Origin of the sequence: Methylocystis sp. WRRC1, assembly GCF_020733155.1 — a bacterium.
Lineage (GTDB): Bacteria > Pseudomonadota > Alphaproteobacteria > Rhizobiales > Beijerinckiaceae > Methylocystis.
The window spans coordinates 115,344-226,437 of the sequence record NZ_JAJFZJ010000001.1 but is presented as its reverse complement, the minus strand read 5'-3'; the positions used below and the strand labels follow the sequence as shown (position 1 = coordinate 226,437).

The window sequence follows — 111,094 nt, the reverse complement described above, 5'->3', positions numbered from 1 at the left end:
CGGAGCCTGGCGACGGGGCCGGGGGCTGTCGTAACCACCGCCAAATCCACCACCGCGCGGCGGCGGCGGCGGGGCGCGCTCCGCGGCGCCTGCAAGGTCGACGTCGAGAATGCGCGCGACCTGTTGACCCTTGACCGAGCTCGTCACCTGCACCTGCAATTTGGCGCCCGGCGGCAATGTGTCATATCCCGCCGCCTGCACGGCTCCGATATGGAGGAAGGCGTCGCCCGTGCCATTGGCGAGCTCGACGAAGCCGAAACCCTTGTCGGTCTTGAACCACTTGACGATGGCGTCAACGGCCGGCTCGTTCATCGACGGCGGAGGCGCGTCGGGAAATCCGCCTCCGAACTGCGAACGCGGCGGGCGGCTCTGCCGCGGCGCGTCATAGCCATACGGGGCGTCATCGTCGAATCCGCGCTTGCGCGGGCCCCGGAAGTCTCTACCTTTGCTCATGTCTACCTGCTCGTCTCCGCCAAAAACGGCAAGACCCCTATGTCAAACGCGTGCGCCCATACGATCCCGCTCGGGCGCAAATAGCGACCGTTGGGAGACGATGAGATTTGCCTGTTGAATGCCATATAGTCCCGCGCGGCACGTCTTTTAGCAGATTTTTGCCTGTCATGGCCAGAAAATTTCGTGGCCTCATCGAAAAATCCCAATAAACGCAGCAGTTGAAGCGTCGCCGGCAGCGGCCAAGCAATCCTGCATTGTTGCTTTTCAACGACTTTGCCCGTCGAGCCCATGGCGCGCGACGTTTCCCGCGCAGATGCGAGGCGATTGCGAGGCGATAAATGGGCCCGGAGGTCGTTCAGAAGGAGCGAGACAGTCGGGGCGCTTGGAAGACGCAGCAAAAACAAGGGGAGCGCATATCAACGATTCGCATAATCGATATTATGGAACCAAAATCCATATCCCGCCGGAGAATCGGGTGGCGCGCGACCTTCGGCGCCCGGCGTGGGAAACGCAAACGCCGAAGAAGCTATCACCCCGCAGCACGGCCGGCGGCGATTTCTGGAAACATGGAAAATCCGCGGCTAACGACTGCGCGGTTCAGACCTCGATCCGCAGCCCATCATAGGCCGGCGCCACATTCTCCGGCAGCATCGCGGCAAGCGCGTCATAGTCCAGATCGACGTGGAGATCGGTCAGGATCGCTCGCTTTGCCTTGAACTGCGCCACGAATGCCAGCGCCTGCTCGACGGAAAGATGCGTGCCGTGGCGCTGGTAGCGCAGCGCGTCAATGATCCAGAGATCGAGTCCCTCCAAAAACTGCGCGCTCTCGGACGGAATGGCGTGCAGGTCCGGCGTGTAGGCGATGTTCCCGAACCGAAAGCCGAGGGCGTCCATGTCTCCGTGGTCGAGGCGGAAAGGCGTCACGTCCATCTCGCCTCCGGGGCCTTCGATCGTCACCGGACGGCCGGGCCGCAGCCGGTGCTCGGTGAGCAGCGGCGGATAGAAGCTGCCGGGCGGCGTCTCGAAAATATAGTCGAACTTATTGGTGATCTGGCGTGATGTCGGCTCATCCATATAGGCGGGTATGCGACGGCCGCTCATGATCACGAGACCACGCACGTCGTCGACGCCATGCGTGTGGTCGGCGTGCGGATGGGTGTAGAAAATGGCGTCGAGCCGCTTCACATCCGCGGCGATGAGCTGCTCGCGGAGGTCAGGGCCGGTGTCGACCAGAATTTGCGTCGCCGATTCGGCCGAACCCTTGGCGACGAGGATCGAGCATCGGCGGCGGCGATTCTTCGGATTGGCGGGATTGCATTTTCCCCAACCCTGCCCGACCCGCGGCACGCCGCCCGACGAACCGCACCCCAGAATCGTGACTGTCAAAGTCACGCGGCGGCCTCCATCGGCGGCATCTTTGTGAAGAGTCGCAGCGCGTTTTCAGTCGTCACGCGGGCCAATTCGGCCTCACTTACGCCCTTGACCTCGGCAAGGACGCGCGCCGTATCGACGACGAAAGCCGGCTCGTTGCGTTTGCCCCGGTGCGGGACGGGCGCAAGGAAGGGCGCGTCGGTCTCGACGAGCATCCGCTCCAGCGGCACGGCTTTGGCGGTCTCGCGCAGTTCGGCGGAGTTCTTGAAGGTCACGACGCCGGAGAAAGAGATGTAGAGGCCCAGATCCACGGCGGTCTCCGCCAACGCTCGCGACGACGTGAAGCAATGGAGCAGGGCCGGGAAGGCCCCCTTCCCCATTTCTTCGCGAAGGATCGCGGCGCAATCCTCATCGGCGTCGCGCGTGTGGATCACGAGCGGAAGCCCTGTCTCCCGGGCAGCGGCGATATGGGTGCGGAACACGCGCTGCGACACTTCGCGAGGCGCGCGATCGTAGTGGTAGTCGAGCCCCGCCTCGCCCAGACCCACGCATTTCGGATGCTGCGAGAGCTTCACCAGCTCTTCGACCGTCGGTTCAGCCTCTTCATGGGAATGGTGCGGATGGGTGCCGACGGTGCAGAAAACGTCGGGATAAGCCTCCGCAACCGCCTTCACGCGGTCGAATCGCGAGAGATGGGTGGAAATGGTGATCATTCGCCCGACGCCGCGCGCCTTAGCGCGCGCGATGATTTCCGCCTGCTCCGGCGCGAAATCGGGGAAGTCGAGGTGGCAGTGAGTGTCGATGAGCATGCTGTCCCGGTTCATTCCGTCGCGGCGCAACCTGTCTCGGCCGTCCCCCGCGAATTTGGGCGCGTGGACGCCCGCGACAAGCGCGGACAAGAAGATCGTCAAGTTTGAGGACGATAATTAGCGCTGTTCGCGGCCCCGCGTCACCTGCATTTGTCGGCGCCGCGAAGTGATCCGGCCACATGGGCGACGAGAGCGTCGTATTTCTTCTTTTCCGCGGCAGGATATTCGAGGGAGACGCTGTTCCAGACCGTATCGCCACAGGAGAGCAGCGATTTTCGGTAGAAAATCCTCTCGCCTTTCACCCCCGAGACAACGATCCAGTCGCGGCCCTGCCGCTTGTAACGGATTGTCTCACCGTCCAGCGCCCCGCCTCTGACGCCGAATTCCTCGTCGCGGGACAGGACGACGTGGCTTCCCGACACGATGATCTCGGCCTGCCCGTCCGGCGAGGCGAAGACCCGCCCGTCGTCGTTCTCCGGCGGCGGCTCCATGCGCCAACCTACGGGAACGTCGGCCGCCGTCCCGAATCGCTCATTGCGATAGGCGCGCCATGTCTCGGCGGAGGCGCTCGATGCGCTGATGAGCGCAAACGCCAGCAATGCGGCGCGGTGGACCGTCATTCCCGCTCCGCCTCGAAGAAAATCGCCTGCATCGGCATTCGGGTCGGCGCCCCGAATTCCTGCTCGAACCGCTCCACGAGCGCGTCGACGATCGCTTCCGGCGCCACGTCGCCCCGCGCGCGGATCTGGTCGATCAGAGGGCTGCCGAAAACGAGGCCATTCGCGAAAGCGGTCACATCCCCGGTTTCATGCATGCGCGGCAGCACCGATGCGACGATCCTCGTGAACCCTGCCCCGATCAGCGATTCCTTGATCGGATCGATCTCCGGGCAGGAGAAGGGAGTCTTGAGAAACTGAGGCGGATTGTCCGGGAAGAATTTCTCCACGACTTCGAGGCCGAGGCGCGAGAAGGGATTGTGGCGCGGCGAATCCCAGACGCTGAAAAGATAGCGCCCGCCGGCCTTCAGCACTCGCCGCGCCTCTCGATGGGCGGCGTCCTTGTCCGGAAAGAACATCAGGCCGAACTGGCAGACGACGGCGTCGAAGGCGCTGTCCGCGAAGGGCAGCACGAGGGCGTCGGCAACGTCGAAGGTCACCCCCTCGCCCGGACGGAACTTCGCCTGCGCGACCTCCAGCATCGGCGCGTTGAGATCGGTCGCGATCAGTCGCGCATCGGCCGGCAGCGCATCTCGCAGCTTGCGCGTGACGATGCCCGTGCCGGCGGCGATCTCGAGCACCTCGCGCGGCCCCCTCAGGGCGGCTCGCCACGCGATGTCGGCGGCGTAATCCTCGAAGATCACAGGCCCGAGACCGCGGTCGTAATGAAGCGGAATATCGCCGACGAAGCGGGCCGTTTCTGCGGTCATGACTCCGCTCTCCTTCCTCCGGTCCGGCGATATCGAGCCCGACGAACCGAATTTTCGCCCCAATCCGCCGGAGGCGCAAATTCTCCTGGCGGATCGCCGGCTACCTGACCCCGATTTGGGGACCGGAGCCAGGGCATTGCGCAAGGAAATCGGGAACGGACTGGCGAACGCCCGGCAGAGAGCGCCAGCTGGCGTCGCCCGGCTTCGACTGAACCATATACGCCCAATGGGCAAAACTCGATGTCGAGGTCTGGTTGAGCATGGTCCACGCGTGGCCCTGCAGAACCATCTCGCCGAAGCCTTGCTGCACGGACTCGGAGCCGTCGCTTTTCACCGAAGTGAAACTCAAAAGCACGCGGCCGGTCGGCGTGACCGAGCCGACGAGCGAGGAGCAGGCTACGGGGAGCCGCCCCACCTTCGTTACGTTCTTCCCCCAGAAATAGCCGCCCCGGTAATCGGTGATATGGTACACGGTCTGATCGGCCGCCGGCAGCAGGACATTGCTCGACGGGTTGAACAGGAGCGACGGAAGATTTTGCGGCGGAACGATCCAGTAGGTGTTCTTCAGCCAGCTCCAGTCCAGCGACCCTGCCGTCGTCCGTGACAGGTTCGTTTGCGAGAGGGCGGCGGGACTGGCGATGACGCACGTAACGAGAGCAAGCAGCGGAATTTTTTTCATTTGTAGATCACTCCTGTCAGTCCGGGATCCCGGCAGTGGATAGCCGAACCCGGCGCCTCGAAGGAATGTCAATTATTGGGTCGCTTGGAAGGCGTCGGCGTTTACGGCCGGGCTCGTGATAATACGGCCCCCCGGCCCATATGACCGTCATACGGCGTCGGGAGAGCGACGATGACGATCATCCTCAATCACACGATTGTGCCGTCGCACAACAAGCAGGAGGCCGCGCGCTGGTTTGCGCAGATCTTTGGACTGACCTGCGAGCCGACAAAGGCTCATTTCGCGCCGGTCCGCGTCAACGACACGCTGACGCTGCTTTTCGATGACCATCCTACCTTCGACTCGCGCCACTACGCCTTCCATGTCAGCGACGCGGAATTCGACGCGATTTTCGGGCGCGTGAAGGCGGCGGGGCTGCCCGTCGGCAGCGGGCCGGGCCATTTCGACGATGGCAAGCTCAACGACTGGAACGGCGGCCGGGGCGTCTATTTCAAGAGCCCCGACGGCCATGTGCTGGAATTGATGACTGTCGCTCAGTGACTAAGCCACCAGCGCCTCGACATCGTACTGATAGCCGAGCGCGATATGGTCGAGCACGTCGGCGGGCGTGCGATCCGGCCAACTCATCAAGGGGTCGTTAAGCCCCAGACCCGGGCCACTGGCGATAAAGGGCTCATTACTGTGGTCATGCCGCCACTTCACCCACTGCAAGTCGATCCAGCTGTGGTGCAGGAAAAAAATTGGATCGCCCGGCGACGCTGCGCTCGCCATGACGCCGCCGACCCAACGATGCGGCGGATTATGAATATCGCGTTCGAGTTTGGGCCAGAAACGGTCGTAGCTCGGCAGATTCAACGTGGTCGCGACCTCGCCGGCTGTCGGCAGCGTATCTGATCCAAGCTCGCGCCCTAGGCCCCACCCCACGTCGAACGGGCCAAGGAAGTCCGGCCCCCACAGGGGATCATCGGGACTGACGTCCGTGGTCGAATCCCAGTAAGGAAGCGCGACATTCGAGTCGTGTTTTTGCAGTTCGATCTCGAAGCGCAGCAGGAATTCTCTGTGCCAGGGAAGAAAATGCGAGCTGCGATGAATGCCGTGTCCGAAGTGGGTGGCGTGCGTTTCGGCGAAATCATCGACGACGCCGTCCGCCTTCACTTTTCTCAGGGCGTCCACGAAAGCCTGCTTCTCAGCGGCGGAAAGCGCCGAATAATTCTTTCGAGTATACATGTCAGTTCCCCTAAAAATAAATTAATGTAATTATTTGACCTGAGCATTCTCCTGATAGTCGATATATTTGCGCGCGAGATCGACGAGATCGTCACGCCAGTCGTAAGCATAGTTTTTCAGGTAATATTTGCCGTCCGGCAGACGACCATAGGGCACCTCCGCGCCGTCGATCGTCAGTTTCGTGTCGCTCACCGCGCCGGCCACCAACCCGGCTCGTTCGCGCAATTCGATGCGATGTCCGCGATAGGTCTCTTGAGCTGAGCTCATGACGCAATCTCCTTTAATCAAAATATTTTCTCTTATGGCGCGGCTATCGCCGGCCACCGACCTATTTGGAGCGCCGCCGCCGCCTTTCAACGGCGCGCGAGCGCTCTTTTGATCAAGCACGCAAAAAGGTTTCGGGAGGAAGCGCTTGCGCTATGCCTGCGCCTCTTCCTCCACAAAGCGCGGAAACACCGGCGCCGGCGGCGGCAGGGGCGCGCCTTCCTGAAGCGCGTTCCCCTCATCGGCATGCGCGAAATCGCGTTCGTCCGGGCCGACGCCGAGGAGGTCCAGCAGTTTGCCCGCCGCATCCGGAATGAACGGCTGCAACGGGATCGCGAGGCGCCGCAGGGTCTCCGCCGTCACGTAGAGGATCGTCTCCATCCGCGCCGGGTCGGTCTTCTTCTTCGACCACGGCTCTTCGCCGGCGAAGTAGCGATTCGCCTCGGCCACGACGCGGAAGATTTCCGCCAGCGCGTGATGCGGGGCATAGTCGTTCATCGCCGTGCGGGCCTTGTCGAGCGCGATGGCGGCTTGGGCGAGAATGTCCCTGTCCGCGTCCGTCAGTTCGCCCTTCTTCGGAACTGCGCCGGCGCAATTCTTCCCAATCATCGACAGAGAGCGCTGCGCCAGATTGCCGAGGTCATTGGCGAGGTCCGCATTGATGCGGTTCACGATCGCTTCGTGCGAATAATTGCCGTCCTGACCAAAGGGTATTTCGCGCAGGAAGAAGTAACGCAGCTGATCGACGCCATAGCGCTCCGCGAGCTCCAGCGGATCGACGACATTGCCGAGCGACTTCGACATCTTCTCGCCGCGCGAGAACAGGAAGCCATGCACCACGATCTGTTTCGGCAGCGGCGCGCCGGCCGAGAGCAGGAATGACGGCCAGTAGATCGCGTGAAAGCGCGTGATGTCCTTGCCGATGACATGGGCGTCGGCGGGCCAGAAGCGGGCGCGCTCGCCCTTCCCCGTCAGCCAGCCCGTCGCGGTGATGTAATTGGTCAGCGCGTCCACCCAGACGTACATCACGTGGTTGGCTGTGGTCTGGGGACTGGGCGGTATCGGGATGCCCCAGTCGAATGTAGTGCGCGAGACGGAGAGATCCGAGAGGCCGCGCTTCACGAAGGCGACGATCTCGTTCCTGTAATGCTCGGGCGTGATGAAATCGGGATTGGCCTCATAATGGGCCAGCAGCTTTCCGGCATATGCCGAGAGTCTGAAGAACCAGCTTTCTTCCTCGACCCATTCTACCGGCGTGCCGGTCGGCGCGAATTTCTTGCCCTCGCGCTCGGTGAGTTCGCTTTCGTCGTAATAGGCCTCGTCGCGGACGGAATACCAGCCGGAATATTTCGACAGATAGATGTCGCCATTGGCCTCCATGCGCCGCCAGATTTCGAGAACCGTCTCCTTGTGGCGCTCCTGCGTCGTGCGGACGATGTCGTCGGCCCGGGCGTTCAGCGCCTCTCCCATGCGCGCGAACTGCGCGGCGGTGCGGTCGGCGAGCCCCTGCGGCGTCAACCCCTCCTTTTCGGCCGTGCGCTGCATCTTCTGGCCGTGCTCGTCCATTCCGGTGACGAAGAGAACGTCATAGCCGTCGAGCCGCTTGAAACGCGCGAAGGCGTCCGTGGCGATGCGCTCATAGGCATGGCCGATGTGGGGCGCGCCATTCGCGTAAGGAATGGCCGTGGAGATCATGTAGGTGGGGTGCTCAGACATGGCTGCGAGATAGCGCGCTTTTGCGATGCGGGGAAGCGTCGCCCCGACTGTTATTTTATCCAAGCGAACAGGAAGCCTTGCCCCTGAACGTGATGACCCTGTTTTCGCCGGCGCCTACGCCTGGCGCGAAGCTCACCTTCAGCTCATAGGGGCCGCGATAGCTCCCCGCGCCGGTCGCCTTCGTATCGATGATCAGTTCGAAACTCGCGAAATGTCCCTTGTCGCGCTCCTTGTAGGCGTGGAGCTTCAATTCCCGGCCGTGCGCCCACGAATGCGGGAGGTTCTCGCCGGTCAGCCTGACCTTCCGAAAATCGTCCGGGACGCCTTTGGCGAGGATCTCGAACTCGCCTTCGACCTGCATCAGTCCCGGAAGCGTCCCCATGAGCGCGCCGAGATGGCCATTCAAAGATTTGTCGGCGATCTCGCAGACGAGATTGGCGGTCGCGCAAGCCGGCGACAGGCCGGCGGCGAGGAGGAAGATCGCAGCGGATACAAGTCGCATCAAGTTAATCTCCCTGAAATATGCACGGAAGAATAACGGCTTGGCGAAAGCGGCGAAAGAGCGCGAATCGACTCCCCTTCCCGCTCGTCGCGCGTTATCCTAACTGCGCAGGGAGCGTCGGTATGAGCGTAATGAAAGCCCCCCGGGACATCGCCCGTCGGCTCGGCGAAAGAAGCCGCGCGCGCGGCGACGGCTGGCGGCGCGAGACCTTCACGCTCCCGCGTCTGGACGCCCGCGCCAAGGCGCGTGAGTGGTTCGACCGCTACCCCAAGGCCGCCTATATGACCGAGATCGAATTCTGGCGCGAACTCGACGACGGACGTATAGAATTCGTCATCCGCCGCCTTCCGAGCGCCGACTGAAGACCCGCGCCTGGCTCAGCAGCGCGATCAGCACGGCGATGGCGATGGCCGCCCAGCCATAGGCGAAAGTCCCCGTCGCATCGCGCAGCGCGCCGAAGGCCGGCGGCGCCAGCACCACGAAGACCTGATTGATCGCCATCGCGAAGCCGATCGTGAAACCGACTCCGCCGCGTGGCGCGGCCTCGCTTACGAGCGCGATCCACGGCCCGTACCAGCCGAAGCCGAAGAAGCCGAGCCACGCCGCAAGCGCCGCGACGAGCCACAAAGACGCGCCCGGCGCTGCGATATAGGCCGCTATTCCGACGACAATCGCACCCATGCTCATGGCCAGCGGGAAGAAGCGCCCGCGGCGGCTGCGGTCGCTCCAGGCGGCGAGGATTATGCGGGCGATCGCGCCTGCGAATTGCGCCACGAAAAGCAGTTTCGTTCCGGTCTCGGCCGGAATGCCGAAACGGTCGCGCAAATCCAGCGGCAGGTAGACGGTGATGCAGAACTGCACAGTCACAAGCGTAACGCCGGGCGTTACGATCCGCGGCAGTCGCGGCGCGAGTTCCGCGAGCCGCTCCCGCCAGTGACCGTGGCTTCGCTTGCGCTCCCGCAAGGGGTCCGGCGGCGGGCGATAGAGAAACGCGAACAACCAGCCGCTCGCGAGCGCGGCGAGGGCCCCGAGTTCGAAGGCCGCCCGCCAGCCATGTCGCGCCGCAGCCGCAGGCAGGATCAGCGCCGCCAGCGCCGCGCCGAGCGGCAGGCCCGCCTGCCTGATCCCCATGGCGAAGCCGCGCGTGGCGGGTGAAAACCAAGCGGCGACCACCTTCCCGCCGCCCGGCTGCACGGTGCAATAGCCGATGCTGGCCACCACGAGCCAGGCCAGAACGTCGCTGAAATTCTGCGCGCGTCCGGCGCCGAAGAGCGAAGCCGCGACCATTGTCGCGCCAACGCCGACGATGATCCGCTCGCTGAACCGGTCGAGCAGCAGTCCGGCGACGAGCAGCCCCACAATCGGCGTGGTCTGCGCGGCGGACATGGTCAGCCCCACCTGCGCCGCATCCAGACCGAAGGCCGCCTGCAGGGTCGGGCCCAGAGCGCCGAGCCCCTGCACCAGAAAGCACCCGCCCGTCTGCGCGAGGGTCGCGAGGGCCAGCACGGCCCAGCGGTAGGCGCTCTGGCGTTCGTCGGCGGCGCTTGTGGTCACAGATATCTCCCCGCGTCTGCGGCTTGCCCTTCCCGCCCGCGCCCCTATAGTCCCGCGCAACTCGTTACACAGGAAAGTTCATGACGGTCAGAAGCCTACGCATCGGCACGCGCGGCAGCCCGCTTGCGCTCGCGCAGACCCATATGGTCCGGGCCGCGCTTGCACAAGCGCATGGCGTCGCCGAGGATCATTTCGCGATCGAGATCATCAAGACGACCGGAGACCAGATTCAGGACCGGCCGCTTTCGGAGTCGGGCGGCAAGGGCCTTTTCACCAAGGAGCTGGACTCGGCCCTCATCGCCGGGGACATCGACCTCGCGGTTCATTCCTCGAAAGACCTGCCGACGCATCTGCCGGCCGAGATCGTCATCGCCGGCTATCTGCCGCGCGAGGACGCCCGCGACGCATGGATCGGCCGCAATGGCGTGACCCTCGATCAGCTTCCCGCCGGCGCCGTTGTCGGCACCGCCTCGCTGCGCCGCGCGGCGCAGGTGAAGCGCCTCCGTCCTGACGTGCAGACCACTCTCCTGCGCGGCAACGTCCATACGCGGCTCAACAAGGTCGAGCGCGGCGAAATCGACGCAACGCTCCTCGCGCTCGCAGGGCTGAAGCGCCTCGGTCTCGCCGACCGCGCGACGGCGCTTCTGTCGCTCGACGATTTTCCGCCGGCCGTCGGACAGGGCGCCATCGGGATCACCTCCCGCGCCAATGATCCCGAGACGCGCGCCGCGCTGGCGCCGCTGCTCGACGAAGCGACCGCCCTCGCCCTCCTCGCCGAGCGCGCGTTCCTCGCCGCGCTCGACGGCTCATGCCGCACGCCCATCGCGGGCCATGCAACCGTGAAGGACCGCGACCTCTCCTTTTACGGCGAAGTGCTCAAGGCCGACGGAAGCGAGGTCTGGATCGTGCGCCGCCACGGCCGCGCCATCGACGCCGCGATGATAGGCGCCGACGCCGGCAATGAGATCGTGCTGAAGCTGCCGCATGGCGTCGCGGGGCTGATGTGAAGCGCGTGCTCGTGCTGCGCGCGCGGGAAGACGCTGCGCGCACATCGGAAAAATTGCGCGCGCTCGGGTTCGAGCCCGTGCTCTCGCCGGTGCTGGAGATCGTCGCGACGGAGGCTACGATTCCGTCAGGCGAATATGACGCCGTGCTGGCGTCGAGCGCCAAGGGCGTCGAATGCGCGGGGAATATATCGGCTCTGCTGGGCATGCCCCTCCACGCCGTTGGCGCCAAGACGGCGAAGGCCGCCGAGACGCGGGGCTGGCGGCCCGATATCGTCGCGGGTAACGCCGAGGCGATCCTTCCGCTGCTCCTTGCGCGATATGCTCAACCGGCGCATTTCCTTTACCTCGCCGGCCGCGACCGGCAGGCAGCGCTGGAAGCCGGGTTGCGCGCGGCGGGGCATCGCGTCACGGCGATCGATGTATATGAAGCCCGCGCCGCCACTGCGCTTGGGGAAGACGCGCGCCGCGCCCTCGCAGCGGGCGACATAGACATTGCGCTGCACTATTCACGCCGCAGCGTCGAAATTTTCCTCGCGCTCGCCGAAGCGGTCGGGCTGACGCCCCGCCTCGGCGGCGTCACGCATCTCGCTCTGTCGGATGACGTCGCCACGCCGCTTCGAGCCATCGCGCTCGAGCCTCGGGTCGCGCAAAAGCCAAATGAAGAGCGGCTGCTCGCGCTGTTGCGACAGGTTTAGGCGCGCACGAAAACGCCCTGACCGTCTTCATTGAAATAATCGATCGTCACGGACGTCGCTTTATCACTTCCGTCAAGCGTAAATCTCACAGCGCTCAGGCCGCTGGCGTTCTCGCCGGGAGGCTGGAATGTAAAGATGTTCCCATCATAATGACGCATAACGTAAGGCGTAAGTCGCGGTCCGATCCTGACAGCGAGATCGTTTACGTCTTGCGTAACAGCTATCGGCCCATAGAGGTCGTTGTTGTAATTTCCGAGATAGGCCGACAGCGCGGCGGGCGGCGTGGCGCCGATGGGCGGCTTTGCATAATCGGCGTCGCGGCCATACGCAGGCTGCATCATCTTCGCGAAGACGCCGCCAAAGAGCGTCAGCCAGTCCCTTTCAACCTTCCCCGCAAAGACCAGATTGAAGAAGCTCCGGCAAATCGCCTCGGGCGCGCCAACGGGCGAGGAGTTGCTCAGCACGACAATGCCGAGCTTTTCCGAGGGCGAGACGCTGACGCAGGTCGCGGCGCCGAGCGCGAAAGCGCCGGAATGACCCCACCGTACTAACGGATGTTCGTTATAACCGATGTCCCAACCGAGCCCGTAAAATCCCGGAGCGGTCGTCATCGGATCCGCCGCCGGCTTGCTGACGACCTGCGGACGATGGCTTGCGTCGAGCGCCCCTGCCTTCACGATCTCACGCCCCTCGACGACTCCCCGGCCAAGTTGCAGCCGAAGCCAGGCAGCCATGTCGCGGGCCGATGAACTCACGCCGCCCGCCGGCGATTGCGCGTCGGGATTGCGTTGCTCGCCAACGACCCATGCGCCATTCCTGCGAACATGGCCAAAAGCCCTGTTTGCGCGCGCGGTAAAATCCGCATGACGCGAACTCGTGCTGGACATGCCGAGAGGGCGATACAGGCGCTCGGCGGAAAGCTCCTCCCACGATTTCCCTGTCGCCTTGGCCGCGGCCACCGCCGCCGCCGTAAACCCGAAATTGGTGTAGGCATAGGACGCGCGAAACGCTCCTGCCGGTTTGACAAATCTCAGACGATGCAGGATTTCACCGCGATCGTAGCCGATGTCTTCCAGCAGATCGCCGGCGTGATCCGGCAGGCCGCTGCGATGGCAGAACATGTCCCGCAGCGTGATTTCGCGCGTCACCCAAGGATCGCTCATCGCGAAACCCGGATCATGCCGCACGATCTTGTCGTCCCACGACACGACGCCGTCGCCCACGAGTCCGGCGACGACCGTCGTCGCCAGCGGCTTGGAGAGCGACGCCAGCGCAAAGACCGTGTCGGCGTCGACTGGCTCCGGGCTCCCTGCCCGCCGCACGCCGAAGCCCTTGAGATAAACGACCCGATCATGACTGACGACCGCGACGGACATTCCGGGGACGCCGGTCTTTTTCATCGTGTCGGCGACGAGACGATCGAGAGCGGGAAGATGACGTTCGACGGCGTCACGCGGCGCCGTCGGTCTGACGCGCGCATGGGCAAAGCCCGGCGCCAGCAAGCCAAAGCCTGACGACAGCAATATATCGCGTCTCGAAATCGGCATCCCGCGCTCCGCCTGAAAAAAGCCAGGCGCCACACTAGAACCGAATTAGTTTTCCACCAAAGCCCAGCCGATCAGCACCATCACCGGCCCGACGAGCGACTCACCCGCAACCTTCTCGGGAAGATCGGCGATCGTGCCCTTGATGATCCGCTCGTCGGGCGTCGAGGCCCGCTCGATCACAAAGGCCGGCGTGTCATGCGCCATGCCTTCCTGCAGAAGCCGGCGCGAGAGCGTGGGCAATGTGCGATTGCCCATATAGACCGCCGTCGTGGCGCGCTTGTCGGCGAGCGCGCCCCAGTCGAAATCCTCGGGGAATTCGCCATCCTTGGTATGGGCGGTGATGAACTGCACGCGGCGGGCGGTCTCGCGGCTCGTCAGCGACGCCCCGAGCGCCGCCGCGCCGGCGCAAGCCGCCGTGACGCCCGGCACGATCTCGATAGTGAAACCCGCTTCGCGCAGCGCGGCGATTTCCTCATTGGCGCGGCCGAAGATCAACGGGTCGCCGCCCTTCAGTCGCACGATATTCTTGCCCGCGCGGGCCAGCTCGACGAGGAGGGAAGTGATCTCCTCCTGTCGCACCGATGGGGCATAGCCCCGCTTGCCCACGTTGATGCGCGTCGCCTCGCGGCGGGCAAAATCGAGAATGCTCGCCGGCACGAGATCGTCGAAAAGGACGACGTCTGCGCCCGCCAGCGCTCGCATGCCCTTGAGCGTGACCAGTTCGGGATCGCCCGGCCCCGCACCGACGAGAGTCACGCGGCCCCGCGCGGCGTCGTCGCCGGCCTCGCGCGCCTCGGCCAGCAGGGCGTCACGGTCATGGTCGGTCGGCGCCCGCTCGATGTCGCGGAAAGCGAGGCGCGTGAAGCGGCGCCAGAAGTCGCGCCGCGCGAGAAAGTCCAGGCCCGAGGCCAGCACCTGCGGGCGCCACGCCTGCGCCGCCTTCGCCCAGGCGGCGAAAGTCGCCGGCACGAGCGACTCGATCCGCCCGCGAACGGCCTGCGCGAATACGGGCGACGCGCCGCCGGTCGAAACCCCAATCACGAGGGGCGAGCGGTTGACGATGGCGCCCATGATGAAATCGCTCATCGACGGCCGGTCGGCCAGATTCAGCGGCACGCCAGCCGCAGTCGCCGCGGCGCGGGCGGCCTCCGCCTCGGCGTCGTCGAAGGTCGAGCCGAAAGCGAGAGCCACGCCGGTAAAATCGGCGGCTCCGGCCGGTCGCGCATGCAATGCGACTTTGTCCCGTCCGGCGGCGATCTCACGCAGTTTTTCGCAAGGCTCCAGCGCAAATACGTCGACCTGCGCCCCGGTGGCGGCGGCGAGATCGACCTTCCAGGCGGCCCCCTCCCCGCCGCCGATGACGATGACCCGCTTGCCGGCAAGCGGATAGAACACCGGCAGCGTCTCGAGGGGCTGCATGAGGTCGGATGATACTTCGTCGGGTCGGCGGGTCATGGCGCTCTTGTAGCCGTCGCGCGGCGCGGGAGGCCGATCGCCTCGCCTGCACCGCGTTTACGGATGTGACTGACGCCGCTCCTATAGTCCATCCCAAGACGGGAAGCGAGACGCCAGCGCCCGGGACGCCGCTCTCCTGGTGGCGCGAGGTGCTGGAGAACCCGTTGAGGGTTCAACCAGCTTCATGCGCGCTTCCTAGAACTTCGCGTTGATCGTCACGAAGGCCGACCGCGGCGCGCCGGGCATGATGTTGTTGTTGTTGTGCGCCGAGGCGTAGTAGTTCGCGCCGAGAATATTTTCGATATTCACCTGTCCGGAAATGTTCTCGTTGATCTTAACATAGACGGCGCCGTCGAAGCGGGCGTAGCCCGGGATGATCACGGCGTTGTCCAGCGACGCATAGAACTTGTCGTTGTAGATCATACCGCCGCCAAGTCCGAGCATGCCCGGATTGAGGCCGAAGATCGAGGACACGTCGTATTTGTTCCAGAAGGTGAAAGTGTTCTTGGGAACCGACGGAACGACCTTGCCCTTTTCGGTAAAGAACGGCGCGCTGCTGCTGCCGGTGATGATTTGCGACAGGACCGCATTTCTGTCGGAACTCGTGACATAGGCGCCCTGATTGCCGTAGCCGACCGACACCTCCCACTGGTCCGTCACATAGCCGACAAGCGCGAGTTCGCCGCCGTTGGTCTGCGTGTTGGTGAGCACATTATAGAAAGCGTTGACGTTGATCGGCTGGTTGGTGCGGTTGAGCTGGTAGATCGCGCCCGTGAACAGCAGTCGCGGCGTGATCTCGGCCTTGAAGCCCGCTTCGATATTTTCAAAGCCCTGTGGCTGTAACGTCGCCGACGAGACAGACACGGTGGTGAACTGATCGCCGGAGGCAGGCAGGAACGAGCGCGAGTAGCTGCCGTAAAGCGAAAGCTGCTCGAAGGGCTTGAACACCAGGCCAAAGCGCGGCGACCATCGATTGTTGTTGCTGTAGATCGTCTGGCCCCAGTAGTTGTCGAAGGTGGGCGTGACGCTCGGGAGATTGTTGACGAATTTGAGATTGAAGCTGTCGAAGCGAACGCCGGCGATCACGTCGAAATATTTCGTGACCGCGATCTGGTCCTGCACGTAGCCGGCAGCGAGATCGAGATCCGTATGGCGCCGGAAGCTGGGATTGTTGAAGACAACCGGATTCCAGATCGTCGGGAAGCCATAGAAAGTGTTGATCGAGCTGGAGCCAGAGAAGAAGTTGTTGAACCGCGCATTGTTGCGGTTCGTGTCGGACTTCTGGTTGCCGAACTCCATGCCCGCAAGAAATGTGTGCAGGATTTCCGGCGTCATTTGAAGCTTGTATGTAAAATCGGTCTGATTGAAGATGTTCTGCCGCGGCGTTTCGTTGTTGTAACCCGAGATGTTCACACAGGGCGGAACTGCGCCGCCGCAGCCGGCGCCCGTGAACTGGACAGCAGAGTTGGGAAAGGTGTTCTGATAAAACTTCGCGTAATTCGCGAAGACCGTCTGGTTCTTGATGTTGAGGCCGAAATCCGTGGTGTGGTCGAGCAAGAGGGCGGCGCGATCGACGTCGACCTTGGCGTAATTGGCGTCGGGATTGCCGAAGAAGGTCCAGCTGTTCGCCGGAGCCGGATATCCCTGGAAGATGTTGGTGAAGCCGAGTTTCTGGATATCCAGAATCGGCTGCGCCTGATTGAAATTCGCTGAAGGAATGCCGCGGTCGAGAAAGCGGTCGTCGTGGTAATGCTCGTAGCTGAGCGTCACGAAGGTCTTGTCGAGCGGCTTCCAGGTGAAGGTCGGATTGATTCCGTACCGCTGCATGTCGAAGAAGTTGCGGTAGCTGTATGACTGCTCGTAGAGCCCATTGATGCGGAAGGCCAGAGTGTCTGAAATGGCCTGACCCACATCCACGGTCACGCGCTTGCGGCCGAAGCTGCCCGTGCTCACCTGCACGTTGCGCAGCGTCTCGCCATCAGCCTTCTTCGTCACGCGGTTGACAACGCCGCCGCCGCCGCCGCGGCCGAAGATCAGCGCGCTCGGGCCCTTGAGGACCTCGACGGCCTGCATGTTGTAGAGGTCGCGATAATATTCCGCGTCGTCGCGCACGCCGTCAGTATAGAAATCGGCGCTCGTCGGTTGTCCGCGAATGGTGATCTGGTCGCGCTGGCCCTCGCCCTGCGCAACGGTCACGCCCGGCACATAGGTCAGCGCCTGATTCAGCGTCAGGCTGTTGCGGTCCTGGAGCTGCTGCTGCGTGATGATCGTGATGGACTGCGGAATGTCCATGATCGGCGTGTCGGTCTTGGTCGCGGTCGAGGTGCCGCGCGCCAGATAGCCGACGACGCCGGTCGGCCCGCGCCAGATATGCTGGCCCGGCGGCACAAAGGGAGCCGGGCCCGAGGCGGGACCGGGAACCGCAGGGCCGGAGGAAGCGGCGACTGCGGGAGCCGAAGTTCTGGGCGCCGCCGCACGCGGCGTTCCCGACCTTGAAACCTGACGGCGTCCGCCGACGTCGATACCGGGCAAAACCTGTTGGGCCCGCGCAGCGTCGTTATAAATCGCCAATGCGGCGCTGAGCGCGCAGAGGCTGACCAAGGGGCGACGAATACGCTTCGCGGGCAAGGAAACAGGCGTCATGGCGGGCTCCAAAGGAACAACTGGCGCAAGAGTCGTGACAGGACTCAAGCTGCGGTCTGTTTCTCAAGTATTCTTAGGATATGATTTCCGTCAACGCGCGCCAGCTGATGTTGGAAGTCTTGTAAAAAGATGCCGTCTATTGGCGCAAAGCAGTCAAAACGCCTTTGTTGGAATTGTTTCATTGCCTACAAAAGTAATTGTTCTTGACTGTGGCAAATTCGATACAGCGCTGGCGGCGCGCCAAAAAAAAGCGGCCCCGGAGGGCCGCTTCTCTGGATCGCGAAAGATCCTGATTCTTACTTCTTCTTTCCGTCGGCGCCGAACTGGGCGATGTAGGCCCAGACGTTCTCCTGGTCGCCGTCGGAAGCGAGGCCCTGGAAGATCATCTTCGTGCCGGGGACCTTGGCCTTCGGGTTCTTGATGAACTCCTTGAAGGACGCCTCGTCCCAGGCGATGCCGGAGGCCTTCATCGGCTCGGAATAGTTGTAGCCCTCAACCGAGCCAGCCTTGCGGCCGTCGATGCCGTTGAGCTGCGGCGCGACGGCGTTCTTGGCGCCTTCGCCAACCTGATGGCAGGCTTTGCACTTGGCGAAGACCTTCTCGCCCGCCGCGGCGTCGCCGCCAGCGAAAGCCTGGCCGGCGGAAGCGGCGAAAGCGACGCTCGCAGCGAACGTCAGCAGGGAAATCGTCTTCATCCTTGTTCCTTTCCTCATCTGGGCGTCCGCTTCAGCGTCCGCCCTTTTCTTGAAACGCGCCTGGCCAAAAGTTGGCGCCTCTGTGGCGCTCTTTAGACGACTTCGAAACTACAACGAAGGTGCGCCCCGAGACAATACGCCAGACCCCGACTCTCGAACGGTTGGGAGATTATCCCGTGCGCAGTGAACCGAAGCTGAACCGCGATCCGCGGTCGGCGCTCATGTAACACGACGCAAAGTGAGGTTGACCCGCGCGCCCAACCCTGCGAGCGGCGCCGGCAATTCGGCGTGGACAGTCGGCAGGATGCGGTCGACGCCATGAAAAAAGCGGCGCGACGGGCCGGAGAGAACGAGCGCATCGCCGGCGGCAAGCACGAAGGCGATCGACTTGTCGGCCCGGCGCGGACCGCCCAGCCGGAAGCGGCAATCGGCGCCGAGCGACAGGGAGAGTATCGGCGCGTCGAAGTCCGCTTCGTCGCGGTCCTGATGCAGACCCATTTTCGCGTCGTCCGAATAGACGTTGACGAGGCAGGCCTCGGGCGGCTTCGGATAGCCCGTCAACGCGTCCCAAATATCGAGCAGCATTTGCGGCATCGGGGGCCAGGGCTTGCCCGTCTCGGGATGGCGCGGCTCGTAGCGATAGCCCTTGTCCTTGTCGCTCATCCATCCGAGCGGCCCGCAATTGGTCATGCGCACTGACATCGGCAGGCCGCTCTTCGGCATTAGCGACACGAAGAGCGGCGCCTGCGCGATGACCTCCGCGATCTCCCGCGCAAGGGCCTCCTGCGCCGGGCCATCGAGAAAGCCAGGATAATGGAAGGCGCCGGGAGCGATTTCGGGCATCAGCGACAAGTTTTGACGAGGGTCATCATTGACCGCTTCATACGCCTTCGCGCCGCGGATTCGAAGAGGATCGCAACGGAACCGTCAGCGCCTCAGGGAATCGCTCACGGCGTTGCCGGTGACGATCGCGTTATGCAGATACATCATCTCGGGCGAGATTGTGCTCGCCAACCGGCCGGAGGCCGCCATTTTCCCCGCCCTCGACGCGCCGACTTTGGCAAGCCCGCTAACGCCGTCCTTCGGAGGACCAAAGGAGATCAGCAGGCGACTGGTGTCCGTTCTGCTGGCGGCGAACAGTTTTCCACTCGTCGTCGATACGCGCACGAGATTCCATGTCGGCGTCGCGTTGGCGTTGAAGGAAAGGATAAAGTCGATTTCATGCGTAATCGCCGTTATCGGATCGGTGGGAAACTCTGTATTGCGGCAGCGAGGGTCGGCCGCTATCGTTTCGGTGGAAAACGGCAGGGAAGTCTCTTGCTCGCGCGCGGCCCGGCCAAGGAACGCGCATTTCTTTATCGGCTCCAGAACATCGTCGAGCCAATCGTCTATCTTCAGGTCCGCTTCAATCGTGATCCCGCCGATAGTGTAGCAGGGCTTATTGAGGTCTTCGTCTTCCTCGTCGACGAACTGGCTGAAGGGATAGGCGAATGTCACGATGTCTTCCCGGCTGGTGTCATATTTGATTCCGCCGCCGAATCCGAAGCTGTAATCCTGACTGACAACGCGCACGGGGTCCCAAAAGTCGTTTATCCCGACATAATTATTTACCATGTTCGGTGTCTTGATCGAGACGCCGGGATTGAACTCTATACTGTCGTCAATACGCAATGTGAGCGTAATCAGGGAGTTCCATTTCTCGAACCATTGGAGTTTTCTCTTGCCGTTCTCTCCAAACCGGTCGCCGACCCGCGTCCGGCCGTCGTCGAAGAGCTGAACTCTTACCGCCCTGCGTATTTCGCACTGAACGCCGCGGATGACGTCATAAAGTATTCGCTTTTTCCGTTCGTGACCGAGCAGCGCGCCCGCCTCCGGAACAATGCATCCGGCAAGACCTGACGCCATGACGCTGATCGCGGCTATACAAGCGATGAACTTGAATGGATGCGACTTTGAATCGCGCATGTGAAACGCCCTCTGCAATAAAATCGAAAACGAGAAACATTGTATACAATTTGTTAGGATTCGCGGCGGCCGCGCAACCTTCAAAGAAACGCAATAAAACAAATATCGGGGAGTGTTGCGATCATGACACGCTGCAACGGCGCCTCCTCGAGGCGTCGCTGCAGAATTTTCAATGCTCCAGCACCGTCTTCGACGCCACGGTCGAGTCGGCGTTGAGCCGGTATATGATCGGCACGCCTGTCGCGAGCTCCAGCTTCGTCACGCTCTCGGGCGTCAGCTGGTCGAGCACCATCGCGAGCGCGCGCAATGAATTGCCATGCGCCGCGACCAGCACGCGCTCGCCGCGCATCACCGGCGGCAGAATGCGCTGGCAATAGAAAGGCAGAACGCGCGCCACCGTGTCCTTCAGGCTTTCGCCGCCGGGCGGCGGCACGTCATAGGAGCGCCGCCAGAGATGCACCTGCTCCTCGCCCCATTTCTCGCGCGCCTCGTCCTTGTTGAGGCCAGAAAGATCGCCGTAATGACGTTCGTTCAGCGCGCGGTCCTTAACGGTCGGCACGCCGGACTGACCCAGCTCCTCGAAGATCAGCTCCAGCGTGTGCTGCGCGCGGATCAACGCCGAAGTAAAGCCGATGCTGAACAGCAGGTCGAGCTTCTTGAGCTCCTGCCCCGCGCGACGCGCTTCCTCTATTCCGAGCGGCGTCAGGTCGGGATTCTTCCAGCCGGTGAAAAGGTTCTTGGCGTTCCATTCGCTCTGGCCGTGCCGGACGAGGACGAGTGTGCGATGCATGCTCATTGGGGTCTCGTGAAGGTCAGTGGCCGGAAAGGCCCAGCACGTCGGCCATGGAGTAGAGCCCCGGCGCCTTGCCGCGCGTCCAGAGCGCGGCCGCCAGCGCGCCGCGGGCGAAGATGCCGCGGTCCTCGGCCCGATGCGACAGCTCGATGCGCTCGCCGGCCCCGGCGAAATACACTGTATGATCGCCGATGACCGTTCCGCCGCGCAGGCTCGCGAAGCCGATGTCGCCGGTCTTGCGCGCGCCCGTCATGCCGTCACGGCCGCGCGCGCTGTGTTCGGAAATGTCGATCCTCCTGCCCCGCGCCACAGCCTCGCCGAGCAGCAGCGCCGTGCCCGACGGAGCGTCGACCTTCAGCCGATGATGCATCTCGACGATTTCCGCGTCCCATGCCGGCCCGAGCGCCTGCGCCGCGCGCTCCACGAGAACAGCGAGCAGATTGACGCCGAGGCTCATGTTGCCGGAGCGCACGACCGCCGTCTCCCGCGCCGCCACGGCGATAGCGTCGAGGTCTTCCGCCGACAGTCCGGTCGTGCCGATGACATGGGCGACGCCCGCCCCGGCCGCGGCCTTCGCCATGGCGATAGTGGCGGCGGGACAGGAAAAATCGACGACGGCGTCGGCCCCGGCGAGAGCTGCGGCGACATCGCTGGTCACCGGAACGCCATTCGGCCCCTGCCCGAAGGCGGCGCCGCTGTCGGCGCCGATTGTCGCGGCGCCTTCGGCCTCGAGCGCCGCGACGAGGCGGACGCCCAGAGTATCGGGGATGACCTGCGTCAGCATACGGCCCATACGGCCCGCGGCGCCCACAACGACCAGACGCAAATCGTTCATCTTTGGAAGTCCCCGCCCGCAATTCGAGACGCGCTTGCGACGACTCGTCCCCTCAAACGCGCTCTCCCTATACAGGCGGCGGGGCAGGATGAGAAGCGGGCGGATTGTCGCCTTGGGCGATGAAAACCCACCCGAACGGGTAGTTATTTCGGCTTGGGGCGGAAGGCTTTCACGCGCGCCGGATCGGTCTCGATATAGGCGGCGCCGATGAGATCGAGGCAATAGGGCACCGCCGGCATGACGGCGTCAAGGCAAAGCTCTATCGCCGCCGGCTTGCCCGGCAGATTGATGACGAGGCATTTGCCTCTGTGCGCCGCCAGCTGGCGCGACAGGATCGCGGTCGGCGTCTGGGCCAGCGAGACGCTGCGCATGAGTTCCCCGAAACCTGGCAGTTCGCGCGGACAGGCAGCGAGCGTGGCCTCGGGCGTCAGGTCGCGCGGGCTCGGCCCCGTGCCGCCGGTGGTGACGACGAGATCGCAGCCGACATTGTCGGCCAGGTCGATCAGCGTGTCGCGCACGCTCTCGAAACCATCGGGAATAACGCGCCGCTCGATGCGGAACGGCGTCGTCAGCACGGCGGAAAGATAGGCCTCGATCGCCGGGCCGCTCTCGTCCTTGTAGACGCCGGCGCTGGCCCGGTCGGAGGCGGTGACGACGCCGATGACGGCGTCGCGCTTCGTGTCGGTCATGTGATTTCTCCCGCCGCCTGTTTGGCGCCTCGCGGCGGATTTGTCAGCCCATGGGGCGCCGGCGCTCTACGCCGGCTCCGCTACAGTCCCTGGCCTTGCGGCATGGCTCGGCCAGATTTCGTTGTATTGGGCCATGGCGTCGTCGATCGTGGCGGCGAAATGCACCTGCGGCGGACGCACGCCATGGGCGAGCAGCGCGCGCCGAATATCGGCATTGGCGCCCGATATGAAAAGCTCCACACCCCTGTGGTGCGTCTTGTGCGCGAGCCCTTCCATGACATTGCCGCCGGTCGAATCGAGGAAAGGGACCGCCGAAAAATCGATGATCAGACCCCGGTGCGTATCGGAGATTCGATCCAGCACGGAGCCGATCGACGCCGCCGCGCCGAAGAAGAACGCGCCGGTGATCCGGTAGATGACGACTTCGGGATCCGCCGAGCGGGCCTCGTCGTAACCCGCCTCGTCGTCCGGCGCGTCCTCGCCGACGTAGGGCATATGGGTTTCGACCTCGGTCGCCTGCGACATTCTGTGAATGAACAGAACAGAACCCAGAGCGAAGCCGACGGTGATGGCCTCCGTCAGGTCGCGGAAGATGGTGAGGAAGAAGGTCGCGGCCAGAACGGCGGCGTCGCCCCAGCCCGATCTCAGCAGGACCGCAATGGCGGGCCGCTCGATCATGTTCCACGCGACGATTGCGAGCACTCCCGCGAGCGCCGCCAGAGGAATGAAAGAGGCGAGTGGCGCGGCAAGCAGCATGAAAAGGAGCAGGAAAACCGCATGCAGCATGCCCGCTACCGGACCATGCGCGCCGGCGCGAACATTGGTCGCCGTTCTCGCGATCGTGCCGGTCACGCAGAATCCCCCGAAAAGCGCGGCGCCGATATTCGCCGCGCCCTGCGCGACCAGTTCACAATTCGACCGATGACGCCGGCCGGTCATGCCGTCCGCAACGACCGCCGAGAGAAGCGACTCGATGGAGCCCAGCAGCGCGAAGGAAACCGCCGCCGGAAAAACCGCCCGAATTTTTTCGATGGAGAAATCAGGCAGGCTCGGCGCGGGCAGAACATTGGGGATGCCGCCGAATTTCGAGCCGATCGTCGTCACCGGAAGCCCGAGGGCCGCCGTGACCGCCGCAGTCGCAACGACGGCGATGAGCATTCCCGGCCAATGGGGGCGCACCTGCTTGAGGCCGACGATGACCGCGACCGTCGCAAACGAAAGTCCCATTGCGGCAGGCGTGAGCGTCGGAAGCGCCGACCACAGCACGGGCAGTTTTTCGAGGAGTTCCCCGGGCTCTCCGCCCGCAGGAAGCGTTAGCCCAAGGAGTTCCCTGATCTGGCTGGCGAAAATGATGACTGCGATGCCGGCGGTGAAGCCGACCGTGACGGGAAACGGGATGAATTTGATGAAGGTTCCTAGCCGCAGGAAGCCGATTGCTGCCATGATCACGCCGGAGAGGAATGTCGCGAGGATCAGGCCGTCCATTCCATGTGTAGCGACAGTCGTCGCCACCAGAACGATGAAGGCTCCGGCGGGCCCGCCAATCTGAAAACGCGATCCGCCGAGCGCGGAAACGAGAAAACCGCCCACGATCGCCGTGAAAAGCCCCTGCGCGGGGCTCGCGCCGGAAGCGATTGCGATCGCCATCGACAACGGCAGCGCGACAATGGCGACCGTCAGACCCGCGATCGCGTCAGCCCGCAGCTGCGCTAGGCCATAGCCCTCCCTCAGCACCGTCAACAGCTTCGGCATGTAAAGTTCCGCGAGACCGCTGCGTTCGGACTGCCGTGTTCTTGCGATGGTTGGAACGGACAATTCTGATCTCCCTGATCTCGAGCGCGCGCGCCGGGCGGGTTTTCGCTGCGTAGCAAAGGGACGCAACGTTCTTCCGTGCTCGACCGGAACGGTTGCTCGTCATCGAGTTTCCGGAACGCGTTCATCCGAAGCGGGGCTTCCGCGAGAATTCGATCTCGCCCGTTGACGCGATAGCCCGCCCCGCGGCGCGTATTCGGAGCCCTTCCGGGATGTTTCCGGATTCTTTCCCGAATGTGTCTCCAATTAAGCATCAATATCGTAATTTCATAGCTCCACACTAACAAATATCGCTAAATCCAATGTGAACTCGCCGAGAGCGGGGATTTCGCCCCGCTGCGGGGATAGAGTGGCGCCATTGGGAGGCGCGAGACATTCGTGAGTCTTGGTCCCATGACAAAAAATATTTCTGGAGCTTTGCTCTTTTGTTTCTGGCGGCTTTAGTCGTCCGATAGCGAAATCCGGGTCTTTCCGGCGAATTGCTGCGAGGAATGAAACAAGCGGCGGACAGCGATGCAATCGATAGAAAGACTTCTACTCGAGAACAAGGTTTGGGCGGCGGAAACAAAGCAGCGAGACCCGAACTACTTCAAGGAAATGGCGCAGAACCAGAGCCCCGAGTTTCTCTGGATCGGCTGTTCGGACAGCCGCGTGTCCGCGGTCACGATCATGAACCTCAGGCCCGGTGAAATCTTCGTCCAGCGCAACATCGCCAATCAGATCATCGCAACGGACTTCAATTGTCTGAGCGTGATTCAATATGCGGTCCAGGTGCTGAAAGTGCGGGACGTGATCGTGTGCGGCCATTACAATTGCGGGGGCGTCAAAGCCGCGATGTCGCCTCAGGACCCGGAACTTTTGCTCGCCAACAAATGGCTGATGCACATCAAGGATCTATACAAGCTACACCGTGAAGAAATCGACGCGCTGCCGACCAGGAAGGAGCAACTTGAGCGTCTCGTGGAACTGAATGTTATCCATCAGGTCTACAACCTGTCTCATCTGTCGATCGTGCAGGACGCCTGGGAAAAGGACAGAAGCCCGACGATCCACGGTTGGGTCTACAGCATCAGCGACGGCATCCTTCAGCCGCTCATCACATTGCCGCCGGGCAGCGACATCGACGTAATCTTCAAGCAGAAGCGTGTGCGCAAGACGCCCGTCCCGGCGGGCTGACGCCGAACGGCGTCGAGGCGCAACCGCCGAACAGAAACGCCCGGCCGAAGCCGGGCGCGTGACTGAACCTCGGGAGAGAGGTCCGAAGCTCAGACGAACATTCCGAAGATGCCGGAAAGAATGGCGAAGACGATGACTGTCGCCGTGACGATGCCGACGTCGTTCGTGCCCCACATGGCGAGGATAAGACCCAGGACCGCTCCTGCCGCGCCGCAGATGTAGACGTTCGGCGTCATGGCGAAATCAAAGGAACGCATGCCGGTGTATTTGTCCTTCGGCATGCCGGGCTTGTCCATGTTCGAGTCGCTGCTGGACATATTGGATCCTCCTTCGGGACGCGCGCTCCACGGGCGGATTTCAAAGGGCGGAGCGACGAAAACTACGAGAGTCAAATTGGTCCTGTGGATGGGGTCCGAATAGACTGTTTGTGGTCAAAAGGGGGCCGTTCCTCGCCAAAGTGACTCGAACAAAGCGACGCTGGAGCTGCCGGAAACGTCGGCTTCGGCGCCTGGCCCCTGTCGGACGAAAAAAGCCGGTCGCATTTCCGCGACCGGCTGGAGGCCTTCCGAGGCTCGCTTTGGAGAGTTCAGCCCTCCACGTAAATCTTCGCGCCCTTCTCGAGAAACTCCGCGCTCTTTTCGGCCATCCCCTTCTCACGTTCAGCGATGGCGGCGGCCTCCTCCCGCAGGTCGCGCGTGATCTGCATGGAGCAGAACTTCGGCCCGCACATCGAGCAGAAATGCGCGACCTTGTGCGCCTCTTTGGGCATGGTCTCGTCGTGATATTCCCGCGCCGTGTCGGGATCGAGGCCGATGTCGAACTGATCGTTCCAGCGGAAATCGAAGCGCGCGCGGCTCATCGCGTCGTCGCGCTCACGCGCGGCCGGGTGACCCTTGGCGAGATCGGCGGCGTGGGCGGCGATGCGATAGGTGATGACGCCCGTCTTCACGTCGTCGCGGTCAGGCAGGCCGAGGTGCTCCTTCGGCGTGACATAGCAGAGCATCGCCGTGCCGAACCAGCCGATCATCGCCGCGCCAATGCCTGACGTAATGTGATCGTAGCCCGGCGCGATGTCGGTGACGAGCGGGCCGAGCGTGTAGAAAGGCGCCTCGCCGCAGGCCGCGAGCTGCTTGTCCATATTGGCCTTGATCTTGTGCATCGGCACATGGCCGGGGCCCTCGATCATGACCTGGCAGCCCTTGTCCCAGGCGATCTTCGTCAATTCGCCCAGCGTCTCCAATTCCGCAAATTGCGCCGCGTCATTGGCGTCGGCGTTGGAGCCGGGCCGAAGCCCGTCGCCGAGCGAGAAGGAGACGTCATACTTTCGCATGATGTCGCAGATCTCGTCGAAGCGCTCGTAGAGGAAGCTCTCCTTGTGCTTGGAGAGACACCAGCGCGCCATGATCGAGCCGCCGCGCGAGACGATGCCCGTGACGCGATTGGCCGTCAGCGGCACATAGGCGAGACGCACGCCAGCGTGGATGGTGAAGTAATCCACCCCCTGCTCCGCCTGCTCGACGAGCGTGTCCTTGAACACTTCCCAGTCGAGCTTGAGCGCGTCGCCGCCGACCTTCTCGAGCGCCTGATAGATCGGAACAGTGCCGATTGGCACGGAGGCGTTTCGGATGATCCAGTCGCGGATGTTGTGAATGTTGCGGCCGGTCGAGAGGTCCATGACCGTGTCGGCGCCCCAGCGGATCGCCCAGACCATCTTCTCGACTTCTTCCGCCACGGATGAGGTCACGGCTGAATTGCCGATGTTGGCGTTCACCTTCACGAGGAAGTTGCGGCCGATGATGACCGGCTCCAGCTCCGGGTGATTGATGTTCGCCGGAATGATCGCGCGGCCGCGCGCGATCTCGTCGCGCACGAATTCGGGCGTCACGAATTCGGGTATCGCGGCGCCGAAGCTCTCGCCGTCGGCGATGCGCTCTTTTGCGGCGTCGAAGGCGCGCTCGCGGCAGAGGTTCTCGCGATGCGCGACATAGATCATTTCTTCCGTGACGACGCCGGCGCGGGCAAATTCGAGTTGCGTGACGGGCGCCGATCCGGCGGCGCGATAGAGCGTGCGCTCGGCCGGGCACGGCGGCACGAGACGGTCGCCCTCGGCGAAGCCATTGTCCTCGGGCTTGATCGCGCGGCCCTGATAGGTCTCGAGCCCCGTGCGCGCTGCGAGCCACGGGCGCGCCGAAGGAAGGCCCGCCGAGAGGTCAGGCGTAAAGGCCTCGCATGTATATGGCCCCGACGGGTCATATACGCGCAGCGGCGGCTCGCCCGCGGACGGGTCCAGCGTGATTTCGCGACAGGGAACGCGAATGTCGTCGCGACCCGGGGGTGAGGAATAGATCTTGCGCGACTTGCCGATCGGGCCGGTGGTGACGCTCGCGGGCGTGCGTTTGTCGTGGATGTTCATGTCGCGCTCCTTCATCGCGCTCCTTAAAGGGGAGCGGACGTGTGGGCCGGGGCACGAAGCGCGGAATACGGGCCAGAGGACCGAAGCGGCCCTGAAACTGGCATTCCCTCCGCCGGCATGACCCGGATCAGGTTCGACGGGTGCTTCTCAGCCGCGAACGCGGCGCCCCTCGCCATTGGAAGGAAGGTAGCGTGTTAGCCCTTTTGTCGCAAGGTCGCCGCCCAAGTCGGGCAGTTCACAACATCGACGCGCGGAAGCGCTCGATGTCGCAAGAGATCCCGACGAGGGCGCGCAGGTCCAGCGGCTGAAAAAAGCGGCAAATGTTGAATGTCCGGAATGAAACCCCGGGGCTTTCCCCTGATGGGGTAAGCTGCTTTACATTTAGGATGATCCACTCCAATCCGGATACCGCATGACGCCGCGAAACTTCCAGGGTCTCACCTCCGGGGAAGCCGCTCGCCGCCTTGCGCAGTTCGGACCCAACGCCCCGCCCGAGGCGCCGCCGCTCGGTTTCTTCGCCATCGCGCTTCGCACGCTGAAAGAGCCGATGTTCGCGCTGCTCGTGGCGGCGGCGGCGCTGTATCTCTTCGTCGGAGACCTTGGCGAGGGCCTGTTCATGGTGGCCGGCGCGGCGGCGTCGATTTCGCTGGTCGTCGTGCAGGAGTTGCGCAGCGAGCGCGCGCTGAAGGCTTTGCAGCGGCTCGCCGAGCCAATGGCGCATTGTCTGCGCGACGGCGAGCAACGGCGGATCCCGGCGCGCGACCTCGTGCCGGGAGACGTCATTCTCGTCGGCGAGGGCGAGCGGCTTCCGGCCGACGGCGTCCTCCTTTCGGGAGACGCCCTCGTCATCGACGAGTCGATCCTCACGGGCGAGTCGGCGCCCGTCACCAAGACGCTCGCGGGCGACGGCGCGGAGCTGGCGTTTCCCGATCCCGGCGGCGATTACACGCCCTTTCTCTATGCCGGCTCGATGATCGTGCGCGGCTCCGGCGTCGCGGAAGTCGCGCGCACGGGAGCGCGCACGGCGGTTGGCGGACTCGGCGCCTCGCTCGCGGCGATACAGGGAGAGCCGAGCCCCCTGCAACGCCGCACCGGCGAACTGGTTGCGAAACTCGGCGTGTTCGCGCTGATTTTCTGTGGGATCGTCATCGTCGCCTACGGACTCGTGCATGGCGACTGGTTCGAGGGGGCCATTGCCGGGATCACGCTGGCGATCGGTTTGCTTCCCGAAGAGTTTCCGATGGTGCTGGCGATATTCCTCGCGCTCGGCGCCTTTCGCCTCGCGGGCCGCAACGTGCTCGTCCGTCGTTCCTCGGTGACGGAAACGCTCGGATCGACGTCGATCCTCTGCGTCGACAAGACCGGCACGCTCACGCAAAACCGCATGACCATCACGGCCCTTTCCACGGGCCACGGAATAAATCCCGTTCCGGAAGCTCCGTCCGCGGACGAACATCGCTTGTTGCGCGCGGCGCTGCGCGCGTGCTCGCAGAACCCGGTCGATCCGATGGATCGCGCGGTCCATGCGCTCGCGGCGAAACTCGGCGTAACAACCGCAGGAACGCCGATCGAGAGCTTCCCGATCAGGCCGGAGCTTCTGGCCTTCATCCAGTCCTGGCGGGTCGAGGATGGTGCGACGAAGGCCGCGAAGGGAGCGCCGGAGGCGATCCTCCGTCTGTCTCATTCAACGGACGACGAGCGCGCCCGTTACAAGACCGTCGTCGAGGAGATGGCGAGACGCGGCCTGCGGGTCCTCGCGGTCGCGCAAACGCAACCCGCGCCCGAGGACCGCCTAGAAGAGGCAAGCTTCGCCGTTCTCGGCCTTCTGGCCTTCGAAGACCCCGTTCGCGACGATGTTCCTCACGCCGTCGCCGCAGCGCGGCGCGCAGGCGTGGCCGTGGCGATGATCACCGGAGACTATCCCGCGACCGCTCTCGCCATCGCCCGTGAGGCGGGAATCGACGCGCAAGCCGGCTTTCTCACCGGCGCCGACATCGTCGACACGCCGGCCGAGCAACTGCCCGACAAGATCCGCGACATTCGCGTCTTCGCGCGCGTGACGCCGACGAGCAAGCTCGCGCTGGTCGAGGCGTTCAAGGATGACGGCCATATCGTCGCGATGACAGGCGACGGCGTAAACGACGGTCCGGCGCTCGCCGCCGCGCATATCGGCATCGCCATGGGCCAGCGCGGCTCGGACGTCGCGCGCGAGGCGGCGCATATTGTGCTGCTCGACGACAGATTCGCTTCCATCGTCGCGGGCGTTCAGCTCGGACGCCGCATATTCACCAATCTGCGCAAGGCGCTCACCTACGTCACCGCAATCCATGTGCCGATAGCCGGTCTCGCGCTGGCGCCAATCCTGATGGGACTGCCGCCGCTCCTGCTGCCGCCGCATGTGGTGCTGATGGAACTGATCATCGATCCCACCTGCTCGCTCGTCTTCGAGGCCGAGCCCGGCGAAACCGACGCCATGCTGAGGCCTCCGCGCCCGCGCAACGAGCCCCTCTTCGGAACGCGCGACCTGACTCTAGGCGCTGTACAGGGCTTCATCGTGTTCCTGGCCGTGATGAGCGTCTACGTCATCGACAATGGCTTCGGCGTGCCCGAGCCCGAGGCGCGCGGCCTCGCCTTTGCGACGCTCATTGTCGGCAATCTCACGCTTGCGCTTTCGAACGCCTTGCCAAAGGGCGTATCGCCCTTCGCCCGCGAGAACATTATTTTCTGGGTGGTCGCGGCAGCCGCTCTGTCCATCCTCGCAGCGGGGCTTTTCTTTCCGCCGCTGGCGGGGCTCTTGCGCTTTGAGCCGCCAGACGGCATCAGACTGGCGTTTGCAGCGCTGCTCGCCGTGAGCGCGGGCGGCTGGTATGGGATGTGGCGCCGCCTTATCGACTTCTGAGCGCGCGCATCGTAGGAGCCTTCATGACCGACGCTTCCGGCGTTGTTAACCGCAAGTCCATGGCGATCATCGTGTCGAAGGGCACGCTCGACTGGGCCTATCCGCCTTTCATTCTGGCGACGACCGCCGCTGCGATGGACATCGACGCGACGCTGTTCTTCACCTTCTACGGCCTCGGGCTCTTGAAGAAGAAGCTCGACCTCGAGGTTTCTCCGCTCGGAAATCCGGCGATGAAAATGCCGATGGCCGGCATGCATCTCGGCATGCCCAATCTCGTCGCCGCCCTGCCCGGCGTCACCGCGGGCGCGACGGCGATGATGAAGAACATGATCGAGAAGAAGGGCGTGGCGAGCATTGAGGAACTGCGCGACGTCGCGCTCGAAAGCGGCGTGAAGCTCGTCGCGTGCCAGATGACCATGGACCTCTTCGAGTTCAAAAAGGAGGACATGATCGACGGCGTCTCCTTCGGCGGAGCCGCGACCTATCTCGAACAGGCGGTCAAGGCCGACGTGAACCTTTTCATCTGAACGGACGAATCATGGCTGATAAAACTGTCGACGCGCGCGGGCTGAACTGCCCGCTCCCGATCCTTCGCGCCAAGAAGGCGCTGGCCGAAGTGCCTGTCGGCGGCGCGCTCGAAGTCCTGACGACCGACCCCGGCTCGGTCGCGGATTTCGCCGCCTTCGCCCGCCAGACCGGGAACGAACTCGTGACATCGGAGCGGGAAGCCGAGCATTACCGGTATGTTATCCGACGTACCGCGTAGCGTGTAAAAGCCGATGATTGCCTCAGTCGCCCACATAACGACTGTTGCAATAACGTAACGACCATCCGAATTTTTATCTTGAGCGCTGCCTTAGCCTGCCTGCGACAAGGCAAGTCTGTTAATTTTTCGAATATCGCAAAAGCGTTTCAACGCTGCGACGCGATTTTCGAGACCAGACCGGGCCGCTCCAGATGACCAAATATTATTTGCGCCGATTCGCATTCGCCGTGTCCGCGATCGTCTTCGGAGCCGTCTCGGCGGCCCATGCGGCCGACGGTTATTTCCTGATCGGCTATGGACCACGCGCAAAAGCGCTGGGCGGCGCCGGTGCCGCCGATCAGCGTGACGCCATGGCGCTGTCGACTAACCCAGCGAGCATCGTCGGTCTGGAGCGCCAGTTCCAGCTCGGCCTGACCGGCATCGTCGCCGATCGCGGCTACAAGACGACCGGAACGCCGCGCGTGCTCGCGCCCGGCGAAGTGCAGAGCGGCCGCCCCTGGTTCCCGGTGCCGAACAGCGGCTACGTCCAGCCGATCGACGCCAATTCCGCATGGAGCATCGTCAGCTACGCCAATGGCGGCATCAACACCGCCTATGACTGGGGTCATTACCGTGCACCCTTCGGCGGTCCGCTCGGCGGCGGCTTCGCGGGCGTCGATCTGCATCAGGGCTTCATGAGCGTCGGCTACGCTCGACGCTTCGCCACGCCCCTCGGCGCGATCTCCATCGGCTTCGCGCCGACCATCGCCGTGCAGATGATCAATGTGCAGGGCCTCAAAATGTTGTCGCCCCTTTCCTCCAACCCCTGGGAAATGTCGGACATGGCCTTCGACTGGTCATGGGGCGGCGGCGTGCATGCGGGTCTTCTGTGGAGCATCACCGACAAATTCCGCGTCGGCTTCTCCGGCTCGACGCCGATGTGGATGTCGCGCTTCGACAAATACGCCGGCCTCTTCGCGGACGCCGGACGCTTCGACATTCCCGCCAACATGCAGGCGGGCCTTGCCTACGACGTCCTGCCGAACCTCACGGTCATGATGGACTGGCGGCATATTTTCTACTCGGCCGTGCCGGCGCTCGGGAACCCGACGAATCCCACGCTCTATCGTTCGCTCGGCACGGGCTCGGGTCCGGGCTTCGACTGGACGGACGTAGACTCCGGCGCCATCGGCGTCGAGTGGCGCTATTCTCCGGCGCTGACCTTGCGCACCGGCTATCACTACAGCACCAATCCGCTGCGCTGGCGCTCCGTGACGGTCAACGCCCTGTCGCCGATCATTAATCGCCATCATGCGAGCGTCGGCGCGAATTATGTCGTCACGCCGAATTCATCCGTGGATTTCGCCTTCGTCTACGCCTTCAAGAACTCCTTCACCGGCATCGAATGGATTCCGGCGCAGCCGGGTCTGCCCTTCGGCGCGCCGAACCCGCGTGCGACAATTTCACCCTGGGTACAGGGTATGGAGTTCACATTAGGCTATAATTATAAATGGGATGCGGGTGATCATTCGCTGATCCCCACCCATTTCTAGCGTTGTGACAGCTCCCCGACGACCGATGTGGACGTCTGACTGGGCGCGCCTTCAGCAACTGGAGGCGCGCCCGTTTTTTCAACCGACGACGATATTGGGGGCCGCGCGCTGCTTTTGCGTCTCGAGCAGCGTTTTCACCTTTGCCGCAAGATTGAGATAGACCGCCGCCTGCGGGCTGTTCGGCTCGGCGCCGACCACAGGGCGACCGGAATCCGAAGTCTCGCGAATCTTGATGTCCAGCGGCGCCTCGCCGAGGAAGGGAACGCCCATCTTTTCGGCGTCGTGACGCGCGCCGCCATGCGCGAAAATCTCCGACCGGCCGCCGCAATGCGGGCACAGGAAATAGCTCATGTTCTCGATGATGCCGAGGACAGGGGCTTCGACCTTCTGGAACATGGCGACGGCGCGGCGGGCGTCGATCAGCGCCAGGTCCTGCGGCGTCGAGACGATCACCGCGCCGGCGAGCGGCACCTGCTGGGCGAGCGTCAACTGCACATCGCCGGTGCCCGGCGGCATGTCGACGACGAGCGCATCGAGTTCGCCCCACTTCACCTCGCCGAGCATCTGCGTCAGCGCCTGCGTCACCATTGGCCCGCGCCAGACCATGGGCACATTCTCGTCGACGAGCAGGCCCATCGACATGATCTTGATCCCGTAGGCTTCGAGCGGCACGAGCTTTCCGCCCTCGACCGCCGGTTTTTGCGAAAGGCCGAAGAGGCGCGGCATGGAGGGGCCGTAAATGTCGGCGTCGAGCAGGCCGACGCGCCAGCCCTGCGCCGCGAGGCCGAGCGCCAGATTGGCGGAGGTGGTGGATTTGCCGACCCCGCCCTTCCCCGAGGCGACGGCGATGATGAAGCGGATCTTCTCCAGCGCCGGCGCAAGGCCCTTGCGCGGGGGCGGCGCGGCGGGCGCTCCGTGAGAATGGCCGTGGTGGTCATGGGCGTGGCTGTGGCCAGCGGCGCGCGGGGCGCGTTCGGCCGTGAGCGTCACGACGGCCGCCTCGACGCCCGCAATGGCCTTCACCGCTGTTTCGGCGGCCTTGCGCGCAGCCTCCCAGGCCGCGCCCTGCGCCGGGTCGCCGGCCAGCGAGACAAAGGCTTTTGCGCCCGACAAGGTGATCCCGCTAACCGCGCCCGCGAGCGGCGCGCCGCCGGGCCCGTAAAGATTTTCAAGAGCTTTGAGGATGTCCGCTTCAGTCGCCACCGGTCGCTCCTTGTCAATTTAGAGTTATTCTAGACAAGGATATGCCGCTATTCGCGTCCCGCGTCCATGGGAAACGGCTATTTGGACGCCGAACAGCAGCGCCCTTCCGTCTGCACCGGCGGACACGGAACGTCGCCGTATGAACAGAACACGCAGCAGTCGCCCGTCTTCGGGGTGAGCCGCGCGCGGCAGGACGGGCACTCATGCACGACGACGCAGGCGTCCTGCGGCATGGTCAGGATTTCCGAGGCGCCGCAGTGGGGGCAGGTAAGCGTGGACTGCAGCTTCACGCGAACAACGCCATCGGATGTTCGATCAGCCGCTTGAACTCCGCCAGCAGCTCGGCCCCGAGCGCGCCGTCGATGGCGCGATGGTCACAGGACAGCGTCACGCTCATGATATTTGCGACCGCCGCCGCGCCGTCGCGAACGACCATGCGCTGCTCGCCCTTCCCTACCGCGAGGATCGTCGATTGCGGCGGGTTGATCACGGCGGAAAAGTTGCGAATGCCGTACATGCCAAGATTGGAGACCGCCGAGACCCCGCCCTCATACTCATGCGGCTTGAGCTTGCGGTCTCTCGCGCGCGCGGCGAGTTCGTTCACCTCTTCGGAAATCTCGCGCACCGTCTTCGCCTGAGCATTGCGCACGATGGGCGTAATCAGCCCGCCCGGGATCGCTACCGCAACACCGATGTCGGAGGCTTTGTGCTCGAGCATCGAGTCGGGCGTGAAGGTGACGTTGGCCTCAGGCAAGCGCTGCAGCGCCAGCGCCAGCGCCTTGATCACGTAATCGTTGATGGACGTCTTCCATTCCGGCGCGCCATCGGCGCCCTTGGGCGCGGCGGCGTTGAACTCCTCGCGCAACCGCAGCAGCGCGTCGATCTCGCAATCGACCTCGAGATAGAAATGCGGAACGGTCTGGATCGACTCCGTCAGCCGCCGCGCGATGGCCTTGCGCATCGAGTCGTGCGGAATTTCCTCGTAGGAGTCGATCTCGTAAAATTTGCGCGTCGTCCCGGCGGAGGGCGGCGCGGCGAGCGGAGCCGCCGGAGTGGTTGACGGAGCCTTTCGGGCGCCGCCGCCGGCAATCGCGTCCTTCACGTCACGCTCGATGATGCGGCCGTGCGGACCGGAGCCTTGTAGCCCCGCAATATCGAGCCCCGCCTCCTTCGCCAGACGGCGCGCCAGGGGCGACGCGAAGATGCGCGGCGCGCCGCTGTCGGGTGTTACGAGCGCCATCGTCATGTCCTGTAAAGAACCGCCTTCGCCGCCGCGATTACTTCCGCCACGCTGGGCAGCGCAAGCTTTTCGAGATTGGCGGCGTAAGGCATGGGCACGTCTTTTCCGGTGACGCGCATGACCGGCGCGTCGAGATAATCGAACGCCTCCTGCTGCACCCGCATGGCGATCTCCGCCGAGACGCCGCACTGCGCCCATCCCTCCTCGATCGCAACGCAGCGCCCGGTCTTCTTCACGGATTCTATGACTGTCGCGCTGTCCATCGGGCGCAACGTCCGCAGGTCGATGACCTCCGCCTCGATCCCATCCTTGGCGAGTTCATCGGCGGCGGCGAGCGCATAGGTCATGCCGATCGAGAAAGAGACGAGGGTCACGTCCTTGCCCGCGCGCGCGACGCGGGCCTTGCCGATCGGCAGGACGAAGTCCTCGATCGCGGGCACGTCGAAAGACTTGCCGTATAAAATCTCGTTCTCGAGGAACACGACGGGATTGTCGCTGCGGATCGCAGCCTTCAGCAGGCCCTTGGCGTCGCTGGCGTTGGACGGCGCGATGACGATCAGCCCCGGCACTTGCGAATACCAGGCCGAATAGTCCTGACTGTGCTGCGCTCCAACTCGCGCCGCTGCGCCATTTGGGCCGCGAAACACGATCGGGGAGCGTATTTGCCCGCCCGACATATAGAGAGTCTTGGCCGCCGAATTGACGATGTGATCGATGGCCTGCATCGAGAAATTGAAGGTCATGAATTCGACGATCGGCCGCAGCCCAGCGAATGCGGCGCCGACGCCGATGCCGGCGAAGCCATATTCGGTGATCGGCGTATCTACGACGCGCCTGGGGCCGAACTCCTGCAAGAGGCCTTGGGTGACCTTGTAGGCGCCCTGATATTCGGCAACCTCCTCGCCCATAACGAACACATTGGGATCCCGGCGCATCTCTTCCGCCATGGCGTCGCGCAGAGCTTCGCGCATCGTCATGGCGATCATCGTCGTGCCCGCGGGAACCTCCGGCTCGCCGCTCACTTTCGGCGAGGGCGCGATCGTGGTCTGCGCCGGCTTCGGCGGCGCGGCGGCCTCGGCTTCCTCCTTGCGCTGCGCCTTGTCCTCCTCGCCGAATGGCGGCGGCGCGGGCATTTCGATGGTCGACGCGTCCTCGCCCTCGCCCGCGATCACCGCGATCGGCGTGTTGACGGCGACGTTCTCCGTCCCGCCCGGCACGAGGATGCGCGCGAGCACGCCTTCATCGACCGCCTCGACCTCCATTGTCGCCTTGTCGGTCTCGATCTCGGCGATAACGTCGCCGGCTTTAACCTCGTCGCCCTCGCTCTTCAGCCATTTCGCGAGCTTGCCCTGCTCCATCGTGGGCGAGAGGGCGGGCATGAGCACGTTGACAGTCATCCGATCACTTCCTCACGCCACCACATCGGTCCAGAGTTCACCGGGATCTGGCTCTTTTTCGCTCACCGCAAAATCAGCCGCCTCTGCGACGATCTTGCGAACCGCGGCGTCGATCTTCTTCAATTCGTCCTCGCTCACGCCGTCGGCCAGGAGGCGGATGCGCACCTGCTCGATCGGATCGTGCTCCTCGCGCATTTTCTGGACTTCTTCCTTGGAGCGATATTTCGCCGGGTCCGACATGGAGTGGCCGCGATAGCGGTATGTCTGCACCTCCAAAAGATAGGGGCCGTTGCCCTTACGGCACCAGTCGAGCGCTTCCGCGGCCGCCGCTCGCACGACGCGCACGTCCATGCCGTCGATCTGCTTTCCGGGAATTGCGAAGGCGGCGCCGCGCCTCGAAAAGTCCTTCTGCGCGGAAGCGCGGGCGATCGAGGTGCCCATGGCGTAGCGATTGTTTTCGACGATGAAGAGAACGGGAAGCTTCCACAGCGCCGCCATATTGAAGGTTTCGTAAACCTGCCCCTGATTGGCGGCGCCCTCTCCAAAGAATGTCAACGAAACCCTGTCTTCTCCGCGATAGGCGTTGGCGAAGGCGATCCCCGCGCCAATCGGCGCGGGCGCGCCGACGATGCCGTGCCCGCCGAAGAAATTCTTCTCCAGCGAGAACATGTGCATGGAGCCGCCCTTGCCCTTCGAGTAGCCGCCGCGTTTGCCGGCGAGCTCCGCCATGACGCCCTTGGGGTCCATGCCGCTCGCAAGCATGTGTCCGTGGTCGCGATAGCTCGTGGTGAACTGGTCGCCCTCGCGCGCAGCCATCTTCACGCCGACGACGACCGCCTCCTGCCCGATGTACAAATGGCAGAAGCCTGCGATGACGCCCATGCCGTAAAGCTGGCCGGCTTTCTCCTCGAATCGGCGGATGAGCAGCATTTCACGAAACGCCGCGAGCTCCTCGTCGCGCGTGAAATCCGGTATTGGCTGGGGTGCGCTAGCGCCGTTGCTATCGTTCGCCATCGGCTGTTTCAGGCCTCCCGTCCGTCGCTTCGAGATCGGCCGCGACAATACCAAAGTTCCGCATTGAACACGAGTGCGCCCGCCAATCTTTAATGCTCAGCGGCTGTCGAGCTGCGACTGCAATTCTTCTGCGAAGGCGGTAATCCGCCGCGCGTTCGCGCCGAAATCATGTCGGCCATAGCGGGAGGCGGAGCGCAGGTCGATGCGCGTCTGCCCTCCCGGCAGGGGCTTCAGGCGCACCGTAATATCCTCGTCGAATCCGAGGACGAGCGTTCGGTCGAGAAAATCAAGATGCCCTTCGCCGGTCCGGCCGCCCGCAGCGCGCTGGTCGATGGGTTTCCAGCCGACCGCCTTGGCGGTCTTTTGCACCAGCGCGAACGCCTCGTCTGCGTCGAGATCCACGACGATCGGCTCGACGTCAGGATAGGCGGAGCGCTGGGCCTCGCGCGCCTTCGCCGGCAAGCCCGGCGGCTGAAAGCCCTTCCGCGCCTGATAGGCCGCGCTCGAAAGCGAGAAATAGGGTGGATTGGCGATGTCGGTCGAAATATCCGACAGCACCGGCAGACGCATCGCCTCGACGGCGAGATAGGCGGGATAAGCGAGCGTCAGGCAGGCGATGAAGGCCGCGCCGACAGCGGCCCCGACCCCTCGGCGCCCGGTTCGCCAGATGACGTAGCAGGCCGCGCAGAACAGCAGCAGCGAGATGAGCGCCAGCGCCATCGCCGACCCAAGCGCCGCGAGCGCCGAGGGCGGCTCGATGACGTGCAGGCGCGCGAGTATGATCGACATAACCGCCACCGTCGCCGCGAAAATGGCGACGCTGCGGCTCCACAGCGCGGCCTGCGACCATGGCTCCTGCGGTAGTTGTCGGCGCATTCGTCAAAAGCCTCGGGAAGCTCGAGCGCCGCGCTTTTGCGCGACGCCGGCCCGCATTTTTCGCAAATGCGGGAGGAATTGCAACGCCGGAGCGCGGCCGCCAAAAATCGGGAGAACAAAGCGGTAACGCATTTGGCGCGATTAGCACATCATTAACGCGATAAGGACAAATTCGCCTGAAACATTCGCTCCGCGTTATCCGTCACGAGTAACAGAGGCCGCCATGACCGACCAGTTTTCAGTAGAGTTCGACCAGTCCCCGTCGGGTGGCCACCCCCACGATCTCCTCGCGCGCCTCTATCGCGAAATCGGCATCTCCGCCGTCGCGGCCGCGCTCGAAGTCTCGCAATTTCCTCAAAAGCCGGTTGAAGAGCCGGTAAGCCTCGACGATCGCCGCGTTCCGCCGGTTCTGCTGGGCGATCATCTCGCCGCCTGATAGAACGCCTCCTGCCCCGCGCACGGCACAGGCCGCGCCGGCCAGGGATGGGACATGATCAGCCGACGCGATTTCCTGCGCTGGCCGGGCGGGCTTGCGCTCGCCGGGTTGGGAGCCTACTCGGTCCTCATCGAACCGGGCTTCATGCTCGACGTGACGCGCTACCGCGTCACGCCCAAGGGTTGGCCGCATGGGCTGCGGCTGCGCATCGCGGTCATCACCGACCTCCACGCCTGCGAGCCATGGATGCCCGTCTCGCGCATTCGCGAGATCGCACGGGTCGCCAACGCGCTTTCGCCAGACCTTGTCGCGCTGCTCGGCGATTTCGCCGCCGGCACGCATTTGACGACGGGACCCGTCACGCCCCAGCAATGGGGCGAAGCGCTCTCCGAACTGAAGGCGCCGCTGGGCGTCCATGCCGTGCTCGGCAATCACGACTGGTGGCATGGGCCATTGCCGAGCGATCGACCCGACGAAGCCGAAAGCGTTCGTCGCGCGCTGAAGCAGATGGGCGCGCGCGTCTACGAGAACGATGCGCTGCGCCTCACAAAGGATGGTCAACCGTTCTGGTTGCTCGGCCTCGGCGACCAGATGGCGTTTTATCTGGGCGGGAAGATCGGCTGGAAAGGCCACGACAATCTCGACGCGACGCTCGGCCTGCTTACGGACGACGCGCCCGCGATCATGCTGGCGCATGAACCCTTCATTTTCTCCCGCACGCCGAAGCGTGTGGCGCTGACGCTCTGCGGCCATACGCATGGCGGGCAGGTCAACCTGCCCTTCGCGGGGCCGATCGTCGCCGAACTGCGCTGGCGCACCAAGAACATCTACGGGCATTTCATCGAGGACGACCGCCATCTGGTGATCTCGGGCGGGCTTGGCGAGTCGATCCTGCCCGTGCGCTTCATGCGCCCACCGGAAATCGTGGAAGTGACGGTGGAGGCGGCCTGAGGCTCGACGCCCTATATGGAGCGCGTGAGAGGACGACGGCCATGCGCGGAATAGTGATGATATGCGCCCTGATGAGCGCTTCCCTCGCGATCGACGAAGAAGCTTTCGCGAGCCAGAAGCGCCTCTATCGCGGTCAGGCGCAGACGGGGCGGATTGCGCCCGCCGGTCCGGCGGATGACGGCTATTTCTCGAACTATCTCACCGGGCCGGGCGGGACCAGAACTCCCATCATGGATTATCCCGGCTCGGCGACTGTCATCACGCGCAAGATGATGGACGACATCAACGCCCGAAATATCTGCGATGCGCTGCGTTACGCGCCGGGGGTAACCGTCTCGGGTTGCTGGTGAAGAAAAAAAGCGCGGCGAACCGCGCTTTTTCCAGATTGCATGTGTGGGAGCCGATCACTCGATGATGCTGGCCACGACGCCGGCGCCGACGGTGCGGCCGCCTTCGCGGATGGCGAAGCGCAGCTTCTCTTCCATCGCGATCGGAACGATCAGCGCGACTTCCATCGTCACATTGTCGCCCGGCATGACCATCTCGACGCCCTCGGGAAGCGTCACGATGCCCGTCACGTCCGTCGTGCGGAAGTAGAACTGCGGACGATAGTTCGTGAAGAACGGCGTATGACGGCCGCCCTCTTCCTTCGTCAGGATGTAGGCCTCGGCCTTGAACTTCGTATGCGGCTTGACCGAACCCGGCTTGCACAGCACCTGGCCGCGCTCCACGTCCTCGCGCTTCGTGCCGCGCAGCAGGCAGCCCACGTTGTCGCCAGCCTCGCCCTGGTCGAGCAGCTTGCGGAACATCTCCACGCCCGTGACCGTCGACTTCACCGTCGGACGGATGCCGACGATCTCCACTTCCTCGCCGACCTTGATCACGCCGCGCTCGATGCGGCCCGTCACAACCGTGCCGCGGCCCGATATCGAGAACACGTCCTCGACCGGCATCAGGAACGGCTGATCCTTCGGACGCTCCGGCTGCGGAATGTAGCGGTCGACTTCCTGCATCAGCTTCAGGATCGCGTCATGGCCGATCTCCGGGTTCTTCGACTCCAGAGCGCACAGCGCCGAGCCCTTCACGATCGGAATGTCGTCGCCGGGGAAGTCATACTTCGACAGAAGCTCGCGGACCTCGAGCTCGACGAGCTCCAGAAGCTCCGGATCGTCGACCATGTCGACCTTGTTCAGGAACACCACCAATGCCGGCACGCCCACCTGGCGGGCCAGAAGGATGTGCTCGCGCGTCTGCGGCATCGGGCCGTCGGCCGCCGAAACCACAAGAATTGCGCCGTCCATCTGCGCCGCGCCGGTGATCATGTTCTTCACATAGTCGGCGTGGCCGGGGCAGTCGACGTGCGCGTAATGGCGGTTCTGCGTCTCATATTCGACATGCGCCGTCGAAATCGTGATGCCGCGAGCCTTCTCTTCCGGAGCCTTGTCGATCTGGTCGTAGGCCGTAAATGTCGCGCCGCCCGTCTCCGCAAGAACCTTCGTGATCGCCGCCGTCAACGACGTCTTGCCATGGTCGACGTGTCCAATCGTCCCGATGTTGCAGTGCGGCTTCGTGCGCGAGAATTTTTCCTTGGCCATGGTCCCGTTCCGGTTAGACGCGAAGTCTCAGACGCTTCAGCGCGGCGAGCCTTTAAGGCGGATGGAGAGAATCCGCAAGGGGCATCGCCCACTTTCAGGGAAACCCGCCTGGCGGGCAATGCGCGGAAAGAGGCTACCTGCATCCCTTCTTGCAGCGCACGCCATTGATTTGTGGATCAGTTTCGCCTGCGGTCATCACATCGACGACGACCCCCTTCCGCTTCCAGCGGAAGATGCAATTTCCCAGAACCGTGCCCGCGCAATCCACTGTCTCCGGACGCCCTTCGCAGCGTTCGTCGCCCGGCGGGCATTTAAAGCCGGGGTCCGGCTGATGAACCGGCTTCCAGCCGCCCTTCAACAAAATCTTGCGCGCTGCGGAATAGGACCCGCTGTGAGGGACGCCTGCCGGAGCCTTGGCCATGGCGACAGGAACCAGAGCGAGCGCGGCGGCGCAGACGACTGCGACGGCAAAGGTTTTCATGTCTCAAACGCCCTTGATGCAATTGAAAATTCCGATGATTGTCAACGCATGTAGCGTCTTCGACGCGTGGGGCAATTCCGTCATCGTCGAGATCATCTCCGCTGGCGCCGGGCGCGCTTGCGCCCTATCGTCTACAACAGTTTGCAATGCAGCAGCGCGAGACCTCGAATTCGGTCAGGCGATTTTTTGAAAGGGGATTGTCCAATGGACTCCAATCCGAGGCGCAATATCGCGGCAATCGCGCTCTTCTGGATTTTTCTCGTCCTTTGCGTCGGCGTCCTCGGCGTCGGATGGAGTCTGAACAATCTCCCCGCCGAGGACCAAACCCGCGTCTATCTTGCGGACCTGCATGTGTCGCTCGGCCTCTCGGCGGCGATTCTGCTTCTTGCGCAGTTTCTGCTCGGCGCGGCGCTCCTGCTCGCTGGCGCATTCGAGATTCGTAGCGGACGGCAGACCGTGGCGCTCTGGCTGCGTCGGCTGATTTATGTCGCATTCCTCGCGCTGGCGATTTCTGGAGCGCTCGCCCTGGCCTATCGCGGAGAACAGATCTTCTTTTGGGCTTATCCGCTGCCCTACTGGAATGGCGGCGACCGGTTGCTGGCGGATCTGCTGAAGACCATTCATGGCTACGCGGCCTATGCGCTGGCCGGCCTGATCATCGCCTATGTCGCCTTCACCCTCTTCGACCGGTTCGCCCCCGCGGCTCCTGCCGACTCGCGGGCGGTCGAGGTTCCCGCTCCGACGACCATCGCCGCCATGATCGCGGACGGTCTGTCGCACAGCTTCGGCTTCTTCGGCGCCACAGCCTTCTGGTTGCAGCTATTGCTCGGCGTCGTTTCAGCCGTGCTTCTTGTCTTCGGATATGTCGGACATACGGTCAGTCCCGACGCCTCCGGTTTCGGGGATGCGATCTACTGGGCGACGGCGGCCATTGGGCTTCTGGCGCTGACGACGATTTTTTCATTTTATTACATGAAGACGGCGGCGCGGATAAGGAACCGGCCGGAACATTACCTCTCCCACCAGAGAGGCATGTCCTTCTGGTTCGTCGGCAGCGGCGGCTTCATCAATGTCCTCGGCGCGCTCGCGTCCTTTGTGGGCGTCGGACTGAGCGTCGCCCTTCTCATTGGCAAGACGGTGTCGCAACCGCCGGGCATAGCGATCACCGATCCGGTGAAGATCATCCGCGCGCTCGACGTCTTCGTCCTGCTGGTGAATTTCAGCCTGCTGTTCGCTCATTTCGTTGGCCTCGGCGTCGCCGCCTGGCTGATGATCAGCGCGCTGAAATCTCGCCATCAATACGTTGTCGCCACGGAAGCGGGGAAGTAAGGCTTTAGCGATCGAGGCGGACGCGCCTACCGCATCTCGCACCGCACGCGCGCATATTCGCCTTCCTTCACGCCGGTCTCGCCGGCAAGCAGCGCCGCATATTGGCTCGGGACGCCGCACATGACGCTTTCGACCCTCTGCCGGATCACGGCGCGCGCAGTCGCGTCGTTGCAGTTCTCCCGCGCGATCGAAATCGAACAAATGTAGAGGATGACCAGCATGCGGCCTGCCCTCGAATTGACGCCGAGCCCTTGCCTCAGGCGCGAAAGATTACACTTCCCATAGAGATGCAGCCGTCGGACCGGGCGGCAAGCGCGGAAAGGCGACGAATCCGGCTTGTTTCTCGCCAATCCCCCATGCGGCGTCACGGTGAGCCGCCAGAATGCGGATCCGAGGCTCGCCTCAAACGGCCTTGTGAACAATCTCTCCGCCGACGACCGTCATGTTCACCACCCCTTGCAGCAGCGCGCCGTCGAAGGGCGTGTTGCGGCAGCGTGAGTGAAGTTTGGCGGGATCGACGACGAAGGGCGCGTCGGGGTCGAAGCGGATGAGATCTGCGGGCGCCCCTTTCTGCAGGCGCCCTTGTTCCAGCCCGAGGATTTCCGCAGGGCGCGACGACATTGCCGCCAGCAGGCGCGGCAGCGTCACATCTCCGGAATGCACCAGCCGCATGCCGGCGGCGAGCATTGTCTCAACGCCTATAGCGCCATATTCGGCCTCGGCGAATGGCAGGCGCTTCGTCTCGACGTCCTGCGGATCATGGTCCGAGACGATGACGTCGACGAGGCCCTCGGCGAGCGCGGCGACCAGCGCCTTGCGTTCTTCCTCGTGACGCAGCGGCGGGCGCAGTTTCAGGAAGCTGCGATAATCGCCGATGTCGTTCTCGTTGAGCGTGAGATGATTGATAGACGTTCCGCAGGTGACGCTCAGCCCCGCGTCCTTCGCTGCGCGAAGCGCGTCGAGCGACAGCGTGGTCGTGACGATCGCGGAGTGATAGCGCGCGCCGGTGAGCGCGGCGAGCCGCAGGTCGCGGTCGAGCATGATGGCTTCAGCCTCGCGCGGCACGCCCGAAAGACCAAGCCGAAGAGCGAAATCGCCCTCGTTCATCACGCCGCCGGCAAGATCGGCGTCTTGCGCGAAATGCACGACCAGCGCATCGAAGTCGCGGGCGTAGGCCATCGCGCGACGCATGACTAGCGCGTTCTTCACCGAGCGCGCGCCATCGTAAAAGGCGACCGCGCCCGCCTGCTGCAGCAGGCCGAGTTCCGCGATTTCCTTGCCCTCACGCGCCTTGGTGAGCGCCGCCATGGGAAGCACCCGCACGCGGCCCGTGTCGCGAGCGCGGCGCAGCACGAAATCCACGACTGCGGGGTCGTCCACGGCGGGATCGGTGGCGGAGGTGGCGACGAGCGTCGTCACGCCGCCGGCCGCCGCAGCCATTGTGGCGCTGGCGATGGTTTCGCGGTGCTCCGCCCCCGGCTCGCCGACAAAGGCCTGCATGTCGATGAGGCCCGGCGCGATCACCTCGCCCCCGCAGTCGACGACGCGGGCGCCGTCGGGCGCGGCGTCGCGGGTGAGATGCGGGCCGAGATCGGCAATCCGCCCATCCCGGGCAAGAAGGCCGCCGCGAGTCTCGGCCCCCGAGGCGGGGTCGATCAGGCGGGCGTTGACGAAGAGGAGCGGCGCGGACCGGCGATGAAGCGACATGGCGCCTGCTTAGGGCATTTTCGGCGGGTTGGGAATGTGGAGCCGTCGTCGCGGCGGGAGCGACAGCGCTACTTCCTGACGCTTCCCTTGAACGCCGTCGCCGCCTCCTTCGCCTCGTCGAGCTTCGCGAATCTCACCACCACCTGCGAGCCGTCCTCCGGCGGCGACGCCAGCCGTGCGCGGAAGGCGATCTTCTCGCCCGCCTCGAGGCGTGACTTCGGCGCCGGGGAGGTCCATGCGTATCGGTCGAGGCCGTTATCGCCCCGGACAGCCAGCGTCACCGGCGGCACGCGATTCTGCTCGCGGCGGATGTTGACGATCTCGCCCTCGATGGTCAGCACGCGGCGCATGCCGTCCATCACGATGCGCGAATGCACGTCGCGAAGCTCCAGCCCGGCGAGATTGACCGGCAACCCGACGGCGCGATAGGCGGCCGCCGTCTGCGGCAGGAGGCGGACGATGCGTTCGCGCATGCCGATCAGCGCCGTGGCGCCAATCGCCACGGCGATGATCGAGGCGAAAACCGGCCAGCGGTCGTGCTTGGTCGCCGCCGGTTCCGGTTTCGCCCATCGGGGCTGGCGCCCCCACATTTCTTCGTAAGTTGGCGCTCGAAGAAATTCGCTCGACGCTTCGGCCGCGATCTCGCGAGCTGGGAGGACCGAATCGAAATCTCTGTCGAAGCCAAGTCTCATGCGACGCGCCCGCTCCCCGGAAGTCTCTGAAAAAACGCGCAGACAAGAAATCATTAACCCCAATTATGGTTAAGAAGTGGTGAACTGCTATTCTCCGCAACTCTGGCGTTCGCCAGATCGTCCTTCACCCCCGGCCGCCGCTCGCCGCGCGGCGCCAACATCCGGAGCGAGCCCACGATGTTGAGCTTCGAGAATGTCGGTCTGCGCTATGGCGTCGGCCCGGAGACCCTTCGCGACGTGAATTTCCAGATCGCGCCGCGCTCGTTCCAGTTTCTCACCGGGCCTTCCGGCGCCGGCAAGACGACGCTGATGCGCCTCATCATCATGGCGTTGAAGCCCACGCGGGGACTGATCAACATCTTCGGCCGCGACGCCGCGACTCTCGACAAGGACGAGATCACGGAGACGCGGCGGCAGATCGGCATCGTTTTCCAGGATTTCCGCCTGCTCGACCACCTTTCGCTTTATGAAAATGTCGCGCTTCCGCTGCGCGTGCTCGGCCGCGAGGAGTCGAGTTACCGCTCGGAAGTGACGGAGCTGCTGCGCTGGGTCGGTCTCGGCGAGCGCAAGCACAGCTTGCCGAATGTGCTCTCCGGCGGAGAAAAGCAACGCGCCGCCATCGCGCGCGCGCTCATCTCGCGGCCAAAACTGCTACTGGCCGACGAGCCCACGGGCAACGTCGATCCGACGCTGGCGCGCCGCATCCTGCGACTATTCGTAGAGCTGCACAAATCCGGCACCGCTGTCGTCATCGCCACCCATGATCTGAGCCTGATGGACCAATATGACGACGCGCGGCGCCTCGTGCTGGCCGACGGCCGCCTGCATGTGTTCGAGTAAGCGCGATGGCCCTGCTCATCAGAAAGCGAGTCCTCACACGCGCGACCGCGTCGACGAACGCCGAGGACGACGTGCCTAACCTGCCGACGCCGCTGGTGCCGGCTGACTCGGTGGCGGGGCGCTCGCTTGTCATCGTCATCGCCATCATGACCTTCCTCGCCGCGCTTGCCGCTGGCGCCGCCCTGCTCGTCGCCGACGCCAGCGCGGAATGGCGAAGGGAGGCAGGCAGCGAGGCGAGCGTGCAGGTGCGTCCGACGCCGGGCCGGGACATCGAGGCCGATCTCAAGAGCGCCGCCGAAATCCTGCAGAAAACCCCCGGCGTGCGCGAGGCGCAGGTTTACACCAAGGCCGAGTCCGAGGCGCTGCTCACGCCATGGCTCGGGAAAGGTCTTGATCTCACGGAGTTGCCGACGCCGCGCATGATTGTGGTCAAGCTCGATCCCAAGAGCCGTCCGGACCTTGAAAGCCTGCGCACCGAGCTGAGCTTCGCCGTTCCGAGCGCTGTGCTGGACGACCATCATATTTTCGTCGAACGACTCGGCGAAATGTCCCGCGCCGCCGTCGCGGTCGCGGTGATGATCTTCATCCTCATCCTCGTGACGATGGGAATTGCAGTAGCCTCCGCCACCCGCGCTGCGGTTGCGACGAACCGCGAGATCGTCGAGGTTTTGCACATCGTCGGCGCCGCGGACAATTTCATCGCGCAGGAATTCCAGCGCCGGTTTCTGGCGCTGGGCCTCAAGGGCGCATTGATCGGCGGCGGCGCCGCCATCGCCTTCTTCGCGCTCGCGCAGATGGCGGCGCGCAACTGGCGCGCAACCGCGAGCGCCGATCAAATGCAGGCGATGTTCGGCGATTTCGCGCTTGGGGCCGGCGGCTTCGCCGTCATCCTCATCCTCGCCGGCGCCATTGCGGTGCTCACCGGCTATCTGTCTCAGGTAACCGTGTTTCGCCATTTGCGGCGACTCGGCTGATCACATATTCGCGGAGACCGTGCCATTCGCCGCATTATGACTCTATATGTTCAATCGAATCGGGCCTCGACGCGCGATCGTCTGAAAAACATGGGCTGGAGGAGCGACAAGTTGACGGGGATCGCGCCCGAGAAGCCTGCGGCCGGCGTGGGACGCGCGATCGTCCGCGGAACGCTTTGGCTCCTCGCCGCTACATTGGCCGCTTTCGTCGCCGGCTATGTCGCCTTTGCGCTTTCGCTGGCCCGCCAGGAGCCGATTCTCAAGGTCGAGGCGGAGGCCGTCGTGGCGCTCACCGGCGGATCGGACCGCGTGCTTGACGCCGCGGATTTCCTCGCCCGCGGGCAGGCGAAGCGAATGCTCATCACCGGCGTCAACCGCGCCACCCGCAGCTCCGTCCTCGCCAGAATCCTGCCGGTGTCGCGCGATCTCTTCAATTGCTGCGTCGACCTCGGCTATCAGGCGATGGACACGGCCGGCAACGCCCGCGAGACGCGGGAATGGGCGCAGTCGCGCAACATCACGCGCTCGCTCATTGTCGTGACCTCGAACTATCACATGCCCCGCGCGCTGGTGGAGCTCTCCGCGGCGCTGCCGGACATCAAACTTTACCCATTCCCCGTGGTCAGCGAGCATGTCGACGTCGCCGACTGGGCGACCGACCTCGGCGTCGCGCGGCTCGTCGGCAGCGAATACGTCAAATTTCTCGGCGCGCTTCTGCGAACGAGGGTCAGCCTCCGCGAGGACGACTTGGCGACCGCCCCCCTCAGAAGCAGCGCCTCGCCCGATTAACTCCGCCTTGTTTTATTGGCCGCCGGCGGCGTAAAACGCGCATGCCAACAGCCAAGCGAAAACCGACATGCTCTTCCTGCGCTCGCTCGTCTTCCAGATCGTGTTCTTTGCCAACACCATCGCCCTGATGCTCATCTGGCTGCCGGGCCTCTTCATGCGCCGGCAGGTGTCGCAGGAGCTCGGCCGAACATGGGGCCGCACTTCGCTGTGGCTGCTCGACAAGATTTGCGGCACGAAGATCGAGTGGCGGGGGCTGGAGAACATTACTTCAGGCGCGGTGATCGTGGCCTGCAAGCATCAGTCGACCTGGGACACTTTCGTTCTTCCGATCAAGTTTCCCGATTTCAGCTACATCTTGAAGCATGAGCTCATCTGGCTGCCATTCTTCGGCTGGTATCTCCTTGCCGCCGAGCAGGTTGCAATCGACCGGGCCAAAGGCGGCAAGCTGCTGCCCCAGCTGATCGAGAAATCGAAGAAGATTTTCGCGCAGGGACGTCAGCTCTTCATCTTTCCGGAAGGAACGCGCCGTCCGGTCGGCGCCCCGCCGCAATATAAGGTCGGGATCGCACACCTCTATGACGCGACGAACGTCCCGGTCCTGCCTGTCGCGCTTAATGCCGGCCTGTTCTGGCCGCGCCGCTCGTTCCTGATCTATCCGGGAACGGCGGTGATCGAATTCCTGCCCGTCATCCCGCCGGGCCTGCCGCCGCGCGAATTCTTCCGGCTTTTGCAAAACGAGATCGAGACGGCGTCCAACCGCCTCATCGATGAAGCGGTCACGAAGGACCCGACAGTGGCGGCGAGACTTGAGCGCAATCGTGCGAAGGCGGCGGAGAAGGCATAGAGCGCATTCGCCGAATTTGCTCTCGCGTCATATCTTGTCACGCGTTCGAACGGAAAACTGCCTGCTCTTGTCCTTGGCGCGCTCTATGCGCCCATCGCGCCTGTCAGGGCGGGCCGCGGCTCGAGAAGCGGATATTCCGCTTCGACGATGTAAGGCCCCCCTCCGACCGAATCCCGCGAGGAATAGAGCACGAAGCGCTCTGCCGTGAATTTGATCGGCGGGAAATAGCCGCGCGCGCCGAGATAGGCGGCGACGGCCGCCGAGCTCGTGTAGCGCAGACGCGCCAGCGTGACATGCGGGACGAACTTGCGCGGCTCCGGCGGCGCGCCGAGCCGGCGAAGCAGCCGTTCCTGCTCGGCCTGCATCTCCAGCAGCGCCTGATCGGCGCGCGCGCGCGCAACGATGGCGCGCGGCTTGTCGCCGCCGAAGGAATCGAGCTGGTCGAGCGTAACCGTCACTTCGGGCCGCTGGATGAAAGAGAGCGCATTGGCGACGTCCCGCGCGAAAGCGTCATCGACATCGCCGAGGAAGCGCAGGGTGATGTGATAGTTTTCGACGTCGATCCAGCGCGCCCCGGAAAGGCCGCCGCGCAGCCGCGAGAGGCTCTCCGCGACGTGGGGAGGAACTTCGAGGGCCGTGAACAGTCTGGGCATGAGCTCCTCCCCTGTCCGTTACGAATCGCGCGCTATTTCGGGCTCGCCAATCTCGTGGCGCCCATGGATGTCAGAACCTTCTCGATCTGGGGCGTGATCTTCGAGACGATCCTGGCGACGCCGGCCGCATTCGGATGAACGCCGTCGACGAGCAGCGCGGGATGGCCCCAGACGCCTTCGAGGAAGAAGGGAATCATCGTAACCCCATGCTTCTTCGCCAGATCGGGATAAATCGAATCGAAATCCTGTTTGTAAGCTTGCCCCCAATTGGCGCTCGACACCATGGCGGCGAGCATCACAGTCACACCTTTCGACCGCAACATCGAGATGATCTGGTCCAGATTGGCGCGTGACTTTTTGGGGTCGACGCCGGTCAGCATGTCATTGGCGCCCAGCTCCACGATGGCCATGTCCACCGGCCCCGCCGAGAGCGTGTAATCGAGCCGCGCGAGGCCCCCGGCCGTAGTGTCGCCGGAGACGCCCGCATTGATCATCTCGATGTCGAAGCCGTCGGCGACGAGCCGTCGCTTGAGCTGGGCCGGCAGCGAATCTTCCGCCGTGACGCCCGCGCCGGCCGTGAGGCTGTCGCCGAAGGCGAGGATTCGCAATTGCCCGGCCTGCGCGCTCGCGCTCACGACCATGAGCGTGGCCGCCGCCAGAATTTGGAGCCCGCGCCGGAACAGGCGATAAGATTGATAAAATCCAGGCGTCTTTGAAGGCGCATTGTTCAAGGACAAACCTCCGTGCAACCCGTTATCGAACTCGCCGACGTCGACCTCACGCTGGGCGAAGGCGCCGCTCGAGTCCATGTACTAAAAGGCGTGAGCCTGACCATAGCCCCAGGAGAGACCGTCAGTCTCCTCGGCCCCTCCGGCTCGGGCAAATCGACCCTGCTCATGACCCTCGCCGGTCTGGAGCGCCCCGACGCCGGCGCCGTCAGGATCGACGGGCGCGACCTCGGCGCCATGTCGGAGGACGCGCTGGCGCGTTTCCGTGGCCAGAACATAGGCGTGGTGTTCCAGTCTTTCCAGTTGATCCCCACCATGACGGCGCTGGAAAATGTCGCGGTCCCGCTCGAACTCGCGGGAAAAGCAGACGCTTTCGCCCGCGCCGAGGCGGAGCTGGCGGCGGTGGGTCTCGGCGGGCGCCTTTCGCATTACCCCGCCCAGCTCTCGGGCGGCGAGCAGCAGCGCGTGGCTCTGGCCCGCGCACTGGCGCCGGACCCGCTGATCCTCGCCGCAGACGAGCCCACCGGCAATCTCGATTCCGAGACGGGCGCGGCGGTCATCGACCTGATCTTCGCCCAGCAGAAGCGGCGCGGGGCGACGCTGGTGCTGGTGACGCACGATCCGAGCCTCGCCGCCCGCTGCGGCCGCCGCGTGCGGCTGCGCTCCGGGCGCATTGAAACGGATGATGCCTGATGCGCGCCTCTGGTTTCCGCTCCCTGCCCTTCGGCCTGCGCTTCGCCCTGCGCGACCTTCTGGGCGACCCGCGCGGCTTCGGGATCTTCATCGCCTGCATCGTGATCGGGGTTGGGGCGATTTCGGGCGTCTCGGGCCTCTCGCGCTCGCTGGCGCAGGGGCTCGCCCGCGAGGGCCGCACGATCCTCGGCGGCGACGTCTCCTTCAGCCTCGTGGCGCGGGAGCCTTCTCCCGAGCAGCGCGCCTATTTCGCGGCGCGCGGACGTCTTTCCGAAATCTCTCTCATGCGCGCCATGGCGCGGCGCGACGACGGCGAAGCGGCGATGGTCGAGATCAAGGCCATAGACCCAGCGAGCTACCCCGCCTTCGGGGCGGTCGAGACGGAGCCTGCTCTCCCGCTCGCCGAAGCGCTGGCGGAACGCGATGGCGTCGCCGGGATAATCGTCGATCCGATGCTTCTCGCGCGCCTCGACGCCAGGCTCGGCGACACGCTGATGATCGGCAATTCGCGCGTGCAGCTGCGCGCTAAGCTCGTGAGCGAACCCGACAAGCTCGCGGGCGGCGTCGGCCTCGGGCCACGCGTGCTGATGTCGAGACGCGCGCTCGTCGACGCCGGGCTGGTCACGGCCGGTTCGGTTGTCCGCAATGTCACGCGCGTGACCCTGATCGGTAACGCAAGCGACGAGGCGGTCAAGGCTTTCAGGACGGAAGTCGAGACCGCCTTTCCTCAGGCGGGCTGGGAGACGCGGACGCGCGACGCCGTCTCTCCGCAATTCACCCGCAATCTCGAACGCTTCACGCAATTGTTGACGCTCGTTGCGTTGACGGCGCTGGTTGCGGGCGGCGCCGGCGTAGCCAACGCCGTGCATGGTTTCGTGGAGCGCAAGCGGACCCAATTCGCCGTCCTGAAGGCGCTGGGCGCGACGGGTTCGCGCGTCTTCGCCATCGCGCTGGCGCAAGTGCTGGCGGCGGCCTCCTTCGCGATCGTGCTTGGCCTCGCAGTCGGCGCGTTGATCCCCTGGGCGGCGTCGGAGGGATTGCGGCAGGTCGCGGAGCTCCCGGTGTCCGCTGCGCTCGACGCGCGCGGCGCGGCGTTCGGCGCGCTTTACGGGCTGCTGGTGACGCTGATCTTCTCGCTCGTCCCGTTGGGCCGCGCACATGAAATTCCCGTCGCGGCGCTTTTGCGCGACGACCCGCGCGGCGCGAAGCTCACGCGTTACCGCGTGGGCGCCTGGGCCGCCGGCGTCGCCCTGACCGCGCTGGTGATTCTTTCCGCCTCGGACCTCAAGCTCGGCGTCTTCTATCTCGGCGCGGCGATCATCGCCTTCGGCCTGCTGCGCGGCGCGACGTGGCTTACGATGCGGATCGCCCGCGCCCTGCCCCGCCCGCGCGATGCCAGGTTGCGGCTCGCGCTCGCCAATATTTGGCGGCCGAAAAGTCTCACGCCCGCTCTGATCGTCTCCATCGGGCTTACACAAACGCTGCTCATCGCGCTCGCTTTGGTCGAGGGCGCGATCCACAATGAACTCGCCCGCGCGGACGCGGGCGAAATTCCGAATTTCTTCTTCATAGACGCGCCCAAGGCGCAGGCGGCGGAATTCCGCGCCTTCCTCGCCGAACAGGCGCCGGCGGCGCATATCGCGCATGTGCCGATGATGCGCGGCCGCATCGTCGCGGTGAAGGGCGTCCCCGTCGAAAAACTCGCCGTGAACGACGAGGCGAAATGGGCGCTGGAAGGCGACCGCGGTGTGACCTTCTCGGCGATGCTTCCGGAAAATTCCCAGATCGTCGCCGGCGAATGGTGGCCGACCGACTACGCCGGACCGCCGCTCGTATCGCTCGAGGCGAAGATCGCAGAAGGGATGGGCCTCGGAATTGGCGACGACATAAAGGTGAATGTCCTCGGCCGCGAAACAATCGCGAAAGTCGCAAGCCTGCGCAAGGTGGACTGGCGCAGCTATGGAATCAATTTCGTGATGGTGTTCTCGCCCAACGTCTTCGCCGGCGCGCCCTACACCGAGCTGTTCACCATCGCCTATGGCGCGCCGTCCATCGCGGCGCGCGACGCCATGGACGCGAAAATTGCCCGCGAGACGGCGAAGCGCTTTCCGATGATCGTCTCGGTCAGGGTCAAGGAGGCGATCGCCGCCATCGACAAGATTGCCGGACAGCTGGCGCTCGCCGCCCGCGCGGCGGCGGGGCTCGCCATCGTGACGGCGATTCTCGCGCTCTCCAGCGCGGTCGCAAGCGGCCAGCGCGCCCGCCTGCACGACGCAGTGGTGCTGAAGACGCTGGGCGCGACGCGCGGCTGGCTCGCCGCGGCCTATGGGCTGGAGTTCGGACTTGTCGGAATCGTCGCCTCGTTCATCGCGCTCGCCGCCGGCGCCGCAGCGGCCTATGTGATGACAACCTTCCTGATGAAATTCGACTTCGTCTTCCTGCCGGGAACGATCGCGCTGACGACGGCTGCGACGCTGGCGGTCACGATCGGGCTTGGTTTGGCGGGCACATGGCGCGTTCTCTCGCGGCGCCCGGGCCCGGAATTGCGCGAATTGTGATGCTCGAGCATCGGCAAGACGAAATTTGAAATCCGGAACCGCCGCGCAGGCAAGAAGGTCATCCGCGCCCTTGCCCTTCGCCTCGCTCCGGCATAAAAGCTGATGCGCGCCGCCGGCCGAAGGGTCGTCCCGGCGCTTTTTGGCTTTCCCGCGCTTCATTGCGGGGGCGCCTCGAAACCCGGAAAATGACGTCCGTGCCCGACAAAAGCGTGTTCTCCTGGCAGAATATCGGGATTTCGATCCTCGGCGGAATCGCGGCGGCCGCGATTTTCGCAGTGGTCGCGCGCGGCGGATTTGGCGGACTGCTCTTCGCGCATCTCGCGCCGCTGCCCCTGATGATCGTCGCGCTCGGCTTCGGCGTGCGCCACGGCTTCTCCGCCGCGATCGTCGCGACGGTGATCCTGTCCATCTGGCTGCATCCCGTCATCGGCATGGCCTATGCGCTCCTGGTCGCCGGCCCCGGCTGGTTCGCCGCCTATGTCGCCTCGGGCGCCCCGCGCGGCCGCCGCGATCTGGTCACCGCGCATGTTTCGAGCTGGGCCTCGCTTGCCCCCGCCACCGTCCTTGCGACCGCCATTTTGCTCTGGATCATCGTCGCGACTATCAGCTTCGGCTCCATCGACGAGGCGCTGAACCCTATCCGCGCGCGCGCCTTCATCCTCCTCGACGCGATGGTCAGGGAGAAGGAGCTCTCCGACAAGATCAATCCCACGGAGCTTTCAGGGTCAGTCGCCCGCGCCGTGCCGGCCTTCCTCGCAGCCTATGGCCTGCTCATTCACATCGCGAATCTCTGGATCGCCGCCCGGCTGGCGCAGGCGTCCAGCCTCCTGACCCGCCCCTGGCCGGACATCGCGACGGATTTTCACCTGCCCCGCGCGGTGGGCGGCGTCTTTCTGAGCGGCCTCGTGATGACGCTGTTCAGCGGTCCGTCCGGCGCAATGGGGCTCGTGCTCGCCATGACCATGGGCCTGCTGCTGGCGCTTCAGGGTCTTGCCGTCGTCCATATTATGGTTCGCGGCTCCAGGTCGAGCGCGCTGGTGCTCTCGATCATCTACTTCATGCTCGGCCTGCTCGGATGGCCGATCGTGCCGCTGGCGGCGCTCGGGGCCGCCGACCTCTTTTTCAACTATCGCGACCGGAAAACGGCCGCTGCGCCGGCTCAGCCGCAAAAACCGGCGGAAAAATCGGATTGACTTCGTCCCGATTTTCCTGACAAAGCGCACAACCTTCGGAGACAAGAACATGGAAGTCATTCTGCTGGAACGCGTGGCCAAGCTTGGCCAGATGGGCGACACGGTGCGCGTGCGCGACGGCTACGCCCGCAATTTCCTTCTCGCCCGGGGCAAGGCTCTACGCGCCACCGAAGGCAACAAGAAGCAATTCGAGACGCAGCGCGCCCAGATCGAGGCCCGCAATCTCGAAGCCAAGAAGGAGGCTGAAGCCGTCGCCGAGAAGCTCGACGGCCAGAGCTTCATCATCATCCGCCAGGCCGGCGAGAGCGGCCATCTCTATGGCTCGGTCGCCACGCGCGACATCGCCGACGCCGCGACGGCTGGCGGCTTCTCGCTGAACCGCAATCAGATCGTTCTGACGCATCCAATCAAGGCGCTTGGCCTGCATGCGGTTCCGGTGCATCTGCATCCGGAAGTCGACGTCAAGATCATGATCAACGTCGCGCGTTCGGAAGAAGAGGCCGAGCGTCAGGCGCGCGGCGAGTCGGTCACGACCCGTGAAGAGACCTCGATGGACGATCTCGGCCTCGAAGTCGGCGCCGCCCTGGCCGAAGCCGGCGACGTCGAGCTGTAAGAGCTTTAGAAATCCTCGACAATTCTGGCCCGGCGGTCGTGCGACCGCCGGGTTTTCTTTTTTGGCTCGCGCGCTTCGATTCGGCGTACGATGCAAGAGCGATTCGTCATAGGCGCCGAGATTCTTTTCCCGCCATGTGGAAAAGACTCGCAAGTCGGAGCAAGGGAACGAAGCGTTAAGTCAAGTCTGGCGCGGAGGGTCGGACTCATGCGATGGTTGACCCATTCCGGACGGCTTCCGCGTCGCGTCTGAAAGCCGAGGAAGAACAACTCGCTAGAATCGAGAACCATGCCTCCAATCGAACAATTGGCGGGTCGGCGCGCTTTTCAGGTCGCGCAGCCCGAGACGCCCGCCTATCGCACGCCGCCCCACAATATCGAGGCGGAACAGGCGCTGCTTGGCGCCATCCTCGTCAACAATGACGCCTTCGACCGAGTGTCGGATTTCCTGCGGCCCGAGCATTTCTCCGAGGAGCTGCATCGTCGCATCTTCGAGGTCGCGGGGCAGCTCATCCGCGCCGGCAAGCTCGCGACCGTCGTCACGCTGAAAACCTTCCTCGCGGAAATCGAACTGCCGGCCGGCGTGACGATTCAGGCCTATCTAGCGCGACTCGCCGCCGAGGCGACGACGATCATCAACGCCGAAGACTATGGCCGCATCGTCCACGATCTCGCGACGCGGCGCGACCTGATCGCCATCGGCGAGGACATCGTCAACACGGCATATGATTCGCCGATCGACGCCACCCCGCGCGCGCAGATCGAGGAGGCCGAGCGCAAGCTCTATTCGATCGCCGAGACCGGCCGTTACGACGGCGGCTTTCAGCGCTTTTCGGATGCGCTCGTCATCGCCATCGACATGGCCAACAGCGCCTATATGCGCGACGGCCATCTTTCCGGCATTGCGACGGGGCTGATCGATCTCGACGAGAAGATGGGCGGGTTACAAAAATCCGATCTCATCATCGTCGCGGGCCGTCCCGGCATGGGCAAAACGGCGCTCGCAACCAACATCGCCTTCAACATCGCCAAGGCCTATCAATACGAGACCGAGCCCGACGGTTCGCACAAGACGATCAACGGCGGCATTGTCGGCTTTTTCTCGCTCGAAATGTCCGCCGAGCAATTGGCGACCCGCGTGATCGCCGAACAATCCGGCGTGCCGAGCTACAAGATCCGCCGCGGCGACATCAATGAGGACGATTTCCGCCGCATCACCGACGCCGCGCGCGAGATGCAGAGCATTCCCTTCTACATCGACCAGAGCGGCGGCATTTCCATCGCGCAGCTCACCGCGAGAGCGCGGCGCCTGAAACGCCAGAAGGGACTCGACCTGCTGGTGGTGGATTACCTCCAGCTTCTCGCCGGATCGAAGTCGCGCGACGCCAATCGCGTGCAGGAGCTCACCGAAATCACGACGGGCCTGAAAGCTTTGGCGAAAGAGCTGAATGTCCCGGTGATCGCGCTGTCCCAGCTTTCGCGTCAGGTGGAGGCGCGCGACGACAAGCGCCCGCAGCTCTCGGACCTTCGCGAATCCGGCTCGATCGAGCAGGACGCCGACGTAGTGCTCTTCGTCTATCGCGAGGAATACTACCTGCGTAACCGCGAACCGCGCGAGGGCACGGAAGAGCACATCAACTGGATGGCCGAGATGGAGCGCGCCCATGGCCGGGCCGAGGCCATCATCGGCAAGCAGCGCCACGGCCCCACGGGCACGGTGCCGCTGGCCTTCGAGGCCGAGGTGACGCGATTCTCCAATCTCGCGGACGAGGACAAGCTGCCGGCGCGGATGGGGGATTGACGACGCTCGATCCTGAGACGCAATGGCCGGGCTTGTCCCGGCCATCGACTCGATCGGGGCGCCAACCCCGCAGAACGTAAATTTGCGATTTAGCTTTTCGGCTTGCGCCTTGCATCCCGGCGAAGACTGGCGGCGAGGGCGGTTTCAATTTGGCGCGCGGATGCGGGCTCCTCGCGCCTCATGTCGCAAGCGACTCAAATCACTCCGGATTCCACACGCCCATCTGCTTGTCGAACTTGTAGCCGACAGCCTTTTTCAAAATGTCCTTCGTCGTGTTGATGGTCAGCCACGACTTGTTGTTCTTCGCCGTGAAAGTTATGGCCGTCACCGGCACGGCGACATGTTTCGCCCCCACGCCGAGGAAGCCGCCGACATTCAGCATCACGGCGTTGATCGAACCATTCGCGTCGAACAGCATGTCGGTGATCGCGCCGACCTTCTTTTCCGACGGGTCATAGACCGGCTTGCCATACCAGGCCGACACGACCGAGCCGTAGCTCGGCAATTTATCCAGCGGCACGACGAGGACGTCGATCGACTGTACCTCGGCCCGGACAGGCTGCGCGGTCGCGACGGAAAACGCGAGCATTGCGGCGACGAGAGAAGCCTTGAACATACAATCCTCCTCAAATTACGCCGCGATGCGCGCGCGTCGGGGCTTACCTAGGCAACACTGCCCAGTAATCGAGGTCAAGCAGCACGGCCGGGTCCGGCTTGCCGTCGGCGCCGTTCAGCGGGAAATCGGCGCAGGGCTTGTCCTTGGTCGCGACGAGACGCATGCGCAGCGCGCCGATGTCGCTGCGGCCGGGTATTTCCGCCTTGTCCAGCACCTCGCTCCAGGCGAAGACGGTGCCGCCGGCGAACAGCGGATTGACGTGCCGGCCGCCATTCACCGCCGAGATGTGGAAGACGTTCTCGAGGCCATTGAAGGAGAGAGCGCGCGCCAGGGAAATCACATGGCCGCCGTAGATAATGCGCTTTCCGAAACGTCCCTGCGCCTCGTAATACTGGTTGAAGTGGACCTTTGAGTTGTTCTGGTAGAGGCGCGTGGCGAGCTGATGCTCGGCTTCCTCCACCGTCATGCCGTCGATGTGGTCGATCTTCTCACCCTTCTCGTAATCGCCCCAGAAGAACGGCGAGCCGGCGAGCGCCTTGTCGTAAGCCGCGACATTGATCGCCGGCACGGCCTTGCCGAGCTCGGACGGCGAAACGGCCTTGGGCAGATCGGGGATCACTTCGGGGCCGACGGGCGCGTTCTTGTCGCGCTTCTTCACCATCACCCAGCGGGCGTAAGAGAGCACGGTCTCGCCGCGCTGATTCTTGCCAGTCGTGCGCACATAGACGACGCCGGTCTCCTTGTTGGAGTTCTCCTTGAGGCCAATGACCTCCGAGGTCGCGTCGAGCGTGTCGCCCGGATAGACAGGCGTGAGAAATTTGAAATCCGCGTAGCCGAGATTGGCGATGGCGTTGAGCGACACGTCCGGCACGGTCTTGCCGAGCACGAGGTGAAACACCAGCATGTCGTCGATGGGCGCATCCTGATAGCCGATCGCCTGCGCGAAAGCCTTGGAGGACTGCACGGCGAAACGCGGCAGATAAAGCGCAGTGTAAAAGGCGACTTCGCCCGTCGTCACGGTACGCGGCGCAGCGTGGCGCAGCACCTGACCGATTTTGAAATCCTCGAAGAAATTGCCGACGTTGATCTTGGACTTGCTCATCTCTCAGCCACTTGTTGGCGCCAGCTTCGCCAGCGCGTCGAGGTAGGTCGCGGAATCGCCCGCAATGAAAATCTTCTTCACGCGGCTCGTCTCGCCGGAGCGAATCGACACCGCGTTTTTTGGCGCGCGTAGCGCCTTCGCGATCAGTTCGATCAGCGCCGCATTGGCGCGACCGTCTTCGGGCGCGGCCCGCACCCGCGCCTTCAGCACGGCGCGGCCGTCCGAGAGCGTCTCGACGCCCTCGATGGCGTCCCGGCCGCCCTTGGGAGTCAGCCGCAGCCAGACCGCGACGCCCCCGGTCTCGGGCGACCAGGGCGCCGGCTTATCTGAGGACAAGTCCGCCGCCGGCGCCGCTCACCAGATCGGCAAGGAACTGCAGACCAAGCAGCAGGATGATCGGAGAAATGTCGAGCCCCCCGAGGCTCGGCAGCACCGAGCGAATCGGCCGCAGAAGAGGCTCCGTCAGCGCGTTGAGCGCCTTCCAGATCGAATAGGCCGCCTGCGAGCGCATGTTCACCACATCGAATGCGATGAGCCAGGACATGACGGCCATGGCGATCACGACCCACCAGTAGAGGTTGATGATCGTGACGAGAAGATTGACCACTGCGTAAGACATCTTGGAGGCCCGGCGAATATGGAAGACGGCGGATTGTCTAGCCTCCCTGCCCCGGCGCGGCAATCCTTTCTAAAAAGATGCGCGCCGAACGCGATCAAAAAATGCGTGAGGCGATTGACAGGAAAAGACGCGCCGTGTACGCACCGCCCTCGGAACGGGGCTGTAGCTCAGATGGGAGAGCGCTGCAATCGCACTGCAGAGGTCGGGGGTTCGAATCCCCCCAGCTCCACCAAAGAAATCAAAAACTTGGTGAGAGAGTTCCAATCGCGGCGGCGCCGCGAGGAGACTGTCGGCGCGCGCTGATCGCCGCAACGCCCGGCGCGTTGCGCACTGCGGGCCGATCCAGCGTCTCCGTCCGGATCAGCTCGCTCTCCGACAGTCTCGAACGGACCGCGCCCCTGCGCCGACAGGGTCGACCTCAGGGATTAGCCGAAGACATCATTGCCTCTCGAGACGAATGTTGTAGACGGCCACGACGGCGTCGCCGGTCGTGTCGGTCAGGGTGACGACATTCCCGTTCGCGGATGACGCATAGTGATAACGCCGCCCGATATTGGTCGTGATGGCGCCCGTGCAGGAAGCGGGGTTGAAAACATTCGCGAACGCCGTGAACGAATAGGTCGCGCTGAAGACGCCGGCCCCGACCGCCTCTCCGACCTGATACATCAGGCCATCGCCGGCGGTCGATATTGAAACGCTCGTTTCGAAAGCGACCCAGTCGATGACTGTTCGATTAGTTCTATTGACATGCTGACCCGCCGCCGAGCCTGTGTATTTCCCCGCGGGTTTGACGCACAACGCATGGGCGGAGCTGGCCGCAAGCAAGAGAGCGCTCAAAGAGACAAGAAATTTACGCATGTAATCCTCCCGACTTCCCAATTCCGAGGGCCAAAACCGGGGCGGCTCGCTTCGGATCGCCCGCATTGCCGCCGCGCGGAGGCTTTCGACGTCAACAAAACTATCCTGAGAATCCCCCGCCTCCGCTCGCGCGGCCGCACCGGATGTGACGCCGCAGATGACGTCAAACGCCGCACCCCGCGGATGTATATAATTGTGCTTCGTTCTCGATAAGCCAAGCGACAACCGGTCACATGCGACACATTGCATGGAAAACATATGCGGAAATCACCGGAGCCGGTTCGCAATCGCTCACGCGAATCGCATCGCGATTTCCGGCGGCAGCTTCACTTTTCGCCGCATCATTTGCGCCGCGCTGTTCGCGGCCTGCGCGCGCCGATAGTTCCCGCGTCGTCGCCCGGCCGACAAAGGCTGACGCGCAACATCGAAGCGCGTGCATCGCCTGTTTATGAAATAATGAACGGCGGCTTCGGTGACAATCACGTTCGACAGCCCGCCGGTTGCGGGATCGCGCAAGCATTGCCGCGCCGCTCCGGGAAATATACTCTTCATCCTGCAAGACGGGACGAGGCGCCCGCCGCCGTCCAAAACGGACCGTTCAAGCAACGAAAATGCGAAAGGCGTCCAGAACCAGGGAGAAGCGATGTATTGGGCTTCGGATTGGATATGGGGAATACCGCTTCTCGTCGTCACGATCGTCGGGCACGTTTGCGGTCTCGTCCTGATGGAATGGGCGCTGATCTTCCAGGAGCGGCGACGGAAGACCCCTCGAACAATCCCTTATTTCATCATCATGGTCGCGATGATCGCGCTTGTCGCTGCGGGCATGCATTCAATCGAGGCCGGCGTCTGGGCGCTTGTATACACCTGGCTGGGCGCGGCGGCGGATCTGCAAACCGCGCTGCTCTATTCCCTGGGCGCGATAACGAGCTACGGTCACGCCAACATAGGCCTGAGAGACAATTGGCGACTCCTCGGCGCGATCGAGGCGATGAACGGCCTGATCCTATTCGGTCTGACGACGGCGTTTCTTTTCGGAGCAATCGCCGAAATCCGACCCGTGCGCCGGAGTTGACAAGACGCGGCTGTGACATGCCTACGCACGTCAATCTGGTTTAATAAGCGCCTCCAGATCCGGTAGACAGTCTGAATATGAAATAGCAAATTTGCCCGGGCGGCAGAGCGCCGTCTGAGACGCCCCGATCCAGAGGATGTTTCGTTCATGAACGATTTCTATGGCGTATTCATCATCTCCTGCATCGCCGTTCTTGCGCCGCTCCTCGTTCGGCTTCCCGCGCTCGCGCTAATGCCCGTGGTGGCGCTCGAACTGATGCTCGGCGTCCTCGTGGGCCCCAGCGTCATCGGGCTTGTTACGAGTGATGAGACAATAAAGTTTCTTGGCGAACTGGGTCTCGTCTTCCTGTTCTTTCAGGCCGGTTTCGAGTTCAAGCAGAATGAAATCGGTCTGGCGCCGCTTCGCCTCGGCGCGCTTGCCTGGCTTGCCTCGTTCGGTCTCGCCATTGTTTTCGTCGGGGCGCTCTATTTCGCTGGCCTCGTCCGCGCGCCTCTGCTCGTCGCGCTCGTCCTGCCGACGACGGCCTTTGGCATTCTCATTCCGGTCCTTCGGCAATCAGGCGATCTCGACAGTGATTTCGGACATTATGTTCTTGGCTCGGCCGCTATGGGCGAACTTGCTCCGCTCATTCTGGCCTCGATCGCGCTGGCGCAGGAAAAACACCACATCCATCAAACGATCCTGAGCATCCTGTTTCTTGCGATCGCGGTTGGAACGATTTTTTTCCTGACGACCATGCGGTCCGAGCGCTTGTCCGAAAAAATCGTGAACTGGCTCGGCGACAGCGAGATTCTTCCCGTTCGCGCTTCGCTGCTCATACTTCTAGGCTTCGTCGCGTTGGCCAACAGTTTCGGCGTCGAGACCGTCGTCGGAGCCTATACGGCTGGAATGGCGGTGGCCATGCTGGTTCGCGGCACAAAGGCGGAAGTGCTGGAGGATCGATTGACCATGATTGGCTCCGGCTTTTTCATCCCGCTATTTTTCGTAGCCAGCGGCGTGGCCTTCGATCTGCCCGCCCTCGTGACGAGCCCCGCGAGCCTTGCGCGTTTCGCGCTATTTTCACTCGTTCTTCTCGTCATTCGCCTCGCGCCGCTGAATTTGTACAAAAAGGCGCTTGCAGAACGCGATCTGCCAGCGCTGGCGCTGTTATCGTCGACCACGCTCCCGCTCGTCGTCGCCATCACCTATCTCGGCGTGAGGTCGGGCCAGATGGCGCCTGAAAATGCAACGGCGCTCGTCGGCGCCGCCATTGTCACGGTGACAGTTTACCCGGCCCTGGCCTTCTGGCTTCGGACAAATCCGGAGCGAGCGCATCCGGACGGCGCCATTTTCGCTGTATCGCGCAGCGTCGCGGACTGGTTTTCAGCGATGGCCTCCCGCTTCCTCACCTTGATGCCCGAGAGCCTGAATTTGAAAAAGTGATCCTTCAGCCGTCGCGCCGACTCGGCTAGACAAGAAATCTGCAAACTGCTGTCTCCGTCGCCCGTCATATGCGAACAAACCCAAACCACGAGTCGGCGCCCATTGAAAACGAAGGCGGCCTGCTCGTTCTCGCGCTGCTCTCCCTTGTCGCAGGGGCGGCGGCGGGACTCGTCGGCGCCGCATTCCGACTCGCTCTCGAGTGGGCCGAGCGGTTGCGCGATGCGCTGATCATCGTCGCGCATCGGGACAATGCGTACGGGTTCATCTTCTTCGTGACGCTTTGCGGCGTGGCGACCTTCCTCGCGGCCTGGATGGTGCGGCGTTTTTCCTTGCACGCATCGGGCAGCGGCATTCCGCATGTCGAAGCCGTGCTGCATGGACTTGTCCCGCCGGCGCCCTTTCGTCTGCTCGCCGTGAAATTCCTTGGCGGCGCACTGGCGATCGGCGCCGGTCTGGCGCTTGGCCGGGAGGGGCCGAGCGTGCAGATGGGAGCGGTCATCGGTCATTGGTTCGGGTGGGCGTGGCGCCGGAGCTGGCCCGATTGTCGCGTGCTTATCGCCGCCGGCGCCGGGGCGGGTCTCGCTACGGCCTTCAATGCGCCGATCGCGGGAGCGGCTTTCGTGCTCGAGGAGCTGGTTCAGAAGTTCGAGCATCGCATCGCCATCGCCGCGCTCGCGTCCTCCGCAACGGCGATCGCCGTAGCGCGGATGATCCTCGGCGATACGCCGGATTTCGACGTCGGCGCGCTCCATTATCCCTCCGCAGCGCAGCAGCCGCTGTTCTTCATCCTTGGCGGCGTAGCCGGACTCTTCGCGATCGTTTACAATCGCGCATTGCTTGCAACGATTGCTGCGGCCGAAGGGCTGAAGTTCGCGCCGGTCGAGTTGCGCGCGGGCGTGATCGGCGCGGGGGTCGGGGCGCTGGCTTGGTTTGCGCCCGCGATGGTCGGCGGGGGCGACGGAATCACGCAGCGCGCGCTGATGGGCGCCGAGATTTTTTCAGCGGCGCCAATGATTTTGCTGCTCAGATTCGCGCTCGGCCATGTCTCCTATTCGGCCGGCGCGCCCGGCGGATTGTTTGCGCCGCTGCTGGCGCTCGGCGCGCTGTTCGGCTGGTTCTTCGGCGCGATTTGCCAATATCTCTTCCCGGGAGCCGACATTCAGCCGCAGGCTTTCGCTCTCGTCGGCATGACGGCGCTTTTCACCGGCGTCGTGCGCGCGCCTTTGACAGGCATCGTCCTCGTCACCGAGATGACCGCCAATACGATCATGCTCCTGCCGATGCTGGGCGCCTGTTTCGCCGCCATGCTTGCGCCGACGCTTCTGCGCGATGCGCCCATATATGAATCGCTTCGCACAGGCACGCTGCGCCGCGAGCGAGCCTTGCAGCAAAACACGAAAACATAAAAAAGCGTTGCGCGCTTCACCAAGAGATTATCAACGCCCAAGCTCAGCGTGCTGCGCCTTGGGCGCCGCCCCCTCGATTACAACTCGATTTGTCACGCCAAGAGGCGTGATTTAGGCTCCTCGTCGCAAGCGTGAGCGGCGTGACGAAGGAGAGTTCGGAATGATCAAACCATCATGCCGTTGTCATTGCGACATGGATAGACGCCGCGTAACGAGCGGTCTTCTTCTCTCGGCATTCGCCGCAACTTCGACCGGCGCCTGGGCGCGCGCGACGCAGACACCCGTACGGGCAGATGACGAGCGCTACATGCGCATTGCCCTCGACGAGGCCGCGCGCGGAGATTTTCCATTCGGCGCCGTGATCGAGAAAGGCGGGCGCGTGCTCGCGACCGGTCACAATAGCGGCAAATCGACAAATGACCCGACGGCCCATGGCGAGATGGTCGCGATCCGCAACTTCATCAAGAGCCATCCGTCGGCCGAGCTCAATGGCGCGACGATCTACACCACCGGCGAACCCTGTCCCATGTGCATGGGCGCGATCATCTGGTGCGGCTTCAGGCGCGTGGTTTTCGCGGCGTCCATTCAGGAGCTTTCGACTCGCCTCGGACAGATCATGGTGACGAGCGAAACCGTGGCCGCTGCAGCGCCATTCGCGAATATCGACATAACCGGCGGCGTTTTCGCGAAGGAAGCGCTGGCGCTGTTTCCGCCGCCAGTCCCCGAATAGCCGCGAAGATTCGTTGGGTCCGACGCGAAACGCGCGACGATCCATTGCCGCCACAATCGTCCGATCGAAAGGCGATCTGAACGTCCTACCCTTTTCGAGAGCTTGCTTCGTCCGGGTCCGAAAAATAGGCAGGCTGCTTGAATAGCGAGATTCAGATCGTTAAAGTGAACAGACTGTAAATTGTATTTAATCCTGATTTTTCAGGAGATTGAGATCACCCGGCTCGGAACGGGGCTGTAGCTCAGATGGGAGAGCGCTGCAATCGCACTGCAGAGGTCGGGGGTTCGAATCCCCCCAGCTCCACCAGTCGCCCCAGCCTTTTTACAAACATCTTTATGAGCGAAAGCTTTATGCAACCGGATCAAAGTCAGCTTGCCGTTTGTTCTGTCCGATAATTAATTTCTCCCGCGTGACTTTATCCGGTAATGCGTTCAACAGGGAGCCCGCCTGAGTCGATGCGCGGGCTTCTTCTTTTGGAGGAAGGCATAGAATGGCCCGAAGTGGAATTTCGACTCTTGTCACGGCCGTGGTCGCAGGGGCGATCGGCTATGGACTAGGCGTCTATACGGCGCCGACCGAAGGGGTCGCTGGCCTCCGGGCGGCGATCGAGTCGCGGATCGACTCTCTCAAGGAGAAGATGAACCGGAAGCCTGAAGCGCCTGCCGAGGCTCCGGCGACGGAAGCGCCCGCGACGCCGGCTCCCGCCGAGGCGGAAGCGCCGAAGACCGAGGCAGAGCCAACCATGCCGGAGACGCCGCCGGCTGAAACGAGCGCCGCGCCGACAGAGACCCCGCCAGCCGAGGCGCCGAAGGCTGAAGAGCCCCCGCCGCCGCCCGCTCCCGCCGCCGAAGAGCCTCCTCCGCCGCCGGCCCCGGCGCCAGAAGCTGCTCCGCCGGCCGCAGAGCCCGCGCCGGCCGCCGAGGAGCCCAAGCCGGCGCCCGCTAAGCCGAAGCCCAAGCCGAAGCCCAAGCCGAAGGCTAAGCCGAAAGCCAAGCCGGCCGAGCCCACCGGCATTCCGGTTGAAGAACCGGCCCAATAATCGAGACGATAGCGGCGACCCTCAGCGAGGGTCGCCGTTGGCGTTAAATCAACACTCTCCGCTATTTGCCGACCATGCCCGCGCTGGTTGCGCACTGAAAAATTCCTGCGCGACGTTGCATCTCGTTACAAAATCTTAATTGCAAAGATCGAGCTTACTCGCAACGGTTGAGCATGAATCATATGCTCAACCAATCAGGCAGGGTGAGCCGCATATATGTTTTTCTCCAGATTAGCCTCTCGATCCAACGCCAGGGCCGACCTCGACGCGATCAGCCGATCGCTGGGGATCATTGAATTCGACCCGAACGGCGTCGTCCTTTTCGCGAACGAAAATTTCTGCAAGACGCTCGGCTACGAACTCTCGGAGATTCAAGACAAGCATCACAGCATGTTTATCCCGCGGGATCGCGCAAATAGCCCGGAATATCGCGCCTTCTGGACCAAACTCGGCCGCGGGCAATTCGACGCCGGCGAGTATCACCGCAAAGGAAAAGGCGGGCGCGACGTCTGGATTCAGGCCTCGTACAATCCTGTCGTCAATTCGAGAGGCGATGTCGTCAAGATCGTTAAGGTCGCGGCGGACATCACGTCTGAAAAGCTCAAGGCCGCGGAAAATCAGGGTATCCTGCAAGCAATTTCGCGCGCGCAGGGCGTCATCGAATTCTCTGTCGACGGAATCATTCTTACCGCCAACGAGAATTTCCTGCGCACGCTCGGATATGAACTCCACGAGATTCAGGGCAAGCACCATCGCATGTTCGTCGAGCCGGCCTATGGTCAATCGGCCGAATATCGGGAACTCTGGGCGCGGCTAAACCGCGGTGAGTATATTGCGGAAGAATTCAGGCGATGCGGCAAGGGCGGCAGGGAGGTCTGGATTCAGGCCTCGTACAATCCAATCTTCGATTTCAACAATAATGTGATCAAGATCGTCAAATTCGCGACGGACGTGACCGATCGCGTGCGGGCGGTAAGCGAGATCGGCGGCGGTCTCGAACGGCTTGCAAAGGGCGATCTCACGCAAAGAATCGAGCGCCCGTTCGTCCCGGCGTTCGACAAGCTGCGCATCGACTTCAATCATTCCGTCGAAGAAATGCAGGAGACATTGCGGCGCGTCGGCGAGAGCGGCGAGACGATCAACGTGGGCGCGGCGGAAATCCGCGCCGCGGCCGACGATCTCGCGACGCGCAGCGAACAGCAGGCGGCCGCGCTCGAGGAGACGGCCGCGACCGTGGCGGAGATCACGGCCACGGTCAGGGATTCAGCCAGGAGCGCGCAGAGCGCCGGCGCCCTCGTCGGCAAGACAAAAGCCAACGCCGAGAGGTCGGGCGACATCGTGCGGGAGGCCGTCGCGGCGATGGGACAGATAAAGAATTCGTCCGATCAGATTTCGAACATCATCGGAATCATCGACGAGATCGCCTTCCAGACCAATCTTCTCGCGTTGAACGCAGGCGTCGAGGCCGCGCGCGCGGGCGAAGCAGGACGCGGCTTCGCGGTCGTCGCCTCGGAAGTGCGCGCGCTCGCTCAGCGCTCCGCCGATGCGGCGAAGGAAATCAAGGGCCTCATCAACCAATCGAGCGATCAGGTCGAAGCCGGCGTGGCGCTGGTCGGCGACACCGGCAAGGCGCTGACCGCAATCGTCGCCGAGATGCAGGAGCTCGACAGGAATGTGTCGGCGATCGCGGAGGCCACACATAGGCAGGCGTTGTCGCTGCAGCAGGTCAACACCGCAGTCAGCGCCATCGACCAGAATACGCAGCAAAACGCCGCCATGGTCGAGGAGACGACCGCCGCGAGCCACAGCCTTGGCGATCAGGTCAAGAGACTCTCCGAGCTTTTGAGTCATTTCAGATTCTCGGATCGCCCGGCGCGCGAAGAGTCGGCGGATCGGCCGGACATGGCGGCATAGGGCGACAGCGCGGCCGGAGCGCGCCGATGGACTGCGCGTCGCTTCCGGCGTTCATGTGAAGGATAGACAACGTCGGCGTGACGCGTCTTTCACGAAACTCTCATCACACTCTCACATGACAACGCTACGGATGTCTCCGATGCGGCGATTTGGTCTGCTTCCCGGGGAAATGTCATCTCGAAAGAGACGATGCAGAACGCCGGCGACGTCGCGGCGGAAAAGAAAGAAAGCAACAACGGAAAAATCGTCGGCGGCGCCGTCGCCGCGGTGATCGGCGGCGTCATCGGCGCGCTTCTTATGGGCGGCTACGCCATCTTCCCCACGGCGGTCGTGGTGGGCTTACTTGGCGTGGCGCTCGGCGCGGTCTTCGACTGAGAAGTCGAAGCTTTCAGGTAAAGCTTTCGAGCGCGTATCTGCTCTCTACATCGTTGTCGCCGGCGCGTCTGTCGTCGCCCGGCCAACTGAGGCCTCGTCCTTTCCGACGGGGCCTCTTTTTGCCTTCAGAATCACACCGCTTGACGCAGGGGCGAAAAACAGAACAATAAGGGAACAAGCATTCCGTTCCACCCATGCCGACGCCCCGCTACGCAGAGCTTGCGACCACCACCAACTTCTCTTTCCTGCGCGGCGCGTCACACCCGGAGGAGATGGCGGCGACGGCGCTGGCTCTGGGTCATTCCGGCATCGGGATCGCAGACCGCAATTCGCTCGCAGGCGTGGTGCGCGCCTTCTCCTATCTGCGCGCGCACAGGGAAAGTGTCGGGGATTTTCGTCTGGCCGTCGGCGCGCGGCTCGTCTTTCGGGACGGAACGCCCGACATTCTCTGCTACCCGAAAGATCGCGCCGCCTATGGCCGCCTGTGCCGCCTGCTGACGCGCGGCAATTCACGCACGCAGAAGGGCGACTGCGCGCTCTTTCTCGACGACCTCATCGAATTCGGCGAGGGCCAGCATGTCATACTGATGGAAAATGGCGCGCCGCCCCCTGCCCTCATGGAGGCGCTGCACGGCCGCCTGTGGCTCGCCGCGACCGCGCTTTACGGTCCACGCCCGCGCGCGCGCCTCGCGGGCCGCGTCGAACTCGCACAAACGCTCCGCCTGCCGCTCGTCGCCGTCAATGACGCGCATATGCATGTGGCGGAGCGTCGTCCGCTCGCCGACGCGCTGACCTGCATCCGCGAAAAGACGACGCTGGATGAAGCGGGATTCCTTCTCTCCGCCAACGCCGAGAGGCATCTCAAGAGCGGGGAGGAAATGGCGCGGCTTTTCAGACTCGCGCCGCAGGCGGTCGAGGAAAGCGCGCGTTTCATCGACGCGCTCGACTTTCGCCTTACCGACCTCGCCTACGAATACCCGAGCGAATTGCGCGAAGGCTACGCCAGCGAACAGGAGGCGCTCGAAGCGCTGTCACGCGCGGGCGCGATGACGCGCTATCCGAAAGGCGTGCCGCAAGATGTCGAGAAGCTGCTCGAACGCGAATTGCAGCTCGTCGCCGAGCTGAAATACGCCGCCTATTTTCTCACCGTGCACGACATCGTGCGCTTTGCGCGCGAACAGGGAATCCTCGCGCAGGGGCGCGGCTCGGCGGCCAATTCCGTCATCTGCTTCTGCCTCGGCATCACGGAAGTCGATCCCACGAAGCACGATCTTCTCTTCGAGCGCTTCATCTCCGCCGAGCGCAACGAGCCGCCCGACATCGACGTCGATTTCGAGCATGAGCGGCGCGAGGAGGTGATCCAGTATATCTATACGCGCTTCGGCCGCGAACGCGCGGGACTCGCCGCCGCCGTCACCACCTATCGCGGCAAGAGCGCCATTCGCGAAATCGGCAAGGCTTTCGGCCTTTCCAACGATCTGCTCGGGCGCCTCTCGTCAGCCGCCTTCGGGCGCGGCAGCGACGGCTCGCGCGCCCGGGACATTGCGCGGCTCGGCCTCGACGCCAGCGAACCCCGTTTCGCCAAGGCGCTGGCGCTGGCGGCGGAAATCGAAGGCTTCCCGCGTCATCTCACGCAACATTCCGGCGGCTTCGTCATCACCCGCGACCGGCTCGACGAGGTCGTTCCCGTCTCACCCGCGGCAATGGAAGGCCGAACGACGATCGAATGGGACAAGGACGATCTCGACGCGCTGGGGCTTCTGAAAATCGACGTGCTCGCGCTCGGCATGCTCACATGCCTGCGCAAGGGACTCGATCTGCTCGTGCAACATTACGGGATCGTCCACCGCCTCTCGTCGATCCCTGCCGAAGACCAGCGCGTATACGCCATGATCTCGCGCGCCGACACGGTCGGCGTCTTCCAGATCGAGAGCCGCGCGCAAATGTCGATGCTGCCGCGGCTCAAGCCCAACTGCTTCTACGATCTCGTCATCGAGGTCGCGATCGTGCGTCCCGGCCCGATCCAGGGCGATATGGTGCATCCCTATCTGCGCCGTCGCAGCGGCAAGGAGCCGGTCTCCTACCCCTCGAAGGAGCTGGAGCAGGTGCTCGGCAGAACCTATGGGGTGCCGCTCTTTCAGGAACAGGCGATGCGCATCGCCATCGTCGCGGCGGGTTTCACGCCCTCGGAGGCCGATCAGCTGCGCCGCGCCATGGCGACCTTCAAGCGCGCCGGACTCATCGGCGGCTTTCGCGACAAGATGATCCTCGGCATGACCCGCAAGGGCTATGCGCGAGAGTTCGCCGAGCGCTGTTTCAGCCAGATCGAAGGCTTCGGCACCTATGGCTTTCCCGAAAGCCATGCGGCGTCCTTCGCCCTGCTCGTCTACGCCTCGGCCTGGATGAAATGCCGCTATCCGGACGTCTTCGCCTGCGCATTGCTGAACTCCCAGCCCATGGGCTTTTACGCCCCGGCGCAGATCGTGCGCGACGCGCGCGAGCACGGCATCGAAACGCGCGAGGTGGATATCAACGCCTCCGATTGGGACTGCACGCTGGAAGAAAATGAAACGCGAACATCTCGACCGCCGGAGTCTCGACCAGTTGGCGACAAACGCCTCCCCCTGCACCCCCACCACGCCGAAATGGCCGGCGACATTCTCGGCGATTGCGCGATCCGCCTCGGCTTCCGGCAGATCAAGGGGCTTGCCGAGGAAGACATGCGCCGCCTCGTCGCACGGCGCGGCAAGGGCTATGATTCCGTGCGCGACGTCTGGCTGCGCGCGGAGTTGTCGCCCGCGACGCTCACCCGCCTTGCCGAGGCCGACGCCTTCGCCTCGCTCGGCCTGTCGCGCCGCGACGCGCTCTGGGCGGCGGCGGGTTTGAACCGAGTCGGCGACAAGGACGACCTGCCCCTCCTGCGCGACCTCGCCTTCGCGCCGCTCGAGCCCGACGCGCATCTGCCGCCCATGCCGCCGGGCGAGGAGGTTGTCGAGGACTATCGCTTTCTGTCGCTGTCGCTGAAAGGCCACCCCGTCGCCTTCCTGCGCCCCCGGCTCGCACGACACATCATCCCCTGCGAAGCGCTGGGGCGGGAAAGCGACGGCCGCCGGGTCACGGTCGCGGGACTCGTGCTGCTGCGCCAGCGGCCGGGCACGGCCAAGGGCGTCGTCTTCATGACCATCGAGGACGAAACCGGCGCCGCCAATATCATCGTGTGGCCGAAGCTGCTGGAGCGCCAGCGCGCCGAGGTGATTGGCGCGCGCTATGTCGCCGTCACCGGCAATTTGCAGAAGGCGGAGGGCGTCATCCATGTCGTGGCGCAGCGGCTCGACGATCTCTCCGCCGATCTGCGCCTCCTGGAGACGATGCGCGCCGCCAAGCGCGAGGCGATGCCGAAGGCGCGCAATTTTCACTGAAACAAAAGTCACGTCCAAGCAGACCCTCGGACGTTTACGTTAGAAAAAAGGAACCATTGCGTTATGAAATCGTTGTCCTTGCGCAGTTTCGCAAGCACAATCCGAAAATCGAAAAGGGAGAGATTTATGCACGCCTCGAAAACGACTTTGCGTCTGATGACAACATTTTTTGCTTGCGCCTTGACCTCCTCGGCCTTTGCCGAGTCCATCATCAGCCCCGCCTATATGCGCTCGGGGCCGAATGCGAAATTGCCGGCAATCGCCGTCATTCCCACCGGCGCCGATGTCCAGGTGATGAACTGCTATGGCGGCTGGCGGCGCGACTGGTGCCAGGTTAATTATAATGGCGTCACCGGCTTCGTTTCCGCCGGCGTGCTCGCCGCCTCCGGCAGAAACAATGTGGTCGTCGCGCCGGTCGTGACGAACGAGCTGGGCAATATGTACAAGGGTCCCGGCACCAATTACAAGGTCATCATGGCGGTGCCGGGCGGCGCGACCGTAAACAAGGGCACATGCGTCGCTGGTTGGCAGACCAACTGGTGCCAGGTCCATTACAACGGCCGGGTCGGCTATATGATGGAAGGACTGCTCAGCCGTCAGGGCGCCTTCTTCCCGATGTAACTGAGACACGAGGCGAATGGCGCCGCAACGCCATTCGCCTTGAACCCGTTTCTCCCCGCGTCCTGAAAATATGCTAAGCCATCCGCTGTAACCGGTTGCGCAAGGCGTCACAAAATCCACCAGTCCAGCACCCAGCCCGACGTAGAACGAGTCGCACCGCTCGTCAGACGCATCGTCGCGCCCAATCCCGGTCCATTCACATTCAAGGGGACATGCGCCTACATCGTCGGCGAAGGCGACGTTGCGATTGTCGATCCCGGTCCCGCCAATCCCCGACACATCGCCGCGATGCTCGAAGCGATCCGCGGCGAGCGCCTGCGCCATGTGCTCGTCACCCATACGCATCGCGATCATTCCCCCGCCGCCAGGGCGCTGAAGGAGGCGACTGGAGCGATCATCACCGGCTGCGCGCCCTATTCGCCGCCGGAGGATATCGGCGTCACCGGCCCCGGCCTCGACGCCTCGCATGATACGGGCTACGCGCCCGACGAGATCCTCGCGGAAGGCGACCGGCTCGACCTCGCCGGCGTGACGGTCGAGGCGCTCGAGACCCCCGGCCACACGACGAACCATCTCTGTTTCGCGCTGCGCGAAGAAAAAGCGCTGTTCACCGGCGATCATGTGATGGGCTGGGCGACGACGGTAATCGCCCCGCCCGACGGCTCGATGCGCGAATATATGGAATCGATCGAGCGGATGCGCGAACGGGACGACGACATCTATTGGCCCGGCCATGGCGATCCGGTGCGCGACCCGCAACGCTACTTGCGCGCCCTCGTGCACCATCGCCGCGCGCGCGAGGCCGCGATCCTGCAGAGGCTGGAGGCCGGCGACGAAACCATCGCCGCGATCGTCGCGCGCATTTATGAGGGCGTCGACCGCCGGCTGCACGGCGCGGCAGCGATGACCGTCTTCGCGCATATGGAAGATCTGATCGCTCGCGGGCTTGCGGAGAGCGACGGCCCGGCGACCCTGACCGCGCGCTACGTGCGGCGGTGAGACCTGTCAGCGCTTGTCGCTCTCGGAGGGCAGCAGAATCACGACTTCGTTCCGGTGAACGCGCCCCAGCCGCTTGCGGGTTTCCTCGTCGAGAATGTCGGCGTCGATATTCTCGCCCTTGATCAGCGCGAGGCGGCTTTCCCACTGCATCCGCTGCAGTTTCAGAATGTCCCGTTCGAGTCGCAGCTGCGCGAGCTTCTGCTCATATTCCTCGCCGGTCTTCAGGCCGCGCTGGCCATGGACGCCGTGCCAAACGAAATAGCCGGCCACAGTTCCCGCCACGCAATAAAGCGTGAACGGCAGGACCAGCGAGCGAAGAAGAACGCGCAAACGGTGCATTGTCGTAAAATAACGCCGACTTGGTGTAGGCGGCGTTAACGAGCTGTGAAAGCGCGCGATTTCTGGAGATCAGCGGCGACCGCCGCGCGCAACCCGCTCGATCTCGGCGCGGACGAGACGTTCGACAATCACGGGCAGATTGTCGTCGAGCCATTGCTTGAGCATCGGCCGCAGCATTTCCTGCGCATATTTGTGCAGCAGCCCGCTGTCATTGATGACCATGCTCGCCGCCAGCGCCTGAAAATGCGACGCGATCGACGAGGCTGCGTCGGGCGACATGAGCGGCGCGTCATTCTCCGCGACGACGTAGGTTTCGTCAGCCGACCGCGCATAACTCTCCCCGACCTCGGGCGAATTGTCGTAGTTCTCTTCCGGCTCCGCAGCGTCGTAGTCGGCGACGGGCGCCTCCTCCGTCACGCGATTGACCCGCAGCTGACGAATCTCGGCGACGGGCGCGGCCTCGCGTTCCACGGGCTCCTCGATTGACGCCTCCTCGGCGCGGGGCTCCGCGACGGGTATTGCGACCTGCGCCTCGCGCCGATCGAGCGCCGGCGCGGGATAGGCGCTCTGGGCCGGAGGCGGCGGCTCGACGGCCGGCGCAGCTTCTTCCGGCTCGCGGACGCGGCGCGGGCTTTCACGCTCGCGACGCACTCCCGGCAGGCTGTCGTCGTCGGCGATGATCCGACGAATCGACGCGAGGATTTCCTCCATGGAGGGCTCGTGCGCGCGCATCTCTTCTTCGAGAGTGGGAGAAGGTGCAGTAGCGTTCGCTGCGCTCATGGATTGGTCTTCTTCTGGTTTGCGCCGACGGTCATGTCCTGGCTAACGCCTCATGTGTGACCGCGCAACTGATGCGAATCAACTCGCCCAAGTCGAATTCCACACCTTTCGCACGTCGATGTCATCCATCGAATACGGCTACCGCCCGTCCGGGGTCTGGGTTCCGAACCATTTTGTCTTGACCTGCTCGAAATGGACTCCGGGGTCGTAGAGCGCGACGTTGAGATTGAGCTCGCGCGCCGACAATCTGCCGATTGCGCCAAGCGCTGCATAGGACGCCACCACCCGGTCGCGCTGCGACGTCACCAGCTGCACCCGCGCGTTCAGCAACGCCTGCTGCGCGTTCAGCACGTCGAGCGTCGTCCGCTGCCCTACCTTCGCCTCCTCGCGCACGCCGGCGAGCGCCGTCTCCGCCGCCTTCACCGCCGCCTGTCCCGAGATGATCGACGCCTTCGCCGTCTCCAGCAGGCCATAGCTCGACACCACGCTCGCCCGCACGCTGTCGCGCTGCAGATCGGCGTTGAGCCGCGCCTGACCCAGCTGCTCCTTCGCCTGACGGATCGAGGCGTATTCGGCCCCGCCCTGATAGAGCGGGATGTTCAATTGCCCGCTCGCCGCGGCCGAGAACTGCCGCGATCCCGGCAGGCCGAGAAACGAATCATACTGGTTCGACAGCTGCGCGTTCACCGACAGCGACGGCGCCAGCGCCCCCTCCGCCACCTTCACCGCGAGCTCCGCCACATCCACCTGATGCAGCGCCGCCGCCACGCCCGGATGTTCGGCGAGCGCGATGGTGATGGCGTCGTTGAGCGACTTCGGCAACAGCGGCTCCAGCGAGCGGCCGGGCTCCAGATTCTTCGGCTCATTGCCGATGATCTGGCGATAATTGGCGACGCTCGTCTTCAGCAGCGCCTGCGCCGCGTAGAACTCCGAACGCGCCTGCGCGAGCGAAGCCTCCGCCTGCGCGACGTCGGTGCGCGTGACCTCCCCCACCTGGAAGCGGTCGCGGGTCTGCTTCAGCTGCTCCTCGAGCACCGCGATATTGCTCTTGCGCAGCGCCAGAACCGCCGTGTCGCGCAGCACGTTCATGTATGCCGTGGCGCCGTTCTGAAGGATCGCCTGCTCGGTGAGCCGCATGGTCGCGCGCGCGGCGAAGACGCCGGACTCCGCCTGCCGCACCGAATTTTCCGTGCGGCCGCCGTCGAAGACGGTCTGCGAGACATTCAGCGTCGCGCCGCGCGGATAGCCAGTGTAGACGTCGCTGAAATTGCCGCCGCCGGAGGCCCCCGCCTGCTGATTGTCGGCGCCGAAGGGGATCTTGATCCGCGCATGCTGCGGCCCCGCCGAGGCGGTGATGCTGGCTTTCGGCCGAAGCCCCGCGAGCGCCTTGGGCGCGTCCTCGTCCCGCACCCGGACGCTGGCGCGGCTCTGATTCAGATCCGGATTGCCGTCATAGGCCCGCGCCAGAGCGGAGAGAAGGCTCTCCGCAAACGCAGGACAAATGCTCGCGCCCGAAAAGGCGAGCGCGAGAGCGAAAATGCGAGTCGTGGACAAAAGACCGGCCGCACGCCGCCTCGAGGCCGCCCAGTCCATATCCGATGTCCCTCCGTCGTTCCGACGCGAGGCGTCGCACGAAAACTCGAACGCCGCACGGAACGGCGAATCGAAACGATCACGCAGATACAGAACGCTAGGAACGCGATTTGGCGAAAAGGCGGCGTCAGAATGCGAAAGCCGGCGCCTTTTCGAAACCTTCGAGGACTGGCGCATTGGCGCTGAGGAGCGGGAGCTGGCCAGCGGCGCGCCCGTCTTGCCGCTCGAATCGAACGATCTGCTGGCCGGCGCCCGGCTCAGGCGTCACGATCGCGAGCAGGCGGCCGTTCGGCGTCAACTGAGCGAAGAGCGCGTCGAGACCGCTTTCGACCCGTCCGTGGACGAATATCATATCGAAAGGCCCCGCCGCCGGAACGCCCTTTTCGAGCGGGCCGGTCTCAACCCGAACATTGCCGGCGCCGAGCGCCGAGAGGCCGGCGCGGGCGCGAGCGGCAAGTTCCGGATCGCTCTCGAGCGCCACCACCTCGCCGACGAGGCCGGACAGAATCGCCGCCGAATAGCCGGCGCCGCCGATGTCGAGCGCCTTCTCGCCCAGCCGGGGCGCAGCGCCCTGAAGCAGACGGGCGAGCACCAGCGGCGGCAAAAGGCTGCGCTTGCGGCCGCCCGCGCCCTTCACCGTCACGGCGAGGTCGGAGTAGGCCAGCGCGGACTGGCTCTCGGGCAGGAACAATTCGCGCGGGACGGCAAGGAATTGCTCGATGAGCGGAACGTCGGTCACGTCGTAGGGGCGCAGCTGCCGATCGACCATCGTGCGGCGCAACTCCGCCGTCGCTACCCCCTGCTCCGCCTCGCGCCGCGCCGGCGCCACCGCTGCTTCGGACATTCGCTTTCCGGCGTCGCGCCGGCCTTCTTTTCGGGAATTCTCCGGCGCAAGAGCCGGCCGGCGCTTTATAGGTTCACGGTCACGCCATGTCCATCGCCCGCGAGCACGATCGCCTGACCGGCCTGACCGAGCAGGCGCATCCGTTCGAGCGAGGTGTTGTCGAGCACCTTGGCAATGGCGTCGCGCGCCTCCATCATGACGAGGCGCACCGAGCAATGCTTCTCGTCGACGCAGTCGTCGCAACGACGGTAAATCGTCTTGCTCGCGCATTGGATCGGCGCAAGGGGGCCATCGAGCGCCCGCACGAGATTGCCGACGCTGATTTCAGAGGGCAGGCGCGCCAGCATGTAGCCCCCGCCCTTGCCTTTCTTCGAATGAACGAAACCGGCGTTGCGCAGTTCCCCGAGAATCGCATCGAGGAATTTCTTGGGGATCTGGTTGGCCGTGGCGATGTCGGCGACGAGCGCCGTCTGCCCGGGCTCGACGCCCGCAAGATGCACCATCGCTTTCAGGCCGTATTTGGCTTTCTTGGTGAGCATCCGCTCGAGAACCTTCCGAAAAGTCGGGCGCGCAGGAGGAGAATTTCGTCGATTCGGCTACGAGAACCTAATCCATCAACTCCATTGGCATGTTCGATTAACTCACATAGGGCGGTTTTTCCACAGGATCGAGCGGCCGCCTCCCGCCTGGATCCGCCCGGCGGGCGGCGCCGGCGACATCGCCAGCCCTGGGTAGTTGACTATTTTAATAGACTTGGTGATTATCGGATGGCGTTTAAAGAGCGCGCCTCGTCGCGTTGCGGCGCTGATCTGGATACGGGCACGGATGGAGTTCAGCACATGACCTCAATTTTCGATGCGCTGCACACCTTCAATCCCCTCCATTCTCTTTCGGGATTTGTCGTCGGGGCCCTGGTGGGTTTCACAGGCGTCGGCGGCGGGGCTCTGATGACCCCGATCCTGATGCTCTTCTTCGGCATCGCGCCGGCCACCGCCGTCGGCACGGATCTCCTTTATGCGGCGATCACCAAGAGCAACGGCACGCTAGTTCACGCCCTGAACGGCACGGTCGACTGGCGCATCACGCGGCGTCTCGCCTATGGCAGCATTCCCGCGACGATCGTCACGCTGCTCACTCTCGCCTGGATGGGCAAGAGCGCCGGCCACGCCGCCAACGGCCTCATCACCTCGGCGCTCGGCTTCGCCCTTCTGCTGACGGCCGTCGCGATCCTGTTCCGCCGCTGGATTCTCGATCACATCGCCCGCCACACCGACGGGCTCAGCGATCTCCAGACCTGCTGGCTGACCATCGCTCTTGGCGCCTTTCTCGGCGTCATCGTCTCGATCTCGTCCGTCGGCGCCGGCGCGCTGGGCATGACGGTGCTCCTGGCGCTCTATCCGCGCGTGCAGACCGTCCGGTTGGTGGGGTCGGACATTGCCCATGCCGTGCCGCTGACGCTTGTCGCTGGCTTCGGCCACTGGATGATGGGCGGCGTCAACTGGCTTTTGCTGTTTTCGCTGCTGATCGGATCGCTGCCGGGCATCGCCATCGGCAGCCATCTGGCTGCAAGAGTTCCCGACCGCTTCCTGCGCCCCGTGCTTGCGACCATGATGGCTGTGGTCGGACTCAAACTGTCGATATAAGACGGCGCAAGCCGGAGGAGCGACTCATGTCGAACGAGACCAGTTTCACGCCGCCCGCCAAACCCGGGCGCGGCCGCATATACAACTCCATCACCCAGACCATCGGCGACACGCCGATTGTCCGGCTCGACCGGCTGGCGAAAGAGAAAGGCGTCAAGGCCAATCTCCTCGCCAAGCTCGAATTCTTCAATCCGATTTCCAGCGTGAAGGATCGCATCGGCGTCAGCATGATCGAGTCGCTCGAAAAGAGCGGCAAGATTGCGCCCGGCAAGACGGTGCTGATTGAACCCACTTCCGGCAATACCGGCATCGCGCTGGCCTTTGTCGCGGCGGCGCGGGGCTACCGGCTGATTCTGGTCATGCCCGAATCCATGTCCATCGAGCGCCGCAAGATGCTGGCGCTTCTGGGCGCCGAACTGGTCCTGACCCCCGCCTCTCAAGGCATGAAGGGCGCCTTGGCAAAGGCGTCCGAACTTGCCGGCGAGACTCCCGGCGCGATCATTCCACAGCAATTCGAGAACCCCGCCAATCCGGAAATCCACCGCCTGACCACGGCCGAGGAAATCTGGAACGACACCGAGGGCAAGGTCGATTATTTCGTCTCGGGCGTCGGCACTGGCGGCACCATCACGGGCGTTGGACAGGTGCTGAAACAGCGCAAGCCGGGCCTGCGCGTCGTAGCGGTCGAGCCGGAAGATTCTGCGGTGCTGTCCGGGCGTCCGCCGGGACCGCACAAGATTCAGGGCATCGGCGCGGGCTTCGTGCCGCCCGTGCTGGACCGCGGCGTGATCGACGAGATCGTGACAATCGGGAATCAGACGGCGTTCGACACGGCCCGTCTTCTCGCGAGAATCGAAGGCATTCCGGTCGGCATTTCGTCCGGCGCGGCGGTCGCGGCGGCGCTCGAGATCGCGGCGCGGCCCGAGGCGGAAGGAAAGAATATCGTTCTGATCATTCCGTCCTTCGCCGAGCGCTATCTGTCGACGGCGCTGTTCGAAGGTTTGTGAAACAAATTACGGCCGGGCCATACGGCGGGCCCGGCCGATGTTTTCAACGCGATTATTTTTTCCCGGCCGCGACCGGAGATTTGTTGCGAAGATAGTAGCGTCCGTAGGCGCCGACGATGTAGCCGACGGCGGTGATCACGAAATAGACGACGATCAGAAATCCGCCGCGCTGATTGGCCGAGGCGGCCTTTTCCAGCAGGCTGGTCACGGCGCTTTCGTCGATGAACTTGTCAGCCAGCACCCCAAAGACGACAGCGTTGATCGGCACGGTCCATGACGGCAGGCGGAAGTATCCGGTCGCCGCCGCGGTCAGGAAGGCGACCAGCCCGAAAAAGTGGACGAACTGAATGAAGATCGACTGGGAGACGAGTCCGATGAAGCGGATCAGTTTGAGCATTCCACACCCCTTGAAGGTCTAAGACCGGTTTTTTGACGATCTTACACGTTCGGGAGGTGCTGCGCGAGAGCCTCCAGAACGGCCATGCGCACCGCGACGCCCATTTCAACCTGCTCGCGAATGAGCGACCGCGTACTGTCGGCCACGACGGAATCAATCTCGACGCCGCGGTTCATTGGCCCAGGATGCATGACCAGCGCGTCCGGCGCGGCGTAGCGCAATTTCTCTTCGTCGAGACCGAAGAAATGGAAATATTCGCGCGCGCTCGGCGCCAGCGCGCCGGCCATGCGCTCGCGTTGCAGGCGCAGCATCATGACGATGTCGACGCCGTCCAATCCCCGGCGCATGTCGTGGAATACCTCGACGCCGAGACGCGACAGGCTGTCGGGCGCAAGCGTCGAGGGACCGACGACCCGTAGCCGCGCGCCCAGAGCCGAGAGCAGCAGGATGTTCGAGCGCGCGACGCGCGAATGGAGTATGTCGCCGCAGATCGCGACCGTCAGGCCCTCGATACGGCCCTTGTTTCGACGGATGGTGAGAGCGTCCAGCAGCGCCTGCGTCGGATGCTCATGCGCGCCGTCGCCGGCGTTGACAACCGAGCAGTCCACCTTGCGCGCAAGAAGATGCGCCGCCCCCGCCTGCGCGTGGCGCACGACGATGATGTCCGGCCGCATCGCGTTCAGAGTGACGGCTGTGTCCAGAAGCGTTTCGCCCTTGGACGCCGAGGAGCGGGCGACGGACATGTTCATGACGTCGGCGCCGAGGCGCTTCCCGGCGATTTCAAAAGACGCCTGCGTGCGTGTCGAAGCCTCGTAAAATAGGTTGATCTGCGTGCGTCCGCGAAGATTGGAGCGCTTCTTCTCGACCTGGCGTGAGACTTCGACCGCCTGCTCGGCCATGTCGAGCAGCGTCTCGATGTCGGGTCGCGACAATCCCTCGATTCCGAGCAGATGCCGGTGCGGGAAGATGACTTGTTTGGCGTCGCCTTGCATGGGCCCGTCTATAGCAGCTTTGCCCCCCGCCGCGAGCCTCGAATTTGGCGGCGGCGATCAGCCGGCGAGCGCCACGACCGGCTCCTCCGGCGTTCGGGCGGGGCCCTCCGTGATCCTGCACGACTCGAAAAGATGCGCGATCTGGCTCGCCGGCCGCGGCTGACTGAACAGATAGCCCTGCGCCTCGCGGCAGCCGAATGCGCGCAGCATTTCCAATTGGCGCCGGTCCTCCACGCCCTCGGCCGTGACGGCGAGCGACAGGGAGCGCCCGAGCTCCACCGAAAGCTTGGTGACCGACGCGCACATCGGATTGGTTTCGAGATTGGCGACGAATGAACGGTCGATCTTCACGCGATCGAGCGGCAGGCCGACGAGATTGGCGAGGGAGGAATAACCCGTGCCGAGATCGTCGAGCGCCGTGCGAATCCCGAGGCGCCGCAGCGAGGCGAGCATCTCGAACGCCCTCTCGCCGTCGAGGATCATCGCCGTCTCCGTCAGCTCCAGTTCGAGCCGGCGCGGATCGAGGCCGCTCCTGGCGAGCGCGGAGAGCACGGTTTGCTCAAAATTGGGCTTGCGAAGCTGAAGCGCCGAAATATTGACGGCGACGCGCAAATGGTCCGGCCAGGTTGCGGCGATGGCCATCGATTCTTCGAGCGCCCATGCGCCGACCATGTCGATCTGTCCCGCTCGCTCGAAGAGCGGAATGATTTCGCCGGCGCTCAATACGCCGCGCGCGGGATGGCGCCAGCGCAGCAGCGCTTCAAATCCGGTAGTCTCGAGCGTCTCGGTGTCCACAAAGGGCTGGAACACCATGAACAGCTCTTTTTTCGCAAAGGCGCGATCCAGTTCGGCGTCGAGCGTATTTCGCTCGGCGACAAAGCCGAAGCGATCGCGGAACAATGTGTAGCCGCAGCGCCCCGCCTGTTTCGTAGCATACATGGCGTTGTCCGCGTTGCGCAGCAGACTTTCCGGATCGACGCCGTCGCTCGGCGCGATGGCGACGCCGATGCTGACCGAGATGGAAAAGCTGCGGCCCCCAACCTCGAAGGGAGCCCGGAACGCGTTGAGGATGCGCTCGGCGATCGAGACGGCGTCCTCCACCGAGCGGATGTCGACCGCAATCAGCGCAAATTCGTCGCCGCCCAACCGCGCGATCAGGTCGCTCTCCCGCGTCGAAACGCGGACACGGCGCGCGGCCTCGATGAGAACGGCGTCGCCGGTCTCATGTCCCATGCTGTCATTGACGCTCTTGAATCCGTCGAGATCGAAGCACATCAGCGCGAAGCGCTCGTTGACGCGCGCGTGTCGCGCAAAGGCGCGGGTCAACTCCTCCCGGAAGGCCACGCGGTTCGGGAGTTTCGTCAGCTCGTCGCGCAGCGCGCCCTCTTCGGCAGCGGCCTCTGCGGCGCAACGACGTGCCGCCATCGCGGCGCGATTGATCGCCGCATTGATGATGACGACGGCGTAGATTGCGACGACTCCGGCGGCGACGTCGAAGATCGGATTATGCGCATTGACGACCGCGACGAGCAGACCGGCGACGATCGGAATGATGTGCGCGAACATCGAGACAGGGATCATCGACAGCGCAAACCCGCCGCCGAAAAGCGTCGTGAAGCAGAAGCAGGCGATCAGGAACTGCTGCGGCGGGCTCGCTTCCGCGAAGAAGAAGATCGGCAACGCGCCCCAAAGGGATGCGTGCATCAGAGCGTTTGCCGTCGCGCGCCAGACGCCGTTCGTCGAGGCCGCTCGCCGATGTGTTTGCGGCGCGCTCATGCGGCGAGCATAGATCACGCCGCCCAAAATGAAGATCGACGCGGCCCAGGCGCGAGCCTCGTCGGCCTGTGGCGTCGCCCACATCGACATGGCGAAGGTGAGGGCGCTGAAGCAGGACGCCAGCATTGCGCCGGGCGTGCTTTTCTCGAGATCGCTCAGCTGCTCGGCGCGAAATCTGGCGCGCACCGCAGGAGAAACCGTGCGGTGGTCGAAGGCCAGAGGATCGCCCTCGAAAAAGCGGCGAAGCCGGGAGAGCGCGCCGTCCTCCGCCGATCGCCGACTCCTCTCCTTGAGACCAGCGAGCAGTCCCGATCCGACCGATGAAATCGCCATGGAGCTTATCGCCGCCTTCCCCGTGTGTGTTCGTCCGACCGGACCGCTAAATTGCGTTTTGCCGCAGAATCTGCACGCCAATGCGCTCGAAATATCCCACGCCAAAAATTGCTTTTTCATAAAGCCAAGCTTCTGAAAATCGGCCGGTTCAACGTCCGGCGCCAACAGCGTAAATAATGTACACACTCTGGACGCTTGACATATGCTCATTGCGAGCACATCTGTCCCCCAGGAGGCTGGGGTTGCGGACTGGATAAGGCCCCGTTAATCTTCAGCCAAATGAGCGCTCCGGGCGGCGATCCGCCTCGGAGATTTTATATGACCAACTTATGCTCATATCGAGCATAAGATCAAAAGCGGCCTGAACATAAAGCGAAAGGGCCCCACGATGACGATCCGGACCATCGACCGCAGCGGCGCAATGGCGCTGGCGCCCACACCGCCGGCCGCCCTCGGCGTCGGACCGAATGGCCGATTTCCCGTCCTGCCCCGTCCCGACCTCCAATGGACGCCGGAAGTAGAGGCCGCGACCGCGCATCTCTACGAGCGCGTCTCCAGGGTCATACCGCCCGTCGAATGGCCCTTCTTCGCGCCTTACGTCAAGGCGATAAATGACATCAAGAAGACGCGCAACGCGGTGATCCTCGCGCACAATTACATGACGCCGGAGATCTATCACTGCGTCTCGGATTACATCGGCGACAGCCTCCAGCTCGCCAAGCTCGCGGCGAAGTCGGAAGCCGACGTGATCGTTCAGGGCGGCGTCTACTTCATGGCCGAAACATCCAAGATCCTGAACCCCGACAAGGTGGTGCTGATCCCCGACGCCGACGCCGGCTGCTCGCTCGCCGCCTCCATCACCGGCGCCGACGTTCGCGCGCTGCGAGCGAAATATCCCGGCGTGCCGATCGTAGCTTACGTGAACACCTCCGCCGAGGTGAAGGCGGAAGTCGACATCTGCTGCACCTCGTCCAACGCGGTCAAAGTCGTCGAGAGCCTGGGCGTCGATCGCGTCATCATGGTTCCGGATCGATTCCTCGCGCAGAATGTCGCAGCGCAGACGAAAGTGAAGATCATCGCCTGGGAGGGCGCCTGCGAAGTGCATGAGCGCTTCACGGCCGAGGAAATCCAGAACTACAAGGCGGACCATCCGGGGCTGAAGGTCATCGCGCATCCCGAGTGTCCGCGCGAGGTCGTGGAAGTCTCGGACTTCTCCGGCTCCACCGCGGCGATGATCGACTATGTTCGCACGAAGCATCCGGCGCGAGTCCTGCTCGTCACCGAATGCTCCATGGCCGACAATATCGCCGCGGAGACGGTCGGCACGCAGTTCATCAGGCCATGCAACTTCTGCCCGCACATGAAGCGGATCACACTGCCGAAGATCCTCGACAGCCTGCTTTATATCCGCGAAGAAGTGACGGTCGATCCGGCGATCGCCGAGCGCGCGCGCCGCAGCGTGCAGCGCATGATCGATCTGGGGTAATCAGCGATCCCCTCTTCTCTGCAAGAGGGGAGCCCCGAACAGCGGCTCGGGTGAGAGGGTTCTGACATGCCGGCGCTCGATGCGACGATTGCGGCGATCGACGCCGCCAATGCCGAAGACCCACGCCGCGTGGACGGGCGCGCGTTCGAGAGCCTTTACGCCGAACGTATGACCGAACGCCTCGCCGCCATCTATCCCGACGCCTCGGATCTGCTGAAGATCGCCGCCCGCGCCCAGCATCTGCGACGATGGGAAGTCCCGCGCTCGGATTATCCCGAAGGACGTCGCGGCTATAACGACTGGCGCCGCGCCTGCCGCGTCCATCACGCGAATCTCGTCGGCGACATCATGCGCGCGCAGGGATACGACGACGCCGCGATCGCGCATGTCGGCGCGCTCATCCGCAAGGAGCAATTGAAGAAAGACCCCGAGTCGCAGGCGCTGGAGAATGTTGCGGCCGTCGTCTTCCTCGAACATTACTTCGACGAGTTCCTCGCCAAATATGACGGCTATGACGACGAGAAGATCGTCGACATCCTCGGCAAGACGCTTTGCAAAATGTCGCCCAGGGGACACGCGGCGGCGCTTGCCCTGCCCCTGCCCGAACGCGCGCGCAAGCTCGTGGGCGCGGCGGTGGCGCGCGAGGCGGCGACGCTCGAACGCCTCGCCGCGGTCGCGATCGACTGACGCATGCCGGGGAAGCTTCCTCCCATCGTGATCGTCGGCGGCGGCCTCGCCGGCGTCTTCTGTGCGCTGAAGCTCGCACCGACGCCCGTCGCCATTCTTGCGCCGACGCCGGTAGGTTCGAGCGGCTCCTCCTACTGGGCTCAAGGCGGAATCGCGGCCGCGGTCGAGGAAGGCGACACGCCGGAGCACCACGCCGATGACACGGTCGCCGCCGGCGCCGGCATTGTCGATCGCGGCATTGCGCTCGGCATGGCGCGCGAGGCCCGCGCGCGCGTCGAAGACCTCGCGGCCATGGGAACGCCCTTCGACCGCAAGGAGGGCGGCGCCTTTGCGCCCTCGCGGGAAGCCGCACATTCGCGTCATCGCATCGTTCGGGTCATGGGCGACACGGCGGGTCGCGCCATTATGGAGACGCTCGAAAAGCAGGTCGCCAAGACGCCTTCAATTCAGGTCGTCGACGGCTACGCCGCGCAAGAGATCATCACCCGCAATGGCCGCATCGTCGGCGTGCGCGCGCGCCACGCCTCGGGACGCATCTGCGACATTCCCTGCTCTGCTCTCGTGCTCGCGACCGGCGGCCTTGGCCATCTTTACCGCCTGACCACGAATCCGTTGGAGGCGCGCGGGGTCGGCGTCGCGATGGCGGCGCGCGCGGGCGCCCTGATCTCGGACGCGGAATTCGTGCAGTTCCACCCGACCGCCATCGACATCGACGCAGACCCCGCGCCGCTCGCGACGGAAGCGCTCCGCGGCGAGGGCGCGACCATCATCGATCGCGAGGGGCGGCGTTTTATGCTGGACGTAAATCCGGCCGGCGAGCTCGCGCCCCGAGATATTGTGGCGCGCGGCGTCTTCGCCAGCATCAGGGCGGGACGCGGCGCCTTTCTCGATGCGCGGGCGGCCGTTGGCGCGGCCTTTCCGAAGCGCTTCCCCACGGTTTACGCGAGCTGTAAATCGGCCGGGATCGATCCCGTCGCCATGCCCATACCGATCGCGCCCGCCGCCCATTACCACATGGGCGGCGTGTGGACGGACGCACGCGGCCGCACGAGTCTCGACGGCCTCTGGGCGATCGGCGAAGTCGCCTCCACGGGCGTTCATGGCGCGAACCGTCTCGCCTCCAATTCATTGCTGGAGGCCATCGTGTTCGGCGCCCGCGTCGCGGCCGACATCCTGGCGGCGCCCTTGCCCGATCTGGACCAGCGCGTGGCGTTGGAGCGCGACGATATTGCGCCGCGCGAACGCGACTTCGCAATCGTCGAGGAGTTGCGCGATCTGATGTCGGCCAATGTCGGCGTCATCCGCGACGCAGCCGGGCTCACCGGGGCGTTGAAGGCTTTGCGACGCATGAACGCGCGCACGAACGACATCGAGATTCACAACATGCTCACGACATCGGTGATGATCGCCGCCGCCGCGCTGGAGCGGCGAGAGAGTCGCGGCGCGCATTTCCGTTCGGACTATCCCGAGCCCGAGACCGCATTCGCGCATCGCTCGCAAATGACGCTCTCCGCCGCGATCAAAATTGCCGACGAGGCCGCGTGATGATCCCCGAGCTCTCGCCTCTCCTCATAGAGGACGCCGTGCGCGCCGCGCTGGCCGAGGATCTCGGCCGCGCCGGCGATGTCACGACACAGGCGACGATCCCCGCCAAGGCCGGCGCTCGCGCCCTCATCGCCGCGCGCGAAGCGGGCGTGATCGCTGGACTCCCGCTCGCGCGCATGGCCTTCCGCCTGATGGACGACGCCGTCGGATTCGAGAGATGGGTCGATGATGGGGCGACTGTCGCGCGCGGCGATGTGATCGCCCGGATCGAGGGGCCCGCGCGCGCGATCCTCTCTGCCGAACGCGTGGCGCTCAATTACCTGGGACGCCTCTCCGGCATTGCGTCGCTCACGGCGAATTACGTAAAGCGTATCTCCCACACGAAGGCCCGCATCTGCGACACGCGCAAGACGACGCCGCTTCTTCGCGCTTTCGAGAAATACGCCGTGCGTTGCGGCGGAGGCGCCAATCACCGTTTTGGTCTCGATGACGCGGTGCTGATAAAGGACAATCATATCGCGGTCGCGGGCGGCGTCGTCGAGGCGTTGCGTGCCGCCAAGGCGCATGTCGGGCATCTGGTCAAGATCGAAATCGAGGTAGATACGCTCGAACAGTTGCAGGAGGTGCTGCAGGAAGGCGCCGACGCCGTGCTGCTCGACAATATGAGCCCTGACGTTTTACGTAAGGCGGTAACGCTCGTCGACGGCCGCATGATCTGCGAGGCGTCGGGCGGGGTCAATCTGGACACCGTGGCGGCGATTGCGGAAACAGGCGTCGACCTCATCTCCGTCGGCGCCCTCACTCACTCAGCGCCGGTGCTGGATCTGGGACTCGATATCGAAATCAGCTGAGAAGGGCGCCGAGGCGGGAGTCTCACGCCCTCGCCTTGCCCGCCTCGCTCAGCCGCCCGAGCTTCATCCGCCGTTTCTCCAACATCTGGGGTAGCCGCGGCGAGAGCAGGAAGGCGAGTTCCTGCTCGCGCGTGATGGTCACCGGATCCTGCGCTTTCAATTCATCGTCGACGTGGCCCGGATGGCACATGATCAGATGCCGACGCCCCGGCGCCCGCAGATAGGTCTCGAAGGCCGCCGCGTAATCATGGCCCGGATGGAAATCAGAGAAACCCGCAAAACCCTCGTTCACCGAAAACCCTCGGCGTTGCGCCGCCCGGCGGAAACCTGCCGACAGCGTCCGGACCGCCAGGGCCTTGCGCGCATGGGCTCCGCGTGCGGCGATGCGGTGCAGGCTGTCGCCCGCGTCGCGCAGCCAGGCTCGACCGTCGAGCTTGCGAGCCGCCATGGCTTCGAGCAGCGCCTGTCGTATTCCGGGAAGCACATGCACATGCTGATGGCCGTCGACATGGTCGGGACGGCGCTCCAGCACAGCCTCGAAACGATCGAACTGCCGGTCGATTTCGGCGCGGATTTCCTCCATCGGCAATTTGCCGCGCAGCGCCATGCGGATAACCCGCGACACCGGCGGGAAGGTTCCCGTCGGCGCGAAATTCGGCATTGGCCCGAGCGGGCGGCCGAGCGTGAGATTGAAATGCAGGCCGAGGTCGGCGGAATGGCCGCGCCGCGCCAGTTCTCGGCCCATCGCCGGCCAGCGGGGACCGTTGACCAGCGCCGAGACCGCCGTCAGGCGGCCGGCGTCCAGCGCCTTCAGAATGCCCACGCTGACGCCATGCGACAGCCCGTAATCGTCCGCGCAGATCGCGACGATCCGCTCTTTCGCCATGCCGTCCGTCTCCTCACACCCTGTTTTCGCCTATGCTCCGCCCGGAATTTCTGGTTTGAAGCAGTCTTATGACAATTCGCAGCCCCGATATATCGGTCGTCATTCCCGTGTTCAACGAGGCCGACAACCTGCGCCCCCTGGCGGCGCGGCTGGTCCCGGCGCTGGAAGGCGCAGGCGTGACTTTCGAGGCCATCTTCGTCGATGACGGCTCCCATGACGAGAGCCTTGATGAACTGCGCGCCCTCTGCGCCGCCGAACCGCGTTTCCGCGCCCTCTCCTTCTCCCGCAATTTCGGCAAGGAGGTGGCGATCGCGGCCGGTCTCGACCATGCGCGCGGGCGTGCGGCGGTCATCATGGACTCCGACTTGCAGCATCCTCCGGAGGTCATTGCGCAATTCGTCGAGAAATGGCGCGAGGGTTACAAAAATGTCTACGGACAGCGCGCCGATCGCGCGACCGACCCGAAGATGCGCACCGTTTTCACCGAGCTTTTCTACCATGTCCTCGAGAAGTTCGGCGACGTCTCCCTGCCGTCCGGCGCGGGCGACTTCCGATTGCTCGACCGGCAGGCGGTCGACGCGCTGCTCTCGATGCGCGAACGGGCGCGCTTCAACAAGGGCCTTTACGCCTGGATCGGCTTCAAATCGATCGGCGTGCCTTTCGAGGTGGAAAGCCGAGCCAGCGGCCAATCGAAATTCAACTTCGCGCGGCTCGTGCGTTTCGCGCTGGACGGGCTGATGTCCTTCTCCTCCATCCCGTTGAAAGTATGGACATGGGTTGGTCTCGCGATTTCCGGCTTCGCGCTGACGATGGCGGCCTATTACTTCGTGCGCACCATGCTTTTCGGCGTCGACACGCCCGGCTTCCCGTCCCTCATCGTGTCGATTGCGTTCTTCTCGGGGGTACAGCTCATTTCGCTCGGCGTGCTCGGCGAGTATATCGCCCGCATCTTCAACGAGGTGAAAGGGCGACCGCTCTATCTGGTGGCGGAGGAAGTCGGCGGCGGCGAGACTGGCGCGAGCGGGACGATTGAGCCGCGCGACGACGGGTGATAAAGGCCCCGTAAGGCTCGAAATGGCGGTGAACGGCCATAACCGATCGAGGGCGCTTCACATCATGACACAGCGAAACTCCGCCGCCACGAGAATTGCGCTCGTTTTCGCCTTCGCTGCAGTCGCTTTCCTGTTCCTCGCCTTTGGCCTGCGCCTCTTCTGGTTGAGCGCCGAGGCTCCCCTGCCGGAGCTTCTGCAGAACCTGCCGGATTCGCTGAGCGAAACGGATCAGCAAGCGTTCCTGACGCGCCTTCGCGCCCGTTTTCCCGCCGGCGCGACGGAGGCCGAGGTCACGACGACGCTTCTCGAACAGGGGTTCAAACTGGGCCGGGCGGGCGAGCGCGTGGCCACTTACGACCGCCAGGCCGGCATCAGGGACAAATGCCGGCGAAGCGGCAATGTGCGCTGGTCAGCCGACGCCGCGGGACATGTGAGCGAAATCTCCGGCGGCTATTATCAGCACTGCCCGCAGCATTAAGCCGCTATCGCCCATAGCCGAGAGACCGGATCTCGATGAGGCGGCCGTTCTCGAAAATGAGCGACGGCATCAGCTGCGTGTATCCGAAATTATAGACCCATTCGTCATAGACGAGCCGCCGAACCGCCGGCGAAGGATAATGGTTCGCCGGCCCGTCGAGCGGTCTGGGGCCAGTCCAGTTCGGCGCCCAGCGATATTCGACGCGGCTGTCGGCGTACGCCGGCTCGCCGCACAGGCGCAGCACCTCGTATTTGGATTGCCCTTCGATCACTAGGGACGTGCCGCACCGCATCGCAAAAGCGACGTCGCCCGGAAAAACCAAAAGCGTCGCAGCGAGAAAAAATCCGGCTTTCATGGCGCCTATCCGTGACACGCCGCGCTCTCGCCGCATGGCTCGGCTCTGAAATGACGTAACCAGTCAAACCGAGATTATGCCCGGCCTCGGCCACACGCAACGACGGGATAGCTGCGCCTTTGCAATTCGCCGACAGAAATTAAACCCTAACTTGCTAGAAGCGTCCTCATGATTCGAAATCTCCTCTCGGTCGGCGGCTTCACCCTGCTCTCGCGCGTGACGGGCTTCCTCTCGCTCGCGATGCAGTCGGCGATCATGGGCGCCGGAGTCGTCTCGGACGCTTTCTTCATCGCACAGCGCCTGCCGAACAGCTTTCGCGCCATCTTCGGCGAAGGCGCGTTCAACGCCGCTTTCGTGCCGTCCTACTCCATGGCGATCGAGCAGGAGGGCGACGAGTCGGCGGAGGAACTGGCCGGCCAGATCTACACGCTGCTGCTCGCCTCGCAGATCGTGCTGCTGGTGATCGTCTGGGTCTTCACCCCGCAGTTTGTCATGCTGCTCGCGCCGGGCCTCGACGACCGCCCGGAGAAATTCGCGCTGGCGGTCAATCTTACGCGGATCACATTCCCATACCTTCTGTTCATGACGCTCTTCGCGCTGCACATGGGCGCGCTCAACGCGCGCGGGCGCTTCGCGCTTCCCGCCTTCGCGCCGAATCTGATGAATCTGACGGTGATGGCGGCGCTCGCGGTGGCGTTTCTGTTTCCCAACGCCGGCTATGCGGCGAGCTGGGGCGTCACCGTTTCCGGCGCGCTGGAGCTTGGGCTTCTGATGTGGGACGCCCGGCGCATCGGCGTCTTGAGGGGGCTACGCAAGCCGCATTGGAGCCGGGTCCGCGATTTTTTCATCAAGCTTGGCCCCGCTGTGATCGGATCAGCCAGTCCGCAGATTGCCGTTTTTGCTGACACCATCCTCTCGTCGATGCTCGCGGACGGGGGCGTGTCGTCGATTTCATACGCCGAGCGCCTTTACCAGTTGCCCGTCGGCGTCATCGGCATAGCAGCGGGCACGGTGCTCCTGCCCGAGATGAGCCGCCGCCTCGCCGCCGGTGACGTCGAAGGCGCCCATCGCGCGCAAAGCCGCACCATGGCGCTCACGATCGCGCTCGCGGCGCCCTTTTTCATCGCCTTCGACACGATTCCGGAGCTGATCGTCAGCGGGCTTTTCATGCGCGGCAAGTTCACGGCCGCCGACGCCTATGCCGCCGGCGACGTGCTCGCGGCCTATGGCGGCGGGCTGATGGCGCTGGTGCTGATCGCCTCCGCGCGCGCGAGCTTTCAGGCGCGCGGCGACACCAGGACGCCCATGACCATCGCGCTGATCGCGCTGACGGCGAATGTCGCGCTGAAAGTCGCGTTGTTCCGCCCGTTGGGCGCGGTGGGGCTTGCGACGGCGACCTCGGTTGGCCTGTGGATCAATCTCGGCGCGCTCGTCGCGCTGGCCATCGCCCGGGACGCGATGGATTTCGACGAGGTCTTCGGCAAGACGCTGCTGGCGACCCTCGTGGCGAGCGCGGTCCTGACCCTTGTCGCCGTCTACGGCCGTGCGCCCGCCCTTGCGCTGGGGCTGCATTTCGGTTCGCTGGCCAATCTCGTCGCGCTGATCGCGCTGGGCGGCGCAGGCGCAATTGTTTACGGCGCGGCGCTGGTCGGGGTCCTTCATGTCGTCGGCGTCAGGCTTGGAAACCTCAGACGCCGACGATGATCCGGGTCACAGAAACTGTGACAGCCCCGGAATCGAATTTGCGATCTGCTGGACTTTCTCCTTGCCGACGACCGTCTCCGCATAGCCGAAAATTTCGTGGCCGAGCTTCTGGATCTGGCCCATGTCCAGCCCGAGGGCGTTGAGCTTCCCGGCCAGACCCATGAGGCCCCCGCTCAATAGACCGCCGAGCAAACCGCCGCCGCCGCTCTCGCTGTCCGCCGTCGCCGCGTTGGCGGCGTCGCGCGCGCCTGCGACCTTATCGAGGAACTCGGCCACCGGTCCGTCGGGAAGCTCCTTTTGCAGGAAGGCGAGCACATGGCCGATCGCGCTTTTGGCGACTTCGGCGTCGACCCCGATCGCGGCGGAAACGCGCTCGATCAATTCATCCATGTGATTCTCCCCTGTGGTCCTGCTCTCTTGAGCTTTGCGACTGTCGCCGCGGAAAAATTGAAAATCAAGCGCCCGGTCCCTACGTCCGGTAAGCTATAAGTGATCGCGGCGACTGTCCTCGCCGGAATTATCTGGAAACAGGCAATGCGACCTCAATGTTATACGACATTCGCCATTTTCTTCGCTCTCGTCGGCGCCCAACCTGCCTGCGCCAATGACTCGGAGGCGGAGACGGCGGTAGGTGGTTTCACTCTCGTCAAATCCGATTCGATTTCGATGGACAGCGAAGACCTGTTCATCTCGCGCGACCTCGTGCGCGTGAAATATCGCTTCACCAACAAAAGCGACGCGCCGATCGAAACGCTCGTCGCCTTCCCCCTGCCCGACATTCCCCCGACCGACGCGGAAAACACCAGCTACTGGAGCGAAAAAGGCGGCATAAAATTCAAGACGAAGATTGATGGAAAGCCGATCGACTTCGAAACCGTCGAGCAGGCGATCTTCAAGGACAAGGACCTCAGCGCGCGACTGACGGCGCTGAAACTTCCGCTCAATCGCCTCGCGAAGGATTTCGAGGACGCGCTGAAAAAAGTCCCGAAAGCGGAAGTCGCGAAACTTGTCGCCGATGGCCTCATGGAAAACACGGGCTCCGAGGAATATCCCAATTGGGTGGCGAACTGGTCTCTGCGCACCACTATCACGCGACATCAAACCTTCCCGGCGAATGCGACCGTGACGGTGGAGCATGAATACAAGCCGCTCGCGGGCGGCAGCGTCGGCGGCAATCTCGACGCGTGGCGGCGCAAGGACAAGGAACTCGAAAAAGAATTCAACCAGACGCTGAGCAGATATTGCATCGACAAGGAGTGGCTCGCGAGCTTCGACCGCATCGAAAAGACAAAGCGCACGGATATGGGCGCCTATTCGGAGGTCTGGCTTGGCTATGTGTTGAAGACCGGCGCAAACTGGAAAGGCCCAATAGGCGATTTCCGGCTTGTCGTCGACAAGGGTAAAGCTGACTCGCTTGTAAGTTTTTGCATGGACGGCGTGAAGAAAATTTCGCCCACACGCTTCGAGGTGCGCCGCAAAAATTTCACGCCCGACCGCGACCTCGACATTCTGATCATAGACTGGTGGAACAGGAACTGACGCGGCCCTTCGGCCGCGTCAGTTTCCGCGTCACCGTGGTCAGGCGCTGCGCCGCATCTCTTCCATTGTGGGCATTCGCTCGCTCATCGCGGGCAGGATTTCCCGGATTTTTGCCGCGCCCTCTGCGCCGATGAGGACATCGGAACGCGCGACGATCTCTTTGATCAGCCCTTCAATCTGCGCATCCTTGAGACCGAGATTTTCCAGCTTTCCGATGAGGATGTTGAGGTCGGCCCGGCCGCGGCCCATGAAGCTCGTCAGGCCCTCGATTACCTGAGTCACGCCGCCGTCGCCGGAAGCGCGCGCCGCTATGACGAACTCCTGCGCAAGCGGCGTCTTGTCGATGAATTCACCGACGTGACCGCCGGGAACCTCGTCTCTGAGAAACAGCAGCACGTGGCCGATTGCGGCCTTGGCTACTGCTGGTTCAAGCGTCGTCGTGTCTACAACGCGCCTTGCTAACTCTTCCATGTGGCAACCCTCCAGGAGAGAGCCTCTCTGGAGCGGTTACATGTGAGAGCTGGCGACGACTTCAACCATCGCCCACGTTAATTAATGTTAACTAAGCCGCGTCCAGCCCATAAAGCGTGTGCAGCGTGCGCACGGCGAGTTCGGTATAGGCTTCGTCGATCAGCACGGAGAATTTGATTTCCGAGGTAGTGATCGCGCGGATGTTCACGCCCTTTTCCGACAGCGCGCGGAAGGCGCGGGCGGCGACGCCGGCATGGCTGCGCATGCCGATGCCGATGGCGGAAACCTTGGCGACTTCCTTCTCGCCCGCCATGCTGGAAAAGCCGATGTCGTCCTTGATCTTCTCGAGGATGGCGAAGGCGCGTTCGTAATCCGCCGTGCCGACAGTGAAGGTCATGTCGGTCATACCGTCCTCCGAGACCACCTGCACGATCATGTCGACGTTGATGCCCGCCTCGGCTAGCGGCATGAAGACTGCGGCGGCGACGCCGGGCTTGTCGGCCACGCGGCGCAATGTGATCTGCGCCTCGTCGCGCGAGAAGGCGATGCCTGTGACGACCTGGGCTTCCACAATATCCTCCTCGTTGCAGATCAGCGTCCCCTCGCCCGGGTTGTCGGGATCGTCGAAGCTGGAGCGCACATAGGTCGGCACCTTGTGCACCATCGCCACCTCGACCGAGCGAACCTGCAAAACCTTGGCGCCGAGCGACGCCATCTCCAGCATTTCCTCGAAGGCCACGCGGTCCATTCGACGCGCCTTCGGCACCACGCGGGGGTCGGTCGTGTAGACGCCGTCGACGTCCGTATAAATGTCGCAGCGGTCGGCGTGGATGGCCGCCGCAAGCGCCACGGCGCTCGTGTCCGAGCCGCCGCGGCCGAGCGTGGTGATGCGGCCGGTCTCCTTGTGGACGCCCTGGAAGCCGGCGACCACGGCGACCTCGCCGCGCGAGAATCCGTCGATGATCCCGGCGCCGTCGATCGATTCGATGCGCGCCGAGCCATGCGTCCCGTTGGTGCAGATCGGCGTCTGCCAGCCCTGCCAGGAGCGCGCGGGTATCCCGATCTTCTGAAGGGCGATGGCGAGAAGTCCCGCAGTCACCTGCTCGCCCGAGGCGACCACGGCGTCATATTCGCGCTGGTCGTAGAGCGGGGACGCCTCCTTGCACGAGGCGACCAGCTCATTGGTCTTGCCGGCCATGGCGGAAACGACGACGGCGACCTGGCGCCCGGCCTCGACCTCGCGCTTCACATGGCGCGCCACATTGTGGATGCGCTCGACATTGGCGACGGACGTGCCGCCGAATTTCATGACCAGGCGTGACATGTGAACCGCTACAAACGGGGAGGCGAATTACGCATGGCGATTGACGAGGAGAAGCCCTAATCGTCATTCGCCATTCGTTGAAAGCGGGCGTATATGTGACCGCGCCCGCGCCCCTGTCAACGGCGGCGCCCGCCCTATCCTATACGGGCAGTTGAAACTCCCGCTCTCGAAGAGGTTCCCGTGTCTACAGAGGCGTCGTCCCCCCACTCCGCCAGCGTCAATCCCGAGGATGTCGCGCGGTTCAACCGCCTCGGCGAGCTGTGGTGGGACAAGTCCGGAAAGATGGGGATTTTGCATGACATCAACCCCATCCGCGTGACCTACATCCGCGACCACATTCGCCGGCTCCTGCTCAATGATCCGAAGGCCCTGAATGAATCCGGCGAGCGGCCCCTCGAAGGCGTGCGCATCGCCGACATCGGCTGCGGCGGCGGGATCCTCAGCGAATCGCTGGCGGAGCTCGGCGCCCGGGTGACGGGAATCGACCCGGCCCCGAACAATATCGCCGTCGCGAGCCGTCACGCCGAGAAATCCGGCCTGGACATCGACTATCGCAACATCACCGCCGAGGCGCTCGCCGAAACGGGCGAGCAGTTTGACGCCGTCGCCGCGCTGGAAGTGATCGAGCATGTCGAAGGCCCCGCGGAATTCATCGGTATGCTGGGACGGCTGGTGCGGCCGGGCGGCCTGTTGTTCCTCGCCACCATCGACCGGACGATGAAGAGTTACGTGTTCGCCATTCTCGGGGCGGAATATGTGCTCGGCTGGGTGCCAAAAGGCACGCATGACCACAACAAGTTCATCCGTCCGGACGAATTGTCCGCCTGGCTGCGCCGCGCCGGAATGCGGGAGATCGACCGCGCGGGCATGAGCTTCCAGCCGCTCACGCGAAGCTGGCGAAAGAGCCACGACACGGACGTCAATTACCTGATGGCCGCCAAAAAGGAGGGGTGACGCGCGAAGCGTCTTGTTCACGCTGGAGGTCAACAGTAAACTTCCGGCCGATGCGCAACGAATCGTCGTCCTACCGCTTTTCCCTTTTCGCCCTCGCCGCGGTCTTCGCGGCCTGCGCGAGCCTTTCCACGGCGCCGCACCCGGCTTTCGCGAAATCGAAGACCGAGTCCAAATCCAAGGCTGCGCCCGCGCAGACCGAGGAAGCCGCAACCGACGCGTCCAAGGATAAGACCGACAAGAAAGACAAGAAGGGTAAGAACGGCAAGGCTGACAAATCGGGCGACAAGGGCGCCGCCAAGCCCGAACAGCTCGGCTCCTATGGCGATTGGGGCGCCTATGCGGCGGAAGGCAGCAAGGACAAGACCTGCTACGCCCTCGGTCAACCCAAAGAGCGGCAGCCGAAAGCCAAGCTCAAGGACACGGCTGCACACATCTTCATATCCACCCGACCCGGCGAAGGAGTCCGCAACGAAGTTGCGATCGATCTCGGCTACGCCACCAAGGACGGCTCCGCAGCCTCCGCCGACATCGACGGCGACGGCTGGGAGCTGATCACGAAGGGCAACAACGCCTGGATCAAGGACCAATCGAAAGAAAAAGAGTTTGTCGGCGCGTTGCGCGGCGGCTCGAAGCTCGTCGTAAAGGCCTCCTCGGCCAAAGGCACTTCTACGACCGACACCTACTCCCTCAAGGGCCTTTCCGACGCCCTCGCTCGCGTGGCGCAGGAGTGTAAATAGGCGCGATCACGTCGCCTTTACGATTCGATTCTCCCCGGTCAAGCTTCCGCTCGCAGGACCAATGCGCGATCAATCCGCGCATTCAGTGGTCTTGCGCGCAGCCAAATCTTCGGACCAGTCAGTATAAATTTCATAAGACCAAACAAATTACCATCGATCTGAGCGCCAGTGGTCCTTGAGGATCATGGCTCTTACCGGCATTTCCCGTACATCCACGATGGCTTCCCCCTGTTGCTATCATGGAGAGCGACGGCGGCGTGGCAGAGGCCAAGCTGTCCGCCGGCGTCGCCCGTATTATTTTCGTATTTGTGCTCTGCCGTTCCATGACGGCGGAATACTTATACGTATTTTATGGTATATAAATTCATATAATGCTTTTGCTGTTCAGCATAATAAGTCCAGTTTATTTATATTTCAGAATAAATATGAGACCAGATCAAAAAATATCAGGACAATTTGGCGCAATTAGCGATTTTTTATTTGCGTTATTTTGAGCGCTGGGCTACGAAAGCCGGGCTGTGTTCAGCAAAAAAGCAAAGGGAGGAACACATGGCTCACAATGTTCACGGTGCGGCCGAGCTCGGCAAAATCCTGCTCTACGTCGCGGGCTTCGCGGCCTTCGTCGTTGTCGCGTTGACCTGGGTGCCGGAGTGGATTTCGCCGGACAGCGCCAACATCACCGGCAACACGGGCTCCACGGCTCGTATGATCAACTGATCCTGGTTGACAGCGACGTCCCGGGAGCCGTCCCTCCCGGGACGTTGCTGTTTTTTGACGGCGCTGAACTCGTTTGAAAAAAAGCGCCGAAGGCTGTTGCAAACCAAATCGGTTTGAGCCATAAGGACGCCGCGACGGACACACGACGTCGCAAACGGATGCGGGTGTAGCTCAGGGGTAGAGCACAACCTTGCCAAGGTTGGGGTCGAGGGTTCGAATCCCTTCGCCCGCTCCAAATGAAGCTCCGCGATAACCCAAAGCGGAGGTCGGGGTTTAATGCTGGTTGCGCGCTGCCCCGCGAAGATAAATCTCACTCTTCACATTCTCGGCCGTCGGGGCGACGGCTATCATGAGCTTGAAAGCCTCGTCGCTTTCACCGGCGCGGGAGACACGCTGGCGCTCGTACCCGGCCCAGAGCTCTCGCTCGACATTTCCGGTCCGACCGCCCCCGCCGCCGGCGGCGGCGACGACAATCTGGTCCTTCGCGCCGCCCGCAATCTCGCTGCCCGAATCGACGGCCTGACGCTCGGCGCCTTTCGTCTCGAAAAGCGGCTGCCCGTAGCGGCCGGAATCGGCGGCGGCTCATCGGACGCGGCGGCCGCGCTGCGACTTCTCGCCCGCGCCAATGGCCTTGCCCCCGACGATCCCCGGCTGCATGACGCCGCCCGCGCCACCGGCGCCGATGTGCCCGTCTGCCTTGGCGCGCGGGCTCGCATGATGCGCGGCGCCGGCGAATCGCTCGGCGAGGCTCTTCGACTGCCGCTATTGCCGGCGGTGCTCATCAATCCCGGCGTCCCGGTGGAGACACGCCCCGTCTTCGCCCGCCTGGGCCTGCAGCCCGGGGAGCGACTCGGCGGCGCTGCACATCCTGAAATTGCGTGCGGCGCTTCGGCCGAGGCGCTGTGGACAACTCTCGCCAAAGGCCGCAACGACCTCGAAGACGCCGCCTGCCTCCAGGCGCCTGTCATCGTCGATGTGCTCGCCGTGCTGCGCGCGGCGCGCGGCTGCAAGCTGGCGCGCATGTCGGGCTCCGGCGCCACCTGCTTCGCGCTTTTCGCTGCGCCAGGGGCCGCGGCGCGAGCCGCCCGCGCGATTCGCGCCCAGCACCCCGAATGGTGGGTGAAGACGGCGGCGCTGCGATGAGCCGTCGCCCGCCGCCAAAGGACCGCCAGCCGCGCCGCGAACGCCCGGGGCCCGTCCGGGATCGACCGCGAGGAGACCCCTCGCGCGTTCCGTTTCGCGGCCCCTCGCCGGAGGTGGTGACGATCTACGGCGCCCATGCGGTTCGTGAGGCGCTGAAGGCGCGCCGCCGCAAGCTGCTGACGCTCTACGCCACCGAGACCGCCCTGCCCCGAATCGCCGACCTCGCCCGGGAGGCCGGCGTCGAGCCGCGTGTTGTCGATGCGCGCGACCTCTCGCGCCATCTCGGCGACGAGGCCGTGCATCAAGGCCTGCTGCTCGAGGCGCGCCCCCTGCCGGAAGCCGGCGTCGGCGATATCGAGCCGAAAAGCGGGATCGTCCTCGCGCTCGACCAGATCACCGATCCGCACAATGTCGGCGCCATTCTGCGCACCGCCTGCGCCTTCGGAGTCGACGCGCTGATCGTTACGGAGCGGCACAGCCCCGAGTTCACCGGCGTGCTCGCCAAGGCGGCGTCCGGCGCGCTGGAGCATGTGACGATTGTCTCCGTGGTCAACCTCGCCCGCGCGCTCGACGAGTTGCGCGGGGCCGGCTATGGCGTCGTCGGGCTGGATTCTGAGGGCGCCGAACCGCTGGAGACGATCGCGCTGCCGAAGCCGCTGGCTTTGGTCCTCGGCGCCGAGGGAAAGGGCCTGCGCCGGCTCACGCGCGAGCGCTGCGACGCGATCGCCCGTCTGGACCTTCCCGGTCCGATCAAGAGCCTCAACGTCTCCAACGCCTGCGCCGCGGCGCTGAGCGTCGCGCATTTTCGGCTGCGTATTGCGATGCAGGATTGACCTTGCAGCGCCCTTGGACGATTAGAAGAGCGCAGACGCCGGTTTAGCTCAGCTGGTAGAGCAACTGATTTGTAATCAGTAGGTCGGGGGTTCGAATCCCTCAACCGGCACCAACAAAATCAACGAGTTAGGTTGGTTTTTTGGCCGCTGATCCGAAGTAAATCCGAGCTGATGTATGCACTGACGTAACACTCGGAATTTTCGGAAGCCCTTCACAGCCCCTCGCGACGCGCATTCGGCGGACCGATCAATCTCGAAAGGATTGATCTTGCTCACGCCCAAAACCATCCCTCCCGCCGGCGCGTCACTCGCGGCCCGCCGCCCCCTTCTCACGCCCGCCGGCGCATTCGATCGCGCCGCCATCATGTCCGACGCCCATCGTCAGCTTCGCCTTATGGCGTCGCACGGCTGGAGCTGGTCGCGCTGTCTCGCCTTCTCATGGGCGCGGGCGAAGGCGCAGCGCGGCGGCTTGCCGGCGCTCGTCATGGACGGCGGCGAGAGCTTCGTGGAGAAGACCGTTCAGAAATTGCGCGCTGTCCGCCAGACAATGTGCAGCGACGCGCCGCGCCGGCCGCCATCAGCCAATTCAGGGCTTGCAACTTAATCGCCGCCGTTACGCCGCGCGCGAGCCCGCCCGATCCGCCGGCGCAGCGCCGCCGCCGCTACTTTTCGAAAGGACGCCCGCCAATGCCCGCCCAATCTCCCGCGAAGTCCACGTCGCTGACCGATGCGCGCATCGCCAAGCTATCGTCTCGCGTCGGGTCTTACGAGCTGCCCGTCGAGTCCGGCCTTCGCGTCGTCATGCGCCCGTCCGGCGCGAAGTCCTTCAGCTTCCGCTACAGGTTCGGCGGCGTGTCGCGCAACATGACGCTCGGTCCGGCCTCGATTGGCGCCTTCAAATCGACGGCGGCTTCATTCGGCTCCGTCTTCTCCAGCCCAAACACGCCCGCCGCGCCTTCGAGCAACTGGCTGTTCCACGTCGTGATCCGGTTGGGGTGGACGTCGAACTGCTGCGCCAGTTCGGCCACCGTCTTCTCACTCTTGATCGCGGCCAAAGCCACTTTCGCCTTGAACGCCGGAGAAGGCGTCCGGCGGCTTCGCTTCGTCATCGAATGCTCCTGATTCCCGCCGAGAATCCTCGACGCCATCAGGCAGAAAATCCACTCAAGCTACTGTCCGAAATTCCGGGGCCAGCTCTCGGAGCAACTCGGATCGACGAAGCTAATACACCAGCGGCGATTTCCAGAAGCAACTCTCGACCTTCGGCATGTGTGGCTCCATCGGCCGGAACGGCGACTGCTGGAATGACGCCGTGAACGAAACGGTCTTCGGTTCGTTGAACGTCGAGCGACTGCACGGAGTGCGTTTTGTGACCCGCCGCGAGGTAAAAGGCGAGGTGATCGATTGGTTACGGTCTTACAATCACGGAAGGCTTCACTCGACGCGGGGTTATCTCAGCCCGATGGCCTTCGAGAAAAAATGGCTTGGCGACGATAAATAGCTCGCCGCATAATCTCTCAGCCAACGGAGACGCTGTACGAGAGCAAGGTCAGTGCGGACAGCTGATCGCGCCACAAAGCGAGGGTAACGAGTTATGGCCTGGGACTTCCTCAAATTGCGCGAGCGCCTTTCCAATCAAGCCATCTCACGTTCTGAAGCCATAAGTATATCTGACAATCTATTGCAAGTTGATCCCAACAACGCGGCCGGCCATGTGTTTCGTCTCGACCTCATCAAAGCGGAGGGCGACAAAAGGAAATATCTGGAAAAGTGCATCGAGGGTCTCCGGCAGCTCCCTACGGCGACGCCAATCGCGCGCCGTCTTTGCGAGGCGGTGCGCATGACGGGCGCCAATGAACAACAGATCTTTGCGATGCTCAAGCCTGAGCACTTCGCAAATGGCGATATTCACGGCCTGTATGACGATCTCTACCTAGCCGCCATCTCAGTTGGTGCCGAAGAAGTCGAGATCAGCGTATCAAAAAAAATGCTATTCTCTCGCGACCGACATTGGGAGCCACTGTCACAGGCCGCAAAGTTCTATCGTCGTAATCGCCAATTGTTCGAGACGATCGCCTCGCCTGGACGGCTCGCAAAGACTCTGACGGCATTGATTGATTCAGGCGAGAATGGGCGAGGCGCGTACCTAATCAGACTTGGCGACGGTGAGGGCAATATTATCGGCGGCTATCAGAACAATGACGCTTTCCGCTTGGGCGCGACCAAAGACGCATGCTCGCTCATCTGGGGTGAGGAATTGTCCACTGATGCCTTTGCGACCATGGCCAAGGGTTTGATCAAGGCCACCGCTAACGCCGACGCCATCGGGCTGGCCGACGGGAGGCGACTGGAGAGGCTGCTTCGCGAGGGAAAGTTTCGCGGCTTTGTTGGCGACATCGACGCTTGGAAGGCTTGCGCCTCGCATGCTGAAAGCAAACTCGTTCAGAACAACTTTCATCGATTTCAGACCCACGTCCTACTCAACGCCTTACGCGGCGCACGCTCGGTGTCGATGGTCGGGCCCTACGACGTCGGGGAGACGCTGCGGGCGAAGCAAATCAGCTGCGCAAAATTCTTCCAAATTCCACACGAGTCATCGAACATGATACACGGCGTCCCCGCTCTATTGAAATGGTATCGGGAAGAGTGGGCTGGAATTCATTTCGACCGCGAGGTCGTCGTGGTGGGCGGTGGTCCCATCGGTAAGATGATGTGCCAGGACGTCATCGCGAAGGGCGGGAGCCTAGCGATTGACATTGGAAGTCTATTCGACGAATTGACCGGTGTAAAGTATCCCTCCGTCGGCGGCCGCCTGGCGGTGAGCTCGGATTTCGGGATAGCTGGGTGACGGCTGGCGCGATGATCGTGTCCACTACTATTACAAGCGGACACTATCGCCGATGTCGCGCAACGATGACGATCCGCCGGCTCTCCGTCGCAAGCGCCGATCATGGGCTCTCGATGAGAAGCGCCGGATCGTCGGCGAGAGCCTCGAGGACGGCGCTTCGATCGCCGAGGTCGCACGACGCTACGACCTCAACGCCAACCAGCTCTTCACCTGGCGCCGGCAGTTCGGCCTCGATCTGGCTGCGCCGCAGGGACGCGCGCCGATCCTGCCGGTGACGATCACGCCGGACGCGACGGCGGAGTATTCCGCTCCAGGGTCGACCGGCCAGATGGAGATCGTGCTCGCCGACGGTGATCGGATCATTGTGTGGGCCGATGTCGAGACAGCCGCGCTGTCGCGGGTCGTGAAGGCGCTGCGCCGATGATCCCGTTGCCGGCGGGCTGCCGGGTCTGGATCGCGACCGGCCATACCGACATGCGGCGGGGCATGCGGGGCCTGGCGCTTCAGGTGCAGGAGCAGTTGAAGCGCGACCCTCACGCGGGCGACCTTTACATTTTCCGGGGTCGCCGCGGCGATCTCGCGAAAATCCTCTGGCACGACGGGATCGGGCTGTCGCTTTACGCCAAGCGGCTCGACCGCGGAAAGTTCATCTGGCCCTCGGCGAGCGCGGGCGCGGTGTCGATCTCGGCCGGGCAGATGGCCTATATGCTGGAAGGGATCGACTGGCGAAACCCGCAACTCACCTTCAGGCCGCAAAGCGCGGGGTGAGACGCAAAAAAGCTGGGGTCGTCTGCTGTTTGAGGCGCCACAAATCGCGGGTTTTGTGATTCACTTCGCCTCATGGACGCAGCCGCCCTTCTCGACGAAAACGCCGCGCTGAAAGCGCAGTTCGCCGTCGCGCTCGCGAAGGCGTCGGAAGACATGGCGCTGATCGCCGCGCAAAAGCTCCAGATCGCCAAATTGCAGCGCCAGATCTACGGGCAAAAGTCGGAGCGCTCGGCGCGGCTGCTCGATCAGTTGTCGCTCGAACTCGAAGAGCTGGAAGCGAGCGCGACCGAGGACGAACTCGCTGCGGAGCGCGCCGTCGCAAAGACGACCACCGTCGCCGGCTTCGAGCGCAAGCGGCCGGAGCGCAACACTTTTCCTGAGCATCTGCCGCGCGAGCGCGTGGTCGTCGAGGCGCCGACGACCTGCGCCTGCTGCGGTGGTTCGCGCCTGCGCAAGCTCGGCGAGGATGTGACGCGGACGCTGGAGACGACGCCGCGCCAGTGGAAGGTCATCGAGACCGTGCGGGAGAAGTTCACCTGCCGGGACTGCGAGAAGATCACCCAGGCGCCGGCGCCGTTCCATGTCGTTGCGCGCGGCTGGGCGGGGCCGAGCCTCTTGGCGATGATCGCCTTCGAGAAGTTTGGCCAGCATCAACCACTGAACCGTCAAGCCGAGCGCTATGCGCTCGAAGGCGCGCCGATCGCCTTGTCGACCATGGCCGACGCCGTCGGCTCCATCTGCGCCGCGCTCGATCCGCTGCGGCGTCTTGTCGAGGCGCATGTCCTCGCAGCCGAGCGGCTGCACGGGGACGACACCACGGTTCCTGTGCTGGCCAAGGGCAAGACCGACACAGGCCGCTGCTGGGTCTATGTGCGCGACGACGCGCCCTTCGGCGGCGCCGGGCCGCCGGCGGCGATGTTCTATTACTCGCGCGATCGGCGCGGCGAACATCCACAGGGCCATCTGGCGAACTGGTCCGGCATCCTGCAAGCCGACGCCTATGACGGCTACGGCAAGCTCTATCTGGCAGGGCGCGCGCCCGGCCCGATCCGCGAGGCCGCGTGCTGGGTCCATGCGAGGCGCCCGTTCTTCGCAATGGCGGACATCGACGAGAATGCGCGGCGCAAGGCTTCGGGCAAGAAGGAGATACCGCTGTCGCCGATCGCGATCGAGGTCGTTCGTCGGATCGACGCGCTGTTTGCGATCGAGCGGTCGATCAAAGGCAAGAGCGCGGAGGAACGCCTCGTCGTTCGACAGGCGTCGAGCCGCCCGCTCGTCGACGCGCTGGAAAGCTATCTGCGCGAACAACTCGCCAAACTCTCGCGCGGGCACGATCTCGCCAAGGCGATCCATTACATGCTGAAGCGCTGGCCGGCCTTCACGCTGTTCCTCGACGATGGGCGCGTCTGCTTGTCCAACAATGCCGCCGAGCGCGGCCTGCGCGGCATCGCTTTGGGAAGAAAGTCATGGTTGTTCTGCGGATCTGATCGCGGCGGTCAACGCGCCGCGGCGATGTACAGCCTCATCGTCACGGCGAAGATGAACGGCGTCGATCCGCAGACCTGGCTCGCCGACGTCCTCGCCCGCATCGCCGCGCACCCCGCGCATCGGCTCGATGAACTGCTGCCATGGAATTGGCGGAAGGCGCATATGAGCCATGCGCAAGCTGCTTAAGCCGAACGCCGCATTCTCCGAGGCCGAAAAAGCGCGCGTCACCGCCGCCTGCGAGCTGTTGATCAATGACTTCCTGAAGCCTCGCTTCCTGCCTTCGATCCAACCGACCGAGTTCAACTATCCGGTCGATATTCTCGGCAAATGGCACGGCGCCAAATATCGCCTCATCCAACGTTACCGTTCCGGCTTCCCCGACAATCAGGGCGAAGAGTTCGATGCGCCCTTCGCTCGCCTCGATTGGATCAGCCCCGACCGCTTCGACATTCAGTGGCGTCGCCACACCGGCGAGTGGTTCCGAGTCTATCGCGGCCTAAATCTACACAAGGCCATCGAAACTCTAAAATCCGACGGACTCCTGCATCCCGTATAAATTGGCAGATCGACCCGCCAATCATCCCGCACGCAGCGCCTGCGGCCTACGCCGGACGGCTACGGTGTAAAAGGGACACGGTGATTTCCACCCATAGTCTCACTGCGTCATAATCTTCTAGGTAAGATCGCATGCGGAGCCTCAACAGGTAGTCTCCGGTTGGGCCGAGGTGGCTGATTCGCGTGTGGAGCTTTATCCCGCCGTGCGGGCGATGTCAGTTGTATCTGTACATCCAGTTGGGCAACGCCTCGGCGCCGTGATCCGATGACGGATATGCTGTCGAATAGGCCCATTCGCGCAATGCGATGAACTGATGGGGGCGATGCTCCCTCCCCCAGCGTCGCAAGATCCTGGGCGGAGGGGGCATCCACCTCATCAGTTTATTTCCCACCCCGGGCGGGCGGGTGATCTCAAAAAATCGTTATCAACCATCTCATCGGTTCCTCCGGATTGAGCTGCTGCCGGTTTCGTGGACGCCGAGAAACGGTGTTTCATGAGGCCGGAGGTTTGTTATGGCGAGACGGATATTCAGTCGGGAGTTCAAGGTCGAGGCGGTTCGGTTGGTGAAGGAGCGCGGCGTCACCGTCGCGCAGGCCTGCCGCGATCTGGATGTGCATGAGAACGTGTTGCGGCGCTGGGTTCGGGAGCTGACGACGGATCCCGTGCAGGCCTTCCCCGGACACGGCCAGCAGAAGCCGGAGCAACTGGAGATCGAAAGGCTGCGCCGTGAGGTCGCCAAACTGCGGGCGGAGCGCGACATTCTAAAAAAGGCCGCAGCCTTCTTTGCGAGGGAAGCGAAATGAGGTTCGCTTTCGTCGCAAAGCACCGGAGCGTCTGGCCGGTGGCGTGGCTCTGCGAAGCGCTGGACGTGTCCCGATCGGGCTTTCACGCCTGGCTGCGTCGCGGGCCGAGCGCCCGATCGGTCGCGGACGAGGAGCTGACAAAGAAAATCCGCGCGAGCTTCGTGGGCAGCGCCCGAACCTACGGCGCCCGCCGCGTCTGGCGGGACGTTCTAGCCGAAGGCGTCTCCTGCGGCCTGCACAAGATCGAACGGTTGATGCGGGCAAACGCCTTGCGGGCGCGACCGCGTCGCCGGGGTCAGCCGAAGGACGACGGACAAAGGTCGGCGGTCGTCGCGCCGAATGTTCTCGACCGGCAGTTCGCCGCGCAAGCGCCGAACCAGAAGTGGATCGCCGACTTCACCTATATTTGGACGGCGGAAGGCTGGCTCTACGTCGCCGCAGTCATCGACCTGTTCTCGCGAAGGGTCGTCGGCTGGTCGATGAAAGCCGAGATGACCGCTGGTCTTGTCGCGGATGCATTGATGATGGCGATCTGGCGTCGCGGCAAGCCGGACGCCTTGCTGCATCACTCCGACAGGGGCAGCCAATATACGAGCGAGCAGTTCCAGCGCCTCATGGCCGACAATGGCGTCGTTTGCTCGATGAGCCGATCCGGCAATGTCTGGGACAATGCGGCGATGGAGAGCTTCTTCTCTTCACTGAAGACGGAGCGGATCGGGAAGAAACTCTACCGCACGCGTGACGACGCCCGGGCAGACGTCTTCGATTACGTCGAGCGGTTCTACAACCCCGTCCGCAGGCATTCGACGATCGGCTACGTCAGCCCGGTTGAGTTCGAAAAGAAGGTGGGAGTAACTTAACTCGGCGTCCACGAAACCGGCAGCAGCTCAGATCACAAGATATGAAACGATCCGTCCAAAGCTCCCACGCTACTGCATTCCATCAGATGCGGCGGCTCCTAGGCCGAAGGAATCTACCCAGAAACCGACACACGGCAAGAACGCAATATCTTTATCGTGTTTGGAATATCCGCGCCGAGCGCCCCGAAGCCGAGTCGCTTTACTGCGCCGTTATGTTCCACTCGGATGAGAGTCGCCCCTCCTTCGAATACATATTCATATTTCGCGAGGCCAGAAAAACCTTCGCCAAAATCAAGAATTATCGAGACGTTCACGGGCTTTTCGCCTTCCTGTTCTAAAACATATTCTTGACTATTTCCCACTTTATCGTCGCAATAAGAGATCACGAAATTATTCTTGAGAACTGATTTATTCCTCAAAAGCTGGACATAATCCGCATTATCGCCCGCATCCAATTTCGCGGGTCCAAGAAGTTGAATACGATGATAGACATTACTTGAAGGCAGATAACCACCGCCATCCCCCGTGATTTGTTCGATGGCGCGCTTCACGCTTTGGGCGCGGACATCTAGATCGAGCGCCGCACATAGCTCTTTGACAAAGCCCTCCTGATCAGCCACCGCTCGTTCATAGGAGATGAGAATGAAATTTGCGTTCTTGTCTTTCAAATACGGCATTATTCCATTGTAATAATCAGCTATTCGCGAAAAAGCAGTGGGAATATCCCGCTCTCCGTGCACCAGCAAACTGTCCATGTTTGCCACAGCGTTGCGAAACACGAACATCCAGATCGGCTTGCGCAGATTCAGTTCCCGGATTTTCGGGTTCACGTGAGCGCCAGGTAATTTGAACCCCCAGCGACCCATCCTCAAATTTTTTTCATTAACGTACTCCTGTAAAGGATCCTTCTGCATGACAATGAAATTTGGATCTTCATGGTTGATGACAGTGGGACCCATGTCTATCCCCAATTCTCTCACCACCCCCGCAACCATCGAAGTACCTCCACGCTGGACACCGCTAATGATGAGCGTGTAAGCAGATTCCGGCGCGAAATCGAGTTGAGTCAAAATGATATTTTTATCCCGATTGGCAAACATTCCTCGCTCGAGTATCATAAATTCGTCCGTTCCTTAGTTGATTCCCTGGCGCTTTCGCGCAAGTATCCTCACCCCTAGCCTAATGCAATCTACCCTAACCCCTTTGTTTAAGACAAGCGAATGCTACGGAAGGCAGTCGGCGCCGCCGAAATTTGGCGCGGAGCACGGAGCGCCGGTCACGCCTGAGCGCGACTTCGGACGATCCGGTCACATCCCGCGCAATGCTGACGCGCGCCGCCGGTTTTTATGGCCGCGTCTGACGTCGTCGGATTTACCGAAGTACGCAAGTCCGGGCTGATTTTGCGTTCATCCCCCGGGATTACAAAACGACACCTCATTTAACTGCGCTCGCATCATCCCGCGTACCCCATCGTCTCCATGCCACCGTCGGAATCGGAAAGGATCAGGTTGAGAACCGGCTAGGCGGGCTGCACGGTACTTTTTGGGTCCGTAGTCCGCCGCGACGTCGTTCGATAAAGTCGAAGCGCAAAATAGGGGCCCGCCGAATGACCGAGTACCTTTTTATGCGATTCGATCGCGCAACATCTGAAATTCATGGCGGCAGCCGTTTCGCGGTCAACATCTTGCTAATTTTTGCTCGAGAGGTACCGTTCACTTGCCGCTCCGACGACGAGATTCATGATCCACCTCTGGCCAATCTCGATCCAAGTTGGCTACGACTCGCCAGCAACCCGCCTTTCGGGAATCCGGCCAATCTGTCTTGCTAGCGCCGCGGCCGGGGATTCGGACAAATCGGTTTCCAGCATAGAGCAAATCGTCTCGGCCCAGTTATCCCATGATTCAATGTAAGGCGCCTGCCGGATATCTGACTTGCTTTCGACCTTCAGGAACCACGGGTAGAGTTTTTCGACCGCAACGGCGACGTCGTTTGTTCTTTCCACGGGAAATTCGCGATGGGCCTCGATGTCGGAGGCGATGACGGGCAAGCCCATCGCCAACGCCTGTCCGATTCCCAAATTATACCCCTCCCATTTGGAGAAATTCATGTAGAAATCGGCGGCAGCCAGCAACAACTCCATCATCTTGTCGGAGATATTGGCAAAAACGGCAATCCCATGTTGCTCGATCTCTTCGATATCCTGCTTGTCCCCCTTACCGGCGAGACAGAATAACACTTTGCCGTGGGTATCGGCGTGTCTGAACCAAAGTTCCTCCGCGACATCGATATATTTATCGACGCCCTTATAAAGGCGTTCCGCAGTGCCGAAGCGGCAAATATTCAAGACGACAAATTTCCCTTCCCATCCGAGTTCCTTACGTGCAGCCTCGCGCTTTTCTCGCAATTCCTCTGTCCATTGCGCGAGGTGTGAATTGCCAATGCGCGCAACGATAACGTCATAGTCGAGTGACTGATTTTTTATCGTCTCGGAAATCGCAAATATCCGTTTTGCAAGGGGCGCACAAAAACGCTTCTCCCAATTGATCGCGTCACGAGCGACTCTGTCAGGGAAAAGGTCAGAATTAGGTTCACCATAATCGACGAAATATACGAAGGGCGCCGGCCCCAGGTATCGCACGACGTTGAAAAAAGGCGGCGTGTGAACGATCACACAATCCACATTTTGGCGCACCGCAACGCCCGCAGCCAGAAGCGGCGTATCAACGATAATTCGCTGGCATTCGGAATAGTCAAAATCCCGCCGACTTGCCGGCCCCGCGACAATGACGTCATAGCCCTTCGCGACAAGTCGTCGAGCCTGCTCATACACCGCAACGGCGACGCCTGATCCGATTGCATGCGTGATCGACACAAGCATGATTCGTTTCCTCCGGTCGTTCGACGCGAGAACCCACGGCCGCACGCGTCGCGGAGGAAAGGCAAGATCGTCGATCTGAGTTTGAGATAAATTGGGGCTGTAAAAGGGATCGTTGCGGAAAAATTCGCTTGCCGCACGCCGCGTGTATATCGCCTCGCGAAGTTGCAGCGCCTTCTTTGCGAGCGTAACATCGAATCCGCGCGACTTGGATTCCAGATGATATAATAACGAATCGGCGATATAGACGTTACGCAACCCGACGGTGGCGCAATCGATACAAAACTTGATATCATTGAAAGCAACACGGAGAGTCTCGTCCAACCCGCCGACCATTTCATATACTTCTTTGCGGACTCCCAAACAGGCCCCCGTGATGGCGGTCAATTCCCGGGTGACATCGGTCGCGGATACATCTTCAGGCGATTTGCCGACATGGCGATGCGCCGCCAAACCCTCTACGCCGAGAACACAACCCGCATGTTGAATAGTGTCGTCGGGGTAAAGCAATCGGCAACCAACTGCACCGACATCCGGTTGGATACAGTGCTCAACAATTTTTTCGATCCAGTCTTCAGCAATAACGACAGTATCATTGTTGAGAAGAATCAGAACTTCGCCGGTCGCCTGCTTTGCCGCCAGATTGTTGAGATAAGCAAAGTTGAACGCGCAGGGTGCGGGAATGACTTTGATCCCGCACCCCCAT

At 63.4% G+C, this 111,094-nt stretch carries 111 protein-coding genes, 4 tRNA genes, 1 pseudogene and 1 riboswitch (2 of these 117 only partly in view); of the genes and pseudogenes, 59 read left to right on the top strand and 57 right to left on the bottom strand.

What is annotated here, in order from left to right:
- From LG047_RS01110 to LG047_RS01085, 6 genes are all read right to left on the bottom strand, one after another.
- Window positions 1-453 carry the 5' portion of a cold-shock protein gene (locus tag LG047_RS01110; RefSeq protein ID WP_036281299.1) on the bottom strand. The gene continues 222 nt to the left of window position 1, outside the view, so 453 of the gene's 675 nt are visible here — the first part of the coding sequence; its start codon is at window positions 451-453; its stop codon lies off the left edge, out of view.
- A 597-nt stretch (window positions 454-1,050) separates the two neighbouring features.
- Window positions 1,051-1,845 (bottom strand): MBL fold metallo-hydrolase, encoded by a 795-nt coding sequence (locus LG047_RS01105; RefSeq protein ID WP_227964654.1) that lies wholly within the window; start codon window positions 1,843-1,845, stop codon window positions 1,051-1,053.
- Entirely contained in the window at window positions 1,842-2,633 is a 792-nt protein-coding gene (locus LG047_RS01100; RefSeq protein WP_036287091.1) for a TatD family hydrolase, read from the bottom strand. The genes LG047_RS01105 and LG047_RS01100 overlap by 4 nt, the downstream gene beginning before the upstream one ends.
- A 140-nt stretch (window positions 2,634-2,773) precedes the next feature.
- Window positions 2,774-3,253: a hypothetical protein gene (locus LG047_RS01095; RefSeq protein ID WP_227964651.1), complete on the bottom strand. Its 480-nt coding sequence runs from the start codon at window positions 3,251-3,253 to the stop codon at window positions 2,774-2,776.
- Window positions 3,250-4,059 carry a class I SAM-dependent methyltransferase gene (locus LG047_RS01090; RefSeq protein ID WP_227964648.1) on the bottom strand — a complete coding sequence of 270 codons (810 nt, stop codon included), beginning with the start codon at window positions 4,057-4,059 and terminating at the stop codon, window positions 3,250-3,252. Before LG047_RS01090 ends, LG047_RS01095 begins: the two co-directional genes overlap by 4 nt.
- A gap of 100 nt (window positions 4,060-4,159) precedes the next feature.
- Complete coding sequence (locus tag LG047_RS01085) at window positions 4,160-4,738, bottom strand: hypothetical protein (protein ID WP_227964646.1); 579 nt, start codon at window positions 4,736-4,738, stop codon at window positions 4,160-4,162.
- A 171-nt stretch (window positions 4,739-4,909) separates the two neighbouring features.
- Here LG047_RS01085 and LG047_RS01080 point away from each other — a divergent pair, with 171 nt between their 5' ends.
- On the top strand, window positions 4,910-5,278 hold the full coding sequence (locus LG047_RS01080) for a VOC family protein (protein WP_227964636.1): 369 nt from the start codon (window positions 4,910-4,912) through the stop codon (window positions 5,276-5,278).
- Here LG047_RS01080 and LG047_RS01075 read toward each other — a convergent pair whose 3' ends face one another.
- The 4 genes from LG047_RS01075 to LG047_RS01060 form a co-directional block, all read right to left on the bottom strand.
- A complete protein-coding gene (locus LG047_RS01075) occupies window positions 5,279-5,911 on the bottom strand; it encodes a tyrosinase family protein (protein ID WP_227964634.1) in 633 nt (210 codons plus the stop codon).
- A gap of 84 nt (window positions 5,912-5,995) precedes the next feature.
- Entirely contained in the window at window positions 5,996-6,232 is a 237-nt protein-coding gene (locus LG047_RS01070) for a hypothetical protein (RefSeq protein WP_227964631.1), read from the bottom strand.
- Between the two features lie 150 nt (window positions 6,233-6,382).
- Entirely contained in the window at window positions 6,383-7,945 is a 1,563-nt protein-coding gene (gene metG, locus LG047_RS01065; RefSeq protein ID WP_227964629.1) for a methionine--tRNA ligase, read from the bottom strand.
- A gap of 55 nt (window positions 7,946-8,000) precedes the next feature.
- Window positions 8,001-8,447 carry a hypothetical protein gene (locus LG047_RS01060; RefSeq protein WP_227964627.1) on the bottom strand — a complete coding sequence of 149 codons (447 nt, stop codon included), beginning with the start codon at window positions 8,445-8,447 and terminating at the stop codon, window positions 8,001-8,003.
- A gap of 122 nt (window positions 8,448-8,569) precedes the next feature.
- Between LG047_RS01060 and LG047_RS01055 the strand changes: the two genes are divergently transcribed.
- Window positions 8,570-8,809, top strand: coding sequence for a hypothetical protein (locus LG047_RS01055; protein ID WP_227964624.1), 240 nt, complete (start codon window positions 8,570-8,572; stop codon window positions 8,807-8,809).
- Here the strand turns inward: LG047_RS01055 and LG047_RS01050 are convergent.
- Window positions 8,781-10,001, bottom strand: coding sequence for an MFS transporter (locus tag LG047_RS01050; RefSeq protein ID WP_227964621.1), 1,221 nt, complete (start codon window positions 9,999-10,001; stop codon window positions 8,781-8,783). The genes LG047_RS01055 and LG047_RS01050 overlap by 29 nt on opposite strands.
- 80 nt (window positions 10,002-10,081) lie before the next feature.
- Here LG047_RS01050 and hemC point away from each other — a divergent pair, with 80 nt between their 5' ends.
- Together hemC and LG047_RS01040 are read left to right on the top strand one after the other, a co-directional pair.
- Window positions 10,082-11,008, top strand: a complete 927-nt coding sequence (gene hemC / locus LG047_RS01045; RefSeq protein ID WP_227964618.1) for a hydroxymethylbilane synthase — start codon at window positions 10,082-10,084, stop codon at window positions 11,006-11,008.
- Window positions 11,005-11,703, top strand: a complete 699-nt coding sequence (locus LG047_RS01040) for a uroporphyrinogen-III synthase (protein WP_227964615.1) — start codon at window positions 11,005-11,007, stop codon at window positions 11,701-11,703. Before hemC ends, LG047_RS01040 begins: the two co-directional genes overlap by 4 nt.
- On the opposite strand, the gene LG047_RS01035 is transcribed toward LG047_RS01040, so the two are convergent.
- From LG047_RS01035 to LG047_RS00990, 10 genes are all read right to left on the bottom strand, one after another.
- Complete coding sequence (locus LG047_RS01035) at window positions 11,700-13,250, bottom strand: serine hydrolase (protein WP_227964613.1); 1,551 nt, start codon at window positions 13,248-13,250, stop codon at window positions 11,700-11,702. The genes LG047_RS01040 and LG047_RS01035 overlap by 4 nt on opposite strands.
- Window positions 13,251-13,295: 45 nt before the next feature.
- Complete coding sequence (cysG, locus tag LG047_RS01030; protein WP_227964609.1) at window positions 13,296-14,705, bottom strand: siroheme synthase CysG; 1,410 nt, start codon at window positions 14,703-14,705, stop codon at window positions 13,296-13,298.
- A gap of 195 nt (window positions 14,706-14,900) precedes the next feature.
- The gene (locus LG047_RS01025) at window positions 14,901-17,348 is read right to left on the bottom strand and encodes a TonB-dependent siderophore receptor (protein ID WP_227964607.1); all 2,448 of its coding nucleotides are present in this window, start codon (window positions 17,346-17,348) and stop codon (window positions 14,901-14,903) included.
- Between the two features lie 296 nt (window positions 17,349-17,644).
- Window positions 17,645-18,043 (bottom strand): cytochrome c-554, encoded by a 399-nt coding sequence (locus LG047_RS01020; protein WP_036281268.1) that lies wholly within the window; start codon window positions 18,041-18,043, stop codon window positions 17,645-17,647.
- Between the two features lie 219 nt (window positions 18,044-18,262).
- Window positions 18,263-18,886 (bottom strand): alpha-ketoglutarate-dependent dioxygenase AlkB, encoded by a 624-nt coding sequence (locus tag LG047_RS01015; RefSeq protein ID WP_227964605.1) that lies wholly within the window; start codon window positions 18,884-18,886, stop codon window positions 18,263-18,265.
- 84 nt (window positions 18,887-18,970) lie between these two features.
- On the bottom strand, window positions 18,971-20,008 hold the full coding sequence (locus LG047_RS01010; protein WP_227964603.1) for a hypothetical protein: 1,038 nt from the start codon (window positions 20,006-20,008) through the stop codon (window positions 18,971-18,973).
- A gap of 169 nt (window positions 20,009-20,177) precedes the next feature.
- On the bottom strand, window positions 20,178-20,804 hold the full coding sequence (locus LG047_RS01005; RefSeq protein ID WP_036281264.1) for a 2,3-bisphosphoglycerate-dependent phosphoglycerate mutase: 627 nt from the start codon (window positions 20,802-20,804) through the stop codon (window positions 20,178-20,180).
- Between the two features lie 16 nt (window positions 20,805-20,820).
- Window positions 20,821-21,636, bottom strand: a complete 816-nt coding sequence (gene dapB, locus LG047_RS01000; protein ID WP_227964601.1) for a 4-hydroxy-tetrahydrodipicolinate reductase — start codon at window positions 21,634-21,636, stop codon at window positions 20,821-20,823.
- A 143-nt stretch (window positions 21,637-21,779) separates the two neighbouring features.
- Complete coding sequence (mog, locus tag LG047_RS00995; protein ID WP_227964599.1) at window positions 21,780-22,325, bottom strand: molybdopterin adenylyltransferase; 546 nt, start codon at window positions 22,323-22,325, stop codon at window positions 21,780-21,782.
- Between the two features lie 66 nt (window positions 22,326-22,391).
- The gene (locus LG047_RS00990) at window positions 22,392-24,077 is read right to left on the bottom strand and encodes a SulP family inorganic anion transporter (RefSeq protein ID WP_227968392.1); all 1,686 of its coding nucleotides are present in this window, start codon (window positions 24,075-24,077) and stop codon (window positions 22,392-22,394) included.
- Window positions 24,078-24,650: 573 nt separating this feature from the next.
- On the opposite strand from LG047_RS00990, the gene LG047_RS00985 reads away from it, so the two are divergent.
- Window positions 24,651-25,313: a carbonic anhydrase gene (locus tag LG047_RS00985; protein WP_227964596.1), complete on the top strand. Its 663-nt coding sequence runs from the start codon at window positions 24,651-24,653 to the stop codon at window positions 25,311-25,313.
- A gap of 89 nt (window positions 25,314-25,402) precedes the next feature.
- Here LG047_RS00985 and LG047_RS00980 read toward each other — a convergent pair whose 3' ends face one another.
- Window positions 25,403-25,630, bottom strand: coding sequence for a hypothetical protein (locus LG047_RS00980; protein WP_144259479.1), 228 nt, complete (start codon window positions 25,628-25,630; stop codon window positions 25,403-25,405).
- Window positions 25,631-25,899: 269 nt separating this feature from the next.
- A complete protein-coding gene (gene thiC, locus LG047_RS00975) occupies window positions 25,900-27,726 on the bottom strand; it encodes a phosphomethylpyrimidine synthase ThiC (protein WP_227964594.1) in 1,827 nt (608 codons plus the stop codon).
- 86 nt (window positions 27,727-27,812) lie between these two features.
- Window positions 27,813-27,906, bottom strand: a riboswitch (TPP riboswitch).
- 232 nt (window positions 27,907-28,138) lie between these two features.
- On the opposite strand from thiC, the gene LG047_RS00970 reads away from it, so the two are divergent.
- The 4 genes from LG047_RS00970 to LG047_RS00955 all read left to right on the top strand — a co-directional run bounded on the left by LG047_RS00970 (window position 28,139) and on the right by LG047_RS00955 (window position 32,923).
- Window positions 28,139-30,625 (top strand): cation-translocating P-type ATPase, encoded by a 2,487-nt coding sequence (locus tag LG047_RS00970; protein ID WP_227964592.1) that lies wholly within the window; start codon window positions 28,139-28,141, stop codon window positions 30,623-30,625.
- Window positions 30,626-30,648: 23 nt separating this feature from the next.
- Window positions 30,649-31,152, top strand: a complete 504-nt coding sequence (locus LG047_RS00965) for a DsrE/DsrF/DrsH-like family protein (protein ID WP_227964589.1) — start codon at window positions 30,649-30,651, stop codon at window positions 31,150-31,152.
- A gap of 11 nt (window positions 31,153-31,163) precedes the next feature.
- Entirely contained in the window at window positions 31,164-31,391 is a 228-nt protein-coding gene (locus LG047_RS00960; protein WP_036281254.1) for a sulfurtransferase TusA family protein, read from the top strand.
- Window positions 31,392-31,582: 191 nt separating this feature from the next.
- Window positions 31,583-32,923 carry an OmpP1/FadL family transporter gene (locus tag LG047_RS00955; protein ID WP_227964587.1) on the top strand — a complete coding sequence of 447 codons (1,341 nt, stop codon included), beginning with the start codon at window positions 31,583-31,585 and terminating at the stop codon, window positions 32,921-32,923.
- Between the two features lie 78 nt (window positions 32,924-33,001).
- Here LG047_RS00955 and LG047_RS00950 read toward each other — a convergent pair whose 3' ends face one another.
- From LG047_RS00950 to LG047_RS00925, 6 genes are all read right to left on the bottom strand, one after another.
- Window positions 33,002-34,126 carry an Mrp/NBP35 family ATP-binding protein gene (locus tag LG047_RS00950; RefSeq protein ID WP_036281250.1) on the bottom strand — a complete coding sequence of 375 codons (1,125 nt, stop codon included), beginning with the start codon at window positions 34,124-34,126 and terminating at the stop codon, window positions 33,002-33,004.
- Window positions 34,127-34,203: 77 nt separating this feature from the next.
- Window positions 34,204-34,416, bottom strand: coding sequence for a GDCCVxC domain-containing (seleno)protein (locus tag LG047_RS00945; protein WP_084678907.1), 213 nt, complete (start codon window positions 34,414-34,416; stop codon window positions 34,204-34,206).
- Window positions 34,413-35,366: a 2-oxo acid dehydrogenase subunit E2 gene (locus LG047_RS00940; RefSeq protein ID WP_370634958.1), complete on the bottom strand. Its 954-nt coding sequence runs from the start codon at window positions 35,364-35,366 to the stop codon at window positions 34,413-34,415. Before LG047_RS00940 ends, LG047_RS00945 begins: the two co-directional genes overlap by 4 nt.
- Window positions 35,367-35,368: 2 nt before the next feature.
- Complete coding sequence (locus LG047_RS00935) at window positions 35,369-36,763, bottom strand: pyruvate dehydrogenase complex E1 component subunit beta (protein ID WP_227964585.1); 1,395 nt, start codon at window positions 36,761-36,763, stop codon at window positions 35,369-35,371.
- Between the two features lie 12 nt (window positions 36,764-36,775).
- Window positions 36,776-37,777 carry a pyruvate dehydrogenase (acetyl-transferring) E1 component subunit alpha gene (pdhA, locus tag LG047_RS00930; protein ID WP_227964584.1) on the bottom strand — a complete coding sequence of 334 codons (1,002 nt, stop codon included), beginning with the start codon at window positions 37,775-37,777 and terminating at the stop codon, window positions 36,776-36,778.
- Between the two features lie 96 nt (window positions 37,778-37,873).
- Window positions 37,874-38,653 carry a DUF1499 domain-containing protein gene (locus LG047_RS00925; RefSeq protein WP_227964582.1) on the bottom strand — a complete coding sequence of 260 codons (780 nt, stop codon included), beginning with the start codon at window positions 38,651-38,653 and terminating at the stop codon, window positions 37,874-37,876.
- Between the two features lie 223 nt (window positions 38,654-38,876).
- Here LG047_RS00925 and LG047_RS00920 point away from each other — a divergent pair, with 223 nt between their 5' ends.
- The 3 genes from LG047_RS00920 to LG047_RS00910 all read left to right on the top strand — a co-directional run bounded on the left by LG047_RS00920 (window position 38,877) and on the right by LG047_RS00910 (window position 40,390).
- Complete coding sequence (locus LG047_RS00920) at window positions 38,877-39,089, top strand: hypothetical protein (RefSeq protein WP_036281242.1); 213 nt, start codon at window positions 38,877-38,879, stop codon at window positions 39,087-39,089.
- A gap of 54 nt (window positions 39,090-39,143) precedes the next feature.
- Window positions 39,144-40,040, top strand: a complete 897-nt coding sequence (locus LG047_RS00915) for a metallophosphoesterase (RefSeq protein ID WP_036281240.1) — start codon at window positions 39,144-39,146, stop codon at window positions 40,038-40,040.
- Between the two features lie 71 nt (window positions 40,041-40,111).
- The gene (locus tag LG047_RS00910) at window positions 40,112-40,390 is read left to right on the top strand and encodes a TonB-dependent receptor plug domain-containing protein (protein ID WP_227964579.1); all 279 of its coding nucleotides are present in this window, start codon (window positions 40,112-40,114) and stop codon (window positions 40,388-40,390) included.
- Window positions 40,391-40,444: 54 nt separating this feature from the next.
- Here the strand turns inward: LG047_RS00910 and tuf are convergent, their stop codons facing one another.
- On the bottom strand, window positions 40,445-41,635 hold the full coding sequence (tuf, locus tag LG047_RS00905) for an elongation factor Tu (RefSeq protein ID WP_036281236.1): 1,191 nt from the start codon (window positions 41,633-41,635) through the stop codon (window positions 40,445-40,447).
- 133 nt (window positions 41,636-41,768) lie between these two features.
- Window positions 41,769-42,116 carry a hypothetical protein gene (locus tag LG047_RS00900; protein ID WP_227964577.1) on the bottom strand — a complete coding sequence of 116 codons (348 nt, stop codon included), beginning with the start codon at window positions 42,114-42,116 and terminating at the stop codon, window positions 41,769-41,771.
- A gap of 204 nt (window positions 42,117-42,320) precedes the next feature.
- Here LG047_RS00900 and LG047_RS00895 point away from each other — a divergent pair, with 204 nt between their 5' ends.
- Window positions 42,321-43,445 carry a DUF3611 family protein gene (locus tag LG047_RS00895; RefSeq protein WP_227964574.1) on the top strand — a complete coding sequence of 375 codons (1,125 nt, stop codon included), beginning with the start codon at window positions 42,321-42,323 and terminating at the stop codon, window positions 43,443-43,445.
- A 26-nt stretch (window positions 43,446-43,471) separates the two neighbouring features.
- Here the strand turns inward: LG047_RS00895 and LG047_RS00890 are convergent, their stop codons facing one another.
- The 3 genes from LG047_RS00890 to LG047_RS00880 form a co-directional block, all read right to left on the bottom strand.
- A complete protein-coding gene (locus LG047_RS00890; RefSeq protein ID WP_036281232.1) occupies window positions 43,472-43,666 on the bottom strand; it encodes a hypothetical protein in 195 nt (64 codons plus the stop codon).
- A 181-nt stretch (window positions 43,667-43,847) separates the two neighbouring features.
- The gene (gene pyrC / locus LG047_RS00885) at window positions 43,848-45,152 is read right to left on the bottom strand and encodes a dihydroorotase (RefSeq protein WP_227964571.1); all 1,305 of its coding nucleotides are present in this window, start codon (window positions 45,150-45,152) and stop codon (window positions 43,848-43,850) included.
- Between the two features lie 68 nt (window positions 45,153-45,220).
- On the bottom strand, window positions 45,221-45,742 hold the full coding sequence (locus tag LG047_RS00880; protein WP_227964568.1) for a hypothetical protein: 522 nt from the start codon (window positions 45,740-45,742) through the stop codon (window positions 45,221-45,223).
- A 279-nt stretch (window positions 45,743-46,021) separates the two neighbouring features.
- Between LG047_RS00880 and ftsE the strand changes: the two genes are divergently transcribed.
- From ftsE to LG047_RS00860, 4 genes are all read left to right on the top strand, one after another.
- On the top strand, window positions 46,022-46,684 hold the full coding sequence (gene ftsE, locus LG047_RS00875) for a cell division ATP-binding protein FtsE (protein ID WP_036281226.1): 663 nt from the start codon (window positions 46,022-46,024) through the stop codon (window positions 46,682-46,684).
- Between the two features lie 5 nt (window positions 46,685-46,689).
- A complete protein-coding gene (locus LG047_RS00870) occupies window positions 46,690-47,658 on the top strand; it encodes an ABC transporter permease (RefSeq protein ID WP_227964565.1) in 969 nt (322 codons plus the stop codon).
- A gap of 111 nt (window positions 47,659-47,769) precedes the next feature.
- Complete coding sequence (locus LG047_RS00865; protein WP_227964562.1) at window positions 47,770-48,447, top strand: YdcF family protein; 678 nt, start codon at window positions 47,770-47,772, stop codon at window positions 48,445-48,447.
- A 67-nt stretch (window positions 48,448-48,514) separates the two neighbouring features.
- Complete coding sequence (locus LG047_RS00860; RefSeq protein ID WP_227964560.1) at window positions 48,515-49,291, top strand: 1-acyl-sn-glycerol-3-phosphate acyltransferase; 777 nt, start codon at window positions 48,515-48,517, stop codon at window positions 49,289-49,291.
- Between the two features lie 83 nt (window positions 49,292-49,374).
- Here LG047_RS00860 and thpR read toward each other — a convergent pair whose 3' ends face one another.
- Window positions 49,375-49,944 (bottom strand): RNA 2',3'-cyclic phosphodiesterase, encoded by a 570-nt coding sequence (gene thpR / locus LG047_RS00855; RefSeq protein WP_227964557.1) that lies wholly within the window; start codon window positions 49,942-49,944, stop codon window positions 49,375-49,377.
- A 32-nt stretch (window positions 49,945-49,976) separates the two neighbouring features.
- The gene (locus tag LG047_RS00850; protein ID WP_227964555.1) at window positions 49,977-50,585 is read right to left on the bottom strand and encodes an arylesterase; all 609 of its coding nucleotides are present in this window, start codon (window positions 50,583-50,585) and stop codon (window positions 49,977-49,979) included.
- 102 nt (window positions 50,586-50,687) lie between these two features.
- On the opposite strand from LG047_RS00850, the gene LG047_RS00845 reads away from it, so the two are divergent.
- The 5 genes from LG047_RS00845 to LG047_RS00825 all read left to right on the top strand — a co-directional run bounded on the left by LG047_RS00845 (window position 50,688) and on the right by LG047_RS00825 (window position 57,529).
- Window positions 50,688-51,365: an ABC transporter ATP-binding protein gene (locus LG047_RS00845; protein WP_227964553.1), complete on the top strand. Its 678-nt coding sequence runs from the start codon at window positions 50,688-50,690 to the stop codon at window positions 51,363-51,365.
- Complete coding sequence (locus LG047_RS00840; RefSeq protein ID WP_227964551.1) at window positions 51,365-53,923, top strand: ABC transporter permease; 2,559 nt, start codon at window positions 51,365-51,367, stop codon at window positions 53,921-53,923. Before LG047_RS00845 ends, LG047_RS00840 begins: the two co-directional genes overlap by 1 nt.
- Window positions 53,924-54,108: 185 nt before the next feature.
- Window positions 54,109-55,116: a DUF2232 domain-containing protein gene (locus LG047_RS00835; protein ID WP_227964549.1), complete on the top strand. Its 1,008-nt coding sequence runs from the start codon at window positions 54,109-54,111 to the stop codon at window positions 55,114-55,116.
- A gap of 49 nt (window positions 55,117-55,165) precedes the next feature.
- A complete protein-coding gene (gene rplI, locus LG047_RS00830) occupies window positions 55,166-55,729 on the top strand; it encodes a 50S ribosomal protein L9 (protein WP_227964546.1) in 564 nt (187 codons plus the stop codon).
- A gap of 288 nt (window positions 55,730-56,017) precedes the next feature.
- Window positions 56,018-57,529, top strand: a complete 1,512-nt coding sequence (locus LG047_RS00825; protein WP_036281216.1) for a replicative DNA helicase — start codon at window positions 56,018-56,020, stop codon at window positions 57,527-57,529.
- A 199-nt stretch (window positions 57,530-57,728) separates the two neighbouring features.
- Here the strand turns inward: LG047_RS00825 and LG047_RS00820 are convergent, their stop codons facing one another.
- Genes LG047_RS00820 through LG047_RS00805 form a run of 4 tightly spaced genes read right to left on the bottom strand, consistent with a single transcriptional unit; the run spans window position 57,729 to window position 59,866 of the window.
- On the bottom strand, window positions 57,729-58,145 hold the full coding sequence (locus LG047_RS00820) for a PRC-barrel domain-containing protein (protein WP_227964544.1): 417 nt from the start codon (window positions 58,143-58,145) through the stop codon (window positions 57,729-57,731).
- A 43-nt stretch (window positions 58,146-58,188) separates the two neighbouring features.
- A complete protein-coding gene (locus tag LG047_RS00815) occupies window positions 58,189-59,247 on the bottom strand; it encodes a MaoC family dehydratase (RefSeq protein WP_227964540.1) in 1,059 nt (352 codons plus the stop codon).
- Between the two features lie 3 nt (window positions 59,248-59,250).
- The gene (locus LG047_RS00810; protein WP_036281208.1) at window positions 59,251-59,583 is read right to left on the bottom strand and encodes a DUF167 family protein; all 333 of its coding nucleotides are present in this window, start codon (window positions 59,581-59,583) and stop codon (window positions 59,251-59,253) included.
- Entirely contained in the window at window positions 59,570-59,866 is a 297-nt protein-coding gene (locus LG047_RS00805; RefSeq protein ID WP_036281205.1) for a YggT family protein, read from the bottom strand. The genes LG047_RS00810 and LG047_RS00805 overlap by 14 nt, the downstream gene beginning before the upstream one ends.
- A 156-nt stretch (window positions 59,867-60,022) precedes the next feature.
- Here LG047_RS00805 and LG047_RS00800 point away from each other — a divergent pair.
- Window positions 60,023-60,098, top strand: a tRNA-Ala gene (locus tag LG047_RS00800).
- 206 nt (window positions 60,099-60,304) lie between these two features.
- Here the strand turns inward: LG047_RS00800 and LG047_RS00795 are convergent.
- Window positions 60,305-60,724 (bottom strand): hypothetical protein, encoded by a 420-nt coding sequence (locus LG047_RS00795; RefSeq protein ID WP_227964537.1) that lies wholly within the window; start codon window positions 60,722-60,724, stop codon window positions 60,305-60,307.
- Between the two features lie 643 nt (window positions 60,725-61,367).
- On the opposite strand from LG047_RS00795, the gene LG047_RS00790 reads away from it, so the two are divergent.
- From LG047_RS00790 to LG047_RS00740, 11 genes are all read left to right on the top strand, one after another.
- Window positions 61,368-61,799, top strand: coding sequence for a hypothetical protein (locus tag LG047_RS00790; RefSeq protein ID WP_051134464.1), 432 nt, complete (start codon window positions 61,368-61,370; stop codon window positions 61,797-61,799).
- 147 nt (window positions 61,800-61,946) lie between these two features.
- The gene (locus LG047_RS00785; RefSeq protein WP_227964534.1) at window positions 61,947-63,221 is read left to right on the top strand and encodes a cation:proton antiporter; all 1,275 of its coding nucleotides are present in this window, start codon (window positions 61,947-61,949) and stop codon (window positions 63,219-63,221) included.
- A gap of 68 nt (window positions 63,222-63,289) precedes the next feature.
- Complete coding sequence (gene clcA, locus LG047_RS00780) at window positions 63,290-64,627, top strand: H(+)/Cl(-) exchange transporter ClcA (RefSeq protein ID WP_227964524.1); 1,338 nt, start codon at window positions 63,290-63,292, stop codon at window positions 64,625-64,627.
- A 160-nt stretch (window positions 64,628-64,787) separates the two neighbouring features.
- Window positions 64,788-65,357, top strand: coding sequence for a nucleoside deaminase (locus tag LG047_RS00775; RefSeq protein ID WP_370634956.1), 570 nt, complete (start codon window positions 64,788-64,790; stop codon window positions 65,355-65,357).
- A gap of 230 nt (window positions 65,358-65,587) precedes the next feature.
- Window positions 65,588-65,663 (top strand) — tRNA-Ala (locus LG047_RS00770).
- Between the two features lie 184 nt (window positions 65,664-65,847).
- Window positions 65,848-66,396 carry a hypothetical protein gene (locus LG047_RS00765; protein ID WP_227964519.1) on the top strand — a complete coding sequence of 183 codons (549 nt, stop codon included), beginning with the start codon at window positions 65,848-65,850 and terminating at the stop codon, window positions 66,394-66,396.
- Between the two features lie 216 nt (window positions 66,397-66,612).
- Complete coding sequence (locus tag LG047_RS00760; protein WP_227964517.1) at window positions 66,613-68,310, top strand: methyl-accepting chemotaxis protein; 1,698 nt, start codon at window positions 66,613-66,615, stop codon at window positions 68,308-68,310.
- A gap of 189 nt (window positions 68,311-68,499) precedes the next feature.
- A complete protein-coding gene (locus LG047_RS00755; protein ID WP_227964515.1) occupies window positions 68,500-68,685 on the top strand; it encodes a hypothetical protein in 186 nt (61 codons plus the stop codon).
- Window positions 68,686-68,879: 194 nt separating this feature from the next.
- The gene (locus LG047_RS00750; RefSeq protein WP_227964512.1) at window positions 68,880-72,104 is read left to right on the top strand and encodes an error-prone DNA polymerase; all 3,225 of its coding nucleotides are present in this window, start codon (window positions 68,880-68,882) and stop codon (window positions 72,102-72,104) included.
- 126 nt (window positions 72,105-72,230) lie between these two features.
- Window positions 72,231-72,725: an SH3 domain-containing protein gene (locus LG047_RS00745; RefSeq protein WP_227964510.1), complete on the top strand. Its 495-nt coding sequence runs from the start codon at window positions 72,231-72,233 to the stop codon at window positions 72,723-72,725.
- 114 nt (window positions 72,726-72,839) lie between these two features.
- Window positions 72,840-73,724, top strand: a complete 885-nt coding sequence (locus tag LG047_RS00740) for an MBL fold metallo-hydrolase (RefSeq protein WP_227968390.1) — start codon at window positions 72,840-72,842, stop codon at window positions 73,722-73,724.
- 6 nt (window positions 73,725-73,730) lie between these two features.
- On the opposite strand, the gene LG047_RS00735 is transcribed toward LG047_RS00740, so the two are convergent.
- The 5 genes from LG047_RS00735 to LG047_RS00715 all read right to left on the bottom strand — a co-directional run bounded on the left by LG047_RS00735 (window position 73,731) and on the right by LG047_RS00715 (window position 77,819).
- Window positions 73,731-74,063 (bottom strand): septum formation initiator family protein, encoded by a 333-nt coding sequence (locus LG047_RS00735; RefSeq protein ID WP_036281200.1) that lies wholly within the window; start codon window positions 74,061-74,063, stop codon window positions 73,731-73,733.
- A gap of 69 nt (window positions 74,064-74,132) precedes the next feature.
- The gene (locus LG047_RS00730) at window positions 74,133-74,843 is read right to left on the bottom strand and encodes a PopZ family protein (RefSeq protein WP_227964508.1); all 711 of its coding nucleotides are present in this window, start codon (window positions 74,841-74,843) and stop codon (window positions 74,133-74,135) included.
- Between the two features lie 138 nt (window positions 74,844-74,981).
- A complete protein-coding gene (locus LG047_RS00725) occupies window positions 74,982-76,436 on the bottom strand; it encodes a TolC family outer membrane protein (protein ID WP_227964506.1) in 1,455 nt (484 codons plus the stop codon).
- Between the two features lie 127 nt (window positions 76,437-76,563).
- Window positions 76,564-77,280 carry a protein-L-isoaspartate O-methyltransferase gene (locus tag LG047_RS00720; protein WP_227964503.1) on the bottom strand — a complete coding sequence of 239 codons (717 nt, stop codon included), beginning with the start codon at window positions 77,278-77,280 and terminating at the stop codon, window positions 76,564-76,566.
- 65 nt (window positions 77,281-77,345) lie between these two features.
- Window positions 77,346-77,819: an Rrf2 family transcriptional regulator gene (locus tag LG047_RS00715; RefSeq protein WP_227964501.1), complete on the bottom strand. Its 474-nt coding sequence runs from the start codon at window positions 77,817-77,819 to the stop codon at window positions 77,346-77,348.
- 300 nt (window positions 77,820-78,119) lie between these two features.
- Between LG047_RS00715 and LG047_RS00710 the strand changes: the two genes are divergently transcribed.
- Window positions 78,120-78,923, top strand: coding sequence for a sulfite exporter TauE/SafE family protein (locus LG047_RS00710; protein WP_227964499.1), 804 nt, complete (start codon window positions 78,120-78,122; stop codon window positions 78,921-78,923).
- A gap of 26 nt (window positions 78,924-78,949) precedes the next feature.
- Window positions 78,950-79,930 (top strand): cysteine synthase A, encoded by a 981-nt coding sequence (gene cysK, locus LG047_RS00705; protein WP_036281192.1) that lies wholly within the window; start codon window positions 78,950-78,952, stop codon window positions 79,928-79,930.
- Between the two features lie 52 nt (window positions 79,931-79,982).
- Here cysK and LG047_RS00700 read toward each other — a convergent pair whose 3' ends face one another.
- Genes LG047_RS00700 through LG047_RS00690 form a run of 3 tightly spaced genes read right to left on the bottom strand, consistent with a single transcriptional unit; the run spans window position 79,983 to window position 83,428 of the window.
- Entirely contained in the window at window positions 79,983-80,327 is a 345-nt protein-coding gene (locus tag LG047_RS00700; RefSeq protein WP_036281190.1) for a hypothetical protein, read from the bottom strand.
- A 41-nt stretch (window positions 80,328-80,368) separates the two neighbouring features.
- Window positions 80,369-81,319: an aspartate carbamoyltransferase catalytic subunit gene (locus LG047_RS00695; protein WP_227964497.1), complete on the bottom strand. Its 951-nt coding sequence runs from the start codon at window positions 81,317-81,319 to the stop codon at window positions 80,369-80,371.
- 57 nt (window positions 81,320-81,376) lie between these two features.
- Window positions 81,377-83,428: a bifunctional diguanylate cyclase/phosphodiesterase gene (locus LG047_RS00690; protein ID WP_227964494.1), complete on the bottom strand. Its 2,052-nt coding sequence runs from the start codon at window positions 83,426-83,428 to the stop codon at window positions 81,377-81,379.
- A 421-nt stretch (window positions 83,429-83,849) separates the two neighbouring features.
- On the opposite strand from LG047_RS00690, the gene nadA reads away from it, so the two are divergent.
- The 4 genes from nadA (at window position 83,850) to nadC (ending at window position 87,997) form a co-directional block, all read left to right on the top strand.
- On the top strand, window positions 83,850-84,914 hold the full coding sequence (nadA, locus tag LG047_RS00685) for a quinolinate synthase NadA (protein ID WP_227968387.1): 1,065 nt from the start codon (window positions 83,850-83,852) through the stop codon (window positions 84,912-84,914).
- Window positions 84,915-84,980: 66 nt separating this feature from the next.
- Entirely contained in the window at window positions 84,981-85,601 is a 621-nt protein-coding gene (locus tag LG047_RS00680) for a DUF4202 domain-containing protein (RefSeq protein WP_227964492.1), read from the top strand.
- A gap of 3 nt (window positions 85,602-85,604) precedes the next feature.
- Window positions 85,605-87,146 (top strand): L-aspartate oxidase, encoded by a 1,542-nt coding sequence (locus LG047_RS00675; protein WP_227964488.1) that lies wholly within the window; start codon window positions 85,605-85,607, stop codon window positions 87,144-87,146.
- Window positions 87,146-87,997 carry a carboxylating nicotinate-nucleotide diphosphorylase gene (nadC, locus tag LG047_RS00670; RefSeq protein ID WP_227964486.1) on the top strand — a complete coding sequence of 284 codons (852 nt, stop codon included), beginning with the start codon at window positions 87,146-87,148 and terminating at the stop codon, window positions 87,995-87,997. The genes LG047_RS00675 and nadC overlap by 1 nt, the downstream gene beginning before the upstream one ends.
- Before the next feature lie 22 nt (window positions 87,998-88,019).
- On the opposite strand, the gene LG047_RS00665 is transcribed toward nadC, so the two are convergent.
- Window positions 88,020-88,883 (bottom strand): ChbG/HpnK family deacetylase, encoded by an 864-nt coding sequence (locus tag LG047_RS00665; RefSeq protein ID WP_227964483.1) that lies wholly within the window; start codon window positions 88,881-88,883, stop codon window positions 88,020-88,022.
- Between the two features lie 68 nt (window positions 88,884-88,951).
- Between LG047_RS00665 and LG047_RS00660 the strand changes: the two genes are divergently transcribed.
- Both LG047_RS00660 and LG047_RS00655 read left to right on the top strand, forming a co-directional pair.
- On the top strand, window positions 88,952-89,935 hold the full coding sequence (locus LG047_RS00660; RefSeq protein ID WP_227964481.1) for a glycosyltransferase family 2 protein: 984 nt from the start codon (window positions 88,952-88,954) through the stop codon (window positions 89,933-89,935).
- A gap of 64 nt (window positions 89,936-89,999) precedes the next feature.
- Entirely contained in the window at window positions 90,000-90,413 is a 414-nt protein-coding gene (locus LG047_RS00655) for a hypothetical protein (RefSeq protein ID WP_227964479.1), read from the top strand.
- A 4-nt stretch (window positions 90,414-90,417) separates the two neighbouring features.
- Here the strand turns inward: LG047_RS00655 and LG047_RS00650 are convergent, their stop codons facing one another.
- Window positions 90,418-90,768 carry a DUF2845 domain-containing protein gene (locus LG047_RS00650; RefSeq protein ID WP_158497260.1) on the bottom strand — a complete coding sequence of 117 codons (351 nt, stop codon included), beginning with the start codon at window positions 90,766-90,768 and terminating at the stop codon, window positions 90,418-90,420.
- Between the two features lie 168 nt (window positions 90,769-90,936).
- On the opposite strand from LG047_RS00650, the gene murJ reads away from it, so the two are divergent.
- Window positions 90,937-92,472 (top strand): murein biosynthesis integral membrane protein MurJ, encoded by a 1,536-nt coding sequence (murJ, locus tag LG047_RS00645; protein ID WP_036281172.1) that lies wholly within the window; start codon window positions 90,937-90,939, stop codon window positions 92,470-92,472.
- Between the two features lie 6 nt (window positions 92,473-92,478).
- Here the strand turns inward: murJ and LG047_RS00640 are convergent, their stop codons facing one another.
- Window positions 92,479-92,862, bottom strand: a complete 384-nt coding sequence (locus LG047_RS00640) for a hypothetical protein (RefSeq protein ID WP_036281170.1) — start codon at window positions 92,860-92,862, stop codon at window positions 92,479-92,481.
- A 144-nt stretch (window positions 92,863-93,006) separates the two neighbouring features.
- Between LG047_RS00640 and LG047_RS00635 the strand changes: the two genes are divergently transcribed.
- A complete protein-coding gene (locus LG047_RS00635; protein WP_227964477.1) occupies window positions 93,007-94,011 on the top strand; it encodes a DUF4424 family protein in 1,005 nt (334 codons plus the stop codon).
- A 39-nt stretch (window positions 94,012-94,050) separates the two neighbouring features.
- On the opposite strand, the gene LG047_RS00630 is transcribed toward LG047_RS00635, so the two are convergent.
- On the bottom strand, window positions 94,051-94,482 hold the full coding sequence (locus LG047_RS00630; RefSeq protein WP_227964475.1) for a hypothetical protein: 432 nt from the start codon (window positions 94,480-94,482) through the stop codon (window positions 94,051-94,053).
- A 91-nt stretch (window positions 94,483-94,573) separates the two neighbouring features.
- Entirely contained in the window at window positions 94,574-95,806 is a 1,233-nt protein-coding gene (locus tag LG047_RS00625; protein ID WP_227964472.1) for an aspartate kinase, read from the bottom strand.
- 180 nt (window positions 95,807-95,986) lie between these two features.
- Between LG047_RS00625 and ubiG the strand changes: the two genes are divergently transcribed.
- From ubiG to LG047_RS00585, 8 genes are all read left to right on the top strand, one after another.
- Window positions 95,987-96,760 (top strand): bifunctional 2-polyprenyl-6-hydroxyphenol methylase/3-demethylubiquinol 3-O-methyltransferase UbiG, encoded by a 774-nt coding sequence (gene ubiG / locus LG047_RS00620; protein ID WP_227964470.1) that lies wholly within the window; start codon window positions 95,987-95,989, stop codon window positions 96,758-96,760.
- A gap of 50 nt (window positions 96,761-96,810) precedes the next feature.
- A complete protein-coding gene (locus LG047_RS00615) occupies window positions 96,811-97,497 on the top strand; it encodes an invasion associated locus B family protein (protein ID WP_227964467.1) in 687 nt (228 codons plus the stop codon).
- Between the two features lie 549 nt (window positions 97,498-98,046).
- Entirely contained in the window at window positions 98,047-98,214 is a 168-nt protein-coding gene (locus LG047_RS00610) for a hypothetical protein (protein ID WP_192815573.1), read from the top strand.
- A 160-nt stretch (window positions 98,215-98,374) separates the two neighbouring features.
- Window positions 98,375-98,449 (top strand) — tRNA-Gly (locus tag LG047_RS00605).
- 41 nt (window positions 98,450-98,490) lie between these two features.
- Complete coding sequence (locus LG047_RS00600) at window positions 98,491-99,357, top strand: 4-(cytidine 5'-diphospho)-2-C-methyl-D-erythritol kinase (RefSeq protein WP_227964464.1); 867 nt, start codon at window positions 98,491-98,493, stop codon at window positions 99,355-99,357.
- On the top strand, window positions 99,354-100,190 hold the full coding sequence (gene rlmB, locus LG047_RS00595; RefSeq protein WP_227964462.1) for a 23S rRNA (guanosine(2251)-2'-O)-methyltransferase RlmB: 837 nt from the start codon (window positions 99,354-99,356) through the stop codon (window positions 100,188-100,190). Before LG047_RS00600 ends, rlmB begins: the two co-directional genes overlap by 4 nt.
- Window positions 100,191-100,227: 37 nt before the next feature.
- Window positions 100,228-100,303, top strand: a tRNA-Thr gene (locus LG047_RS00590).
- 155 nt (window positions 100,304-100,458) lie between these two features.
- Entirely contained in the window at window positions 100,459-100,794 is a 336-nt protein-coding gene (locus LG047_RS00585; RefSeq protein WP_227964460.1) for a hypothetical protein, read from the top strand.
- A gap of 289 nt (window positions 100,795-101,083) precedes the next feature.
- On the opposite strand, the pseudogene LG047_RS00580 reads toward LG047_RS00585, so the two are convergent.
- Window positions 101,084-101,299: pseudogene (locus LG047_RS00580) on the bottom strand (transposase); the annotation flags it as partial.
- Window positions 101,300-101,457: 158 nt separating this feature from the next.
- On the opposite strand from LG047_RS00580, the gene LG047_RS00575 reads away from it, so the two are divergent.
- From LG047_RS00575 to LG047_RS00545, 7 genes are all read left to right on the top strand, one after another.
- A complete protein-coding gene (locus LG047_RS00575; RefSeq protein ID WP_227964457.1) occupies window positions 101,458-101,691 on the top strand; it encodes an IS3 family transposase in 234 nt (77 codons plus the stop codon).
- A gap of 93 nt (window positions 101,692-101,784) precedes the next feature.
- Window positions 101,785-103,038: a hypothetical protein gene (locus LG047_RS00570; RefSeq protein WP_227964455.1), complete on the top strand. Its 1,254-nt coding sequence runs from the start codon at window positions 101,785-101,787 to the stop codon at window positions 103,036-103,038.
- A gap of 52 nt (window positions 103,039-103,090) precedes the next feature.
- Window positions 103,091-103,462 carry a transposase gene (locus LG047_RS00565; protein ID WP_227964452.1) on the top strand — a complete coding sequence of 124 codons (372 nt, stop codon included), beginning with the start codon at window positions 103,091-103,093 and terminating at the stop codon, window positions 103,460-103,462.
- Complete coding sequence (gene tnpB, locus LG047_RS00560; protein ID WP_227964450.1) at window positions 103,459-103,806, top strand: IS66 family insertion sequence element accessory protein TnpB; 348 nt, start codon at window positions 103,459-103,461, stop codon at window positions 103,804-103,806. The genes LG047_RS00565 and tnpB overlap by 4 nt, the downstream gene beginning before the upstream one ends.
- A 72-nt stretch (window positions 103,807-103,878) precedes the next feature.
- The gene (locus LG047_RS00555) at window positions 103,879-105,480 is read left to right on the top strand and encodes an IS66 family transposase (RefSeq protein WP_227964447.1); all 1,602 of its coding nucleotides are present in this window, start codon (window positions 103,879-103,881) and stop codon (window positions 105,478-105,480) included.
- The gene (locus LG047_RS00550; RefSeq protein ID WP_227964445.1) at window positions 105,464-105,850 is read left to right on the top strand and encodes a hypothetical protein; all 387 of its coding nucleotides are present in this window, start codon (window positions 105,464-105,466) and stop codon (window positions 105,848-105,850) included. The genes LG047_RS00555 and LG047_RS00550 overlap by 17 nt, the downstream gene beginning before the upstream one ends.
- A 512-nt stretch (window positions 105,851-106,362) precedes the next feature.
- Window positions 106,363-107,513, top strand: a protein-coding gene (locus tag LG047_RS00545) for an IS3 family transposase (RefSeq protein WP_370634952.1) whose coding sequence is annotated in 2 segments (ribosomal slippage) — window positions 106,363-106,624 and window positions 106,624-107,513 — 1,152 coding nt in all. Because the reading frame shifts where the segments join, the coding sequence is not laid out codon by codon here.
- 113 nt (window positions 107,514-107,626) lie between these two features.
- Here the strand turns inward: LG047_RS00545 and LG047_RS00540 are convergent.
- Together LG047_RS00540 and LG047_RS00535 are read right to left on the bottom strand one after the other, a co-directional pair.
- The gene (locus tag LG047_RS00540; RefSeq protein WP_227964439.1) at window positions 107,627-108,613 is read right to left on the bottom strand and encodes a hypothetical protein; all 987 of its coding nucleotides are present in this window, start codon (window positions 108,611-108,613) and stop codon (window positions 107,627-107,629) included.
- A 674-nt stretch (window positions 108,614-109,287) separates the two neighbouring features.
- Window positions 109,288-111,094 carry the 3' portion of a glycosyltransferase gene (locus tag LG047_RS00535; RefSeq protein WP_227964436.1) on the bottom strand. It continues 1,508 nt past the right edge of the window, so 1,807 of the gene's 3,315 nt are visible here — the last part of the coding sequence; its start codon lies off the right edge, out of view; it ends in the stop codon at window positions 109,288-109,290.

Bases quoted from the DNA above. Each gene is read 5' to 3' on its own strand.
- cysG (WP_227964609.1), bottom strand. From the start codon at position 14,705: ATGACCCGCCGACCCGACGAAGTATCATCCGACCTCATGCAGCCCCTC.
- LG047_RS00540 (WP_227964439.1), bottom strand. From the start codon at position 108,613: ATGTTTGCCAATCGGGATAAAAATATCATTTTGACTCAACTCGATTTC.
- LG047_RS00985 (WP_227964596.1), top strand. From the start codon at position 24,651: ATGCAATCGATAGAAAGACTTCTACTCGAGAACAAGGTTTGGGCGGCG.
- LG047_RS00575 (WP_227964457.1), top strand. From the start codon at position 101,458: ATGTGTGGCTCCATCGGCCGGAACGGCGACTGCTGGAATGACGCCGTG.
- nadC (WP_227964486.1), top strand. From the start codon at position 87,146: ATGATCCCCGAGCTCTCGCCTCTCCTCATAGAGGACGCCGTGCGCGCC.
- tuf (WP_036281236.1), bottom strand. From the start codon at position 41,635: ATGGCCAAGGAAAAATTCTCGCGCACGAAGCCGCACTGCAACATCGGG.
- LG047_RS00750 (WP_227964512.1), top strand. From the start codon at position 68,880: ATGCCGACGCCCCGCTACGCAGAGCTTGCGACCACCACCAACTTCTCT.
- LG047_RS00925 (WP_227964582.1), bottom strand. From the start codon at position 38,653: ATGCGCCGACAACTACCGCAGGAGCCATGGTCGCAGGCCGCGCTGTGG.
- LG047_RS00655 (WP_227964479.1), top strand. From the start codon at position 90,000: ATGACACAGCGAAACTCCGCCGCCACGAGAATTGCGCTCGTTTTCGCC.
- LG047_RS00635 (WP_227964477.1), top strand. From the start codon at position 93,007: ATGCGACCTCAATGTTATACGACATTCGCCATTTTCTTCGCTCTCGTC.
- LG047_RS01025 (WP_227964607.1), bottom strand. From the start codon at position 17,348: ATGACGCCTGTTTCCTTGCCCGCGAAGCGTATTCGTCGCCCCTTGGTC.
- LG047_RS00565 (WP_227964452.1), top strand. From the start codon at position 103,091: ATGTCGCGCAACGATGACGATCCGCCGGCTCTCCGTCGCAAGCGCCGA.
- cysK (WP_036281192.1), top strand. From the start codon at position 78,950: ATGTCGAACGAGACCAGTTTCACGCCGCCCGCCAAACCCGGGCGCGGC.
- LG047_RS00650 (WP_158497260.1), bottom strand. From the start codon at position 90,768: ATGAAAGCCGGATTTTTTCTCGCTGCGACGCTTTTGGTTTTTCCGGGC.
- LG047_RS00570 (WP_227964455.1), top strand. From the start codon at position 101,785: ATGGCCTGGGACTTCCTCAAATTGCGCGAGCGCCTTTCCAATCAAGCC.
- LG047_RS00630 (WP_227964475.1), bottom strand. From the start codon at position 94,482: ATGGAAGAGTTAGCAAGGCGCGTTGTAGACACGACGACGCTTGAACCA.
- LG047_RS00615 (WP_227964467.1), top strand. From the start codon at position 96,811: ATGCGCAACGAATCGTCGTCCTACCGCTTTTCCCTTTTCGCCCTCGCC.
- LG047_RS00895 (WP_227964574.1), top strand. From the start codon at position 42,321: ATGGACTCCAATCCGAGGCGCAATATCGCGGCAATCGCGCTCTTCTGG.
- LG047_RS00730 (WP_227964508.1), bottom strand. From the start codon at position 74,843: ATGAGCGCAGCGAACGCTACTGCACCTTCTCCCACTCTCGAAGAAGAG.
- rplI (WP_227964546.1), top strand. From the start codon at position 55,166: ATGGAAGTCATTCTGCTGGAACGCGTGGCCAAGCTTGGCCAGATGGGC.
- dapB (WP_227964601.1), bottom strand. From the start codon at position 21,636: ATGAACGATTTGCGTCTGGTCGTTGTGGGCGCCGCGGGCCGTATGGGC.
- LG047_RS00910 (WP_227964579.1), top strand. From the start codon at position 40,112: ATGAGCGCTTCCCTCGCGATCGACGAAGAAGCTTTCGCGAGCCAGAAG.
- LG047_RS00880 (WP_227964568.1), bottom strand. From the start codon at position 45,742: ATGTGGGGGCGCCAGCCCCGATGGGCGAAACCGGAACCGGCGGCGACC.
- LG047_RS01100 (WP_036287091.1), bottom strand. From the start codon at position 2,633: ATGCTCATCGACACTCACTGCCACCTCGACTTCCCCGATTTCGCGCCG.
- LG047_RS00955 (WP_227964587.1), top strand. From the start codon at position 31,583: ATGACCAAATATTATTTGCGCCGATTCGCATTCGCCGTGTCCGCGATC.
- murJ (WP_036281172.1), top strand. From the start codon at position 90,937: ATGATTCGAAATCTCCTCTCGGTCGGCGGCTTCACCCTGCTCTCGCGC.
- LG047_RS01010 (WP_227964603.1), bottom strand. From the start codon at position 20,008: ATGCGCGATTCAAAGTCGCATCCATTCAAGTTCATCGCTTGTATAGCC.
- LG047_RS00775 (WP_370634956.1), top strand. From the start codon at position 64,788: ATGATCAAACCATCATGCCGTTGTCATTGCGACATGGATAGACGCCGC.
- LG047_RS00720 (WP_227964503.1), bottom strand. From the start codon at position 77,280: ATGTCCGAAGCAGCGGTGGCGCCGGCGCGGCGCGAGGCGGAGCAGGGG.
- LG047_RS00890 (WP_036281232.1), bottom strand. From the start codon at position 43,666: ATGCTGGTCATCCTCTACATTTGTTCGATTTCGATCGCGCGGGAGAAC.
- LG047_RS01035 (WP_227964613.1), bottom strand. From the start codon at position 13,250: ATGCCGATTTCGAGACGCGATATATTGCTGTCGTCAGGCTTTGGCTTG.
- LG047_RS00715 (WP_227964501.1), bottom strand. From the start codon at position 77,819: ATGCTCACCAAGAAAGCCAAATACGGCCTGAAAGCGATGGTGCATCTT.
- LG047_RS00980 (WP_144259479.1), bottom strand. From the start codon at position 25,630: ATGTCCAGCAGCGACTCGAACATGGACAAGCCCGGCATGCCGAAGGAC.
- LG047_RS00680 (WP_227964492.1), top strand. From the start codon at position 84,981: ATGCCGGCGCTCGATGCGACGATTGCGGCGATCGACGCCGCCAATGCC.
- rlmB (WP_227964462.1), top strand. From the start codon at position 99,354: ATGAGCCGTCGCCCGCCGCCAAAGGACCGCCAGCCGCGCCGCGAACGC.
- clcA (WP_227964524.1), top strand. From the start codon at position 63,290: ATGCGAACAAACCCAAACCACGAGTCGGCGCCCATTGAAAACGAAGGC.
- LG047_RS00990 (WP_227968392.1), bottom strand. From the start codon at position 24,077: ATGCCGAAGCTGTTGACGGTGCTGAGGGAGGGCTATGGCCTAGCGCAG.
- LG047_RS00820 (WP_227964544.1), bottom strand. From the start codon at position 58,145: ATGTTCAAGGCTTCTCTCGTCGCCGCAATGCTCGCGTTTTCCGTCGCG.
- tnpB (WP_227964450.1), top strand. From the start codon at position 103,459: ATGATCCCGTTGCCGGCGGGCTGCCGGGTCTGGATCGCGACCGGCCAT.
- LG047_RS00860 (WP_227964560.1), top strand. From the start codon at position 48,515: ATGCTCTTCCTGCGCTCGCTCGTCTTCCAGATCGTGTTCTTTGCCAAC.
- LG047_RS01055 (WP_227964624.1), top strand. From the start codon at position 8,570: ATGAGCGTAATGAAAGCCCCCCGGGACATCGCCCGTCGGCTCGGCGAA.
- LG047_RS00915 (WP_036281240.1), top strand. From the start codon at position 39,144: ATGATCAGCCGACGCGATTTCCTGCGCTGGCCGGGCGGGCTTGCGCTC.
- nadA (WP_227968387.1), top strand. From the start codon at position 83,850: ATGGCGCTGGCGCCCACACCGCCGGCCGCCCTCGGCGTCGGACCGAAT.
- LG047_RS00965 (WP_227964589.1), top strand. From the start codon at position 30,649: ATGACCGACGCTTCCGGCGTTGTTAACCGCAAGTCCATGGCGATCATC.
- LG047_RS00735 (WP_036281200.1), bottom strand. From the start codon at position 74,063: ATGCACCGTTTGCGCGTTCTTCTTCGCTCGCTGGTCCTGCCGTTCACG.
- LG047_RS00850 (WP_227964555.1), bottom strand. From the start codon at position 50,585: ATGGTCGTGAGCGCGAGCGCGCAGGCCGGGCAATTGCGAATCCTCGCC.
- LG047_RS00765 (WP_227964519.1), top strand. From the start codon at position 65,848: ATGGCCCGAAGTGGAATTTCGACTCTTGTCACGGCCGTGGTCGCAGGG.
- mog (WP_227964599.1), bottom strand. From the start codon at position 22,325: ATGACCGACACGAAGCGCGACGCCGTCATCGGCGTCGTCACCGCCTCC.
- pyrC (WP_227964571.1), bottom strand. From the start codon at position 45,152: ATGTCGCTTCATCGCCGGTCCGCGCCGCTCCTCTTCGTCAACGCCCGC.
- LG047_RS00815 (WP_227964540.1), bottom strand. From the start codon at position 59,247: ATGAGCAAGTCCAAGATCAACGTCGGCAATTTCTTCGAGGATTTCAAA.
- LG047_RS00550 (WP_227964445.1), top strand. From the start codon at position 105,464: ATGCGCAAGCTGCTTAAGCCGAACGCCGCATTCTCCGAGGCCGAAAAA.
- LG047_RS00675 (WP_227964488.1), top strand. From the start codon at position 85,605: ATGCCGGGGAAGCTTCCTCCCATCGTGATCGTCGGCGGCGGCCTCGCC.
- LG047_RS00700 (WP_036281190.1), bottom strand. From the start codon at position 80,327: ATGCTCAAACTGATCCGCTTCATCGGACTCGTCTCCCAGTCGATCTTC.
- LG047_RS00960 (WP_036281254.1), top strand. From the start codon at position 31,164: ATGGCTGATAAAACTGTCGACGCGCGCGGGCTGAACTGCCCGCTCCCG.
- thpR (WP_227964557.1), bottom strand. From the start codon at position 49,944: ATGCCCAGACTGTTCACGGCCCTCGAAGTTCCTCCCCACGTCGCGGAG.
- thiC (WP_227964594.1), bottom strand. From the start codon at position 27,726: ATGAACATCCACGACAAACGCACGCCCGCGAGCGTCACCACCGGCCCG.
- LG047_RS00870 (WP_227964565.1), top strand. From the start codon at position 46,690: ATGGCCCTGCTCATCAGAAAGCGAGTCCTCACACGCGCGACCGCGTCG.
- LG047_RS00940 (WP_370634958.1), bottom strand. From the start codon at position 35,366: ATGGCGCTCGTAACACCCGACAGCGGCGCGCCGCGCATCTTCGCGTCG.
- LG047_RS00920 (WP_036281242.1), top strand. From the start codon at position 38,877: ATGACCGACCAGTTTTCAGTAGAGTTCGACCAGTCCCCGTCGGGTGGC.
- ftsE (WP_036281226.1), top strand. From the start codon at position 46,022: ATGTTGAGCTTCGAGAATGTCGGTCTGCGCTATGGCGTCGGCCCGGAG.
- LG047_RS00835 (WP_227964549.1), top strand. From the start codon at position 54,109: ATGACGTCCGTGCCCGACAAAAGCGTGTTCTCCTGGCAGAATATCGGG.
- LG047_RS00825 (WP_036281216.1), top strand. From the start codon at position 56,018: ATGCCTCCAATCGAACAATTGGCGGGTCGGCGCGCTTTTCAGGTCGCG.
- LG047_RS00755 (WP_227964515.1), top strand. From the start codon at position 68,500: ATGCAGAACGCCGGCGACGTCGCGGCGGAAAAGAAAGAAAGCAACAAC.
- LG047_RS00805 (WP_036281205.1), bottom strand. From the start codon at position 59,866: ATGTCTTACGCAGTGGTCAATCTTCTCGTCACGATCATCAACCTCTAC.
- LG047_RS00970 (WP_227964592.1), top strand. From the start codon at position 28,139: ATGACGCCGCGAAACTTCCAGGGTCTCACCTCCGGGGAAGCCGCTCGC.
- LG047_RS01020 (WP_036281268.1), bottom strand. From the start codon at position 18,043: ATGAAGACGATTTCCCTGCTGACGTTCGCTGCGAGCGTCGCTTTCGCC.
- LG047_RS00760 (WP_227964517.1), top strand. From the start codon at position 66,613: ATGTTTTTCTCCAGATTAGCCTCTCGATCCAACGCCAGGGCCGACCTC.
- LG047_RS00610 (WP_192815573.1), top strand. From the start codon at position 98,047: ATGGCTCACAATGTTCACGGTGCGGCCGAGCTCGGCAAAATCCTGCTC.
- LG047_RS00600 (WP_227964464.1), top strand. From the start codon at position 98,491: ATGCTGGTTGCGCGCTGCCCCGCGAAGATAAATCTCACTCTTCACATT.
- LG047_RS00690 (WP_227964494.1), bottom strand. From the start codon at position 83,428: ATGGCGATTTCATCGGTCGGATCGGGACTGCTCGCTGGTCTCAAGGAG.
- LG047_RS00725 (WP_227964506.1), bottom strand. From the start codon at position 76,436: ATGGACTGGGCGGCCTCGAGGCGGCGTGCGGCCGGTCTTTTGTCCACG.
- LG047_RS00840 (WP_227964551.1), top strand. From the start codon at position 51,365: ATGCGCGCCTCTGGTTTCCGCTCCCTGCCCTTCGGCCTGCGCTTCGCC.
- LG047_RS01015 (WP_227964605.1), bottom strand. From the start codon at position 18,886: ATGCCCGAAATCGCTCCCGGCGCCTTCCATTATCCTGGCTTTCTCGAT.
- LG047_RS00785 (WP_227964534.1), top strand. From the start codon at position 61,947: ATGAACGATTTCTATGGCGTATTCATCATCTCCTGCATCGCCGTTCTT.
- LG047_RS00665 (WP_227964483.1), bottom strand. From the start codon at position 88,883: ATGGCGAAAGAGCGGATCGTCGCGATCTGCGCGGACGATTACGGGCTG.
- LG047_RS00745 (WP_227964510.1), top strand. From the start codon at position 72,231: ATGCACGCCTCGAAAACGACTTTGCGTCTGATGACAACATTTTTTGCT.
- LG047_RS01090 (WP_227964648.1), bottom strand. From the start codon at position 4,059: ATGACCGCAGAAACGGCCCGCTTCGTCGGCGATATTCCGCTTCATTAC.
- LG047_RS00555 (WP_227964447.1), top strand. From the start codon at position 103,879: ATGGACGCAGCCGCCCTTCTCGACGAAAACGCCGCGCTGAAAGCGCAG.
- LG047_RS00795 (WP_227964537.1), bottom strand. From the start codon at position 60,724: ATGCGTAAATTTCTTGTCTCTTTGAGCGCTCTCTTGCTTGCGGCCAGC.
- LG047_RS00625 (WP_227964472.1), bottom strand. From the start codon at position 95,806: ATGTCACGCCTGGTCATGAAATTCGGCGGCACGTCCGTCGCCAATGTC.
- LG047_RS00900 (WP_227964577.1), bottom strand. From the start codon at position 42,116: ATGAAAACCTTTGCCGTCGCAGTCGTCTGCGCCGCCGCGCTCGCTCTG.
- pdhA (WP_227964584.1), bottom strand. From the start codon at position 37,777: ATGGCGAACGATAGCAACGGCGCTAGCGCACCCCAGCCAATACCGGAT.
- LG047_RS00710 (WP_227964499.1), top strand. From the start codon at position 78,120: ATGACCTCAATTTTCGATGCGCTGCACACCTTCAATCCCCTCCATTCT.
- LG047_RS00790 (WP_051134464.1), top strand. From the start codon at position 61,368: ATGTATTGGGCTTCGGATTGGATATGGGGAATACCGCTTCTCGTCGTC.
- LG047_RS00695 (WP_227964497.1), bottom strand. From the start codon at position 81,319: ATGCAAGGCGACGCCAAACAAGTCATCTTCCCGCACCGGCATCTGCTC.
- LG047_RS00660 (WP_227964481.1), top strand. From the start codon at position 88,952: ATGACAATTCGCAGCCCCGATATATCGGTCGTCATTCCCGTGTTCAAC.
- LG047_RS00640 (WP_036281170.1), bottom strand. From the start codon at position 92,862: ATGGATGAATTGATCGAGCGCGTTTCCGCCGCGATCGGGGTCGACGCC.
- LG047_RS00935 (WP_227964585.1), bottom strand. From the start codon at position 36,763: ATGACTGTCAACGTGCTCATGCCCGCCCTCTCGCCCACGATGGAGCAG.
- LG047_RS01095 (WP_227964651.1), bottom strand. From the start codon at position 3,253: ATGACGGTCCACCGCGCCGCATTGCTGGCGTTTGCGCTCATCAGCGCA.
- LG047_RS01085 (WP_227964646.1), bottom strand. From the start codon at position 4,738: ATGAAAAAAATTCCGCTGCTTGCTCTCGTTACGTGCGTCATCGCCAGT.
- metG (WP_227964629.1), bottom strand. From the start codon at position 7,945: ATGTCTGAGCACCCCACCTACATGATCTCCACGGCCATTCCTTACGCG.
- LG047_RS01060 (WP_227964627.1), bottom strand. From the start codon at position 8,447: ATGCGACTTGTATCCGCTGCGATCTTCCTCCTCGCCGCCGGCCTGTCG.
- LG047_RS01070 (WP_227964631.1), bottom strand. From the start codon at position 6,232: ATGAGCTCAGCTCAAGAGACCTATCGCGGACATCGCATCGAATTGCGC.
- hemC (WP_227964618.1), top strand. From the start codon at position 10,082: ATGACGGTCAGAAGCCTACGCATCGGCACGCGCGGCAGCCCGCTTGCG.
- LG047_RS01005 (WP_036281264.1), bottom strand. From the start codon at position 20,804: ATGAGCATGCATCGCACACTCGTCCTCGTCCGGCACGGCCAGAGCGAA.
- LG047_RS01080 (WP_227964636.1), top strand. From the start codon at position 4,910: ATGACGATCATCCTCAATCACACGATTGTGCCGTCGCACAACAAGCAG.